Below are 104,925 nucleotides of genomic sequence, written 5' to 3' on the forward strand. Positions count from 1 at the left end.
TCGTGTCGTTGGGAGAAAAATAAACTTATGAACGTAGTGACACTCGTAGCTTACGAATGCCGGTTAAACGATCATTTCCAGTTATATGGATATTTACTACTTCGAGATGTATATGAAGCATTATGTATCCGGATAACAAGAGAATCGTTGGTCGCAGGCTGGGTAAAAAGTGAAAAACGCGAAAGATTCGAATATGAGGTTCATGAAAATTCAGACGGCACATTTAACATTGCGTTACCTGATATGGAATCAGACATACGATACGTGTTCCCATCGGAAGAGTCCTAACCAGGGCTCTTTCTTTTTCGCGTAAAAATCATCTCCTTTAATGAGAGAAATAGGTAGCTCAATGGTAGAGCGCCGGATATTCCGGAGATTGCGGGTTCGAATCCCGTTCTGTTTCTTTTACTATTTATTTTCATTCACGCGAAAGGAGAAATCGTATGAACGTAAAAATGACACTCAGAAGAAACTCGCCAAAGCTCCTGGCAATACTTGCTGCGATGGGGACGGTATCTACGGCATTCGCAACGGCGAGAGCCACACCAAAAGCATTGTTACTTATCCAGGAGGCGGAGGCTCAAAAAGGAGAGGATTTGACTGCACTTGAAAAAGTTAAAGTAGCTGCAGTGCCTTATATTCCGGCAGTGCTACTGGGTTCGGCTACTATTGTGTGTATATTTGGAGCTCAGATGTTGAATCGAAAAACTCAATCCTCTATGACCAGCGCATACGCTTTGTTGGATCAGGGCTTTAAAGACTATCGGCGAAAACTAAAGGAATTGTACGGCGATGAGGCCGCTAAGAAAGTTATCGAAGCTCTCGCAGTAGAGAAATCTCAAACTGTATACATCAATGCTTCATATTTAACTGGGCCTTGTGATTTATCGCTGGAGGAGAATTCATCTAAACCGGTTCTCTGGTATGATGAGTATTCGAAGAGGTTCTTCACAGCCAGTCTCGAACAGGTTCTTATGGCAGAATACCACCTGAACCGAAATTATATTCTCAGAGGAGAAGCTGTGATAAACGAACTGTATGAATTCCTCGGCCTGGAGCCTACTGATTGGGGTACTGAAGCCGGATGGGCTCCAATGGACGAAGGAATGTTCTGGATTGAATTCAACCATATTCCAGCAAAGCTTGATGATGGATCCGTCTTTTATATTATTGAAATGCCGTTCGAACCGACCCTTAATTACGATGAGTATTACTGACTCGCGAGAATTCCAGAGACTTTAACGGAAAGGAGGTATACTCATGAAGGCTAAATATGATTTAATCAAAATGGCTGGTTGGATCGCAGTAGCTATCGGTGGATTAGCCGCTAGTTGGGCTACAGATAAACAGTCAAAAGAGGAAATTGATAAAAAACTTGAACAGTATATTACCGAGAAAACAGATAAGGAGTCCTGAGGGGCTTCTTATTTTTGTTTTATACAAGTTATGTTCATTTGAAAGGAGACACTATGAACAAATCTGTAACAAAATTTATTAAAACTGTGAAACGTGGGTTCGGAAAACGTAGCCCGGAGATTTTGCTTGGAATCGGAATCGCAAGCGGAATCACTACGACTGTTTTAGCAGTTAAAGCTACTCCGAAAGCGTTGGAACTTCTGTCCGAGAAGAGATATGAGAAATATGGCGATACGTTGAAAGAAGATGATTCGTACGATGATATGCCAGAACTCAAGCCCGTTGAAGTAGTCAAAGCCACATGGAGATGTTACATTCCAGCAGCTATTAGCGGCGCTGCGTCTATCGCTTGCTTACTCGGATCTCATTCTGTGAATGCTAAAAGAAATGCCGCGTTAGCTACGGCTTATAAATTATCTGAAACAGCACTGAATGAATACCGTGAGAAGGTCGTGGAAGAAATCGGTGAGGAGAAGGAAAAAGTCATCCGAGATAAAGTTTCCCAGAAACATCTGGATGAGAAACCAGTTTCCAAAAACGAAGTAATCATCACAGGAACTGGTAAACAGCTTTGCTATGATGGCATTTCCGGACGATATTTCGAGTCGGATATCCAGACGATCCGTGCCGCGGTCAATAAGATCAACGAAACTATGGTGTATGAGATGTATGCAGCATTAAACGATTTCTACAACGAAATAGGTCTGAGTAATACGGACATGGGGGACGAACTTGGCTGGAACATTGATGATGGTTTACTTGAGATAAGCTACGGAGCGATGGTAGCAAATGATGGTCGACCGTGTATTACTCTTGAGTATCATGTTGCTCCAAGATATAATTTCGCCAAGCTTATGTAGACTCGCGAAAAATACATATTGTTTAATGAAAAGAATATAAAAATCTGAAAGGAGATTATTAAGATGAAAGAAATTAAAGCAGAAGAGGTTAAAGAAGTTGAGGTAACTACAGAGGAGAATACGGAGACAGAAGTAGCCACTGAAGAAGTTAAGGAATCTAAACTGAAAGCTTTTGGAACGAAAGCGAAGGAAGGATTACAGAAACACGGAAAGAACATTGCGAAAGGCGCAGTGATTGGACTGGGTTTGGTAGCCGCCTTTATGATCGGATCAAGAGCTGGAAGCGGAGATGACGATTCAGATGTGGTAGCTGATTCCGATTATGTAGAAGTCGACGAAACTGAATCTGATGAAGCATCAGAAGAATAAGATTTATATTCCGGCAGGGGAGTACCTATAACAAGGTATTCCTCTTTTTCTTTTATTCGAAAGGAGTGTATCATGCCTAAATTTACTTATAAAGGTCCGGTCATGGAATTTAACACTCTTCTTGCTGATAGTTGGGAGGGAGAGACAGTGGCTCCTTCCGAAAAGAAAGCAAGAAGTAATTTAACATATCAATTTAAGAAAAGAAATAACCGTATTGCGGGATCACGAATTACGCTACCCGGAAAAATTATGATGGTTGATTAAGAGAGGAGAACTCATGGAGGATTATAGAGCAAATTCCCATAAAGCAAAAGCGGAGGCTAAAGAGACTGCTGAGAAGAAAGTAGATAAAGTTGTTACCGGAAAAGTTAAAAGAAAAAAGAAAAGCGAGGTAAGTAAATTCAAGGATGTGTTTATCTCAGAGGATGTATCTAACGTTAAATCCTATATTTTTCTGGATGTGCTGGTACCAGCAATCAAGAAAGCTGTTTCGGATATCGTGAAAGACGGAGTTGATATGATGCTGTATGGCGACAAACGGGGCGGTAGCCGAGGATCATCAAATTATGTGTCATATAGATCATATTCTGATAATTCTAGTCGTAGCTCAAGAAGATCTGTAAGATCCAGCTACGATTTTGATGATGTTGTGTTTGACACCAGAGGCGAGGCTGATGAAGTGTTGGCCAGCATGGATGAGTTGATGGACAGATATGGTGTTGTCAGCGTTGCTGATATGTATGATTTGTGCGGCATGACCTGCAATTACACAGACAATAAATATGGTTGGAAAAGCTTGGCCAGAGCTGACATTTCAAGAGTTCGGGATGGTTACATGATCAAGCTTCCAAAAGCAGAACCGATTTAAGGAGGACTCATGGACGATCCAAAAGAGATTATTTTAAAAACTGAATATAGTAATAGATTCGATGAAATCCGAAAGAATCTTGTGGTGCAGTCATATTTCAAATATGGGAAAGTTTCAAGAAATTATGTATCGGGGTATGTTGATGCGATCGGATCACTTAAAAAGTGTATTCAGAAATTTGAAGAAACAGGTAATTTAGAGTATCTGGCGGATGCTGCTAATTATTGTATGTTCAGATATATGTATCCACAGACAGGAGAATATTTTAAACACACCGATTCAGACGAGTCAGCCGGAATCGATGGTATGTCAGTAAAAGAAATTGAAGAGTTTAAAAAGGAGAACGAATAATGAAAAAATTAGCATTTATGAACACTATTTCCAGATCAGCACACAGAATGGCATTTAAGCTGCAGAAGCACAGCCCGGAAATCCTTGTGGTGGCTGGGGTAATCGGTGCAGTAGCAAGTGCCGTAATGGCTTGCAAGGCTACTACCAAACTTGGTGATATCCTGGATGATTCCAGAGATAAGATCGATTCCATTCATGATGTGATTGAGAATCCGGATAAAGTTGATGAGGAGTATACGCCGGAAGACGGCAATAAAGATCTTGCTATCGTATACACCCAGACAGCCCTGAAGGTTGCAAAAGTTTACGCACCGGCAGTTATCCTCGGAGGGTTATCTATCACGGCAATCCTCACCTCTAACAATATTCTCAGAAAGAGAAATATCGCTCTGGCTGCAGCTTACACAGCAGTGGATAAGAGCTTCAAAGAATATCGCGGAAGAGTTGTGGAGAGATTCGGAAAAGAGCTGGATAAAGAGCTCCGTTATAACATCAAAGCTAAAGAGGTAGAGGAGACAGTTACTGACGAGAAAGGAAAAGAAAAGACCGTAAAGAAAACAGTTGATGTAGTAGATCCGAATGCCATCAGTGAATTTGCAAAATTCTTTGATGATGGATGTATTGGATGGACTAAAGATCCGGAACTCAATCTGATCTTCTTACGTCAGCAGGAAGCAGCCGCAACCAAGAGACTTGAGGATCGTGGTCACCTGTTTCTGAATGAAGTATACGATATGCTCGGAATTCAGCACACAAAAGCAGGTCAGATCGTTGGCTGGATTTATGATAAGGAGAATCCGGTAGGCGACAACTATGTTGATTTCGGTATTTACGACACAAGCAAAGAAGCAAACCGTAATTTTGTAAACGGATATGAAAGAACAATTCTGCTTGATTTCAATGTTGATGGAAACATCCTTGATCTGATGTGAATGACAGGACTCAATAGCATTGGGTCGGGGAATACCTATAGGGATATTTACGATCGCGTTTGGTGAAAGGAGAAATCATGACAGGTAGAGAACTTATCATATTTATTCTGGAAAATAATTTGGAAAACGTGTCTATATTCGATGGTGATACGCTTCCTGGTCTTATGACCCTGGACGAAGCTGCCGTCAAATGGCATAGCGGCAGAAATACTCTAAAAGCTCTTTTTGAGATGGGAAAAATACCCGGAGTGATAATCGACGAAAAGATTTATATTCATAAGAGCGTAGAGAACCCATTTTCAAAGAAAGGGAAAGACCATGATAAATAAAATTCTTATATTTGCTGCAGGAGTCGTTATTGGCTCCGCAGTAACATGGAAACTCGTAAAGGATAAATATAAAAAACTGGCTGACGAGGAAATTGCTTCGGTAAAGGAAGTATGGAGTAAGAAACATCCGACTGTTGAGGATATCACTGAGGCATGTGTAAAAGAAGGCATGGACGTTGATATTACGGTACAGCCTAAACAAACGCATGTCGATTATGCAGAACGCAAAACAGCCAGAGAGATTATTTTAGAAAACAAATATTCTGATAAAGAAGAGGAGGATTATATGGATAAATATGTTATTTCACCGGAAGAATACGGCGAAAGCGAACTTCCATCCGAAAGCCTGACATATTGGGCTGATGGAATTGTTACTGACGAGGCAAATTGTGTTATGGACGAAGACGACATTGAAGAAACTATTGGAAGCGATGCTCTGAATCATTTCGGTGAATATGAGGACGATTCAGTATTTGTCAGAAATGAGACTCTTGATAAAGAATACGAGATTCTTATGGACACTCGAAGATTCAGTGACGTCTATCCTACACGATAGGAGAAGAATGGATGGATAAAAACAATATTATCAACGAATATTTCGAATGGATGACTAATATTGTCTGTGGAAAGAGGTTTTCAGGCAAGATGACTTATAAAAAACTTCTTTCGTGCTTACACATGATTACGTTCAGATACGAAATGCGAAGCGACGAAAACCGAGCTGAAGATGGTGTAGATCTTAGATGGCGATTTGCTGTTGATACAGGCAGAGAAAATCAGAATGATTGGATTAGAGATTGTCTCGAAGGTCCATGCAGTGTTCTGGAGATGATGGTGGCTTTGGCCATTAGAATCGAGGAGACCATTATGGACAATCCGGCACTCGGAGATCGAACCGGGCAATGGTTTTGGGGAATGATCACGACCATGGGCCTTGGAGCTATGAACGATAATAATTTTGATAAGAAATCTGCTGGAAATATCGTAAATACATTTCTGGATAGACAGTATGGGTCAGACGGGGATGGCGGTTTATTCAGAATTCGAGGCGTTGACGTGGATTTAACGAAAGTGGACATTTGGACACAATTGTGCTGGTATCTCGACAGCATATCTTAAATCTTGAAAGGAGAAGCATAGTGTAATGATTGATTTCATGAAGATTTCGACGCGCCAAGTGAAAAAGGGTGTCACCGAGATATTCCCTAAATTTGTTCTGAAGAAATCGTCGGATCTCATGATACGGGGCGGCGATTTCTATGCTGTTTGGAATGAAGATACCGGTCTCTGGTCTACTGACGAAGAAGACGTGATCAACATGGTTGATGCCGCATTATACGAATATACGAAAAAACAGGAAGAACATGCCGACGACGAACTCTACACAAAGTATATGTGGGATTCAAACTCCGGTTCTATAGACGCCTGGCATAAATATTGTCAAAAGCAGATGCGAGATAACTATCATCCATTGGATGAGAAAATTATATTTGGTGATACCAAGACGAATAAAAAGGATTACGCCAGCCGAACGCTCAGTTATCCGCTGAGAGAATGTGATATTTCAGGATACGAAAGGCTTATGTCTACTTTATATTCCCCAGGGGAACGAAAGAAAATCGAATGGGCCATCGGTGCAGTTATCGAAGGAGATTCCAAGAATATTCAAAAGTTTATGGTTCTCTATGGTTCTGCAGGAACCGGTAAATCGACAGTCTTAAATATTATACAGCAGTTATTTGAGGGTTATTATTCGGTCTTTGACGCTAAGGCGTTGGGATCGGCTAATAACTCTTTTGCGTTAGAGGCGTTTAAAGCAAACCCACTTATTGCAATTCAGCATGATGGAGATTTATCCAAAATTGAGGATAACACTCGATTAAACAGTCTTGTATCCCACGAGCTTATGACTGTAAATGAGAAGTTTAAATCTACTTATGCAAATAGATTTAACGCTTTCTTATTTATGGGAACTAATAAGCCAGTGAAAATTACAGACAGCAAATCTGGTTTACTCAGACGATTGATCGATGTCACGCCATCCGGCAATAAACTCGACCAGAGGGAATATTCAGATTGTATGGATAAAATCCCTTTTGAGCTTCCGGGAATTGCGTATCACTGTCATCAGGTATATTTGGCGAATAAACATGTGTACGATTCATACGTTCCGACGCTGATGATGGGTGCTACAAATGATTTCTATAATTTCATGATTGATTCATTCAGTGTGTTTAAAAAGAATGACGGAACGACTCTCAAAACTGCATGGGAAATGTATAAGGTGTATTGCGACGAGACCAAGGTACCATATCCATATTCTCAGAGAGTGTTCAAAGAAGAGCTTAGGAATTATTTCTGGAATTTCGACGAGGAATTTGACAGCGAATCTCAGGCTCGGAATGTATATTCAGGGTTCCGACTCGATAGATTCGAGAAAGATATGAGGAGTGAGAAGAAAGATGTACAACAAATACAGAAATCCATCGATTTTGGAGAGGGGATACAGTCAGTCTTCGATGAGTCCTGCGCCGAGTGTTTTGCTCAATACGCAAACGAAAATGAAACCCCTGTCAAGCCCTGGAATAAAGTCAAAACCAAACTCAGCGATATCGACACATCGAAACTTCATTATGTCAAGGTTCCAGAAAATCATATAGTCATTGATTTTGATATTAAGGATGAGTCTGGTAATAAATCATTCGAGAAAAATCTGGCTGCGGCAAGCAAATGGCCAGCTACATATGCTGAGTTAAGTAAAAGTGGCGCAGGGATTCATCTTCATTATATTTATGATGGTGATTCAACACTGCTCAACCGTCTTTACGACAAAGACATTGAAATAAAGGTATTCACAGGAAAAAGTTCACTCAGGAGAAAGCTTACAAAATGCAATGATTTACCTATTGCACATATTAGCTCAGGACTTCCTTTGAAGGAGGGAGGAAAAAAAGTGATAAATATTGAAGGATTTAAAAACGAACAGAGTCTCAGAACTACCATAAAGAGAAATCTCGAAAAAGAATATCATCACGACACTCGAAGTAGTGTTGATTTTATCAATAAGCTTCTCAATGATGCTTATGCCAGCGACAAAGCATATGATGTATCTGATATGAGAAACGCGGTATATTCTTTCGCAGCTCAAAGTACCAATCAGGCTGAATATTGTCTGAGACTTGTAAGTAAAATGAAATTCAAATCTGAAGAACCGGCGGTAGCACTCACGAACGATGAGAAACCGCTGGTTTTTTATGATTGTGAGGTATTTCCCAACTTGTTCCTAGTTAACTGGAAAGTCCAGGGAGAGGGAAAACCTATCGTAAGGTTGATAAATCCAAGACCGCAGGATATTGAAGAACTTATCAAATTCCGGTTGGTTGGTTTTAACTGCCGTAGATACGATAATCATATGCTCTACGCTTGTATGATGGGATATACAAACGAGCAGCTGTATGATTTATCCCAGAAAATTGTAAATACGAAAAAAGGTGACAGTCGAAAGGTATTATTCGGCGAGGCGTACAATATTTCATACACTGATATTTATGATTTCGCTTCTGCGGGTAACAAAAAGAGCTTGAAAAAACTCGAGATCGAAATGGGGATTCATCATCAGGAGCTTGGTCTTCCGTGGGACAAGCCGGTTCCCAAAGAATTATGGCAGAAAGTAGCAGAATACTGTGATAATGATGTCCTGGCGACTGAAGCAGCATGGGATTACCTGAAGAGTGATTTTATCGCAAGGGAGATCCTGGCTGATCTGGCCGGATTGACCGTAAATGATACCACAAACACTCTGACTCAGAGATTTATATTTGGCAATAATAAGCATCCTCAGAATGAGTTTCAGTATCGTAACTTGGCTGAACCTGTGTACGAACTCGATCCGGAAGTAAAGGCCTTCCTTGAGAAATCCTGTAGGGAAATGATGGCAGAACCTCACGGAGAAGCCTGCAGCTTGTTGCCATATTTTCCGGGCTACAAATACGAAAATGGTGTTTCTACATATCGTGGAGAAGAAGTTGGCGAGGGTGGTTATGTGTACGCTGAACCAGGCATGTATGGAAACGTAGCGTTGCTGGATATTGCTTCAATGCACCCGCACAGCACCATTGCTGAGTGTCTGTTTGGGGTCAGATACACAACAGCATATAGAGAAATCGTCGAGGGACGTGTGTCTATCAAACATGAAGCCTGGGATATTGTCAATGGCATGTTGGATGGTAAACTCACGAAACATGTCGAGAGGGTTAAGAATGGCGAGTTGACATCCAAAGATCTTGCTAATGCACTCAAGACTGCAATTAACTCTGTATACGGTCTTACATCAGCCAACTTCGATAATCCATTCAGGGATATTCGTAACAAAGACAATATCGTTGCCAAACGTGGTGCGCTGTTTATGGTGGATCTCAAGCATGAGGTACAGAAACGCGGGTTCACTGTCGCTCATATTAAGACGGATTCCATTAAGATTCCGGATGCCACACCAGAAATTATCAAATTCGTTATGGACTTTGGTAAGCGATATGGTTACACATTTGAACATGAGGCTACTTACGACAGAATGTGTCTCGTAAACAATGCAGTTTATATTGCTAAGTATAAAGACCCAGATGAGTGCGTGGCTATGTATGGATATGCTCCAGGAGATAATAAGAAGCATAAGAATAATCCATGGACAGCTACCGGTAAGCAGTTTGCGGTTCCTTATGTATTCAAGACTTGCTTCAGTAGGGAACCCGTGACGATCAACGACATGCGCGAGACGTTCTCAGTGAAATCGGCTTTATATTTGGATATGAATGAGAAATTACCGGATGTATCCGATTATGAGAAGAAACTGGAGAAGTTGGAATCTGATTACAAGAAAGGTAAAATCTCAGATACTACTTTTGAACCGGAAGCTGGCGTACTGCAGGAGCTGATCAACGATGGTCATGACCGTAAATTCGTCGGTAAAGTCGGAGAATTCTGTCCGGTTAAACCTGGCAAGGGCGGTGGCGTTCTCGTCAGAGAGCAGAATGGTAAATTCTACGCTGCCACCGGTACGACAGGATTCAGATGGCTCGAAGCTGAAATGCTGTTGAAGAAATCCGAAGAAATGGTGACGATCATTGATCCTGATACCGGGAAAGAGAAAGAGATATCGGGAGCAGAGCTGATCACTGGCAACGACGGTATTATCGACCGATCATATTATGACAAACTCGTTAACGACGCCATCGAATCTATTTCTAAATACGGTGATTATGAATGGTTTATATCTGATGATCCGTATATTCCTAAAGAGAGACCATTACCGGATTTTATGAATATTCCGGAAGGTGTCGATGAAGAAGTAGAGTTACCGTGGAATTGATATTCGCGGAGAAATCCTTTCCTGTTATGAAAGGAGTGATTTTATGAAGCATTATTTAAAATCCAAAGATGGTGAGATTAAATGCACAGTGGACATGTATTGCGAACATCCGAATATGAAAAACAATAACACGGAAAGTGTTGGATGTAACGGTGCTTGCAGTGAATGTAAATATAGTGTGGCGACCTTATCACTCAAGGATTTCTATGAAATAATGAAGTACGCGAAAATTGGCTTCGTTCAATAAGCAAACTGAGAGTCTTGGCTAGAGATAGCTGAGGCTCTTTGTTTTATACAAAATTATATTTATTTAAAGGAGATTAAAAGAATTATGGAACTGACATTTGCACCAAGAGACATTTTACAGATTAACGACGCAAGAATCATTTACAGAAACCTCAGAGGAGAGGGTAGCAAATTCAATCGTGAGGGCGATCGCAACTTCGCAGTGGTTATTCCAAACCAGGAGCTCGCCGATGAACTTATCGATCGTGGCTGGAATGTGAAAATCAAAGAGCCGAGAGACGAAGGCGAAGAGCCATTCAGATATCTCCCGGTCAAAGTGAAATTCAATGATCGTGGACCGCAGGTATATTTAGTATCCGGAAATGCCCACAGAGAGCTGAGCGAGGATATGGTATCCATCGTGGATGAGATTGATATTCGCTCAGTCAATCTGGATGTAAGACCATATGACTGGGAAGTAAATGGTAAAACTGGTCGTACTGCATATCTGCAGTCTATGGAGGTCATTCAGGAAATTGACAGATTTGCAGCAAGATATGCTGAGGAAGAAAGCCCAGAGGAGTGAACATGATCGTACGAGCATTCGAAGTCCGAGCACATAACAGGTATTTAGTATGTGATTTGGCAAGTAATTTGGACAAAGAATTACGGAATCTGCAGGAAGATGGCTGGAACATCATTTCAGTAACCGCAACGCCGGTTAAGGAATACTATTACCCAGATCACTTTGATTCAACGTTATTCACAATAGTTGCGTCTAAGAATGAAGATAAATGAGGGAGTGATATTTATGAGTCTTGATATCAGATATGTAACGAATGGTGTTAAAACAATTTATAGAGTCATCGACGGTTCTGCTGACAGCTTCAATGTGTATACGAGTCGTGATGATATTCCTAAGAGTATTCGGCATTATGCACCTGAAGGAGAACCGGATTTTGTAGGACCTGATATGGCTTTTATATTTGGAGTCAGAGATATTTTGTATCCAAATTTTCCAGATTGTAGCCATCCCCAATACTCTGGTAAACGTTGTATTGCCGAAAGTTGCAAGTACGCAATAAGTGAAGATTGGACTAAGTGTCCATACTTCAATAAATCACAGGAGGAATGAAAATTATGAATTTTGGTCAGGCACTTGAGAAAGTAAAAAATGGAGAAAAGATTTTCCGACACGGATGGAATGGTAAAGGAATGTTTGTTGTATATCAGAAGGGGTATCCTGAAGGCATTCCATGTAACCTGCAGACTGCTAAAGCGTGGGGGCTCAATGAAGGAGATCTGTTTAAATGTGAACCATATCTGCAGATTAAAATGATCAATGGTAGCCATGCTATGTGGGTACCGAGCATTAACGATATCCTTGCCGAGGACTGGGAGTACATTCACTGATCGGAGGAGTGATATTTATGAGTGATGGAGCAAAAATCGTTATAGCCGGAATCATGGCTTACACAGTATTTAGAGTTGCAGGAAAGTGTACGGACGCTAGGATCGTGATAGCTGCGATGAAATGTGGTGTCACTATGAAATTGGAAGAGAATGGAGAATGATTATGAAAAAATGTGAGAATTGTAAATATTGTTATACTAGCGCCGGATGTTACACTTGTAAAAGGGATCTTAACGGTGAGCCGTCCAATTGGCAGCCTGTTACCATGGTAACAGGATTAAGAAAAGCAATGTTGAATAACTATTACGGTCACCCGTCAAGACAGAAAGCGTTATATAGAATTAAAAATGTTATCTTCAATGATCCAGCTACGATTGTATTCTGGAACGATGGTACAAAGACTGTTGTAAAGTGTGGTAAGAATGATACATTTGATCCGGAGAAGGGACTGGCGATGGCAATCTCCAAATACTTCTTTTATAATGCAGGATATTTCAATGACGTATTTAAGAAGTGGATTCCCAAGAAAGGAGAAAGCGATGAAGTCGATCACTGATACAATACTCGTAAGTATTGATTTATCCAGAAATAACGAGAATGCGGTTCTTGTCGTGGGGCGTAAGAAACCCCGCGAGGCCGTGGATATTATAAATGCTTTCAAGGGGGAGGAAGCTCTTGAACTTTATAAAAAGTTGACCACGCCAAAGGCGAAAAATGAGTAAAGATTTTCTCAGGGACTATCAGAAAGACGCTGTGGATAAAATGCGTAACGGCTGTATTCTTAACGGAGGGGTCGGATCTGGCAAAAGTCGGACCGGCCTTTATTATTATTTTAAAGAAAATGGAGGCAGCTTCGTTAATCAGAATTATGTCCCGATGAAGAATCCACAGGATCTTTATATTATTACCACTGCGATGAAACGTGACTCGCATGAGTGGGATTCAGAGTTGGCAAATTACCGTATATCAACAGATCCAGATCATAACAAATTATATCCTGGGCAAAAAATAGTAATTGATTCTTGGAATAACATAAAGAAATACTCTGAGATCCATGGGGCATTTTTTATATTTGATGAAGATAGAGTCTGCGGATCGGGGGCTTGGGTGAAGGCATTTCAAAAAATCGCTCGTGGAAATAATTGGATTATTCTTTCAGCAACACCCGGAGACTGCTGGGCCGATTACATACCGGTATTTGTGGCAAATGGTTTCTACAAAAACAAGACCGAGTTTTGTAGGGAGCATGTTGTATATTCTCGGTTTACGAAATATCCACAAATTGAGAAGTATTTAAACACTGGTAGATTAATCAGGTTGAGGGATCGAATACTGGTGGACATGAATTTTGAAAGAAATACAGTTCCACATCATATTGATGTATATTCCAAGTATGATATTCCTCAATACAAAGATGTTATCCGGAATCGGTGGGACCCTTTTAAGGATGAGCCGATCCAGCAAGCTTCTCAGCTTTGCTATATTTTAAGAAGAATAGTGAACACTGATGAGTCTCGTGTGGTAGCGTTAATGGAGATCCTGGAGAAAACACCCAGAGCCATTGTATTTTACAATTTTGATTATGAAAGGGAAATGCTTCTTCATTTGTTCTGGGATGATTACGGTTTTGAGCCGAATGAATTTATAGGGTATGAGGTAGCCGAATGGAGCGGTCATGCTCATCAGCCGGTGCCGGATTCTGATCGTTGGATATATTTGGTTCAATATACTGCAGGCTGTGAAGGGTGGAATTGCATTAAGACGGATACGATTATATTCTTTTCGCAGAACTACAGCTATAAAGTCATGGAGCAGGCCAGTGGAAGAATCAATCGAATGAATACTCCATACAAAGACTTATATTATTACCATATCAAAAGCAGATCCGGAATTGATATGGCAATAACTAAAGCATTAAATAAAAAGAAAAAATTCAATGAAAGGAAGTTTGTGGGATGGGACAACCAATAGATGACTTAAAAGTAGCACACTTCGGAATTCCTAAAATTAAAAACGGATCACGGATCAAAATCGGCAAGCTGCACACATTAAATATAAATGTAGATCATCACTTCAACTGGTTCCAGAAGAAAATGATTAAGTGGTGTTTCGGCTTTACTGTGGAGGATTACAGTGAGGAATAACGCGAAATTCACAACTCCTTTAATGAAAAGGAGGAATAGTGTTATGACAGATTACGAGTATTTATTTAGTACAAATTTACATGCAAAACTTAAAGAGAGAATTCAGGGAGGTATATTTGTAAAGGTCAATGAGAATGACAGTTTGGTTGTTGCCATTAAAAGAAAAGATGGAAACAATTTTGATATGTCATTTACGGATTTTTCGAACAGAATATTGAATGGATTTTCTACAGATTATGCAGCGTATGAAGTACAGAAAAAATATCAGAAATTTGTGATGAAACAATTTTTCAAAATGAGTTAAGAGACTCGGCGGAAACGTCGGGTCTTTTATTTTTATGAAATTTTCTGTATAATAAAATATAATACAGAAATGATCTCAATAGCTGATATTTATAATTGCATTATGTATATGTATGGCTGCAATATTGCTGGCAATTGGAATATGCGTAGGCATCTAAGGTGGATTATATGAAAATCAATGGCATTAAAGTTGAAATGGATCATTGTCTCAAAAATCATGTGTATCTTGTGGATGATAAAACAAGGTCGGTATACTATTTTGATGACAATGAAAAACTTAACAGTATTCCCGAGTGGGAAGCCGTACCACTTTTGAAAAATGGGATATTAACCGGAATGAGAAGGGAACAGTATTCACCAGGAATTTATTTATGGCACCCAGAAGTACAATTGGATAAAATTGAAAAAGCCGCCATATTGACTTCACAGGTTAGAAACGGAATGAATGGCTGTAGCTTCAAAAGAATTAAGCAAAAAATAGCTTATGGAAGAAAAACAGGATCAGTTGATCTTCCGGACCAGTCGAAAAGGCCATGGAGTCCAAAAACAAAAAAGTCTCTACTGAACAGTGAATTTGATTTGGAGAGATTTATAACAAAAATAGATCGCCCAACTATGGAGCGTGATGTTGATAACCACAACACCAAAACGTTTGATTTTATAAGAATGCACATGTACATATTGACTTATGAAACAGATCCTATGAACATAATTAAAACGTATAAGAAAGATATCTTAATGATGGCATTGGATCGGATCGAACAGACCAGAAGTTTTAAAAGATACGGAATACCAATCAATTTTTTGAAACTCGATAAGTTCACTTACTGTGATAATCAAAAAATGATTGAATTGCTGTTCGTGCTCAAACCAATATCGGGTGGTTTGGTTGAACTATCATAATGTATTCAGGGGAGGAGGCGTCAAAATGCTGGTTAAAAAATATGAGACAAGGCTTAATAAAGATGGATTAATTACTTTTGAAAAAGTTTGGTCAAAAAGAATCGATATTGGCATTGACAAAAATGAATTTAGACACCCACAGTATATTTATGAATTATGTAAATCTCTTCAATTAGATACATACTCTGAAGAACACGTATTTTTACTTACGTTTGATACCAAAATGCATTTTAAATCTTTCATTGAGGTTGGCATCGGAGATGTTTCCACAAGTGTTATCGACAAACGTGGAATAGCACAGAAAGTTCTTATGCTTAATGCCACAGCTTTTATTTTAGTCCATAATCATCCATCTGGAGATTCAACGCCAAGTGCCATAGATATTTCTACAGCTAAAACGATTTCAGAGCTTGGCGATTTAATCGGGGTTCGCTTTAAAGACATGATGATTCTTGGCGATGACAATTATACCAGTTTAAAACAGGACGGTTATTTTTGATGGGAGGAATAATATGAAGTATGAAGATGTTCGGAACTTTAAAAATATTCTGAAGGAAAAGATTGAAATCAGGGTGTACGGAAAAGTACTTATTGAAGAGAATTTGGAACCATCAATAGCAATTTGCATATATTCACCTAACAACATAAATTTTTGTTATGTTATAAATTGGTTTGATTTCGACTACAGGTATGATTGTTTTGGACTTGATAGATGCCTTGATTATTATTCTAAGAAAATTCTTAATGAATATGAAAAATTTATACTTAAACGATTTATTAAGGAGACTACATGCGATTGATCGGAGGTGTTTTCATGTGAACTACCATAATATAACTACAGATGATATGAGGAACGGCGATGGATTACGGACAGTACTCTGGGTGGCCGGATGCAATCATCATTGTAAAGGGTGTCAAAATCCTGTGACCTGGAATCCGCATGACGGTTTGATATTTGATGTGGAGGCCGAACAGGAATTATATAACAAAGTAAATAAGTCTTATATCAGTGGTGTCACTTTTTCTGGAGGAGATCCTTTATATCCAGAGAATAGAGACACCATTTTTCATTTGGCGAAGTATATCAAGAAATATATGCCGGGTAAGACCGTCTGGCTGTATACCGGATATTTGTGGGAAGAGATTCGAGATTTACCGGGGATGAAATGGATCGATATTTTGGTAGATGGAGAATTTGTAGAGGAGCTTGCCGATGTCAATTATCCCTGGGCCGGTAGTACAAACCAGAGAGTGATTGATATGCAGGAGAGTTTGAGAACAGAGATGGTTGTTTTGAAAGGAGAAAACTAATGGAAGACCTTGTGGAAATAATAGGAGCAATACTTCTCATATTATTGATGATAGCTGCAGGAGTTTTAACTGTAGGAGCGGTTTGTTTTGTATTTTCACTGTTTTTACCGTTGTAAGAAAGGTGAATGAAATGAATGCGATAATCGGATGGATTTTATTGTTGATTACCATGAGCACATTTATAACTTTTGTGTTCGGATACGATTTGGATCTTAAAGATAAAATCATATGTATCGTGGGGTACGGATGCTTTCTGTATCTTGCTCATCGTTAGTGTATACCTGATAGCTGGATAGAATGGAAGGAGGATAGCATGAATGAGTTAATAGGAGCACTTATTTTGACAACTTGTGTTGTGTTCGGAATTGTATGGTTATTCGACTCTGATCCAGAATTAGAAATGACGTGGACAGATAAAATATTCATGTTTTTAAGTCTTGAAGCGATTGCCTGTGGATTGATTTCTGGCGTTTATATTTTAGTAGGAGGTACAAATGGAATACATATATAAGGAAGTAAATTTCTCAAAATATTGTCCGTTGTGTGAATATGCGGATTTATATGAAGAGAAAGATCCGTGTAACGAATGTCTGGGTGTTCCGATGAACGAGCACTCAGAGAAACCGGTTAATTATAAGCCGGATGAAAAGAGAATCAAAAAAGCAGAAAAGGAGAATACGAAATGAAAGTAAAGATTTTTGGAAGTGCGGGAGATTCACTGGCACTTGAGAAAGAGGTTAATGAGTTTATTAAAGATAAGCATGTGATAGATATTAAATACACGACAACCTTTGTTATCAATAAATATGGTAACTTTGGAGTTCCGGATGGCGGTATATTCATTGATCGGGCTATGGTCATGTGGGAACCGGATTCTACTGTTTTATATGCTGATGGAAAAATGGTCGGTGTTGAAGGAGAGTAGTATGCTTAAATGCTTATTTATATTTTTAGGGGCGGTCGTTTTAACGGCTGTCCTTATTTTATGTGGCTTAATAATTGCCATAGTAGAAGAATTTTATAGAAAAGAGGTGATCGGTAGAGTGAGATGGATAGATCCAAACCCGGGAAAAGACGAAAGAAGTATTAAACAGGATAGAGAAATCAAACGGAGTTTTATGAGTAGACCAGAACTCAGGAGTAAAGAAGCAGAGAAATGGTTTAGAAGAAAACCATATGGAAGGGAGAAATAATTATGACAGGAAATGAGTATCAGAAGCTAGCAGCTAGAACTATCAACAAGGGTTTAACATTCGAAGAACAGAAGATTCACGCTCTACACGGTATGGTCGGCGAAATTGGAGAAATCCATTCAATCTATCAGAAAATGTATCAAGGACATGTGTTTGAAGTTGACCATGTAAAGAAAGAGTTTGGGGATCTTCTCTGGTTTATCGCAGAGTATTGTACGGCTAAAGGTTGGTCGTTGGACGATATCATGCGGATGAACATCGATAAGCTCAAAGAAAGATATCCGGAAGGTTTTGACGCAGGTAAGAGTTTATATAGAGCGGAAGGGAGAAATTAAGATGATTAATATTATCAAACCAGGTTATTTAAAAGAGGCTCAGTGCCCAAAGTGTGGCGCAGTTTTAAGCTATGATGAAAATGAAGATGTACAGAAAGACTTCTCAAAAGAATTATCTAAATTTTCCAGCGAGTTTTTCAATCGTATGTATTTGTATATCACTTGTCCGCAGTGTGACAATAAAATTATTTTGAAAGAAGATAAATAGGAGGTTGAGGAAAAAGTGAAACCGATACAAATAGTCATTCACGATCATAGTGGGGAAAAACTTTATTCGGAACTTTCATGTTTATCCAGTATGATTCCTATTAGACAAGAACGGCGTGGAAACGCAATAGGAATATCAGACGGTCTGATTCGCCCTGTGATTATTATTGGTAAATATGGGCGTTGGAATAAATTGGCAGGTTTGAGGCCGGACTTTTGGATCGCTGGAGATGATGATTGTCGCGCAATGTTGAAAATGAGTGCCACCAAGGTCGGAGGAGTAGAACTTAGCCGAATAGAGGATGTGCTAAAAATTGTGGAGATATTAAGAGTGGAAGAAGACGGGAATGATTAAATGTAAAGATTGCAGGTTTGGCGGTCTTAAAGTTTTACTGGATAACGAATCAGCGCCTTGCCTCCGATTAGATGACGAAGAGTGCCCGAATTATAATGAAGAAACTGGCGAAATCGAAATGCGAAATGCTGAGAGAAGGGAAGAATAAATGATGTATGAGAATTTCATCAATGAGGTATCTACGAAAGTGATTGAAACAAGGGATGAATTTATATTTCAGACAATATCGTCGTGGATTGTAAATAATCACCAGATAACCGTAAGCAAAGAGACATTATCTAAAGCTGTTGCGCTTGTCAAAATGATGGAAGATCGCGGAGTTGATATTTGCGAAACTACAGTCAACGAGAAGATTTTATATGATGAGTACATGCGTGGATACAGAAAAGGTTATCGAGAGGGTCGCGATGTGATAGTTGGAATCTTTGATGATAAGATGAAAGAGCTTAAAAACGAAATTGCGGAGGAGGAAAAGAAATGATCTTATATGTAGTTCACGGAAATACTTATTATAACGATTATGGCCATATCGAAAAAATCTTTGGTGTTTATACTGAAAAAGATGCTGCTGAAGCGGCTAAAGATTTAGTAACACAGGAGTTATATGAGAAAAACGTAAATGATAAATGGACTCGGGTTGAGAATTTATCAGATGTCGATGTGGACATTCTGGAGATTGAAGCAGATAAACTAGTAGAAATTGAGCTGGGAGGGTATTGTGAATGAGCATTAATTTAGAAAATGTGGTTCTGGCAAGTCCAGAACAAATGGAGTTTATTATTCAGGGTATGAGAAATCCGATGAATAGCTGGGAGAAGAGTGATACGTGCTTTTCTGATGAATCATGCGTGAATTGTTATTATAGTCAAAGGAATTTATGTGATAAAGATTCATTTTTGGAAAAAGATGAAAAACTTGGATCTAATGACCACTCCCTCATGCAGCGCTTATCCAATGCAGGTACTGAGCATCGGAAGTACATGAGAATGATGCCAGTGTATGTGAGGATTACGGCGCCGTTGTATTGGTGGAAAGAGTTTGATACTTATAAAGTTGGTACTGTCGCGAACTCTTGCAGTACAATGCACAAGATTGCGGAGAAAGAATTTGAATGGGGCGACTTTTCAACAGAGCATTTATTTTCAAAAGGCGCGGCAACGAGAAGAGACGATAATAAACGTTTCGAAGACGAATCGTGTGCCGAATTAGGTTTTGATCATCCAGGTGCGTTACTTGGTGTTATAAAATCTCTTAATTTTGCCAGGGAAGATTATTTAAATCATAAAAATAAGGAAGACTGGTGGCAGCTTATTCAGCTTCTTCCGAGCAGTTATAACCAGACTCGTAATGTTATGTTGAATTACGAAGTGCTGGCGAATATCTATAGACAGCGTAAGAATCATAAGCTGGACGAGTGGCGAGAGGTTTGTAAGTGGATTGAGAGTTTGCCTTATTCGGAGTTGATTACCGGACTTTCCATCGGATCAGATCAGTCGATTAAAGAAAAACGTTTCACTCAGCCATTTCCTTGGATTAAAGAGGACGATGTATATTGCAATAACTGCGAGCATTTCCACGACTGTTTAAACAAAGGCGGTCTTGCTGAAGTTACAACCGGAAATGATATTACAAAAGACCGTTATATCAACAAGCCGAGATATGATTGTCTGAAGGAGAAAGAACAATGAGTGATGACAAAGTATCCGTAAAAGAAGCTCTTGAGAAACTGTATGATTTATCATGGATGGTTGGGTCTACGGCGATGGAATATTTAACTGATAAAGACGGTGAAAAAATAAGAGATTATGTTGGGGTAATCGAAGATCGAATTAATGATTTGGAGAAGGAACTGTCCGAATTTAAAAAGTATTTTGAACCATACGATATTGATGAGGAGACTGCTGAAGCTATTATTAGATCAAAGTGTCCCAATATAGACTCAGCCAAGGACTACATTCAGTCCCGACTTGCCGAAGATGATCCCATGAATTTTAGTGTTGGAAAAATTGTTCATGATCTCATGGCTAAAGAACTTACTGAAGACGTTAAGAAACAGATTTTAGAGGAGGATTCGAAATGATATTTTCATTAAAATTTTGGTTAGCAGTATTTATATTCATCGATCTGTTCTCAGCATGGTGGTATGCAAAAGGTCGAGATATCTGTAAAGTTGTTATATTCTGTACAGCTGCTATATGCGGCATGTTGAGTCTTTGTAGATGAGGAGGAATCAAAATGTTTGCTTTGCTATTCGGAGCGTTTTTCATAATATCGTGTTTGGGATATATGATATCTTTTTTTAAGATTCGTGATAACCTCCGGGATTAAATACAGCAATGCGTCACATCTCATTTGGGGTGTGGCGTTTATTATTTTTGCAGTTTGCCTCAGGTGTGCGTTTGGTTATCATCTGGGGGCTTAAATTTTTATTATTAAAATAGTAGAAAGGAAAAATTAAAAAATGAAGAAAAAACTCAGACTTATTTTACTTGTAACTTTATGTCTCTGCCTTATTGGCGGAGTTACAGGCTGTGCGGTGCTGGACGACACTATTAATGAGATCAAAGGAAATCTCGTAGGTAATGGCTACACGATCCGTACTTACGATAACTATGGCTCAAAAGTTATGACCACCACTGGCGATAAAATCAATATTCAGGGTAATCCGGTTAAGACGACTTCTTACAGTAGCGACGGATCAGTTGTTACGGGATACGAGATGTCATCCGTGATCACGATCAATATTGATGGCAAAGAAATTCAGAGTTGTGGAGATACATGTATATTTGAGCAGGATGGTCTGCAGCCTGACGTAGACTTTGTACAAACTGATATTTACAGTCAGTCGACTGGTAAGCTTTCCGATAATACATATGTAGCAGGTATCGTGAATAAATACAAGAATTATTTTGGTAAGTCACGAGTTGTGGTTATTAAATCTCAGTTGGGACAGCCTATCGTAGCATATTCAGGTGATGAGGTATTTTGGAAGATTCCTAAAGACTTGCCTAAAATGACAAAATTGATGATTGATGGTAGAGCTCTTTATATTCACAGAGCTAATTTTCAGATTATTGATACGGCATTGTTAGATTAGAAAAGGAGAGTATTATGAAACAGATACTTTTAGTAGATATACTTGCGATCTTGAAAAATAGCGAAACAATTTATCTTTACGAGTCACCTAATCATTCAATCGGGTCATTCTGTGTTGATAGACTGCTTGCCTATTTCAGCGATGCAGCGATATTAAACAGAGAAGTGCAGCTTATTGAAACAACGGCCTCGGGTCTTATCTGTATAACTCTTAAATCGGACAAGGAAAAGGAGAAGTAATTATTTTTTCGCGTTAAAAACCTCTTCTATAATGAGAAAATTATTTTAAGGAGGAATGCACTATGAATAAAATAGTCAAGAAAATTATCATCGGAGGTGTTGTCTATGGAATTGCTGAATTGTCATTCACGATTGGAAAAGGAAGAATGCTCAACATTCTTAGAATAACAGATTTTTCAGCACCGGAAGCCATAAAAATATTATCAGAAGATGATAATTTAAAACTAAAATTCATTGGATGGATTGGAAAACAAGATTTTCATAAAAAGACTGAGTCCTAACAAGGGCTCTTTCTTTTATTTAAACTATTTCAATAAAGAAAGGATTCGCATTAATGTTACATATTTTAGCTATCAGCAGCGTTGTGCTCGGCGTATTTGAATATTTATTAGCCAGCGATAAAGCAGATCAGATCAAGGGTCTGCTTTTAATTATCTTAGCTGCTGTTATTATGTAAACTAAAATTATATCCATACAAAACGATAAGGAGGATTAGCTATGATGTTGAATTTTAACAGTTATGAAGATCTCAAAGACAAACTGCAGATTCGTATTTATGATCCTGATTTCATTCGTAACTTATTGGAAGGAAAAGTTGTAACTTATATTGGCGATTTCGCTCTGGTTTATATGGCTACCTTGTATGAATCAGAAAAAAAACTGGGTAATCTGATGTTTACTCCGGAGTTGATGGATGCGCTTGGGATTGATATTCAGACATTACATAAAGATGCCATGTTAAGTGATCTGAATTATGAACCGGTATTATTTACCACTGAGGATCTTATCGAGGCACTTTTCTTTGATAAGCCATTATTCTCGATTAACTTATTCAATAGAAAAGCGCGTATGGAGAGCGGTCAGTTACCGATGCTGACACTCACTAAAGGTAATCAGATGAACGGAGCCAGTATGATATTGCATAAGAGCATTCGGAAGAAGATCGGAGATATCGTCGGTGGTAACTTTTACGTTCTCCCGTCGTCCATTCATGAAGTTATGATTATTCCGGAAGAGGGGTTTGAAGCAGGTGAACTATCTGAACTGGTATCCACATGTAATTCGGAATTATTCACAGAAGCAAATTTGAAGGATATTTTATCAGATAAGGTTCAGTGGTGCAGTATGGACGGAGAAATTCTCAGGAGAGCAGAAAATGAATAGAGCAGAAATGAGACGTATGAAGCGAGAGCAGGAGAAAGCTCATACTGTAACCTACAACCTGACGCAGGCGCAGCTGGACGCTATCGTTCAGGAAAAAATCGGGGTGAAGATTGCCGAGACTAAGAAAGATGTTTATGAAGAAACTGTTAATACTGTACTAGCGTTGGTTCTCACCCTGCCATTAGAAGTACTCATGGATCACTATTGGCCTAAATCATATCGTGAACGACTTCCGGGATTCGTGGATAAAGTTCTGGAATATTACGGACGTTGGGAAGACGGCGAATTGGATATGGATAAGCTCAAAGAAGATCTATGGGAATATGGGGGAATCCGGTTGGAACCAGCGCAGATAGATATGGAGGATATTTCAAAGAATAATGAAAAATGATTTAAAGCGGAATGGGTCTGGATGTCTGGACCCTACTGCATATCAAGCTATTATGAACGTTGATGCTGTATCATCGGTGGACAAAGCAAATAGGTACAAACGTAGAGAAAACGATTCGGAGGAACGACTCAATAAATTACTCGCCGCTATATTTGCCATTTGTGACGCTGCAGATTTTCATGTTGAGGAGAGGATAGTAGTTAAGGATAAACGGACCGGGAAGGTTTGGAGGTAGTTGGATGAGTAAAAAGAAAGGGAGACCGAAGAAAGAAATCTCTAAAGATTATCGTTTAAACGTACGTTTGTCCATCGGAGATGCCAGTACACTTAAATATATTTGCGAACAGACTGGAAAAAATGTGTCTGAAATCGTGAGAGATGGTATCAAATCGGAGTACCGAAAACTTATGAAATGGGATTAATTGTACGTACAAAAAATAGTAAAAACGAATTATTGTACGTACAAAAAGTCGGGAGTAGTTGATGCAGATCATTGTGTCGAAACGAATTATTGTACGTACAAAAAATCAGCATATTGAATTATTGTACGTACAAAAAGTCGAAATTAGCCCAAAATAGGCTAAAAATGGCCTAAAATGGCTATTTTCATCATGGTACTGTAGTACCGATCTAATTAGCTATCTTATTTATTTAAAAAATTGAATTTTTCGTATAGCTAATATACATTGTACTACAGTACCACCATTTATTGTACGTACAATAAAGAAAGGAGATTCTATGACTGAACAGGAGCTTATTGAATCGTTTGCAGGCAACTTGGACTATATTATGAGATCGGAACATATGAATCAAAGTGAGTTGGCACGAAGGAGTCATTTGAGTAGGGAGTCAATCTGTAAATATTTAAAAGGTCAGCGTATGCCTACGTTGAAGGCACTTATGAATTTAAGCTATGCCTTGAGATGCAACATTGAAGAATTAACTCCATTTATTCAACTTATCGATTGAGGTGACAGAAATGAGCGAATTAAGAAAACAATGGATTGACGATGAATATCTGTGGCAGGATTTCTTGGACTACTTCAATCCGGACTTTGATGAGATTGCCGATATCAAACAGATGAGTCGTTATGATATTCTGATCACCATGAAAAATGGGGTGCAGTATATTTATGACAATTACCGTCAGACACGAAGGCGACTTCCAAATAGTTGGGATGATATGAGTCTTAAAGAATTTCATATGGATGCACATATAAGATTATATTCCATGATGCAGCGGAAAGGCTTCACATATGATGACCTGTCTGAAGAAACTGGTATATCGGTTGGGACTATAAGTAATTATGTGAATGGAGTGACTTCTCCAACTCTCGACAGATTATTTCTGATTGCCAAAGCATTAGGCTGCAGGATTGAAGACCTAATCTATATCGAGCATATGTACAGATAACCCATGAGGGCGCTTGGTTTACAAGTGCTCTTTTTTTGGTGCAGAAAGGAGAGATTCTATGGGGGAATTTGACACCAAACGAAACGGCGTTCCGGTAAAGATACTAGAAACCGGTGAAGAATTCAATTCTATCAAAGCTTGTGCTGATGCGATTGGCGGCAATGCATCCTGCGTCAGCAGAGTTGTGAATGGCAGTAAAGGATATTGTACTTGTCATGGGTTCCATATTTCAAAAGCCGGTGAAGAATCTGAAGTCCGCACGGATCAGCGAGGACGTCCAGGAATTGGAGTACAGATTATCGAAACCGGAGAAACGTATGAGTCCGTAGAAAAATGTGCTAAAGACATCGGGGGCAGTCCGACGGCCATTAAAGATATTTTGAAACAGCAAAACAATCGAGTGTCACACAAAGGTTATCATTTCAAACGCATAACTTAACCACTGTGTCGAAAAACTCACACGTGAAAATAACATCCCCTTTTATAGAGAGAAGATAATATATCGGCCAAAATCGGTCAATGTATTATCTTTTTATTTTTATGGACCTTTAGTTCAGTCGGTAGAACGCTGGTCTCATAAGCCGGTAGTCCTGGGTTCAAGTCCCAGAGGGTCCATCTCTATGAAAGGAGAAAGAGTTCATGAAAGAAAATAAGTTTCAGGCAGATTTGAAAAAAGAGCTTAGAGCTATATTTCCTGGTTGCATCGTAACCAAACTGGATTCGAGCGATATTCAGGGCATCCCCGATCTTCTTGTTTTATACAAAGACAAGTGGGCGACTCTGGAAGTTAAGAAAAGTGCTACGGCATCACATCGTCCGAATCAGGATTACTATGTTGCAAAAATGAACGCCATGTCATTTTCACGATTTATCTACCCAGAAAATAAGGAGGATGTTTTAGATGAACTTCGTGAATCATTCAAAGCTTGAAGGTCTACATGCCCCGTTTAGTGCCAGCTCAAGCGCATGGCTTCGATATGACGACGACAAGATCTTAAAGGTGTACCGTAACAAACAAAACGCTGTAATGGGAACGAAACTTCATGCTTGGGCAAAAACTACGATCGATTTAGGAATTAGACAGCCTCGATCTAAGAAAACTTTGTACGCATATGTAAATGATGCTATTGGATTCAGGATGAACACAGAGGTTGTCTTATTTTATTCGGAGCATTTTTTCGGTACCGCAGACGCTATATCTTTTCGGAATAATTTCTTGAGAATCCATGATTTGAAAACAGGAATATCAGGAAACATTGAGGAACATATCGAACAGCTTGAGATATATGCTGCTTTATTCTGCTTGGAATACCGTGTAAAGCCAGGCGACTTGGATGGTGTAGAACTCAGAGTATATAAAACAGACGAGATCTTAGTACATAGGCCAGATGCTGATAGAATTCTCCACATCATGGATCAGATCATACATCTTGATAAAATTCTAGCAGAATATGACGAAGAGGAGGCGTAACCGATGAATCCGATAGCAGAAGAAATCGAATCATATTTAGGGTCAGCCTCTATGACAGATGAGGAATATCTGGCTCATTATGGTATGCCTCGCCGTTCGGGGAGATATCCTTGGGGATCGGGGCAAGATCCATATCAAAGTTCACGCGACTTCTTAGGTCGTGTGGAGCAGATGCGAAAATCTGGTTTTACATATACTGATGAAAATGGTAAGAAATGGACTGGCGATAACGCAATCGCAAAATCTCTTGGTTACAACTCTACTGATTTCCGAACAGTGTATGCGATCGCAAAAGATGAGCGTAGATCAGATATGGTTGCCACAGCCAAACGTCTCAGGGACAAGGAAGGAATGAATAACTCTGAGATTGGTCGAAAAATGGGAATCAACGAATCATCAGTTCGATCACTTCTTGATCCGAATTCTGAGTCAAGAATGAAGCAGGCCAGAGATACTGCCAAATTCCTGAAAGAACAGGTTGATAAAAAAGGCATGGTTGATGTCGGTGCCGGCGTAAACAACGATTTGAAAATCACAAAAGAAAAACTGGATCAGGCATTATTTATATTACAGGCTGAAGGCGACTATGAAGTGTATGGAGGTCGATTCTCACAGGTCACAAACAAAGGTCAGATGACTACTCAGAGAGTTCTTTGCAAACCAGGAACGCCACATAGCGCAATCTACGATTACGATAAGGTCAAGACGGTTACCGATTATATTTCCAGAGATGACGGAAAGACCTATGAAAAGAAATTCACATATCCTGAAAGCTTAGATTCTAAGCGACTTATGATTCGCTACAAAGAAGATGGAGGAATCGACAGGGATGGAACTGTAGAACTCAGAAGAAATGTACCAGATCTGTCACTTGGCGAATCCAAATATTCTCAGGTCCGTATCATGGTTGATGGAAAGAAATATATCAAAGGCATGGCTGTCTACAAAGATGATAAAGATTTTCCGCCAGGCGTCGATGTTATATTTAACACCAATAAATCTAAGAGCGTTCCAAAACTGGAAGTTCTTAAAGATGTAAAGCCAGATCCGGACAACCCTTTCGGCTCTCTTATTAAAGATGCCGATCAAGGCGGGCAGTATTGGTATACCGACAAAAATGGTAAGAAGAAGCTCGGCCTTATTAATAAGCGATCCGATGAAGGCGATTGGACAGAATGGAAAGATGCTTTACCATCGCAGTTCTTATCAAAGCAGTCGAAAGCTATGGCTGAAAAACAGCTTGGTATTGCCAGAGCGGATAGACAGGCAGAGTATGAAGCTATTATGGCACTAACCAATCCAACTGTGAAGAAATATTATCTTGATAAGTTTGCGAGTAGCTGTGATTCAGCAGCCGTACATCTTAAAGCAGCAGCATTACCAGGTCAGAAATACCACGTTATTCTTCCGGTAACCTCACTGAGTGAGAAAGAAGTGTACGCACCTGGTTATCCGGATGGAAGTAAACTTGCCTTGGTTAGATATCCTCATGGTGGAACCTTTGAGATTCCAATCTGTACGGTTAATAACAAAAACAAAGAAGCCATCAAGATGATTGGTAAAGATTCTATCGATGCGATTGGCATTAACAGTAAAGTTGCCGAGCGATTATCAGGCGCTGACTTTGACGGTGATACAGTAATGTGCATTCCGACTCATGATAGAGCTGGAAAAGTCAAGATTGCTAGTCGTCCACCCCTTGAAGGACTTGAGGGCTTTGATCCTAAGATGAATTACCAGGGTGAGAAGAAAATTGGTTCTGATGGTAAGGAGCACTGGTATCGAGACGGCAGAGAGTATCAGCTTATGAGAAAAACTGATACGGAGATGGGTAAAATCTCTAATCTGATAACCGATATGACTATTATCGGAGCTACTGATGACGAACTGGCCCGTGCTGTACGACATAGTATGGTTGTTATTGATGCTGAGAAACACCATCTTGATTACAAGCAGAGCGAAAAAGATAATAACATTCAGGCATTAAAGCAGAAGTATCAGATCAAAGTTGATGAGAACGGTAAAATCAAATATGGCGGTGCTTCTACACTTATATCCAGAGCCAAAGGAGAGGTTACTGTCGATAAGAGACAGGGAACACCCAAACCAAACCTTCCGGGTAAAGAATGGTATGATCCAAGCAGGCCTGAAGGTGCTCTTATTTATAAGAGAGCTGATGATGCTACCTATACTGTTAAGAAAGTTAATAAGAAGACCGGTGAGGTAACGGAGGTAACCAAGAAGCGTACCGATAAGAGTAACCGTATGTCTGAGACCGATGACGCTATGACATTGGTATCTAAGTATAGACATCCAATGGAACTTGTGTATGCTGATTACGCCAATAGTATGAAAGCAATGGCTAACAAAGCAAGAGTTGAGTCCAGTAAAGCAGGTAAGATAGCCTATGATAAGGAGGCTAAGCGGAGGTATCAGGAGGAGTACGATAGTCTTATAAGAAAATTGACAATCGCCGAATCAAATACACCTCGTGAACGAGCTGCTCAGCGTATGGCTAATGCTACTGTACAGAGAAAACAGAAAGCCGCTGAAAAAGCAGGTGTTAAACTTAAACCTAAGGATGTCAAGAAAGCAAGTCAGCAGGCTCTTACTAAAGCAAGAGAAGAAGTTGGGTCTATCTCAAGGAGAGATCGAAACATTGTTATCACTGATAAGGAATGGGAAGCTATACAGGCAGGTGCAGTCAGTGAATCCATACTCAAACGTGTTCTTAACAATTGTGATCCGGATTCATTAAGACAAAGAGCAATGCCAAAAGAAACAAAAGTTCTCAATCAGGCAAAGATAAACAGAATCAAAGCAATGTCAGCATCATATACGATTCAGCAGATTGCTGAGAAACTTGGTATTTCAACGTCAACCGTTTCCAAGTATTTGAAAGGAGTGAATTAGTTAAATGGATGATTTCAGATTAACAACATTTGATAATCCTTACGATCCATTCGAACAGTTCACTCTTTGGTACTTGTTCGATACTGAAAAAGGTTACAACACTTGCGGAAAACTGGATCGTATTTCCAATTATTCTGACGACATGACAGAAAAAGAGATCAATGATGAACATAATCGTGCTATCGATGAGTTGATATCATTTGATTTCTTGAATATTTACAAAAAAGTTCCGCGAAATTCAAAAGTTGCGCTGGATTTAGGCGCTGCCCCGGTATAATCCGACGTCAAAGCATAGGGGGGAGGGTCGCTAAAAAAGCACCCCCTCCCTGCATCGCGCCGGTCTTCGAAAATTCTCCGGGGGAGTTTTTTTCAGGAACAATTTATATTTTAAGCTGTCCTTAGAGGGATTTATAGGGCCACAAAAAAAAAACGTTTACTCTGTGTGTATTTCTCCTTTCAAGATTTGTACTCTTTTCGAATTAGCTCCTTCTAAAGATAGACTCTATAAATTCCTCTAAAGACAGCTTAATCTTAGTTAAATCTGGTGGATAGTCAGCAATAAATACTTTCAAGGAGGCGTAAACGATGCCAAAGGTGACCAAAACTGAACGGCGTCCAATGCTTACGCCGGAGGCAAAAGAGAATCAGATGATATCTCTGGCTATGGATTGTGCAGAAAGACAGATGTTAGAGGGGACGGCTTCTTCTCAGGTTATAACCCATTTTTTGAAGTTGGGATCAGAGAGAGAACGACTTGAACGGGAGAAGCTTGAAGAAGAGAATAAGCTTCTAAGGGCGAAAACGAAAGCCTTGGAAGAGAGTGCTGAAACAAAAGTCATGTATGAAGAAGTTCTTCGAGCCATGCGTGATTATAGCGGAGCAGGTGATCCGGATGAGTATTAAAACATATTCCGAATTAATCACATTTCCGACTTTTGAGGAACGGTATAAGTATCTTCGTATCGGCGGTATAGTTGGGCAGGAGACATTCGGGTTTGACAGATATCTGAATCAGATTTTTTATAAATCGCCAGAATGGCTGTCTGTGAGAGACAAAGTGATTTTCCGGGATGGCGGTTGTGACTTGGGAATTCCGGGACGGGAGATTTATGACAAAATTCTTGTTCATCACATGAATCCAATTACAAAAGAGGATATTCTCCAGAGAAGTGATCTACTTCTGAATCCAGAATATCTGATTTGTACTGTTAAAAGAACTCATGACGCAATCCATTACGGAGATGATTCTATATTATGGGGTGACCCTGTAGAACGGAGTATAAATGACACTTGTCCATGGAAGAAGTAAAGAGAGGTAGTCTGATGAATGAAAGCATTCTGACATCAATTAAAGCACAATTGGGCATCCAGGAAGATTACACAGCATTCGATCCACAGCTTATTATGCACATTAATTCGGTGCTTATGGTATTAAATCAGCTTGGAGTAGGTCCTACGGCTGGTTTCGTTATTTCAGATAAAACATCTGTCTGGAGCGATTTTCTCTCATCCGATAAAAACCTCGAAGCAACGAAGTCCTATATCGGTATGAAAGTAAAGATGCTGTTTGATCCACCGACAACTTCAGTTGTAGCCGATAGCATGAATCGGATGATCAACGAATTTGAGTGGCGATTGAATGCAGAAGCGGAAAAATAAATAGAGGGGGGTGAATATATGGGCGATACCGAATTTTTAGCTCACCATGGCGTGAAAGGCCAGAAATGGGGAGTCCGGCGCTATCAGAATAAAGATGGAAGCCTTAATAGAGCTGGGCTGAAAAAAGTTAAAAAGATGAAAGATCAGTATACGGAACTCACTGGGAAACAGTTAAGAAAAAATTCTGCAAAAAGAGCATCGAATTCGAAATCTAAGCAGAAAAGTATAAGCGAAATGTCTGATGATGAAATACGTACCAAAATCAACAGAATCAAACTGGAACAGGAGCTCAGGAGTCTAAGTCCGAAGAAAATTTCTCGTGGTAAAGCTTTTATGGATAAAGTAGCAAAAGATGTAGTTGCTCCGGCTGCGACAGACGTGGCCAAGCAAGTAGTGAAATCAAAGCTCACTGATGCAGCTAACCGTAATTTCGGTTTGAATGGTGATTTGAAAGTATACACTAACAATAAGAAAAAATAGGAGTAACAAGAAATGGCATTATCGAACACCGCCGTACCGAAGTATTATGGCATGTTTCGAGATGCCGTAATTCGGAGAGAAATTCCAGTTTGTGAAGAAGTATCCCTTGAAATGAATCGAATTGATAAGCTCATTGATAACCCACGATACTGGTATGATAATCAGGCAGTTGAAGGGTTTATTCATTATTGTGAGAATGAGCTTACTTTAACAGATGGTAGCGATCTATACCTTCTTGACTCTTTCAAGCTGTGGGCCGAACAGATTTTTGGATGGTACTACTTTATCGAACGAAGTATTTTTGTTCCGTCAGAAACTGGTAGTGGTGGTCATTACGAGATAAGGCGGATTAAGAAGAGGTTAATTACCAAGCAATATCTGATTGTAGCCAGGGGTGCTGCAAAATCTATGTATGCATCCTGCTTGCAGAATTATGAATTGAATGTTAATACTGCAACAACGCATCAGGTTACAACAGCCCCAACTATGCCACAGGCTGAAGAGGTTATGTCGCCGATTCGAACTGCCATTACCAGAGCAAGGGGACCATTATACAAGTTCCTTACCGAAGGTTCAATCCAGAACACGACTGGTTCTAAAGCGAATCGTGTTAAACTGGCTTCAACGAAAAAAGGAATTCAGAATTTTCTTACTGGATCGCTTTTAGAAGTCAGACCCATGTCCATTGACAAACTGCAGGGATTGCGTGTTAAAATTGCAACCGTTGATGAATGGCTTTCCGGTGATATACGAGAGGACGTCATCGGTGCATTGGAACAGGGTGCCGCAAAAGAGCAGAGTGGTGGCTCGAATGACGATTATCTGATAGTAGCCATCAGCTCAGAGGGAACCGTCCGGAATGGATCTGGTGATACAATCAAAATGGAGTTAATGAAGATACTCAAAGGCGAGTACAACGCTCCTCATACTTCCATTTGGTGGTATAAACTGGACTCCATAGATGAAGTAAATGATCCTGATAAGTGGATTAAGGCAAATCCGAATCTCGGAAAGACCGTTAGTTATGAGACATATCAGCTGGATGTGGAACGAGCTGAAAACAATCCGGCTGTACGGAACGACATTCTTGCCAAACGATTTGGTATCCCAATGGAGGGATACACGTATTATTTCACATACGAAGAAACTCTCCCTCACAGGAAGAGAGAGTATTGGCAGATGTCTTGTTCCATGGGCGCGGATTTATCCCAGGGAGACGATTTCTGCTCTTTCACATTTTTATTCCCATTATCGAATGGTGCTTTCGGAATAAAAACCCGAAATTACATATCCGAGCTCACTCTGAGCAAACTTCCCACAGCAATGCGAATCAAATACAACGAATTTATGAAAGAGGGCAGTCTCATCGTTATGCCCGGAAATATTCTTGACATGATGCAAGTATACGAGGATCTTGACAATTTCATAGCCGAAGCAGAATACGACGTTCGTTGTTTGGGATATGATCCATATAACGCCAGAGACTTCGTGGAGAGATGGGAACGAGAGAATGGACCGTTTGGGATTGAAAAAGTCATCCAGGGAGCTAAGACGGAATCAGTCCCGCTTGGTGAGCTGAAGAAGTTATCTGAAGAAAGAATGCTTATTTTCGATGAGGCTCTTATGTCCTTTACTATGGGTAACTGCATAGCAATAGAAGATACAAATGGAAACCGTAAATTGTTGAAACGACGACATGAAGCGAAGATCGATGCTGTCGCGGCTATGATGGATGCTTTTGTCGCTTTCAAATTAAACAGAGAAGCTTTTGAATAAGGGAGGAAATATGAACGAAATAACAGAGGGAAAATTCCCGGAAGTCAGAAGTCGACCTGGAACTCTCGACTTTAAACCCACTTGTACCAAACAGCTTCTTATGGAGCAGGAACGCTATATGCGGGAATACATTCGGTGCTTAGAAACCCGAGCTGAAGTCGAAGGTGTTGATCTGTAAAATAAAAATTTTTATCTATAGGTTAGTTTAAACTAACTAAGAAGGAGATTTTATGCCATTTAATTTACGTACCAGGCTTGCTCATGCTTGGAATGCATTTACCAGTCGTGATCCAACACGGCGTATAATTACCGGTCCGGGATATTCTTCACGTCCGGATAGACCACGGCTTAGTCGAGGAAATGAAAAATCAATAGTAACTTCCATATTCAATCGAATAGCTCTTGACGTATGTGCGGTTAGCATCAAGCATTGCCGATTGGATAAAAACGGTCGTTACGTGGAGGATATTGATTCCGGATTGAACAATTGTCTGAATTTAGAAGCCAATAAAGATCAGACCGGTAGGGCATTTATTCAGGATGTAGTGCTATCCATGCTCGATGAGGGATGTGTAGCTTTGGTTCCAATCGAAACCACTATTGATCCCAAAAACTCAAATTCATACCAGATTGATTCTATGCGGACAGGAAAAATCACAGAATGGTATCCAGATATGGTGAGAGTCCGCTTATACAATGATCAAACTGGTGATAAAGAAGAGATTCTGCTTCCTAAAAATCAGGTGGCTATTATTGAAAATCCACTATATGTCGTAGTCAATGAGTATAACTCAACCATGCAGCGTCTTATAAGAAAACTCAGTTTGCTGGATGTGACAGATGAACAAACGGCGTCCGGAAAATTAGATTTGATTATACAGCTTCCGTATGTAATAAAGACTGAAGCAAGGCGCACTCAGGCTGAACAAAGGCGAAAAGATATTGTGGATCAATTAGCCGGTTCTCAGTATGGCATTGCATACACAGATGGAACAGAAAAAATCACCCAGTTAAATCGATCATTGGAAAATAATCTGTTAAACCAGATTGAATACCTTACCAATATGGTTTACAGCCAGCTTGGTATTACACAGTCTATACTTGATGGTACAGCTGATGAAAAAACAATGCTGAATTATATGAATCGCACAGTTGAACCAATAATTTCAGCAATTGTTGATGAATTAAAACGAAAATTTCTCACAAAGACCGCTCGGTCGCAGTTACAGTCTATTGTCTATTTCAGAGATCCATTCCGACTGGTTCCAGTCAATGATATCGCGGAAATTGCTGATAAGTTTACACGTAACGAAATCATGACCTCCAATGAGATCCGTCAGATTGTTGGTATGCAGCCATCAAAAGATCCGAAGGCAGATGAGTTAGTTAATAGCAACATCAGTCAAGCTAAGCAGGACTTATCTCAGACTTCTAATGCTACCGAAGTAAACAAAGAAGGAGGATACAGTCAAAATGGTTAAATGCGATTTCAGCGGTTATGCCACCAGAAACGATTTGCTTTGTGGAGACGGCCGCACGATTCGAAAAGATGCGTTTAAAGAAAACGATGGATGCGAAGTTCCGCTTGTTTGGAATCATGAACACAACGATCCAAATGCGGTACTTGGACATGCTGTTCTTGAAAATCGTGAAGATGGCGTATATGCCTACGGAGTGTTCAACGATACCGAGCAGGGACAGACCGCGAAGAAGCTTGTCCAGAATGGCGATGTACGATCGCTGTCCATTTGGGCAAATCAGTTAAAACATATCGGTAAAGATGTAATCCACGGAAACATCAGGGAGCTCAGTCTTGTACTGGCTGGGGCTAATCCCGGTGCTTACGTGGATTTTATTATGGCGCACAGCGCAGACGGCGGAGAAGAGCTTGAAACATCTTGGGACGAGAACATTATGCTCTATCATTCTGCCGATGTAGAAGAAACGAAAGGAGATTCGAAAGTGGCGGAAGAGACCAAAAACGAGGAAACAAAGCCGGAAGAAAGTAAATCTGGAGATAAAAGAATCCAGGACATCCTTAATACCCTTAACGAAGAGCAGACAGATGCCGTAGCAGCGGTTATCGGTATGGCTCTCGAAGAAAACGGAGAAGAAGATGGCTCCGATGATGAAGAAGGAGGAAAAGTAGTGAAGCATAACGTATTTGACAAAGAAGATACAAAACAGAGCACTGTACTCAGCCATTCTGATGAACAGAAGATCATCGCTATGGCAAAACAGAGCAATGTTGGAAGCCTTAAACAGGCCATGGAGATTTTCGCAGAAGAAAACGCTGGAACACTGGCACATGGCGTATTTGACGATGAAGTGGAAGCTCTGTTTCCAGAATATGAGCTGCTGAAAAAAGGTGAGCCGGATACTCTCGAAAGAGATCAGACATGGATTGATTCTGTAATGTCTAAAATCCATAAATCTCCGTACAGCAGAATTCGTACTCGTCAGGCGGATGCCCGTATTGCTGAACTGAGAGCCAAAGGTTATCAGAAGAAAGGCAATTACAAAGAAGATATGGCTAAGATTAAACTTCTCAGCCGTACAACAGATCCGCAGACTGTGTACATCAAAGATCAGATGCACAGGGATGATGTCGTAGATATCACAGATTTCGATGTAGTTGCTTACCAGTGGAAGATGATGAGGCATGTTCTGAATGAAGAACTTGCCATGGCAGCACTTGTTGGAGATGGGCGTGAAGACGGCGATCCAGACAAAATTCATGAGGATCATATTCGCTCTATCTGGCACGATGATGATCTGTATTGCGTCCATCAGGATGTTGATTTCGAAGCAGCCAAAACAAAACTGCAGGGTACAAATACTGGTGCAAACTTCAGCGAGAACTATATCAAAGCGGAAGCCATGATCGAGGCGGCACTGTATTCCAGAGAGAAATTCAAAGGCACAGGTACACCGGATCTGTATTGCACACCGCATCTGCTTAACGTGATGCTTCTGGCCAGAGATCTCAATGGTCGTCGTATCTACGATTCCAAAGCCGATCTTGCTGCAGCACTTAATGTTGCATCTATCCAGACCGTTGAGCAGTTTGAGGGACTTGAGCGAACATCTTCCAGTGGAAAGAGAAAACTGCTCGGCCTGTTTGTAAATCTGGCAGACTATCAGTTCGGTTCCACCAAAGGTGGCGAAGTTACCAAGTTTGAAGATTTCGACATGGACTTCAACCGTTACAAATACATGCTTGAGACAAGACTCTCCGGTGCACTTACACAGCCGTATTCCGCTATCGCTCTTGAGGAGCCGGTAGCCTAATTATATAAGGAGGATAAAAGGTTATGACGATCGAAAAAATCCGTCCAGTCTCTGATGACGTAAATGTCGCAGTGAGAAAAGTTTATGGAAAAGCAAACGATGCTTATGCATATTACGATTCTGCTTGTAAGAACAAAGTAACTTGTGCCGATCTGCAGGATGCGTATATCAAAGGACTCATGATTGATGTTGCAGGAACATTATATAAGCCAATCAGCTGCGCTGTTTCTGGGAATGTTGCAACTGTAACATACGTAACAACAGATTCCAGCACAGCTACAACAGCAAAACTGGCAACAGTTAAATCTGACAAATAAATGACCAAGAGGTGAATGGTAATGAGTAAATGGTTCGGTAAGATAGGTTTTGTTCTTCCCACACAGGAAGTCGAACCGGGAGTATGGGATAGTCCTGTTGAAGAGCATGAATATTACGGTGATATGACCAGTAACCGTTGGAAACGTCAGAGTTCTGGAGAGATTAATGACAATCTTAACCTTGCGAACGTTCTGAGTATTTTAGCTGATCCATTTGCTTTGGAAAACCATTCTTACATAGCGTATGTCGAAATCCTGGGATCGAAGTGGAAGGTGTCCGATGTGGAACTCCAATATCCCAGGATGATTTTGTCTATAGGAGGTGTTTGGAATGGGAACTCGCCTGGAGCTGCAGAGTAAATTGGAAGAACTGCTTGGTTGCAGGCATGTTTACTTCCAACCACCTGAATCAGTCAAAATGGAATACCCTGCAATAGTGTATTCCAGAAGCAGTATTAAAAAAGTCAGTGCTAATAACACTGGGTACTTATTTACAAACAAATACAGCGTGGTAGTGATAGATAAGAAACCTGATAATCCAGTTATTTCTATGTTATTGATGCTTCCATATTGTGCTTATGATACGTCATATAAATCTGAAAATCTCTATCACGATGTATTGTCATTATATTTTTAAGGAGGATAAACAAAAATGGCCAAACTTGTATGGGACGAGGTCGGTAAAAAACTTTACGAGACCGGTGTCAGTAAAGGCGTTCTGTATCCGCAGGAAAATGGAACATATCCTAAAGGCGTGGCCTGGAATGGACTTACAGCAGTAAATGAAGCGCCTGAGGGGGCTGAAGCAAATGCTATGTATGCAGATAATATTAAGTATCTTAATATTCTTTCTGCAGAAGAGTTCAAAGCCACAATTGAAGCATATATGTATCCGGATGAGTTTAAGCCATGTATTGGCGCAGAAGAACTTGTCGAAGGTGTATCTGTTGGTCAGCAGGATCATAAATCTTTCGGATTCAGTTACCAGACCATTATTGGAAATGATACTGATAATAACTCTCATGGTTACAAAATCCATCTTGTGTATGGATGTCTGGCAGCACCTTCAGCAGCCGATTACAATTCTGTTAATGACAGTCCAGAGGCAGCTACAATGTCCTGGGATATATCCACCACACCGGTGTCCGTGTCTGGTTTCAAACCAACTGCAACCCTGGTTCTTGATTCCACTAAGCTGAGCGAAAAGAAAATGGCAGCCATTGAGAAAGTTCTTTATGGTGATGATACTGAGAATGGACCAAGACTCCCTCTTCCTGATGAGGTTAAATCCATTATCACAGCTGTGTCAGAATAATTTAATATCCGATTTTAAGAGGTCCACAAATTTGTAGGGCCTCTTTTTTTTTAGACATGAAAGGAGAAAATATGTTCAAAAAAACCATCACATATGAGGACTACAACGGTGTAAAAAGAACCGAGGATTTTTATTTCCATTTCAGCAAAGCAGAAATTGTTGAAATGCAGTTAAGCACAGTAGGCGGTCTGGACGCCACTATTAAAAGAATTGTAGCAGCAAACAATGAACCAGAAATCATCAAGTATTTTAAAGACCTGGTTCTCAAAGCTTACGGCGAGAAGAGTGCTGATGGTCGAAGATTCATGAAGAGTCCGGAGATCTCCAGAGCTTTTGCAGAGACCGAAGCATATTCTGTTTTGTTTATGGAGCTTGCTACAGATGCAAAAGCTGCGGCTGAGTTCGTCAACGGTTTATTACCAGCAGATGTTAGAGAGCAGGCAAAAGCTGAAGCCGATAAAATCGTAGCTGGCCAGTTTTCAGAAGCCTAATAAAATTGGAAATTATGGAGGGATGAGGAATGCTTGAAATAACCGTTCCAGCAGAAGAAGTGTGGGACGATGAAAAAGAAGAGTTTGTATCATCGTCTGTCTTTAGAGAATGGCATTTACAATTAGAGCATTCTCTCGTCTCTCTGTCAAAATGGGAACGTAAGTGGCATAAGCCTTTTTTCAGTAAGAAGGACAAAACGTTACCCGAAATTATAGATTATATAAAATGTATGACCATTACCAAGAGCGTTCCACCGGAAGTGTATGATCGCATTTCAAAAAATCAGAAGCTAATCGATACAATATCTAATTATATAGACGACCCAATGACAGCAACGACTTTTCACAATGAATCGTCAAAGCATACGAGTCGAGAAATAATTACTGCGGAACTGATTTATTACTGGATGATTTCTTATGGTATTCCAGTGGAATTTGAAAAATGGCATATAAACAGTTTATTAACCCTGATACGAGTATGCAATATTAAAAACTCGCCAGGCAAAAAACTGAGCGCGGCTGAAATTACCAGACGTAATGAAGCACTGAATAAAGCTCGTAGAGCACGGCATCATTCAAAGGGGTGATTAAATGAAAAAAGGAATTGACGTCAGTTACCATCAGGGAACTATTGATTTCAGCAAAGTGAAAAAATGTGGAATCGACTTTGTGATCCTGAGATCAAGTTACCGTAAAGCAACCGATACTCGCTTTTTCGAATATGTAAAGAAATGTAAAACAGAAAAGCTTCCTATTAAAGGAGTATATCATTTTATTTACGCACTTAGCGAAACACAGGCTCTTGCTGAGGCACAGTATTGTATTTCTCAGGTGAAAAAAGCAGGGCTTGGAAAAGATATCTACATTTTTGCCGACTTTGAGTACGATACAGTCGCCAAAGCGAAACAGGCAGGAGTTACTTTAGGTAAGACGGAATGTAATAAATTTACCGAAATCTTCTGTAACTATGCAAAATCTCAGGGATACAAAACAGGTATTTATACCAACATTGATTACTATAAGAATTGGTATTCGAAAAGCTTGTTTGCTAAGTATCCAGTTTGGCTGGCTGATTATGATGGCGGTCCCGACTTTGCCTGCATTATGCAGCAGTTTACAAGTTCAGGGCAGGTAGCGGGAATTGTCGGAAGAGTAGATATGAATTACTGGTATGGAGAGTCTACTGGTAACGTAAAAGTACGATCTCGCCAGGCAGTGGTTGATCTTATCTGTTCTTGGGAAGGATTGAATGAAGCAGATGGTTCTTATAAGAAAATTGTGGACATCTACAATTCATATACCGGTACTTTCCCGCGTGGCGTGAAGATGAAGTACGGATGGGCCTGGTGCGCTTGTACATGGTCCGCAACTGCTATTAAGCTTGGCTATACAGACATTATGCCTATCGAAATCGGCTGCGAAGAACTTATCAACCAGGCGAAAAAAATGGGATGCTGGGTAGAAGCAGATAACTATGTACCCAATATCGGCGATGCCGTCTTATATGATTGGAATGATAACGGAGTTGGTGACTGCACCGGTTATGCCGATCATATCGGAACCATCATTGAGGTAAATAAATCTCAGGGTTATTTCATCGTAATGGAAGGCAACTACAAGGATTCTGTTCGTAGGCGTAAGCTTGCTATTAACGGGCGGTATATCAGAGGATTTATTACTCCAAAATATACAGACGACACTATTTCATACGTTCCGCCGACAAAGACAGAGACAACAGTGAAATCTGAAAGGAGCGGTTATATGTTTAATCCGGAAGTTGTAAAGAGTGGTAGTAAAGGTACTTCCGTTCTTTTAGTACAGGAAATTCTCAAATCTAGGGGGTTCAAAGGATCTGATGGTAAAGATCTCAGCCTTGATCGAGAAGCAGGTCCGAACACCATCTATGCTATTAAGCAGTATCAGAAGTCCAGAGGACTTACTGCAGATGGCATTTGTGGTACAAATACATGGAAAGATCTTATCGCAATTTAATGAGGTAATACATGATTGAATTCAGACAAAAGGGAGATTTCTCGAAACTTTCAAAGTTTCTTGAGAGAGCAAAAGAAGCGGCCGGAATCGGCGACCTGGATAAATACGGGAGAGCTGGTGTGGCTGCCCTTTCGTCTGCAACGCCGGTAGACACAGGTAAGACTGCCGCTTCGTGGACTTATGAAATAAAACGTCAAAATGGATCTGTGTCCATAGAATTTCATAACACCAATGTGAATAAAGGAGTTCCAATCGCTATTATTTTGCAGTATGGACATGCCACTGCCACCGGGGGCTGGGTAGAAGGAAGAGATTATATCAATCCTGCTATCCAGCCTATTTTTGATCAGATTACCAATGACGCATGGAAGGAGGTTACCAGAAAATGAGCGAGACAATAGACAGTAAAGTTGTCGAGATGCGGTTTGACAATAAGGATTTTGAAGCAAATACAAGAACCACAATGTCGACTCTTGATAAGCTCAAAGAAAAGTTACATTTCACAGGAGCCTCCAAAGGTCTTGAAGAAATCGGCGAAACAGCTAGAAAAGTTGATTTTTCAGGAATGAGTAGTGGTATTCAAGCGGTTCAGATGAAATTTTCCGCACTGCAGGTCATGGGAATTACCGTTCTACAGAACATTACGAATGCTGCTATGGATGCTGGTAGAAAAATTACCGACGCCATTACCATCAATCCGGTGAAAGATGGCTTTGCCGAGTATGAGACGCAGATGAACGCGGTCCAGACCATTCTGGCGAATACCCAGAAAGAGGGCACGAATGTTGAACAGATCAATAAAGCGCTGGACGAGTTGAATACATATGCGGATAAGACTATCTATAATTTTACCGAAATGACGCGTAACATTGGTACGTTCACTGCGGCTGGTGTAAAACTGGACGCATCTGTATCTGCAATTAAGGGTATCGCAAACCTTGCAGCGGTATCTGGTTCAACTTCTCAGCAGGCGTCCACCGCAATGTATCAGTTATCACAGGCATTAGCTGCTGGTAAAATTCAGCTTATGGACTGGAACTCCGTTGTCAATGCCGGTATGGGCGGTCAGGTATTCCAGGATGCACTTATTCGAACATCTGAACATTTACAAACCGGCGCGAAAGCCGCGATTGCGGCAGAGGGCTCATTTAGAGAGTCATTAAAAAAAGATTGGCTCACCACCGAGGTTCTTACTCAGACTTTGGATCAATTTGCTACAGCCGCTGACACACAGGAAGAATATGATGCTGCTGTCAAAAAGTTTGTTGATCAGGGTTATTCTAAAGAACAGGCCAAAGAGATGGCCGATATGGCGAAAACGGCTGGGGATGCAGCCACTAAAGTTAAAACCTTTACTCAGCTTATCGATACATTAAAAGAGGCATTAGGATCAGGATGGACAAAAACGTGGCAGTTGATTATTGGTGATTTTGACGAAGCTAAAACTGTATGGACCAAAGTCAGCGATGTTCTTGGTGGCTTCATCAATAAAGCATCAGATGCGCGCAATGCTATCGTAGAAGCTGCTATGGGTAATCCATACAGTGATCTTGCTAAAAATATTCAAAAAGTAACCGATGCTACAAATGGCTATAAGAAAATTGTAGATTCAGTTATTAAAGGTAATTATGGCAATGGTCAACCACGATTCGATAAGCTCGCTGCTGAAGGATATGACTGGGCTAGGGTTCAGAATTTGGTTAATGAGCGATTGGGATGCTCTTTCCGATATACTGAAGAACTTACTACTTCTCAGGAAGATCTTAATAAAGAGCAGGAGAAGACCATTAAACAAATTCTCAAAATGTCAGACGCTGAGCTGAAAAAGAATGGTCTTACCAAAGAGGATGTCAAAGCCCTTAAAGAGCTGCAGAAACAGTCTGAGAAAACGGGAATACCGATCACTGATCTTATTAATAATATAGATCAGCTGAGTGGAAAAGAGTTGCTTCACGGCTCTGTGGCCAATATGGGTAATGCGTTGATTAACCTTTTTACCGAGATACATAACGCATGGCAGAAAGTATTTGATCCGGTTTCCGCAATGACGTTATATAACATTATTGCAAACATGCATCGGATCACTTCGAAGTTTTTAAAATTCACAGAAGATAACGGGGACGAGCTTACAAGGACGTTGGCTGGTCTTTTTGCTTTATTGGATATCATTCGACAGTGCCTTGGTGGTTCTCTGAAATTCTCAATCAAAGCCGCCAATGCGGTTCTTAGTGTATTCGGTATGAATACCTTGGATCTTACAGCAGACCTCGGTGATTTACTGGTGAAATTCGACAAATGGTTGAAGAAAACAGATCCGTTTACGCAAGGTTTTACTAAGGTCGGAGAAGTAATTAAATTCATCATTGAGCAGTTTAGAAAACTCAAGAAATATCTTGATACAATTCCAGAATTTCAGGCATTTACAGCAGAGTTGGACAGCTTTAAGAAATCCTTAAAAGGATTATCATTCGAAGATGTGCTGAAGAATTTTGAAAAGTTCGTAACGTATTTTGAAAGCAAACTTCCGAAAGGAATGAAAAACGTCGGTAAAAATGTTATTTCTGGATTCAAAAACGGATTGTCTTCAGGTAAAACAGAGATTCCCAAAATATTATCCAATATAGGTATCCGACTTCTGAAAGCAATTAAGAAAGTACTTGGCATCCATTCTCCTTCAAAAGAGATGGAGAAAGTTGGTGAGTACACTCTTTCTGGTCTTTGGAACGGCCTTACTACTGGAAAAGATAGAATTGTTAATTTCTTTAAGAATCTTGGATCTGATATGCTTGATGAACTGCAGAAGATTGATTGGAACAATATTGTTGCAGGTGGAATCGGGGTAGGCCTCGTATGGGGACTTAAAAAACTTTACGATATTGCGGATAAAGCGCTTAGTCCGGCAGAAGGAATCGGGAAAGTGTTATCCGGAGTAGGTGAAGTTGTTGAGGGATCTGCAAAGAAAATTCCGAAAATTCTTGATAATGCTTCCAAAGTGGTGAAAAGCTTTTCAAAAGTCTTGAAAGCCAAAGCGTTCAAAACACGTATGGAAGGAGTGAAAGATTTAGCCATTTCCATAGCCATTTTAGCAGGATCATTATTCGTGTTGTCAACGATAGATACCGACTCCCTTCACAACGCTGAAGAAGCCATGTTTATTCTCGGAGCAACTTTAGCTGTTATGACATGGGTTATGGATAAACTTTCTACAGCATCAGCGTCTGTTGGAAAAGATGGAGTCCAGATCAATGGCTTGAAATCCGGATTGGCCGGCCTTGGTATAGCAGTATTGCTCATGGCTGAATCTGTTAAGATTCTCGGAAAGCTGAGCGAAGAAGAAATAAATCAGGGAATGGAATGTGCTGGACTTCTGTTACTTGGAATTACCGGTATTTTATTCACATACGGCAAACTTGTAGAAGGTGAAGCGTCCAAGAATATTGACAAAGCCGGGAAGATGATAAGTAAGATTGGTAAGACCATGCTGCTTATAGTAGGGGTTATCAAACTGTTCAGCATGTTATCAGCGGATGAAGTTAAAAATGGCATTAATTTTGCAGGTGCATTCTTAGGGTTTGTCATTGCATATTTGGCTATTTCGAACCTGGCTGGAGACAAAATAGATTCTGTTGGGAAAATGGTAAAATCTATAGTTGTTTCAATGGGGCTTATGATCGGAGTAGCAAAATTGGCAGGTACTTTATCATTGGCCGATATGATCAATGGAACGGGATTTGCATTGACCTTTGCGATTTTTGTCGGAGCACTTGTTACCCTTACAAAATCCAATGAGAAAGTAATGGACGGTCTGAGTAAGTTGTTATTATCAGTGTCATTTTCAATGTTGCTTATGATAGGAGTAGCTAAACTTGCAGGTCAGCTTAGCATGAGTGAAATGGGGAAAGCTGTGTTGTTCGCTGGTGCTTTTCTTCTCTTCATAAAAGCTTTGAAAAAGATTACGACCGACAGTGGTACTGGTGAAACCGTTAAATTAGCAGGAACCTTAATTGCCGTATCGGTTGCGATGGGGATTCTTGCTGGAATATCTGTGTTACTCGGCCTTATTGATACCAAGCAGTTGATAAAAGGTGTTCTTGCAGTTACTTTGCTCGGAGCAATTATGACTGCGATGGTCTGGGCGACCAGAGGGGCAAATGACGTAAAAGGGAATATCATAGCTATAGCAGTCGCTATTGGCGTGATGGCTGCCGCAGTTGCCGCTTTATCTATGATTGACTCAACCAAACTCGCTGTTGCGACCACATGTTTGGGAGCTCTTATGGGTATGTTTGCTATCATGGAGTTAGCCGGAAGTAAAGCAAAAGACTCTATTGGTACGATAGCTGCGATGGTTGTAGCAGTTGCAGCACTTGCCGGAATTTTGGGAGCAATGTCAGCTCTTCAAGTTGAAAACGCTTTACCAAATGCTTTAGCATTATCCGCTTTGCTCTTATCTTTATCCGTATCCATGGCGATTATTGGTAAAGTGGGTGGTGTAAGTCTTGTTGCGTTAGCGTCAGTCGGTGTAATGACATTAGTAGTAGCGGCACTTGCCGGAATACTATATCTTATACGAGATTTAAACCCGGAGTCTTCTATCGGAAATGCTGAAGCATTATCTGTATTATTGTTATCACTGTCTGCGTCCTGTGGTATTTTAGCGGCTGTAGGTTTAGCTGGCACTGCCGGATTCGTGGGTATTGGTGTTTTAGCGGCGTTGATAACAGCCGTAGGAGCTATCGTAGTTGCTATTGGAGCACTATTTGAGAAAGTTCCAGCGTTGGAAGGTTTCTTGGATAAAGGTATTCCGATACTGCAGAAGATAGGCTACGCGTTGGGATCGTTCCTTGGAAATATTGTAGGAGGATTTACAGAAGGAGCTACTTCTGGACTTCCTAAAGTTGGTAAAAACCTCTCAGATTTTATGACTAATACTCAGCCATTTATCGAAGGCGCAAAGAAAATTGATTCCTCAGTCACAACTGGAATTACTTCTTTATGTAAGGCAATCCTTGTGTTGACCGGAACGGATTTTCTTAACGCAATAACATCGTTCATCACTGGAGGAGCTTCTTTCGTCAAAATGGGTGAACAGCTGAAGCCATTTGGTGAAGCATTATCTGATTACGCGCAGAGCGTGAAAGGAATCAATGCAGAAGATATTCAGGCATCCGCAAAAGCAGCAAAAGCCCTTGTTTCCATGAATGATGCTCTTCCGAAGAGCGGTGGCTTCCTTGGTAAATTATTTGGAAATAAGGATTTATCGAATCTTGGCGGTCAGCTTAAAGCATTTGGAACGGGTCTGAATGACTATTCAAATTCGGTTACGAATGTAAATCCTGATAAAGTGGCCAATGCGTCAGTTGCTGTTAAAAGTCTTGTTGAAGCAGTTAACTCTACAGATACTGTCAAAGCGAACGGCGTAAGCACGTTTGTGCAAGCTATCGAAACCCTTGCCGAAACTAACATCAGTGGTTTCATGTCTGCATTCAAGGGATCTTCTTCGAAAGTTAAGAATGTTGGAAGTACACTGACATCCGCATTGGCTAGTGGTGTGAAATCCAAATCTAATGCATTATCAAAAACAGCACTCAGTATGGTGGAATCTATGAGAAGTGCTGTGGCATCACAGGATAAAGAATTCCAGAAGGTTGGCGTGGCACTGATTTCCGCACTTGCGATAGGTATCCAGGCTCAGTCGATTCAGGCTGTCAATGTAGCCAGTTCAGTAGGAGCATCAGCGGCATATGGATCTGGACAGGCATATACAAGTTTCTATATGAATGGTATCAACCTTGGAAGAGGGCTTGTTATCGGTATAGATGCTATGCAGAATTCGGCATACAATGCAGGTTACGCGCTCGGTCAGGCTGCAGTTAGAGGCGAAAAAGATGGACAGAAATCTCATTCACCTTCTAAACTCACAATTCGGGCAGGTAAATGGCTTGGTGAAGGTCTGATTATCGGTATGAGTTCTATGGAGTCAAAAACTTATAATGCTGGTAAGAGTATGGGCGAAACAGCGTTTGATTCAATTCGTAGTGCTCTTTCTGGAATGAATGACATCATTGATTCTGATATGGACACTACACCAACCATTCGACCCGTACTGGATCTCACGAATGTAAAAGCAACAGCTGGGAAACTCAACGGATTATTTACTGACCCAGCGTTTACCCCGCTGGCAAATCTCCGAGCAATCGGTAATATATCAGCACGCAACAATCAAAATGGAAATTCCGACGAAGTAGTCAGAGCAATTAACCGACTCGGTAAGAGTCTTAATAATGTTGGAAACACATATAACAGCGTTAACGGCGTTACTTACGATAACGGCAGTGAAGTTTCAAATGCCGTCGAGACACTTGTTAGAGCAATTACAGTTGGAGGGAGGCGATAGTCATGGCTGACGATTTTACCGATGGAAGTTCCACGGCTACTGTAAATCTATCGGCCAGTGTTAATGTCACGAAGATGGGGCTTCAGAAAGGCACCGATCGAACTGTTTACGTAGAGTGGCAGTGGAGCGGTGTCACCGGAACAAAGGAATACCGGGTTATCTGGTATTACTATACAGGCAACGGCGTGGCATTCGTTGGCGATGATTCTACTACGACTCGATTGCAGAGTACATATACCGCACCATCAAATGCGGTTATGGTAAAGGTTAAAATCAAACCTATATCGACGACTAGAAAAGTTAATGGAAACGATTGTTTGTGGTGGACTGCCAAATGGTCCACTCTTAAAAGCTATTCGTTTTCGAATAATCCGCCCTCCACTCCATCTGCCCCAACGGTAACTATTGATAAACAAAAGCTTACTGCGAAACTCAGTAATTTAAGTGTCAACGGCACTCAGATTGAATTTTACGTCGTGAAAAACGATAAAAGTAAATATAAATCTGGAAAAGCTGCAATAAAAACAACTTCTGCATCGTGGTCATGCACTGTGGCCACTGGCGCAGAATATAAAGTAAAATGCCGGGCTTGGAGGGGAAAAGTTCATGGCGAATGGTCGGAGTATTCCTCAAATGCGTCTTCGATACCATCTGCTCCGGCCGGCATAAAAACCCTGAAAGCGTTATCGAGCACGGGCGTGTATCTCAGTTGGAATAGTGTATACAAATGTACGAAGTACGAAGTGCAATATGTCACTGACAAAACATACTTTGCGAGTAATCCTGATCAGGTACATACACGGACTGTCGAGGGTGTCACCCATACCGAGATAACCGGATTGGACACTGGGTACCAGTATTTCTTCCGAGTACGAGCTTATAACAGTAATGATCAGACGTCCGGCTGGACTGCTGTTAAATCCTTAAAACTCGGAAAAACGCCAGCAGCTCCAACAACATGGTCATCCACCACAACTGCTATGGTTGGCGAATCAGTTACCTTGTATTGGGTACACAATTCAGAGGATAATTCAAGTCAAACTTCGGCTGAGCTGGAAACCATTATTAATGGGGTAAGTAATGTCGAAACGATAAAGAATACCAAAACAGGTGATGATATTGACGATACCAGTTATAAAGTTTTAAGTACTTCTGCGTATTCCGAAGGTACTAAAATACTGTGGAGAGTTCGAACAGCCGGAGTTACTAATACATATGGTGATTGGTCAGTACAAAGAACAATCGATGTATATGCCGTTCCAACACTTCAGCTTAATGTGACCGATTCAACCGATTCAGAGCTTACTACGTTGGAGAATTTTCCGTTTTATGTAAAAGGTGAAGCCGGTCCGAATACGCAGAAAGTATTGGGTTATCACCTGTCTATTATATCCACACAGTCTTATAGCACAAGCGATAGGACTGGCGCCGAGACTATTATCAGCCGTGGGGAGGAAGCATATTCTAAGTTTTTCGATACCGATCAGGATCTCTTGGTTGAATTATCTGCTGGTAATATCGATCTTGAGAATAACATTACCTATAAAGTTGTATGTACCGTATCGCTGGATTCAGGACTCACTGCTACTGATGAGACAGAATTTGATGTATCATGGACAGATCAGATATATGGTGTAAATGCCAATATCGAGTATGATCCAGACACATATTCTTGCCATATAAGACCGTATTGTGTAGACAGCGATAATAATCTTGTGTCGGGTGTAAGTCTGTCTGTATACCGAAGAGAATACAACGGAGAACTGCTGGAAATAGCAAGTGGTTTGGATAATTCTGAAAGTACATTCATTACAGACCCGCATCCATCACTCGATTATGCCCGCTATCGAATCGTAGCTATAAGCGATAATACTGGAGCAGTGAGCTATTATGATATGCCAGGATACCCTATTCACGAGGTTGGAGTTATTATCCAATGGAATGAAACGTGGGAGAATTTGGTTGTATCTGACGCTAATGAAGCCGACATACCGGAAGAACCTTTGTGGTCAGGTTCGTTAGTAAGACTTCCATATAATATCGATGTGTCAGACAAAAACGGTGTCGATGTGTCGATTGTTGAATATATTGGCCGGAAACGTCCGGTTTCCTATTATGGCACTCAGCTTGGGGAGACATCATCATGGAGTGTTGAAATTCCCCGAAATGATGTTGAAACGTTATACGCTCTAAGGCGATTGGCAATATACAGTGGGGACGTATATGTCAGAGAACCGTCGGGAACCGGATATTGGGCCAACGTTGCAGTGTCGATCAGTCAGACACATTGCGAGGTTAAAATACCCGTGTCATTTGATATAACAAGGGTAGAAGGGGGAATTTAACATGCCAGATTGGACCAAGTCCATGGAGCAGACTTTTGAGTACTATGTCGTGGACCCTGGGACCTGGTGTGATAAATCCCAGATAACCGACGTGATACAAAGCAATATCGAACGGGACGCAGATGCCGAAACACTTGGCTCTGCGTCTTTTGATGTTGGTAGTATACTTGGCGAATGCTACGTCAGGATATATCTCATAACAATTCAAAATGGAATAAGAGAGAAGTTTCCGATGGGCACTTTTCTGATTCAGACCCCGAAATCAAATTTTGATGGTCGCTATCAGAAAGTGTCCATTGATGCTTATACGCCATTATTGGAGTTGAAGGAAGGACTACCTCCTTTGGGATATTCAATTCTCAAGGGCGGAAATGTTATGAATAACGCTTATAAGATTGTAAGAGATAACATACGAGCGCCAGTTACTGAGACCGTAACCAGCGATAAACTCTATAACGATTTTGTAGCTAACACCAGCGATACGTGGTTAACCTATACAAAAGATCTACTATCAAATGCAAAACATAATATCGGACTTGATGAATTAGGCCGTGTCCTTTTCCTTCCGGATCAGGATGCGGCTTCTTTACAACCTGTTTGGACATATACCGATGATAATAGTTCAATACTATATCCGGACATGAGTATCGAACATGATATTTACGGAATCCCGAATGTGGTCGAAGTTTATTTCTCAGGAAGCCACGATAACTATTTCGCAAGAGTTGTTAATGATGATCCAAACAGTCCCACTTCTACGGTTAACCGTGGACGAGAAATTGTTCATAGAGAGACCGATCCGCAATTCTCTGGCGAGCCTACCGATCAGCAGGTCAAAGACTACGCCACATCTTTATTATCACAACTTTCCTCTGTTGAATACACAATTTCATATTCGCATGGATATTGTCCGGTACGTTTGTACGATTGTGTGCGCCTGAACTATGAACGTGCTGGTCTGATTGATGTTAAAGCGAAAGTTATAAGACAGTCAATCGAATGCAAACCAGGTTGTAAAGTCACGGAAACAGCCGTATTCACGACAAACTTATGGAGGTGAGTTGAATGGCGTTATCTAAAAATCTGATTTCGCAGTTCGTGAAAGTCACGAGCAATAACACAAAACAGACAGAAGATACATATCTTTATGGTACGATTGTGGAATATGGTGGATCTCAATACGTAAGATTGGACGGATCAGATTTACTTACTCCATATACCTCTACAGTAGTCGTGAAGACGGGAGAGAGAGTTCGGGTATCAGTAGGAAGGCATACTGCTACAGTTACGGGCAATGTATCCAGTCCGGCTGCGAGAAATGATGATGTTATCGATCTTAGCGAAAGAGTTGGAAATTTCGATACACTTATTGCAGATAAGGCAACCATAAAAGACCTGGAAGCGCAAAAAGCACGAATTGATGAACTTACAGCGGATAATGTTACTATTAACAATCAGCTTACCGCTAATTCCGCTGACATCAAGGATCTTAAAGCAGGAAACGTCATAATTACAGGACGCCTTGATACAACTGAGGCCAACATTAAAAATCTCACGGCTGATAACGTTACAATCACGGGTCGGCTTGATGCCAATGAAGTGGATATTAAAACCCTTACAGCAGAATCGGCAAACATCAAGGATTTGGTGGCCGGTAAAGCAGATATTGGGGATTTGAATGCTGCCACAGGACGAATCGATTCACTTGAAACGAAGCAGATACATACTGATGAGATAGTTGCTAAAAAAGCAGATATTGATCTTGCAAATGTAAATAACGCCTGGATTCAAAATGGAGTTATCAAAGATGGTTCTATAGGATCAGCGACCATACATGATGGTGCGATTACCAATGTTAAAATTGCCGACGCAACAATCGAAGCGGCTAAGATCAAATCTATCAACGCCGACACCATAACTGCCGGTACAATAAAAACAGATCGCCTTATAATTACTGGCCCAGACGGAGAAGACTCTATCGTAAAAGCGATAAATGTAGCGAATGGGGTTTCCGAGGCCGAAGTAAATAGTCAGAAAATTCAGGCGGCATCGATTGATGTTGTGGATTTATCAGCTTTTAAAGCCAAGATCGCTGGGTTCGATATGAGCGGAAATGCAATCTATAGCGGTAAAGAATCCATAAAAGACCCGACGAGCGGCATTTACATTTCTACAACTGGTGTCGGCATGGGCGATGGTTCGTTGATCGGCAAAAACGAAGCGCCTTTGCAGGCTTATGCAGATGGCAGCTTTAAGCTTGTTGGTAAGAATTCATCATTTGATTTCAATACCGTAACTGGCGAGATGAACCTTGAAGTCACGAATTTGAAGATATCCTCAAAGGTGGTTGCCACAAAAGATGATGTAGCCGAAGTTGAAAATAAAGTTACCACGCTTCTTAGGATAGAATCGTCAAAAGGTACCGCTTTTAAGAATGATGACACGTCGACTGTTTTATCCGTTGTTTTATATCATGGAAATGATCAAATTACGGATTCTTCTACCATGAAGAGAACATTTGGGGCCGATGCATATTTACAGTGGAGATCACAGAATACTGACGATAATTCTTTTACAGCAATACATAGTAGCGATTCGAGACTTGGTAATGACGGTTTCACATTGACACCATCACAGGAAGATATGAGTGTAAAGGTTACTTTTAAATGTGAACTGGTAGCATAAAGGAGGTGTTTTATGGATGAGAATATCTTATTGATAAATCTCGTTATTGATGAACGGCTGAGGACTATCACAATACCGAATAACGGTGCTGTTTTTGGCGTTGTTGGTGATATTGAAGTCAATCGTGTTAAGTTTACAATGCCAAGATATTACAGTGGGTTTGATATGTCAGAGTTTACTGCCAGGGTGAATTATGTAAACGCCAATAATATTGGTAATTATTACGTAGCTGATGATATGGTCGGAGACGATGATGGTGTATCGTTTACTTGGCTTATGGCTCCGGATGTTACAGCATATTCAGGGGACGTGAGATTTAGCATTAAGCTTTATGAAAAACAGGACGATAAAATCACCAAATCATTCAATACCCGGCCTGGGACCGGAAGAGTATTAGGCGGACTTGATGTAGAACAGCAGGTTACCCCAGAACAGCAGCTGACTATTCTTGAGAAGATTGAAGCCGACGTCAAAATGGATATCGATAAGTACATGGAGACAACCTCGAAACAAAAAGTGGATGAATATGTCAATGCGTCAGCCAAATCCAACATAGATGAATATGTTACCAAAACAGTGAAACCCAGCATTGAAACTTATGTGAATAACGTCACTTCCAAAGCATTAGAAAAAACGAATGAAAATATTGAATCTTTGGACGGAAAAGTTACAAAAATCAATGAAGCGTTAGCTGGCGTGGATGATCTGATAGGGGAGGTGTCTTAATGACAATCAAGACCAAACTTGAGACCTTGCTGCAAAAAGCAAACGCGAAGACAAAGAAAAATGATTCCACTCTTTCAGCTGCGATTCAGAATTTGATATATGGCTATAGTGATAATTCACCAAGTATATCCTATGAGTGGGATGAGACCGCAGAAGTCCTCCGCGGAACGTTTAATGGAGAATGGACAGAAATTCCAAATGACTGTTTTTATAAGAATGCGCTGTTATCATTAACTGAATTGCCAAGCAGTTTAATCACCATTGGCGATTATGCTTTTTATTCATGTTATAGTTTAGCGTTGACGGAATTACCAAGCAGTTTAATCTCCATCGGTAATGGTGCTTTTTACGATTGTTCCAAATTGGCGTTAACCAAAATGCCAGACCATATCACTGATATTGGTGATCGTGCTTTTCGTTCATGTTCTAAAATGATACTGACTGAACTGCCAGATAGCATCATATCTATTGGATATGAGACATTTAGATACTGTACCGGTTTAACGTTAACTGAACTGTCAACTAATCTCAAAGTATTAGGCACGTTTGCCTTCGGTAACTGTGATAATTTAATGTTATCTAAGTTACCGAATGGAGTTGTCGATATTGGGAATAAAGCATTCTGTTTTTGCCCTAAAATAACATTGAATAGGATTCCTTCTAGTGTACAACGTATAGGCGATGAGGCTTTTGCTGGCTGTTCCGGTTTAACCAATATTACTTTCGAAGCGATCGTAAAAAACATGTATCTCACCGTTTTTTCAAATTGCCCTAATTTAACTATTATCAGAGTTCCATGGCCCGAAGGAGCCGTGTCTGGAGCGCCTTGGGGCGCAGCAAACGCAACTATCATATATGATTACACTAATAAAGAGGAGAATTAATATGATTGTTAAAAAACTATATCGGTATAAAAGAGCGGATGGCGGTGTCACAATATCTCCAATTAAACCTGATAACACAGATTATGAAATTACTCATCGTCTGATAGCTGATACTGGAATGGAACTTGTGAGAAATGATATTCATACCATTTGTGTTGATACTGATGATATCGAAGACTGGATTGAAATAGAAAAAGTTCAAGAGGACGATGTTAAAGAAGATAAGGAGGCATAATGGCAGTAATATCATCTGATCAAATTACATTAGTTAATGTTTCTGATGCTTATTCGGTCACGCTTTCCAGAGAGTCTTATATTTTTATAGGTAACGCGGATGGAGTTCCAGCCGGAAAAAAATGTACAACGGAAGTGACAGCATATCGTGGTAAAGATCAATGTTCGGCGATCACGATTGCGGAAAAACAGATTACGTGTCCCACAGGTATTAGCGCGACGGTTTCTGGCAACAACACATCGAAAGTCACTGTTACTTTTACCACGACCGCCACTATTACGCCGCCATGCGAAGCCACTATTCCGATTACTGTTGAAGGTAATAGTTTTACAAAGCAGTTCACATTTTCATGGATTCAGGACCCAGAAGAATTGAAAAGCCGATTGTCAAAGGCTGAAACCAGCATCTCGAATAACGCAGATGCAATCAAGCTCAAAGCTTCACAAGAAGATGTAACAAAATTATCTGATGACTATAAACTTTACACCAAAAACACTACTGAATTTATTCAGACAGCGAAAGGATGGCAGTTGAACTGGGCGAAATTGATAAGTACAGATGACGCTGATGTAGAGAATCATCAGGATTATATCACTTTTGATAACGGTGATATGATTCTGGGAGAGTCTTCCAGTGATCTGAAGGTTAAAATTGCCAATGATTCAATTCAGTTTAAAGGCACCAGTAAAACAGAGGTAACTCCCGATAAAGATGCCACTGCTTGGATTACCGGTAAGACATTCCATATTTCCAATGGTGAAATTAAAGAGAGTTTGAAATTTGGCAATATTCTTATGAAGCCGACATCAAGTGGAAATTTAGCCATTGGCGATTATGCCGAGTTTGGTTCGACAGTAAGAATAGGAAATCCGAGTAGTCGATATACTCGAATAAATAGTAATGGTCTAATGGTCAATAACGAAAACACCGTTATAGCCCAAATTGGTTACGGAACAGCTAGAGATCCGAATGGCGGTAATTCAGTTTATGCGTTTTATACTTTTGGTGAAAGAAAAACTGGTACCTCATCCGGTGGATACTCGCTTATTGAGGGACGCAATAATGCCGCAACTGGTTTTTGTGCCCATGCTGAAGGTTGGAATAGTGTAGCAAGCGGAACTGGTTCTCATGCTGAAGGTGGTAGTACGGCAAGTGGGTCTTATTCCCATGCTGAGGGTAGTAGTGCAAAAGCAAGCGAATCGTATGCTCACGCGGAAGGTACTGGATCAGTTGCTAGCGGGCAACAGGCCCACGCCGAAGGTTGGAATAGCGTAGCAAGCGGACTATCGTCTCATGCCGAAGGTTCGTATTCTGAAGCATCTGGAGATGATTCCCATGCCGAAGGCAGAGATACGAAAGCCATTGGACAATATTCTCATGCAGGTGGGTTGGGTACTATAGCGAAAAACAGCTATCAAACTACTATCGGTCGTTATAATGCTGACGGCAATTATGCTTTTTCCATAGGAAATGGATCATCGGATACCGAACGTTCAAATGCTTTTACGGTGGATTGGTCAGGAAATATAAGGGGGCAAAGTCTAGTATCGCCAGATGCTTTAATTTTAGGATTTGAGGGGAATCATGAATTCAAGCCATATTTCACAAAAGGTGATACTACGACGGTTATCGTATATCTACAGGGGCGTATTGTTACAAGCGGAAAGGAAATATTATTTTATATGCCGTTTTCAAGGCCGATAATAGGTGCGACAGGGGTAAGTGTCTCTAGCGTAAACGGAATCGCAGTTAGTCAAAATGGAAAATCATTATATGGATCAAGTTCGTATGTCAAACCTAATGCTTATTCAGCATCTATCATTGGCGATGGACATGGTGTTAACATAAGAGCAACGATGCCAAATACTACAAACGCTACAAATAATGCGACTTGCGCCATCACAGCAAGTATAAAAATTACATTTTCATAGAAAGAGGGTTCGTAATGGCATTAAAAAAAGAAATTATGCAGGACGATGGAGTTGTTACCAACTATCACCGAATTCTTTATGTATTCAATGTCACAAATAGCCATAGTTCCATATCTGTAGCATCTATGGTATCCAATGTAGCCAGAGATAAGGAGAAGAGTGGTGACATTGATAATCCCTATCAGAAAATCGTTACATATGAAACTACTGATAAGTGTAACATGACGGTCGAGGCTGCATATGAATATCTCAAAACACTTCCGGAATTTTCTGGAGCAGAAGACATTTAATTTAAAGGAGGATTTCAAAAATGGATTTTACAACATTAACTGAACATTTCGTACTTGTAGTGCTGGTCGCTTGTCTGGTGGTAGGCTATATCATCAAACACGCGACTTTTTTAAGTAAAATTCCGAACACTGACATCCCGTGTATTCTGGCAGTGATCGGAGCCGTGCTGAACGGGTTCGTAAGTGGATTCTCGGTTGAGTCCATTGTATACGGAGCAGTTATGGGACTTGCTTCCACTGGTTTGCATCAGGCATTTACTCAGTTTATCGAAGGTAAAAACACAAGTATTTCCGAGGAGGATAATGATTAATGGGATTCACAATCACCAGTGATCAGATTATGTGGTTTTGTACAATCGTAGGTGGCATCTGGGGCATCTGGAAAATCATCAAGGAGCTTCGAAAACCCAGTGAAGATATGAAGATAGCCGTGCAGAAACATACAGAACTTCTTGACAAAGACAATAAGAGAATGAAGCAGTATGAGGACACAAATCAAATGATCCTTAAATGTCTTCTTGTGATAATTAATCATGAGATTACTGGGAATGGAATCGAGAAGATGAAAGAAACTCGGGATAAGCTCCAGGAATTTCTTGTTGATAATTAAATAGAGCGGTACGTAGGAGTAACGCTTAACCCGTTTGGGGTTATTCATATGTTACTCCTACATTTACCGTTAGAAACCTTTGATTTTACTGGATTCTGTGTTTCCGCAGCAGCACAGGAGACAGATAATCCAGAGAATGCAGGAGCAGCTGCTTCCTCCGCCGCCAAACAGGGAAGTACCCCAGCCATTGTTACATCCGCATCCATTGTTACATCCACCGTTACATCCGCAACTATTGTTTCCGCATCCGGAATCGCAGCCGCATCCGCAGTCATTACAGTTTGTAGCAGCTAAGTCACTCATCGATAAGTCCTCCAGAATTTTGTTTACAGTTCATCATATGGCCGGAAGCTGTCCACAGTTACAAAAAAGTTGACAGTATTTATTCGTTACGATATAATAAACGCGATGTAACATTTTTGTAATTTTTGAAACAGAGTTGATACATTTGTATCAGTTATAAGGAAATGGGGAAAATTATGAAGAATTTCAGAACAAGAAAATGGTTGAAAGGTCTGATTCTGGTTGCATTGCTTTTCACAGGATGTATGTTTCTATCAAATTCCACAACGGACGTTCAGGCGGCAACTGCCGGTTTTAAAACCATTGGAGGAAAAACTTACTACATAAAAAGTGACGGAAGTAAGCAGAAAGGCTGGCTGACATTAGGAAAATATAAGTATTATTTCAATAAAACAACCGGTGTTCAGGTCAAGGGTTGGCTTAGTGTATCTGGAAAAAAGACCTATTATTTTACAAGCAAAAAAGGAGCCATGGTAACTGGCTGGATGACGGATTCCAAGAAGCATAAACGATATTTCAATCCAAAGACCGGTAAACTGACCAGGGGCTGGATGAAGAACAGCAAAGGCCAGAAGTATTATTTCACAAGCGGTGAAGGCGTTATGGCTACTGGCTGGATGAAAAACAGTAAAGGGCAGAAACGTTATTTCTACAGTAATTCCGGTGTGATGGCGACAGGCTGGCTTAAGAATACCTCCAAAAATATCACGTATTATTTTGATACAGATACCGGTTATATGTATACCGGCCTGAATCGGATCAGTGGTAAGCTTTATTACTTTAAGAGTAATGGAGTCATGGCTGTCAGCACAACCGTGTCAGTAAATGGTGTTACATATTCCATATCCGCAACAGGTGTGGCAACTGCAAAGACCAGTAAACCAAATGTGAATGTAAGTAACGGAAATGTTAAGGTTTATGACACCACAAACAGCCGTTATTATACAATGGTTAAGGAATATAAAAGCCATCCGGGAATTGCAAACGGAAAAACAACGGATGAGGCTCTTCTGGCTGCACTTTGTGAAGCAGAGGCGGGAAATCAGGGAAAAATCGGTATGGAAGCAGTCGCACTTTGTGTTCTGAACCGTACAATTAAGTCCGATAAAGAGTTTCCTTCAACAATTCGAGGTGTAATTTACGAAAACATTGGAAGCAGTACGACACCACAGTATTCTGTTGTAAGAGATGGTGCACTTGCGAAGCGGCTCAAAGGAACTTTTGAGAACCGTACACTTGCATATCAGGCTGCCAGAGAAGCGATGACTATTTTCAACAACTATGTAAAAACCGGAAAAGCGAGAACCTTAAGCGGATTTAAAAAGAAAGACTTTAATTATATGTATTTTATGATGAACAGTGCATTTAAAAAACAGCCACTGACTTTCAGCAAAGTGGAATACGAAGTTTATAAAGACCACACATTTTTTGTAGACTGGGTATAATAAAGCCATATCCCTGTCAGCAACAGTTCAGCCGCTGACGGGGACTTTTTGTATCAAGAGGATATACGCACGCAACCTTGCAGGGAGACTTCCCTGATTCAGTTAAAAACGGGAAGGAGATATAGCATGAACCCTTATTTACAGGTGATCCTGTGGGCAGTAGGAATTGTTGTGTTGTTTATTGTCATGATGGCATGGAACAATCACAAGTGGAAAAAAACTCAGAAAAACAGAATAAAAAGAATTTTCGGAAAAATTCCGGAAAGAGAATATTCCCCGGATGATCTGGAGCGTATTTCCCATTATTTCCGTAGAAAAGAAAACGGGGAATTTTATATTGATGATATTACCTGGAACGATCTGGATATGGATCGGATCTTTATACAGATCAATCAGACGTTTTCCTCACCTGGGGAAGATATTCTCTATAATATTCTCCGAAGGCCTGTTTTTAACGAAGAAATTCTGGAAGAACGTGAGAAACTGATACATTTTTTTGATACCCACGAAAAAGAACGGACAGATCTTCAGCTGATTCTGGCCTCCATCGGGAAGACAAGGCTTGGCTCTCTGGCGGACACAGTGCTTGCCCTCAATGATGCACCTGTGATCAATATAAAAATCCATATTCTGATGCTGGTGGCGCTTCTTGTTAGTATTTTTGTGCTGCTTCCAATGTATCCGATGATGGGATTTCTGGTGTTCATGTGTCTGATGATCGCCAATATCGCAATCTATTATGCCAGTGCAGGGCAGCAGGTCATAGAAGCTTATATGGACTGCTTTAACCATCTTCTGAAAATGCTGGAAGCGGCAGATCAGATGCAGATCGTGAAATATCCTGAAGCCCAAAAACAGATGGAAGCGATCGCGGAAGGAAAAAAAGAATTCCGCCGTTTCCGGAAAAAAGCCTTTCTGATCACCGGCAAAAATGCAGATTCCGGAGATCCTTTTCAGCTGCTGATGAGTTATGTGCGGATGGTATTTCATGTGGACATTCTGGCATACAATTCCCTATTAAAAGAAATCAAAGACAAAGCAGATACGATCATGTTGCTGATCGATAATATCGGGGAACTGGACGCGCTGGTTTCCATAGCTTCTTTTCGCCGGACACTGTCACTTTGGAGCATACCCGTGTTTATGCCCTGGTCAGAGGAATCTGATATTGCGATCCAGCTTAAAATAGAAGATCTCTATCATCCTCTGATCAGAAATCCGGTGGCAAACAGTATCACTGCAACAGGAGGCACCCTGGTTACCGGCTCCAATGCTTCCGGCAAATCCACATTTCTGAAAAATGTGGCGATCAACAGTATTCTTGCACAGACCATCCACACCTGTACAGCCACATCCTGTCAGACACCGTTTCTGAAAGTAATGACTTCCATGGCGCTGCGGGACGATATCAGCAGCGGAGAAAGTTATTTCATTGTAGAAATCCGGTCTCTGAAACGGATCCTGGATGAAAGCAGGAAAAAAGAACCTCTGCTCTGTGTGATCGATGAGGTTCTCCGGGGTACAAACACCATTGAGCGGATCGCGGCTTCCTCGCAGATCTTAAATTCTCTTCGGGGAAACTGGATACTGCCTTTTGCGGCGACTCATGATATTGAGCTTTCTTATATTCTGGATGAAATTTATACAAATTATCATTTTGAAGAGGAAGTCCGGGAACAGGAAGTGGTGTTCAATTATCTTCTCAAGCCTGGAAGAGCAACTACACGAAATGCCATCCGTCTTCTGGATATGCTGGGATATGATCAGGAGCTTGTGAAAAATGCCGGAAATGCGGCAGCTGAATTTGAACGCACCGGCATATGGGCAAAAATTTCTTGCGCCGAAAGAAAAGAGCAGGTATAATCAAGAGCAGCGTAACTGTAAAATATAAATTTTATATAAACACTTTTATTTAAACATTTAACTTGAAATCCAAGGAGAGTCAAATATGCAGGTAAAAATCTATACCGACGGCGCAGCACGCGGAAATCCAGACGGCCCAGGCGGTTACGGAGCAGTTCTTCAGTATATTGATACCAAAGGCCAGTTACATGAACGTGAACTGTCCAGAGGCTACATGAAAACCACAAACAACCGGATGGAGCTGATGGCAGCTATCGTGGCGCTGGAAGCACTGAACCGTCCCTGCCAGGTGGATCTGTATTCCGATTCCAAATATCTGGTAGATGCCTTCAATCAGCACTGGATCGATTCCTGGCTGAAAAAAAAATGGAAACGTGGTAAGAATGAAAATGTGAAAAATGTAGATCTCTGGAAACGCCTTCTAAAAGCTAAAGAACAGCATCAGGTAAGCTTCCACTGGGTTAAGGGGCATGCGGATAATCCCTTAAATGAGCGTTGTGACCAGCTTGCCACGTCTGCAGCAGACGGTGATGAGCTTTACGTGGATGAAGGTTTAAACGGATAACTGTAATGAGAATTCCAACGGTTCCGGACGAAATGGGACAGGGATATTCTGCCACTTTAAGTTGTCAAAGCAATATCAAAATTTCTTGACAAACAAAAAAGCAGTTTGTATACTTCATATAGTATAGTAAAAGGCATGGAAGGGAAGAAGTAACTTAAGGAAAGCCCACAGAGAGCAGCCGGCAGGTGAGAGGCGCAGGGTGGAACTTCTGTGAATACATCCCGGAGCTGCGCACCGAATCGGGACTTAATACTGTAAATAATAAATTTTATAATAACAACGTATTATAGATAGGCTGCGACGGAATAGCACCCGTTATTGTGCTGAAGTGATTTTATATCGTATTATATTGGATATAAGAGGATATAGATTCACTTTATGAGGCAGGAAATGCGAGTTTTCTGTAAATTTAGGTGGTAACGCGGGACCCGGTTCTCGTCCTAAACGGACAGGAACCGGGCATTTTTTATATGACTATACAGGAGGAAAGAACAATGACAGTTTGGGAAGAACTGAAAGCACGTGGCCTGATCGCGCAGGTTACAGACGAAGATGAGATCAAAGAGATGGTAAACAATGGTAAAGCCACATTTTATATCGGCTTTGACCCCACAGCAGACAGCCTTCACGTAGGTCACTTCATGGCTCTTTGCCTGATGAAGAGACTGCAGATGGCAGGAAACCGTCCGATCGCCCTTCTTGGCGGCGGAACAGGAATGATCGGTGACCCTTCCGGAAGAACCGATATGCGTCAGATGCTGACCAAGGAGACCATCCAGCATAATATTGACTGCTTTAAGCAGCAGATGAGCCGTTTCATCGATTTCTCCGATGGAAAAGCTCTTATGGTAAACAACGCAGACTGGCTTATGAACCTTAACTATGTAGAGCTTCTCCGTGAGGTAGGTGCTCACTTTTCCGTAAACCGTATGCTGACAGCAGAGTGCTACAAACAGCGTATGGAGAGAGGCTTAAGCTTCCTGGAATTCAACTACATGATCATGCAGAGCTATGACTTCTACATGTTGTACCAGAAATACGGCTGCAACATGCAGTTCGGTGGTGATGACCAGTGGAGCAACATGCTTGGCGGAACCGAGCTGATCCGCCGTAAACTTGGCAAGGATGCCTATGCCATGACTATCACACTGCTTCTCAACTCTGAAGGCAAAAAGATGGGCAAGACACAGTCCGGAGCTGTATGGCTTGATCCGAACAAGACATCCCCGTTTGATTTCTACCAGTACTGGAGAAATGTGGATGATGCAGACGTTATCAAATGTATGCGTCTTCTTACCTTCCTTCCGCTTGAAGAGATCGACGAGATGGCAAAATGGGAAGGCAGCGAGCTGAATAAGGCTAAAGAGATCCTTGCATACCAGCTGACAGAACTTGTACACGGCGAGGAAGAAGCTAAGAAAGCACAGGAAGGTGCCCGCGCACTGTTCTCAGGTGCAGACACTTCTCATATGCCAACAACCGAGCTTGCAGAAGAGGATTTTGACGAGGAAGGAAAGATCGATCTGATCACACTTCTTGTAAAAGCAGAACTGGTACCAAGCCGTTCCGAGGGACGCCGTGCGATCCAGCAGGGTGGTGTATCCATCGATGGTGATAAGATCACAGATATCTATCATACTGTTGAGAAAGATGCTTTTGCAGGAGACGGAATCGTTCTCAAGCGAGGCAAAAAGAAATTCAAAAAGATCTGTGTAAAATAATTTCCCATATCTGTGACATTTCCGGGATAAAGCTACGGCATTCCGGAAATGCTGACAGGTAGGGTTGACACAAGGAGGATAACAACATGAAAAAATACGGAGTGAACGAACTTCGTAAGATGTTCCTTGACTTTATGGAGAGCAAGGGCCATCTTGTAATGAAAAGCTTTTCCCTGGTTCCTCAGGGAGATAAGAGTCTTCTGCTGATCAATGCAGGTATGGCTCCGCTGAAACCATATTTTACAGGTGCTGAGAAGCCGCCAAGAACAAGAGTGACAACCTGCCAGAAATGTATCCGTACCGGAGATATCGAAAATGTAGGTAAAACCGCACGTCACGGTACTTTCTTTGAAATGCTTGGTAACTTCTCTTTTGGTGATTACTTCAAGAAAGAAGCCATCCACTGGTCCTGGGAGTTTCTTACTGAGGTTGTAGGGCTTGATGCAGACCGTCTCTACCCATCCATTTACCTGGATGATGATGAAGCCTTCGATATCTGGAACAAAGAAGTAGGGATTCCGTCTGAACGTATTTTCCGTTTCGGAAAAGAGGACAACTTCTGGGAGCACGGCGCAGGTCCATGCGGTCCATGTTCTGAGATCTACTATGACCGTGGTGAGAAATACGGCTGTGGAAAACCAGGATGTACCGTAGGTTGTGACTGCGACCGTTACATGGAAGTATGGAACAACGTTTTCACACAGTTCGAGAATGATGGAAACGGAAACTATACAACACTGAAACAGAAAAACATCGATACTGGTATGGGTCTTGAGCGACTTGCTGTCGTTGTTCAGGATGTAGATTCTATTTTTGATGTAGATACAATCTGTGCACTTCGTAATCTTGTATGTGAAATCGCACATAAAGAATATGAGAAAAATTATGCAGACGATGTTTCCATCCGTCTGATCACAGACCATATTCGTTCCGCAACATTTATGATTTCCGATGGAATCATGCCGACAAATGAGGGACGTGGATACGTTCTCCGCCGCCTGATCCGCCGTGCGGCACGTCACGGACGTCTTCTTGGCATCGAGGGAACTTTCCTTGCAAAATTAAGTGCACAGGTAATCGAGAGCTCCAAAGCCGGATATCCGGAACTTGAGGAGAAGAAAGAGTTCATCTTCCGTGTACTGACAAATGAGGAGAATCAGTTCAACAAGACCATTGATCAGGGACTTCGTATCCTTTCCGACATGGAAGAGGATATGAAAAAAGCAGGTGAAAAGACTCTTTCCGGTGACAACGCATTCAAGCTTTATGATACGTACGGATTCCCTCTTGACCTTACAAAAGAGATCCTTGAGGAAAAAGGCTACGGCATTGACGAGGAAGGCTTCCAGAAAGCAATGGAGGAACAGAGAGTCAAGGCACGTACTGCCCGTGAAGTAACCAACTATATGGGTGCAGACGCAACCGTATACGATGATATTGATGTAAACGTAACAACAGAATTCGTCGGCTACGATCATCTTACCTTTGATTCCAAGGTTACTGTCCTTACCACAGAAACAGAGATCGTAGATTCTCTCACAGAGGGACAGAAGGGTACCGTATTTGTAGAGCAGACTCCTTTCTATGCAACAATGGGTGGACAGGAAGGTGATAACGGTGTGATCGAGACTGCAAACGGTAAATTTGTTGTTGAGGACACCATCAAACTCCGCGGCGGTAAATTCGGCCACGTAGGACATATGGAATCAGGTATGATTTCCTCAGGTGAGACAGTATCCCTGAAGGTAAACGAAGAAGCAAGAAAAGATACCGAAAAAAACCACAGTGCAACACATCTTCTTCAGAAAGCACTGAAGACCGTTCTTGGTTCCCACGTAGAGCAGAAGGGTTCTCTGGTAACTCCGGACAGACTTCGTTTTGACTTTGCTCATTTTCAGGCTATGACAGCAGAAGAACTCCAGGCAACAGAAGAGCTTGTAAACAAAGAGATCCAGGCAGGGCTTGATGTTCATACAGATGTCATGGATGTGGAAGAAGCCAAGAAATCCGGAGCAATGGCTCTTTTTGGTGAGAAATATGACCAGAAGGTACGTGTAGTATCCATGGGAGACTTTTCCAAAGAGCTCTGTGGTGGTACTCATGTAAAGAATACAAGCTCCATCATGCTCTTTAAGATCGTGTCCGAATCCGGTATCGCAGCTGGTGTACGCCGTATCGAGGCACTTACCGGTAAAGCCGTAATCGAGTACTACAGAAAACAGGAAGAGCTTCTTCACGAGGCAGCAAAAGCATTAAAAGCAAACACAACGGAAGTTGTAGAGAAGATCGGCCATCTTCAGGCTGAGGTAAAGGCTCTTCAGAGTGAGAATGAATCTCTCAAGAGCAAAGCTGCCCAGAGTGCACTTGGCGATGTTATGGATAAAGTCGTTGAAGTAAACGGCGTGAAACTCCTTGCAGCCAAAGTTGAGGGCGTTGACATGAACGGTCTCAGAGATCTCGGTGATAAACTGAAAGAGCAGCTTGGTGAGGGTGTTGTCCTTCTTGCAGCAGTAAACGGCGGCAAGGTAAATCTCCTTGCAATGGCAACTGATGCAGCTCAGAAAGCAGGCGCTCATGCAGGAAATCTGATCAAGGCAGTAGCAGCGATCGTTGGCGGTGGCGGCGGCGGACGTCCGAACATAGCACAGGCCGGCGGAAAAAATCCGGAGAAAGCCCAGGAAGCTATGGACGCAGCAGCAGGAATCCTTGAGAAACAGCTCACAAAATAATAACGTTGTGTGTGATTTACAATTTTGACATTTTTTTCATAAAAATCGAAAAAGATGTTGACGAAACCACATGTTATGCTATATAATAACACTCGTGCAAGAAAAATACCCAGACAGTTGTATTTTAGCACAATCTACAACTGGAGGGAGGTTAGGTGTGAGTCTATGTCAAACGTTATCGTAAAAGAGAACGAGACTTTAGATAGCGCTCTTCGCAGATTCAAGAGAAGCTGTGCTAAAGCGGGAATCCAGCAGGAAATCCGTAAGAGAGAGCATTACGAGAAGCCAAGCGTTCGTCGTAAGAAAAAATCTGAAGCCGCAAGAAAACGTAAATATAATTAATTGTGCGCAAAAATCCCTGGCTGTATGGTCAGGGATTTTTAATTAAAAAGAGACGCAAGACCGTTTGACAAAAGGAAAAAAGTATGAATTTGATTATCAAACTAATTATCAAACCATTGCGATCGCTCCTGAAGTTATTATTTAATCGAATTTTTTATGTAGCTCTGGCTCTGGTAGTACAGTTGTCATGGCTGTTGATCGCTCTTTTCCGGCTTATGGAGTATTCCAGATGGGTGACGATCGGAATGCAGGTTGTAGGATTTCTGGTCGTTCTGTGGATCGTAAACAAGAAGATCAATCCATCTTATAAGCTTGCCTGGACGATGCTGATCCTTATTTTTCCGGTATTTGGTGTTTCCCTGTACCTTCTGTTCGGTAAATCCAGGATCGGTACTGTAATGGAACAGCACTATCAGAATCTGATCGACGAGACCGCGGAATATCTGGAAGGATCGGAATGCACCAGAAAACATCTGAATGAAGATGACCGTTCCATGAGGATCCAGTCGGATTATATCTGGCAGTATTCCAGATATCCGGTCCATGAGAATACAACCGCAGAGTATTTTCAGGTAGGAGATGATATGTTTCCGGTTCTGGTGCATGAGCTGGAACAGGCGAAACATTATATTTTTATTGAATACTTCATTATCAATGACGGAGTAATGTGGCAGACAATCCTCAATATCCTGGAAAAAAAGGCAAAAGAAGGTGTGGATGTCCGCCTGATCTATGATGGTTTTGGCTGCCTTACCACATTGCCATACAAATATGATCAGGAAATGCGCCGGCGTGGGATCAAATGCGAAGTCTTTAACAAGTTCCGCCCGATCCTGAATATTATCCAGAATAACCGTGACCACCGTAAGATCTGTGTGATCGATGGCTGGACCGGTTTTACCGGCGGCATCAACCTGGCAGATGAATATATCAACCAGCGGAACCGTTTTGGCCACTGGAAAGATACTGCAGTTATGCTGAAGGGCGAAGGTGTCTGGAATATGACGGCCATGTTCCTGTATATGTGGGGAATTGTTACCAGAACGGATACTTCCTCTGATTTCGGAAATTATGTTCCACACAGATGGCATCCAGACGAGTTTACGGGCAGTGGTTATGTCCAGCCATTCTGTGATTCCCCTCTGGATGATGAGGTTGTAGGCGAAAATGTTTACCTTAATATTATCAACCGTGCCAAAAACTATGTTTATATCTGCACGCCATATCTGATCATTGATAATGAGATGATGACGGCGCTCTGCCTTGCGGCAAAAAGCGGTGTGGATGTCCGGATCATGACGCCTGGAATTCCGGACAAAAAAATGGTATTTCTTCTGACCCAGTCCTACTATAAACAGCTTCTTGAGGCAGGAGTAAAGATCTACGAATACCAGCCGGGATTTCTGCATGCCAAGTCGTTTGTCTGCGATGATAAGGTAGGTGTTGTGGGAACTATCAACCTGGACTACCGGAGTCTTTATCTGCATTTTGAAGACGGTGTCTGGATGTATAAGAACGATGTGATTCTGGACATCCGGGATGATTTTCTGGAAACACTGGAGTACTGTAATGCCATTGATCTGGAATTCTGCAAGAAGAGAAATATTATAGTACGTGCCATCCAGAATGTGCTGAGAGTTTTTGCGCCACTGTTATAAAAACTCTTTGACAGACAAGTGTAAATTCTGTATGATATACCAGACGGGAGTTAAGCGCTCCCGTCTGATATTGTCTAATGGAAAATATTTTATAAAGATACATAAGAAATTTTATTTATTGGAGGAATTGATTTGAGCCAGAATAAAGAAACAGAGATCCAGCTTCAGTACATTGAAAAATGTAAAGAACTTCTCGCAAAAAACAGTGCGAAACATCCCACCTTCCACATCCAGAATGAAGGATGTCAGATGAACTCCATCCAGACGGAATCCATTGCAGCCATCATGGAAAAAATGGGATATGAGATGGTAGATACCGAAGATGCCGACGCAGTTGTGTTTAACACCTGCACAGTCCGCGAGAATGCCAACCAGAAGATCTACGGACACCTGGGCCATTTAAAGAGTATCAAGCGTAACCATCCGGATATGAAGATCGTACTGTTCGGATGCATGATGCAGGAACATCACGTGGTAGAAAAGATCCGCAAGGATTATAAATATGTAAACCTTGTATTTGGAACCCATAATATCCATAAATTCCCGGAGCTTTTTTACCGGGCATTACAGACCGATGACCAGATCATTGATATCTGGAAAGAATCCGATGAGATCGTGGAGGGTATGCCAACTTCCCGTAAATATTCCTTCAAGACAGGCGTCAGCGTAATGTTTGGTTGCAATAACTTCTGCAGCTATTGCATTGTTCCTTATGTCCGTGGCCGTGAAAAGAGCCGTGAGCCTCAGGCCATTATTCGTGAGATCGAGGAGCTGGTTGCAGACGGCGTTACAGAGATCATGCTCCTTGGTCAGAACGTAAATTCCTACGGAAAAAATCTGGAGACACCTGTTACCTTTGCAGAACTTCTGAAAGAAGTGGAAAAGATCGAAGGACTGAAGCGTATCCGTTTTATGACTTCCCATCCGAAGGATCTGTCCGACGAACTGATCCAGACTATGGCAGAGAGCAAAAAAATCTGTCATCACCTGCATCTTCCACTGCAGTCTGGAAGCAGCAGAGTTTTAAAAGAAATGAACCGTCGTTACGACAAGGAGAAATATCTGGAACTGGTAGATAAGATCCGTAAGGCGATCCCGGATATCTCACTGACAACGGATATCATGGTCGGATTCCCGGGAGAGACAGAAGAAGACTTCCAGGAGACACTGGATGTGGTAAGAAAAGCCAATTACGATACGGCATTTACATTTATTTATTCCAAACGAAGCGGAACTCCGGCTGCCGGCATGGAAAATCAGGTGCCGGAAGACGTGGTAAAAGACCGTTTCGGCCGTCTTCTTGCACTGGTACAGGAGAAAGGACGGGAGAATTCCTCACGTTTCCAGGGAACCATTCAGGAAATCCTGGTAGAAGACGAAAACCGTGAAAAAGGTACGCTCACAGGCCGTACCCAGCATAATCTCCTGGTACATTTCCCGGGAGAAAAAGATCTCATCGGCAAATATGTAAAAGTAAGCCTGGATACCTGCAAGGGATTTTATTATTTCGGACACATTGTGGAAGAGTAAATTTTATTCAGAAAACATGGTTTTATATTGCCCGCTCATTACCAAGATTGGATGAGCGGGTTTTTTTATTTGGACAAATGGTTAATAAGGTTTTTATAAAAATGCAGTTTTTTTATTGACAAATACCCCATGAGGGTATATATTGTTCCATGTAAAGAAGATACCCCATGAGGGTATTTCTGTGAAAGGAGAGACAGCCTATGTCTGAAAAGAAAGCCTGTCCCTGCTGCTGTGAAAAACACACTGCACGTTCAGAGGAGGAGAAAAAAAAGCTGATCAACCGTCTGAAACGTATTGAAGGCCAGATCAGGGGCATTATAGGAATGATGGAGAATGATGCCTACTGTAATGACATCCTGATCCAGTCTGCCGCGGTCAATGCCGCAGTGAATGCGTTTAATAAAGAGCTGCTTGCCAGCCACATCCGTACCTGCGTTGCCAGAGATATCCGGGAAGGTAAGGATGAGACCATCGATGAGCTGGTAACAACCCTCCAGAAGCTGATGAAATAAAGGGACATACTAGATTTTAGGAGGTACTGAAAGGAAATGGAACAATATAACGTAACCGGTATGAGCTGCGCTGCCTGCTCTACCCGTGTGGAAAAAGCCGTATCCAAGGTTCCGGGAGTGAGCAGCTGTTCAGTCAGCCTTCTGACCAACTCCATGGGAGTGGAAGGAACTGCTTCCCCAAGCGAGATCATTGCCGCTGTGGAAGCCGCTGGATATGGTGCATCCTTAAAAGGCGCTGCCGGAGAAAAAATCTCCATGTCTGCAGCGGAAGAAGCACTGGAAGATCATGAGACTCCGGTTTTAAAGAGACGTCTCATCGCATCTGTAGGATTTTTGCTGGTGCTGATGTATTTTTCCATGGGACATATGATGTGGGGATGGCCGCTGCCGAAATGGTTTGACGGCAATCATGTAGCCATGGGACTGGTACAGCTGCTCCTGGCCGGCATCATCATGGTGATCAACCAGAAATTCTTTATCAACGGATTTAAGAGCCTGTGGCACCGTTCTCCCAATATGGATACTCTGGTAGCCCTTGGCTCCATGGCATCTTTCCTGTGGAGTGTCTATGCACTGTTTGCCATGACAAGAGCACAGGTAGACGGAGACTCTGCCGCAGTTATGAATTACATGATGGACTTCTATTTTGAGTCCGCGGCCATGATCCTGACACTGATCACCGTAGGAAAAATGCTGGAAGCCCGTTCCAAAGGTAAGACTACCGATGCACTGAAAAGCCTTATGAAACTGGCACCAAAAACTGCGGTTGTAGTACGAAACGGGCAGGAACTTACCGTTCCCATCGAACAGGTTCAGAAAGGAGAAACTTTTGCTGTCCGCCCGGGAGAGAATATTCCGGTGGATGGAGTGATCCTGGAAGGAACTACTGCAGTCAATGAATCTGCGCTGACCGGAGAGAGTATTCCGGTGGACAAAGAAGCCGGAGATATGGTTTCCGCGGCAACTGTGAACCAGTCCGGATTTATCAAATGTGAAGCAACCAGAGTGGGAGAGGATACCACCCTTTCCCAGATTATCAAGATGGTCAGCGACGCGGCAGCCACCAAGGCACCGATTGCAAAGATCGCAGACCGTGTTTCCGGTGTGTTTGTACCGGCAGTGATCACCATTGCAGTGATCACAACCATTATCTGGCTTCTTACCGGGCATCCTTTTGGTTATGCACTGGCAAGAGGAATTTCCGTGCTGGTTATCAGCTGCCCCTGTGCACTTGGTCTTGCAACACCGGTTGCCATTATGGTCGGTAACGGTATGGGTGCCAAGAACGGCATTCTTTTCAAGACAGCCGTTTCTCTTGAGGAAGCCGGAAAAGTCCAGATCGTCGCACTGGATAAAACCGGAACCATTACAAGCGGCCAGCCGGAAGTAACCGATATTCTTCCGGCAGAGGGAGTCACAGAAACAGAACTTCTCACACTTGCCTGTGCACTGGAGAAAAAAAGCGAACATCCTCTGGCAAAAGCAGTTCTCAAAAAAGCAGAGGAAGAGAAACTTGTCGCAGATGAAGTAACCGGATTCCAGGCACTTCCAGGAAACGGACTTTCCGCTGTACTTGGCAGTGACAAACTGACCGGCGGAAGTATGAAATTTATCAGCAGCCAGACAAAGGTTTCCGCAGACCTTGATAAGAGAGCAAAACAGCTTGCAGAGCAGGGAAAAACACCTCTTCTTTTCACCCGAAATGGAAAACTTCTGGGAATTATCGCAGTTGCGGATGTGATCAAGGAAGACAGCCCACGTGCGGTAAAAGAGCTTCAGAACATGGGAATCCGTGTGGTTATGCTTACCGGTGACAATGAGCATACCGCAAGAGCCATCGGAGCCCAGGCAGGAGTTGACGATGTGATCGCGGGGGTTCTTCCGGATGGAAAAGAGAGTGTGATCCGTTCCTTAAAAGAGCAGGGGAAAGTTGCCATGGTGGGTGACGGTATCAACGATGCACCGGCACTTACAAGAGCAGATATCGGAATTGCCATCGGCGCAGGGACAGACATTGCCATTGATGCGGCAGATGTTGTTCTGATGAAGAGCCAGTTAAGCGATGTTCCGGCAGCAGTACGTTTAAGCCGTGCCACAATTCGGAATATCCACGAGAATCTTTTTTGGGCATTTTTCTATAATGTAATTGGTATTCCGCTGGCAGCAGGCGTCTGGATCCCGATTTTCGGATGGACACTGAATCCGATGTTCGGAGCTGCAGCCATGAGTCTTTCCAGTTTCTGTGTTGTAACAAATGCGCTGCGCCTGAATCTGTTTAAGATCCACAACACAGCCAGAGACAAGGCGATCAAAAATCCGGTAACATTAAACATCAGTCATGATGAAAATAAAAAAGAAGAAAAGGAGAACAAAACAATGGTAAAAGTAACAGTCAATGTAGAAGGAATGATGTGCGGACACTGTGAGGCACACGTAAACAAAGCAATTCAAGCGGCTTTCGGAGCAGAGGATGTGGTATCTTCCCACGAGAATGGAACAACTGTATTCACAGTACCTGAGAAAGTTGACGAGGCAAAAGTGGAAGAAGTGATCAAAGAAGCCGGTTACGAGTTCAAGGGAATCACTCAGGAGTAATGAATATAAAAAAACGTGTACCTGTGTTAAATGATCAAAAGTTTTAAACGATCTACAAAAAGAAACAGTTCTGCATAAAAACAGAGCTGTTTCTTTTTTGTATATGATTGTATAGAAACCGGCATCCTGAAATATAATAAACAGAGAAAATGAATGCTGTCCGCAGATCTTCTCAGACCAGAAAGGGGGATATTTTTGAAAAAAGATACCAGAAAACTGATCACCTGCATTGCAGTGCCTCTGGCGACCGGAGCTGTTTCCGGTTTTTTTACCAGAAACGGAATGAAAGTATTTGCAACATTAAATAAGCCTCCCTTATCGCCGCCAGGATGGCTGTTCCCGGTTGTATGGACGATTCTTTTTATCATGATGGGGATTGCTTCGTTCCTGATCGCATCCAGGCCCAAAAGCAGAGCCAGAGATAAGGCTCTTACTTTATATGGGATCCAGCTTGCTGTGAATTTCCTATGGCCGTTTTTCTTCTTTGGGGCAGGATGGTATGGCTTTGCATTTCTCTGGCTTATTTTTCTGTGGGGACTTGTATATTGCTGTATCTGCACATTCGGGGATTTTTCCCGGAATGCTGCATATCTGATGGTCCCGTATCTGGCATGGCTGACTTTTGCCGGTTACCTGAATCTGTTTATCGCACTTTGGAACTGACGGAACATTTGCCTCACGCATAAAATGCTTTCTGCTTTTATAAATCCGGCTAATATCATTATAATTTATTCTGAAAAAGCAGGAATATCCGCCGAATTGATTGTTATTTACAATTCTCTTATGCTATACTGATAGCGATTATGGATGTACGAACGATACCAGGAATCGTTAATACTATGGAAGCAGAGAGGAGCACATTATGAGCGGATTTTTTGGAGTAGCATCAAAAGACGACTGTGTACTGGAACTTTTTTACGGAGTGGATTATCATTCTCATCTGGGAACACGCCGCGGCGGTATGGCTGTTTACGGAGAGCATGGATTTGACCGTGCCATCCACAACATTGAGAATACACCTTTCCGTACAAAATTTGACGGAGATGTGGGTTCTATGAAGGGAAATATGGGAATCGGATGTATTTCTGACTATGAACCTCAGCCCCTTCTGTTCAGTTCCAGAATTGGAAGCTTTGCCCTTACTTTTGTGGGAAAGATCAATAATTATGATGAACTTCTGCAGCGGATGTACGATACGACCAAGGTACATTTTCAGGAGATGACCAACGGAACTGTCAATGTGACAGAACTGATCGCAGCTCTGATCTGTGAAAAGGATAATTTTGTGGAAGGTATCCAATATGTGCAGGGGCTGATCGACGGCTCTATGACACTGCTTCTTATGACAAAAGACGGAATTTATGCAGCCCGTGACAAGATGGGCAGAACTCCGGTGGAGATCGGTCACAAAGAAGGTTCCTACTGCCTTTCCTTTGAGAGCCATGCCTACATTAATCTAGGTTATGAAGACTATAAGGAACTGGGACCGGGAGAGATCGTTTTTGTTACTGCAGATGGAGTGAAAACTCTGGTAGAACCTGGAAAGAAAATGAAAATCTGTTCCTTCCTCTGGGTTTACTACGGATATCCGACAGCATCTTATGAAGGTGTAAATGTGGAAGAGATGCGTTACCGCTGTGGAAGCATGCTTGCAAAAAGAGACGGAGATTCCGTTCACCCGGATATTGTAGCAGGTGTTCCGGATTCCGGTATCGCTCATGCCATCGGATATGCCAATGAATCCGGCATTCCATATGCCAGACCATTCATTAAATATACCCCAACCTGGCCCAGATCTTTTATGCCAACCAATCAGAACCAGCGTAACCTCATCGCCAAAATGAAACTGATCCCGGTACGTGCGCTGATCAAGGACAAAAAACTTCTTCTCATCGACGATTCCATTGTACGTGGTACCCAGCTTCGCGAGACAACCGAATTTTTGTACCGCAGCGGTGCAAAAGAAGTTCATGTCCGTCCTGCCTGCCCGCCGATCATGTACGGATGTAAATACTTAAACTTCTCCCGCTCCAAATCCGAGATGGAGCTGATCGCACGTCAGGTCATCGAGAAGAGAGAGGGACCAAACTGTCCGCAGGAAGTACTGGACGAATACGCAGATCCACGTACAGAGAAATATGAGCAGATGGTGCAGGATATCTGCAAGATGCAGAATTTTACGACTCTTCGTTATCACAGACTGGATGATCTTCTGGAATCCATAGGTATTGATCCGTGTAATGTATGTACATACTGCTTTAACGGAAAAGAATGATAAATGTATAAAAAAGGCTTTCCTGTCAGAGCTGGTCTGACAGGAAAGCCTTTTTACTTTCTGGATATCCGTTTGATTTAATAGTATACGGTATACATACGGTAAATTTTGTGAGGTAACAGATATCTTTTTCCGTTATAAGTTCTGTACGGCACGATATAAAAATAAGTACTTCCTGAGGAAGAAGATCTATGTATTGTTACAGAAGTCCTGTTGGCAGCTAAGGTTGCTGTACGTCTGTAGCCAGAATTAGGACTGGTAGATTTATAAACATAATATCCACTGATTCCATAAAGTCTGGACCATTTAACGGTTAAAGCTGATGCTGTGCTTTTTACTGTTTTTAAATCTCTTGGTGTACATACAAATGCATCTGAATCAGTACTGTATATTCTCTGTCCGTTTACCCATCTGTAACTCCATACAGATACAAGATAAGCAGTATTGGCATTCTTTTTTGTGGAATAATTGACGTTGTACTTTCCAAAAAATTTGGATGCTGACTTTTTCGTATTACAGTTGTAGATTCGCAGTTTGTATCCATCTGCATTGCTTACAGTTTTCCAGCTGAGATACATACGTCCGGTACTGGTCATCTCTGCATTCTTTATGGTTGGAATTGCCGGGCGTGCGGCTGCGGAAACCGGGATCGCAGATGAAATAAGCATCATAACTGCCAGCATGCAGACCAAGAGTTTCTTGAATTTTTTCATTATTCATACCTCCTTCATAATTATAAGAAAATTATAAAATAGTAACGAATTTCTGTCAACATTTCTTTATAAGATTGGTCATTTTAATTCTAATTTATTTTCACAAAAAGTTATAACAGCATTCATTTTGGCAATTAGTCAGAATGCATTGGATGCGATACAATAAAGTCACGAAGAACAAACATCGTGAAAAAAGAAAAAGGAGCGAATACATTATGGTAAAGTTATATGATGGCGGCGCATATCTGGTAAACGGAACAGAGATCGTACCGGAAGCAGAAGCAGCCAAAGTGGAAGCACTCACTGGAAAAAAAGCAGAGAAATCTGAAGCAAGAAAGGGCACCATGGCTTATGGCATCATGGAGGCACACAACACATCAGGAAACATGGAAGGCACTGCTGAATCTGGACAAAGTCATTACATTCGGAAGTGTGGAAGGCAGATACGATGTCTGTATCGAAGATACCGGTAAAGATGAAATGGTAAAAACATTAAAAAAGCTGTACGAACCAGTTGGCCTGGAAAAAGAAACTGTCAGATAACTCCCGGTTGCATTTTGGGGACCTGCGGCTTATAATAAAATGCGGATATATCTTTTGTGGTATATCCGTGTTTTTTATATCATAAAAAATTTTATTCAGGAGGAAAAACATGATTTCTCCCGTAAAAGCCATAATATTTGATGCGGACGGTGTCCTTCTGGACTCTCTTTCTATCTGGAGGGAACTTGGAAAACGATATATTACAGATCTTGGATATCACCCAATTGCGGGAATGGAAGAGATCCTTTTTCCCATGAGTATGGAGCAGGGAGCGGCATGGCTGAAAAGCAGGTTCGCTCTTGGGTTTTCCGAAGAAAAGATCGTGGAGGATCTGAAAGTTCGGATCCAAAACTACTATTTTGAAGAAGTTCCTGCAAAATCAGGTGCCAGAGAACTTTTTCAATATCTTGCTAGCCAGAAAATCCCGGCTGTGGTGGCAACTTCAAGCCCAAAAGAACATATCCGCCGGGCACTAAAGCGAAACGGACTTCTTCCTTTTTTAAAAGAAATTTATACCACCAGTGAGATCGGAGAAAGCAAATATTCTCCGAAGATCTATCTTACAGCAGCGAAAGTGCTGGGAACGGAGCCATCCATGACACTGGTAGTGGAAGATTCTCTCTATGCACTGCAGACCGCAGGAAAAGCAGGATTTCTGACTGCAGGCATCTATGACGCATTGGGAGAACCGGATCAGGAGCAGCTAAAAAAGGACGCACATATCTACTGCCAAAATCTGACAGAGTTACAGAATTATATATTTACAGAAAACGGAGGAAACGAAAAATGAAAACAGCATTAACCATCGCAGGCAGCGATTCCAGCGGAGGCGCAGGGATCCAGGCCGATATCAAAACCATGATGGCAAACGGGGTATACGCCATGAGTGCCATCACCGCACTGACTGCCCAGAATACCACCGGTGTCGCAGCCATCCAGAATGCAACGGCAGAATTTCTTGGTCAGGAGCTGGATAGTATTTTTACAGATATTTTTCCGGATGCAGTAAAGATCGGAATGGTTTCCGAAAGTGATCTGATCCGCATGATCGCCAAAAAGCTCCGGCAGTATCAGGCGAAAAATATCGTAGTGGATCCGGTTATGGTGGCTACCAGCGGTGCAAGGCTGATCAGTGAAGAAGCTGTGGATGTTCTGAAAGAAGAACTGTTTCCTCTTGCGGATCTTCTCACTCCCAATATCCCGGAAACGGAAGTGCTTACCGGACGAAAGATCAGAAACACCGATGATATGATCGAAGCTGCAAAACAGGTTTCCGAACAGTATCACTGTGCAGTTCTTTGCAAAGGCGGCCATAAGCTTAATGATGCCAATGATCTTCTCTATGAGGATGGAACATATCAGTGGTTTGAGGGAAAAAGGATCGACAATCCCAACACCCACGGAACAGGATGTACTCTTTCCTCGGCCATCGCATCCAACCTTGCAAAAGGATTTTCCATGGTGGAATCTGTAAATCGTGCCAAAGACTATATTTCCGGAGCTCTTGCTGCCATGCTGGATCTCGGAAAAGGAAGCGGTCCTATGGATCATGGTTTTGCAGTAAAGAACAGTTATACAGAGGAGGCATAAGGTTATGACAGTTACAGAACGGATCACCGCTCTTCGAAAACAGATGAAAGAAAAGGGAATCGATGCTTATCTGGTTCCGACCGATGATTTCCACGGTTCCGAGTATGTGGGAGATTATTTTAAATGCAGGAAATATATTACCGGATTTACCGGTTCTGCCGGAACTGCTGTCATCATGCCGGATATGGCGGGACTCTGGACAGACGGAAGATATTTTATCCAGGCCGCACAGCAGTTAGAGGGAACACCGGTTACCCTGTTTAAGATGGGGGAACCGGATGTACCGACGATCCATAAATTTCTGGAAGAAAACCTGAAAGAAGGGATGTGCCTCGGCTTCGACGGCCGTACTGTCAGCGCAGAGGAAGCCGGGAAATTGAAAAAAATCCTTCAGGGAAAACAGGTACGTTTTTCTGTAAATGAGGATCTGATCGGAAATATCTGGGATGACCGTCCGGCACTTTCCTGTGAACCGGTAATGGAATTATCCGAAAAATGGGCTGGAAGATCCAGAGCAGACAAGATCCGGGAAATCCGCAGCAAACTGAAAGAAAAAGACGCAGATCTCTTTGTCCTCACGTCACTGGATGATATTGCGTGGCTTTTGAACATTCGCGGAAATGATATCCACTGCTGCCCGGTAGTGCTTTCCTATCTTGTAATGGATGAGAAAGAAATCCGGTTTTTTGCCAATGAGAGGGCTTTTCCGGATTCTGTAAAAGAAGCTCTGGCCATAGATGGCGTTACCATCTATCCATATGATGATATTTACACTTATGTGCAGACGATCCCTGAATCGAAAAGGGTTTATCTTTCAAAAAGTAATGTAAACAGCCGTCTGGTCAGCAGCATTCCGGATGGAGTAACAATCCTGAATGGAGAAAACCTGTCCCTTCTTCCAAAAGCCATCAAAAATGAGATCGAAGTCCAGAATGAAAAAACAGCCCACATCAAAGACGGCGTGGCAATGGTAAAATTTATCCACTGGCTGAAAAAGAATGTGGGAAAGCAGGAGATCACCGAGCTTTCCGCAGCGGACAAACTCTATGAGTTCCGCTCCGGACAGGAGAACTTCCAGGGGAACAGCTTTGATCCCATTATTGCCTACGGTGCACATGGAGCTATTGTTCATTACAGTGCCACAGAAGAAACCAGTATTCCTCTGAAACCAGAGGGACTGGTTCTGATGGATACCGGCGGCCATTATCTGGAGGGAACCACAGACATCACCCGCACCGTTGTACTTGGCCCGGTTACCCAAAAAGAAAAGAAATATTTCACAGCAGTACTTCGTGGGCACCTGAACCTTGCAGCCGCAAAATTCCGCTATGGCTGTACCGGACTGAATCTGGATGCCCTGGCAAGAGGACCACTCTGGGCTATGGGAGAGGATTACAATCACGGAACCGGTCATGGCGTAGGATATCTTCTCAATGTACACGAAGGTCCTCAGAGCTTCCGCTGGAAAAATCTCGTGGATCGTCCGGCTCCTGTTCTGGAAGAAGGAATGATCACCTCCGATGAACCAGGATACTATGCGGAAAATGAATTTGGTATCCGCCATGAAAACCTTGTGGTCTGCAAAAAGGCCGAAAAAACAGCCTACGGTCAGTTTATGAAATTTGAACCTCTGACGCTGGTACCCTTTGACCTGGAAGGTATAGATCCCGAACAGATGGAAACCGGAGAGCGCACACTGCTCAACCAGTATCATGCCTTTGTATATGAGAAAATTTCTCCGTATCTGGATGAGGATGAAAAAGGCTGGTTAAAAGAAGCCACACAGGCAATATAAACCGGAATGAAATTTTATAGTCTGGAATTAACCTTTATATTTAACAAAAAATCCTTGACCTGAACCTGAGTTTAGGTTGTATCATAAAAGCAGTGAGATTTTTTATGAATATAACACAGGAGGGATTACAAATGGCACACAAAAAAATCGTACCTGGAACAGGTGGAGAACATTACATTCCTTATAAGGACCGTTCCGGAGAAAAATCCACCGTATATTTTACAGAGGATTTTTCCGCAGAGGGACTGAAGAAGATTTTTGAGCGTGTAAGCGGCAGCCTTAAGGGTAAGATTGCAGTCAAGCTTCACACAGGAGAGCAGCATGGACCGAATATCATCCCTGCACCGTGGGTAAAAGAACTGACCGCAGATAAGATCCCGGAAGCCCATATCGTAGAGACAAACACCTACTACGAGGGAGACCGTTACACAACGGAGAAGCATCGTGAAACTCTGAAGGTAAATGGCTGGACATTCTGCCCGGTAGATATCCTGGATGAGGACGGAACTGCCAAGTTCCCGGTAAAAGGCGTATTGTATTTATCAACGTTCTTCGAAATATGTCTGTTTCCTGCGACTGTGGGGGTGTTGGAGCAGCACCTGTCGTAACACCGAATATCGGAATCGTGGCATCTACAGATATCCTTGCAGCAGACCAGGCTTCTGTAGATCTTGTGTATACACTGAAGGATTCTGATCATAAAGATCTGGTAGAGAGGATCGAGACACGTCACGGACTTCGCCAGCTCAGCTATATGAAAGAAATGCACATGGGAAATGACAGATATCATCTTATCAACATTGATGAGGATGATAAAGAGATCCTCCCTGCAGATGCCGTAAAGAATGTAAAACCATTTCAGGGATAAGAATATTTCATAAAATGTGAAGAAGCAGTCAAGCGGATATTCGCAATCCGCTTCGCTACTTGCTTGATTTGGTTAAAACAGAAAAGGGCGCATGTATCCATAAAATGTGGAATTTCATGCGCTCATTTTTGTGTTATAATATAGAAAAATACAAACAGCGAGGTACTTAATGCCTATGAAAACAGAAAACAAAACCAATCACTACATCGATCTACATGCACATCTGGATGGCTGTATTACCGTGGATATTGCAAAAAAACTTGCCGCATTGCAGCAGATCACACTTCCGGCTGCAACAGACGAGGAACTTCTTTCCCTTCTTTCCGTTCCGGATACCTGCGAAAATCTCAATGATTTTCTGAAATGCTTTGACCTGCCTCTTTCCCTTCTTCAGACAGAAGAAGCACTGGAAGAAGCCGTTTATCTTATCCTTTCTGAAATGAGAAAAGACGGTGTGATTTACGCAGAACTTCGTTTTGCACCACAGTTCCATACACAAAAAGGAATGACCCAGGAAACGGCGATCCAGTCTGCATTACGTGGCCTGAAAAAATCTCCGATTCCAGGCAATCTGATCTTATGCTGCATGCGTGGAAGCTCCAATCAGCAGGAAAATATGGAAACTCTGGACTTGGCCCGCAGATATCTCACAGAGGATGGAGGAGTAGTTGCCGTGGATCTTGCAGGTGCAGAAGCACTTTTTCCAACAGAAAGCTATAAGAATCTTTTTGCGAAAGCAAAAGAGTACAACGTTCCATTTACGATCCATGCAGGTGAAGCCGGCGATGCCGAGGATGTCAAAACAGCCATCCGTATGGGAGCATCCAGGATCGGGCATGGAGTGCGTATCGCAGGAAATGAAGAGGTGATCCAACTTGTAAAAAACAACGGGATTTTTCTGGAAATGTGTCCCACAAGCAACCGGCAGACCAGGGCAGTGGAAGATATGTTTTCCTATCCGTTGAAAAATTTTCTGGAACAGGGACTTAAGGTAACACTAAATACAGATGATCCTGCCATTGAAAGAACAACCCTTTCCCATGAGTTTCAGTATATGGATTCCCTGTTAAACCTTACAGAGGAACAGAAAAAACAGTTGCTCCTGAATTCCGTGGAAGCAGCATTTACTTCCGGTAAACGAAAAAGGGAGCTGAAAGAACAGTTTCTCTTTTAAAACGGATAAAAACCTTACGCAGAAGAAAGGACGATCATGGACACCAATTTTGAGCATTATAAAGTATTTTATTACGTAGCCAAATATGGAAATCTCACAAAAGCGGCAGCAGTTTTAAAAACCAGTCAGCCTGCGGTTACAAGAACGATCCACAACCTTGAAAACATCCTGGGCTGCAGATTATTCATACGCAGCAAAAGCGGAATGAAGCTGACACCGGAAGGAAATATTTTTTATGAATATATAGCTGCCGGATGTGCTCAGTTTTTTAAGGGAGAAAACAATCTCAGTAACCTGATCAGCCTGGAAAACGGAACCATCTATATCAGTGCAACTGAAACGGCTCTTCACTGTTATCTGTTTGAGGCGGTCCGGGATTTCAATATCCTGTACCCGAACGTACATTTTAAAATTCTGAATAACAGTACGACAGATTCCGTAAATGCTCTGAAAGAGGGCAAAGTAGACCTGGCTGTTGTGTCGGCAACCTTGCAGGTAACCCCTCCTCTGAAAATGAAGATCGTAAAAAAATACAGGGACATCCTGATCGGTGGAAACAGATTTGAAAAGCTGAAAAACAGGGAACTTTGTGGGGAAAATTGTGCTTAATGAAATTTACGGAAAGAAAAATCTTCCAGGTTCATGAACTCCTGCGGATAACCTCTTTTCAAAATAGCAGAAATATTGTATTATGGTAACAATTCGGGTTTTTATCCGATATTATCGTATGATAAAAAATTCTGTTACGAGGAGGATTTATGTTCGAAACGATCATTGACGCAATCAACACGTTTCTCTACAGCAAATTACTGATTGTAATATTGATTGGTTCCGGCATCTACTTTACTGTCCGGACCAGATTTCCACAGGTACGTTTATTCAAAAACGCCTGCAGCGCTGTAATGGAGAAACCAGAGGGAGACGAAAGTGTATCATCCTTTCAGGCACTGATGGTCTCCACGGCATCTCGTGTAGGGACAGGCAACATTGTAGGAGTATCTTCTGCCATCTGTATCGGTGGTGTGGGCTCCGTATTCTGGATGTGGATCATTGCCATTCTTGGAAGCGCATCAGCTCTGGCAGAGAGCACACTGGCGCAGATATATAAGAAAAAAGGAAAAGACGGCCAGTGCTACGGCGGCCCGGCGTATTACATAGAGGCGGCATTGCACAGCAGAGGACTGGCAGTGGTTTTCTGTATAGCCATGATCCTGACTTACGCGTTTGGATTTAATATGCTGGCCTCCTATAATCTGCAGTCTACATTTTCCGGTCAGCCATTTTATAATGCAGAGATCACGCCATGGATCATTGGAGGAATTCTGGCGCTGGTAACGGGATGGTGTCTGCTGGGTGGCGGTAACAGAATTGTGAAAGTAACTTCTACTTTAGTGCCATTTATGGGCATTGTATATATTCTGATATCCCTGCTGGTAGTGGTACTAAATATCGGACAGCTTCCATCGGTACTGGCACAGATCTTTGAAGAAGCATTTGATTTTAAAGCAATTTTTGCCGGATTTGCCGGATCAGCTATGATGCAGGGAATACGAAGAGGTCTGTATTCCAATGAAGCAGGTATCGGTTCTGCCCCCAATGCAGCGGCGTCTGCAATGGTCAGTCATCCGGTTAAACAGGGACTGGTACAGATGCTGTCTGTGTTTATTGACACATTATTATTGTGCACTGCAACTGCCATGATGTGTCTGGTATCTGGTGTGACACCGGCAAAAGAGCTTCAGGGAGCACCGTGGGTGCAGGCAGCACTTCACAAGACTCTTGGTTCTTTTGGACCATATTTTATTATGATTGCAATGGTATTATTTGCTTTCACTACATTGCTGGGAAATTGCTTCTATTGTGATAATCTGCTGACTTATATCCTTAAAAAGCAGCCGGGTAAGAAATTCATGACGGGATTTCGCCTTGTATCAGCACTGGTGGTGTTTTTGGGAGCGGGAATGGAGATGACATTACTGTGGCACATCTCTGATGTACTGATGGGAGTAATGGCACTGATCAACATTCCGGTGATCCTGCTATTGTCCAACACCTTATTGAAAGCATTAAAGGATTACGAAGGACAGATCCGGCAGAAAAAAAATCCTGTATTCTTCAGTAAAAATATTGATCTGAAGCAAAAAACAGATTACTGGAATTAAAGCACCTGTGAATAGCAGTAAAATGTAATATAACAGTAAAAATAGCAGATAACATACCACTATATTATATGCGGAGGATACCTTGCTGTGTTCTCCGTTTTTTCACATAATTAAAGATAACTATTTCACATAAATTATACTTGAGGTAACACTACTGAAATAAGGAGTGGAAAACTATGATCTACACATGCAAATATAAATCACCGTTAGGAGAAATTTTACTGGCAGCAGATGAAATTGGGCTTACAGGCTTATGGTTTGAAGGACAGAAATACTTTGCGAATACACTCCCGGACGAGAGAATTTTACAGGAAACGGAGATCCTTGCAGAAACAAAAAAATGGCTGGATATCTATTTCTCCGGAGAAAAGCCAACATTTACACCTCCTCTTCATCCTGCGGGATCAACATTCAGACAGGCAGTGTGGCAGATTTTGTTAAAGACTCCTTACGGACAAACAATCACGTACGGAGAAATTGCCAGTAAAATAGCGGAAAGGGAAAATATTTCCCATATGTCCGCTCAGGCTGTTGGAGGTGCAGTTGGACATAATGAAATTTCCATTATCATTCCCTGTCATCGGGTAGTTGGCACAAATGGCAGTCTTACAGGATATGCAGGAGGAATTGATAGAAAAATTTCACTGCTTAAGCTGGAACATGCAGATATGAGCCGTTTCTTTGTACCAAAGAGTAAATTGACAGCAAAGGAGCAAGCATGAAGGGAAACATCATTTACAAAAAAATAATCCCGGCCAGATCTCCGGAATATGCAGAGTTTCCAGAAAGCCTGCATCCGGATATCCGGGATTTTCTGGCCGGACAGAATATAAAGGCTCTCTATACCCACCAGGCAGAAGCTTTTTTCCATGCTATGGATGGAGAAAATGTCGTGATCACTACACCTACTGCCAGTGGTAAATCCCTGTGCTTTTATCTGCCGGTGGTGGAGGAAATCCTGAAAAATCCTGTGACCCGTGCGATCTTTATTTATCCCACGAAAGCTCTGGCAGCTGATCAGTACCGTGCGCTGCTCCCCTGGGTGGAAGCGCTTGGTGAGCATCGTTTATCTGTCGGCGTATATGACGGAGATACACCGCCTGCTGAGCGAAAAAGGATCCGGGAACGTGCCAATATCATCCTTACCAATCCGGATATGTTAAACGGCTCCATGCTTCCAAATCACAGCAAATATGGATTCGACTTTATTTTTTCCAATCTGAAATACATTATTCTGGATGAACTGCATGTATACAGAGGAGCTTTTGGCTCCCATCTGGCCAATGTATTTCGCCGTTTAACCAGAATCTGCAGATATTATCACGCAGATCCTCAGTTTTTATGCAGTTCCGCCACCATTGCCAATCCCTTGGAACTTGCAAAAAAGATCTGCGGAAGATCTTTTATCAATATTGATAAAAGCGGTGCCGGAATGTCAGAACGAACCTATTGCCTGGTTCAGCCAGAAGAAAAGCTGAATAAAGACGGCATTCCCTACGGAAAGGAATCTATCATAAATGTTGCGGCGGACCTTCTTCCTCAGCTGATGGAACGAAAAGAAAGCTTTCTGGCATTTGCCAGATCCAGAAAAAATGTGGAGATCCTGGTGAAAGAAACCAGAGACCATCTGGATGCGGCAGGATTTCTAGGAACAGCCAGAAAAGAAGAAATCTCCGGGTACCGTGGTGGTTACACTCCTCTGGAGAGAAAAAGCATCGAACAGCGTATGATTTCAGGGGAACTTCTTGGCCTTGTGTCCACCAATGCACTGGAACTAGGAATCGATATCGGAAAGATCAGTACGACGGTACTGGCCGGTTATCCGGGAACAAGAGCGTCTTTCTGGCAGCAGACCGGCCGTTCAGGACGAGGAAGTGGAAAATGCACCAATTATCTGATCCTTGCCAACCTTCCCATGGATCAGTATATCGCCCTGGAACCAGAATGGCTTTTTGAACATAGCAGCGAAAATGCCATCGTTGATCCTAACAATCTTCTGATTCAGCTTGCACATATCCGGGCTGCGGCAGCGGAACTTCCGCTAACCCTGGATGATGGTGCATTATTTCCAGACCTTGGGGAGACGATCCCTGTACTTATGAAGGTAGATGAAGTCCGGAATATGGGAGGACGCTTTGCCTGGTCAGGAGGCCTTTATCCTGCAGGAGAATTTTCTCTCCGGAATATTGATCAGAATAAGTATCAGCTCATTAACAAAGAAACTGGAAAAAATATCACGGAGATGGACGAGGAACAGGCTTTTCATGAGATTCATGAAGGTGCCGTTTACATGCACGACGGAGATTTTTACCAGGTTGTAAAAATGAACCTGGAAAGTAAGATTGTGGAAGCTGTGCCCTTTCATGGAAATTATTACACAGTACCTGGAAGCGAGACCAATATCCGCATCATCCACAGACATAAAAAACAGCAGTGGGAGAGAAGTGAATTTTCTTTCGGAGATGTAAATATTGCAGATTTTGTATACATGTATAAAAAAATGCAGTTTCATAATCACCAGAACTTAGGTTTTGAACAGCTCACGAAACCGCTTTCCAAGAACTACGACACAGAAGCTGCCTAGCTCAGACTTCCTGAAAATGTAGTCAGACAGTACCGCAATCTTTTACAGCCGGACAGAAATGGTTATTATGTAAGAAATAACCACTTTGAAGGTCTGATGTTTGCATTGAAAAATGCGGCTCTGATGGTGACAATGACAGAAGATTCTGATCTTGGAGTGGCCATGTCCACCAATGCGCTGGAACTTTCCGGAAGCACTTCTGAGGAGGTTTCTCTCTATTTTTACGATCGTTATGTAGGCGGTCTTGGATTTGCGGAAAAGATCTATGATCTGATCCCAAAGGTGACAGAACAGGCTATCCGCATGGTTTCCGGCTGCAGGTGCAAAAACGGCTGTGCAGTGTGCATCGGAAACGACAGACTTGATCGGAATGTGATCCTGTGGGGGGCTGAAAAATTTATCTGAAGAATCGGAACTGACTGTACAGAAAACGAGAAATACTTCTTATCCGGATGAAAAGAATGCAAAATGGGATCGATCCAGGCAGCGGGAATTCACATTATCTGATCTGAAGGAGAAGTGGGATTTATTCTGCAGTCGGGTTAAAGAAAACAGCAATACATTTGCAGGATTTTTCTCCATGGTATCCGGACTGGAAGTCAAAGACTCCTCTCTGATCCTCTATCTGAGAGATCCGTTTTATGCAGAATGGGCCAATATGCTGGAGAACCGAACAGGAATCTCCAATGTGCTCAATACTTACGTTTTTCTTCCGGGAGATTTCCGCTTTGCGATCCTTACAGATGCAAAGAAGCCGGAAGATACGCTGAAAAGAGAAAAAATGATGCGAAGATATCACACTCTGAAAAAGGATGAAACATATGGAACTGAATGATAATCAGAAAAAAGCTGTTCTGGATGAACATAACGCCTGTCTGGTCCGTGCAAATGTAGGAAGCGGAAAGACAACGGTTCTCATCGAAAAGATCCGTTATCTTCACCAGCAGAAAAAAATCCCCCTGGAAAATATGATCGTTCTGACCTTTACAAATAAAGCAGCCAACGAGATCAGAGAAAGGCTGAAGATCCAAAATATAGAAGAAAACCCCTCGTCTCTTTTCTACGGAACATTCCACGGCATTGCCCTGAAGCTCCTTCAGGAAGTGCTTCCCATAGAAGAACTTGGCTATACAAAAGATTTCCAGGTCTGCCTGCCTGAGGAAGAACTGGAACTTGCCAACCAGCTGATCCGCCAGCATACACTCAAAATCAAATATAAAAACCGTCTTCGAAAAAGACTGGATCAGAAAAACCGGGCGGCCACATCCAGACAGCCCGGATACCAGGACGATTTTCCGAAACTGGTAACTCTCCTTACAGAAGAAAAACGGAAACAGAACAAAATGAGCTACGAAGACCTGCTGCAGAATGCTACGGAACTTCTAAAAGCTCATCCCCATCTTCTTCCACAGCTGAAATGGATCATCATTGATGAAGTACAGGATTGCGATGAGCTGCAGTTTGAGTTAATCCGACAATTAAAGAAACCGGAAGTCGGGCTTTTTGCAGTGGGCGATCCCAATCAGGTGATCTACAGCTGGCGTGGAAGTATGTTCAATATTTTTTATAAATTCCGTGAATTGTATCACGCAGAAGAACTATCCCTTCCTGTAAATTACCGTTCTTCCCAAACGATCCTGGCAGTTTCCAGAAGATTTCAGGAATCCGGTGATTCTCTTACCGGCGTACAGGAAGAAGGAGAAAAAATCTCTGTCAAAAATCACTATGATCCTTTTCAGGAAGCAGAGTATCTGGCAGACAAGATTCGTTCTCTTCACGAAAGCGGTGTCCCCCTCACAGAAATCGCAGTATTTTACAGACTTCAGAGCCAGTCAGAGATCCTCTCAAAGGTTCTGGAAAAACATCAGATCCCATATGAAATCTCTCAGAAGAAAATCATTCAGGATATTCCGGTTCTTGCCTGGTTTCTTCATATACTGCGTTTTTTAAGTAATCATGAGGATCTTACCAGCGGAACTTATGTCCTTTGCGACAAAACTTTCGGGGAAGGATGGACCTCAAAAAAGGCCCGGACAGAGATTCTGAATTTTACACAAGGGAGCGTATTTCTCTCGAAATCCTTACTTTTTCAGGCCATGTGGGAGTATCGGGACACAGGCTCCGACTACATAAATCTGTGGGAACAGCTTTCTCTGGAAAAATATCTCCGACCGTCTTCCAGCGACTATAAAGAAAACCGGAGGCAAATCCTTTCCCTGTTAAAGAAAATGGAATCCTATCACAGTATCAGGGATTTTCTTAATGATCTTGTACTGAATGGCATGGAACCGGAAAAAGATGCGGTTTCCGGAGAATCTGTAAAACTGATGACGCTCCATGCCTCCAAAGGGCTGGAATTCGATCACGTATTTATCATTGGTGTAAATGATGGGCTGATTCCGTTGAACAGCCGTGATGCTTCTACAGAAGAGGAAGAGAGGAGACTGTTTTATGTGGGAATGACAAGAGCAGGGAAATTCCTGGAATTATCTTTTTACATCAATCCCGGAACTGTGCGGGTATTTCCAGGTCCAGGTCGCTACCTTTCCAGTCTTCCGGAAAAATATCTTGCCCATCCGGCAGATGCCACAAGAGATACAAAAGAAGCTGCCCGGCACCTTCAGGACCTGAAAAAGATGATCCTGGAAGAAAAACTCCGAAAATTGGAAACACCGAAGCAACTTGTAGAACATCCCAAATACGGTCGTGGAACCATTATCTCCGAAAACGAAGATACCATTGTGATACAATTTGATGATTACGGCGAAAAAGAAATGCTAAAAGCCTTTTCACAGTTGAAAAAAATTCCAAACAATAATTGACAAATTTTCCGTATAAATATACACTAAAATTATTAAAAAAATAAACACGGGCAAAGCAGCCGAAAGACTGTGGCGCAAAGCTATAGGGCCTGTAAAATGGCAGCCAGTTGTATAATTCAAAAGCACTATAGTTCTCTCTGTCTGAACATGGTGCTTTTTTTATTTTACCCCGTGGAGAGGATCAACATGAACAAAAGAGCAACTGGAGTAATTTGGGGAATACTGCTTATTATTTCAGCTGTATATCCGGTAAGTGCATCTGAAATTTCCAAATCTGAAACGCCCAATTATAAAATCGCATTCTATGCCTTCGACTGTTATCATATGCAGGACGAAAACGGGAAAAGAACCGGCTATGGATATGAAATGATGCAGGATGTATCCAAGTATTTGCAATGTACCTTTTCTTATGTTGGATACGATAAAACAGCTTCTCAATGTGAAGAAATGCTTCGAAACGGGGATGTGGATATTTATACTGCAGCAAAGAAAACACCCCAGCGTGAAGAGGAGTTTGCATTTTCCACTCATCCGGCTATTACTTCGTCTACCTGTATGAATGTAAAAGTTGGAAATAACAGGATCGTACCTGGGGATTATTCTACTTATAATGGTATCCGCATCGGATTTCTGAAACGCCATACATACAATGACTCATTCCTGGATTTTGCCAGAGAAAAGGGCTTTGACTGTAAGAGCATATATTATGAGACACCAACAGAACTGACCAACGCACTGATCAATGATGAGGTAGATGCGTTGGTAAACAGTTATATCCGCATACCGGAAGAATAAGGTATAAGGTGAAAAATATGAGATCGACCGACAATTACAACCGAACAAAGGCCATGCAGGAGTATGCATCCGCTATTTTGCGGGAACTTCCCATGATCGATCGTGTAAAAAACAACGAAGAACTGGATGGCGCAATTTACGAAATGCTGCAACTGCTTGGAAAATGCAGTGGTGCCGATCGAGTATATATTTTTGATAAAAAAGAAAAGAACCGAAAAGAATACTTCTGTCTTCAGTGTGAATGGAAAAATGAGGACGACATATTAGAAAAAGAACAGTTATTTTCAGAAATCGCGGTAGAGGATATTCCACATTGGACAGACGAACTGAAAAAAGGATTGACGATCCAGATTACAGATCGTGAAGAACTTTCTCCTATGGAACAGGAATACAACCTGATGAAGAAACATCACACATATTCCCGCGTCCTCGCACCTATTTTCAGCAGAGACCATTTAAGCGGATTTATCGGAATGGATCATTTTATAAAGGAATCTCAGAACTGTTTATTCATCAGCTTGCGTTCGTAGGTGCTCATCTGAATACAGCCACGGAAAATCTCCGTATGTTTACGCTTCTGGAAAAAAATCTTGAAAGCATGGAAAAAGAGGAGTTTATAGCAATTGATTACCTTGCCACAGATAACAACTGGCATCTTTCCAGGTTTATTGTCCAGTCAAGAACGGAAGATGGAACAGCCAGACAGGTTCTGCTTGTAATCCGCGTGATCAGTGAGGAAAAAAGGCGGGAAAAATATCTCATAGATGATGTACCTTTTATCAGGGAGCAGGAAGTATCAGAGACAACCGCGGAAATTCCGTTCTTCAAACTCAGGCCATCCAGAATCATAAAAACGCTTCTGATCGCAGAAGATAATGACCTGAATTATGAGATTCTGGAAGAACAATTGGAAATGTACGGCATTCACTGTGTCCGGGCAGTAAATGGAAAAGAATGCGTACAGCTTTTTGAGGGGGCTCCATCCGGAACATATGATGCCATTCTCATGGATATGCAGATGCCTGTGATGAATGGTCTTGACGCAGCCAGGGCAATCCGAGCGCTTCCATTCCCGGAAGCAAAACAGATCCCGGTCATCGCATTGACTGCCAATGCCTATCTGGAAGATGCCCAGAAATGTAAAGAAGCAGGAATGAACGACCATATGTCCAAACCTGTACAGATAGAACAGATCATCCGGACTGTGGAGAAATGGATGAAATAACCGATATATCAGATGCCAAATGCGTACGCCCGCTTTACATACAGATCCTTCCATGGTAAAATTTCATGAGAAATAACCGAAACGGAAGGATCTGTATTATTATGAAAAATCTGGAAGAATTAATGACACAGGGAAGGATCAGAAGAGAATCCCGCAGAGATGAATTTGTACGAAAAAGTCTTCTTTCTGATGAATTTCTTGATCTTATTCAGAAAAACAAGAAACCGTTTGATCTTATGATGTCGTATTACCAGTGTGCGATCATGGAGATTGAGACAAAATTCCGTGTACTGGATCAGGAATATTCTCTGGAATACGACAAGAACCCCATCGAAGCCATCAAAAGCCGTGTGAAATCTCCAGAAAGTCTTGCCAAAAAGATCCGGCGCAAGAATATCCCCATGAGTCTTACCTCTATTGAAGAAAATATCAAAGACATCGCCGGTGTTCGGGTGATCTGTTCCTTTCCCGACGATATCTAATATCTATGAACTGGAAGAAAGTTTTCTGAAACAGGATGATATCGTTCTCATAGAGAGAAAAGATTATATCAAAAATCCCAAGCCAAGCGGATACCGGAGTCTTCATCTGATCGTGCAGGTTCCGATGCCATTCAGAGTGCGGAGCTTGACAACCGCATGCAGGAGATACGTAACCAGCTGCTTAACTGAGCTTCCAGCCTTCTGCTTTTTCGCGGATTTTTACAAACTGCTGATACTTTCCTTCCTTACGTATCAGTTCTTCATGTGTACCACATTCAGCGATCTGGCCATCCGCTACAACCAGGATCTGGTCTGCCTGCTCGATCGTGGAAAGGCGGTGTGCGATGGTGATGATGGTTTTCCCTCTGGTAAGTTCTGTTATGGCATTCTGGATCAGATGTTCATTTTCCGGGTCAACACTTGCGGTCGCCTCATCCAGAAATTTCCGGTATTCATCTGCTGAAAATATCCAAGAGAAACTCTTTTCAGTGCATCACCGATAGCCAGCCTGTCTCTGGCGATCAGTTCATAACTGATGGCCTCCTGAAATTTCGCTCTGAGATAATCAAAGAGAAATCGAAAGAAGATCAGCATGCCAACGGTATAGGCAGCTACCATAATGGGCATGGCTGCAAAATATTGGAAAAGAATGAAAATACAAATCCGATATACAGTTTTCCTTTAAATTCCCCGCACCAGTTTATAATACGCCGGATGGTTTTAAACATAAGCGTTTTCCTCCTTTTTGGCAGATGATACCGCCCATTCACGGGCTCCGATATGAGCTTTCCACATATCCAGATATAACGGGCAGGAATCAAGAAGTTCTTCCTGGCTTCCCTGTGCCACAATAGAACCATTTTGCAGCACAACAATATTGTCTGCCTGTCTGATCGTAGAAAGACGGTGTGCAATCACAAGCAGGGTTTTGCCCTTTGTCAGAGCTGCAATACTTTGCTGGATCTTATCTTCGTTTTCGGGATCTGTAAATGCAGTAGCCTCATCTAAGATAACGATGGGAGCATTTTTCAGAATCATCCGTGCAATGGCAATCCGTTGTTTTTCTCCCCCTGAAAGCTGTTTTCCCGCTTCACCGGCCGGAGTATCATAGCCTTTTGGAAGTTTTTGGATAAATTCTTCGCACTGTGCCGCCCTGGCAGCTGCTTTTACCTCATCATCCGTAGCACTTGGGTTTCCCAGCCGGATATTTTCAAGGAGAGAACAGCGGAAGAGAAAATTATCCTGTGAAACAAAGCTTACATATTCTGAGATCTGTGAAAGAGTCATGTTTCTGACATCCACACCGCCAATGGTAATGGAACCATCACTTACGTCCCAGAATCTTGCGATCAGTTTTGCCACGGTTGATTTTCCACCGCCGGAAGGACCTACCAGTGCGGTAAAGCTTCCTTGTGGAAGAGTGAGATCAAGCCCGTGAAGAACTTCTTCTTCGGATTTTCCTGTATAGGAGAACCGTACCTGTTCCAGTTTTACTGCTGTGCCCGTCGGTTCTGTGCGGTGTTCCGGCTCCGGAAGGCTTTCCATGGTGAGCATGGATTCCAGCTCCTCCACGACCAGCTGCATCTGCTTGATTTCATTGGCAAACACTTCCAGTTTTGCAAGGGAACCTACCATGGAAATGGACAGCATTACGGCAAGTGCTGCCTGTGGAGCTGTGATACTGCCTTTTGATGCAAGCGCCAGGCTCACGGGAAGTGTTCCCAGAAGTGTGGACGGAAACAGGGCAAAGGCCAGCTTCATAGTAATCCAGGTGGAAGAGAGCCACTGGATCACAAAGGTTCTGTAGTCTGTAATAGAGCGGGCATATTTCTCATAGGAAATTCCGGCACGGCCAAAAGCTTTTATGACCTCAATTCCTTCTATGTACTCTACGATCATGCTGTTCATCCGTGCATTGGATCGGTTATACGTGTCGAAATTTTTTCCGCTGATCCAGAAAGTGAGTGCCATACATACAAAAGCAGCCGGAAATGTAACAAGAGATGCCAGGGCTATTCTCCAGTCGATCACTGCGAGCGAAACAATACTGATCACCGGGAGCACAATATGTCCTGCACTTTCCGGAACAACATGTGCCAGCGGCGGCTCGATCCCTTCAATCTTGTCGATCATGATATTTTTGATTTCGCCGATGGAATGAGACTGCACTTCTCCGAGGGGTGCATGGAGAAAACGATCTGCAAGTTTCAGGCGCAGACCTTCCAATACATGATAGGCTACCTGATGGGATGCTGCGGTAGAGCCTGCATAGCATAAGATCCGGATGCAGTAGGAGAGCAGTGCCAGTCCGCACCATATAAGAATGGTGTTTGCTGTTACCGTTTCATCTACAAACCGGCATATGATCTCGTACATACAGAAAAAGGGGAGCAGTCCGGCAGTGACACTGATTACGGACAGAACAATGGACTGTCCGAATTTCTTTCGATAACCGCCGGCATACCCGAGAAGAGTCCGCAGCCAGTTTTCTTTCTTTTTTTTCATAAAAGTTATCCTCCTAACGAATGGCATTGCGATATTCCAGAGGGGACATTCCCATGATTTTTCGAAAAGCAATGGCAAATTTACTGGCACTGTCATAACCTACCATACCTGCGATTTCCGCCACACTTTTGCCACGGTCTGTACGCAGAAGTTCCGCTGCCTGGTTCATCCGGTAATCTGTGAGCCAGGCTTTGATGGAAGTACCGTATACGGAGCGGAAACAGTTTTTCATCCCTGTAAGCGGGATCTCAAAGCGATCGGACAGCTCTTCCAGTGTATGGTTCTCTGCCATATGTTCAGTGAGAAATATCTGTATGGATTTTACCTTTTCCACCTGGGTTTTGTAAAAGTAGGGGCGTTCTCCCCTGTTTTTGGGAAGTTCCAGTGCGTCCATGTACAAAAGAAGTTCCAGGATCTTGATTTTAAAATAGGGAATCCGGATCTTTTCAGGAACCTGATACAGTTCTCCGAAAATATGCTCCGCAGCTCCTTTTTCATGGATCACTCCAGGGTACTGCCCGGGGCAGAAATTTTCCTGAAGTTTTTGAAGATCCACCGGAAAATCCCTCACCTCACCGGAAAGTGCCTTTGAAGCGATCTCCATGTCAAAAGCAACGGTCAGGCCATGATAGTGACTGGATGGAAACGTAAACCGACCGGTATGGGTAAGTCTGCGATCCAGCTTGATATCACCGGCTCCTACATAAGCATATCCCTGCGGTTTGTCTGTCCCGTTTTGTTTATTTGGTTCCGTTTGGTCAAAAAGTTATCGTCGATATTTCAGATTCCCTCCTGATTTTTGTTTGTATAAATTAATTTTTTCCAGGAAATTGACAGCATATTAATGGAAAGAGTTTAATAAATTTAATTATTTTTGATATTCAGGGAAATTTATATAATGTGGGCAATGTGGGGATTTCCTATGAGCAAAACGGGAGCAGATCAGGGCACAAAACAGGCTTTGCTATATTCTATTTTTAGATCGATAAGACAGATATTTCCTGTCATGATATCCATATTTTTTTGTATGGGAGTTTTCGTTTTTTCCAATGTCAGTGTTTCTGCAAAAGAGCAGGAAACTGTAAAAGTAGGCTATTATTTTTCTCATAATTTTCAGGAAGGAACCGATGATACCTCGCCAAAAAGCGGCTACGGTTATGAATATCTGCAGAAACTAGCTTCCTACACAGGATGGAAATATGAGTATATTTACGGAGAATGGAATGATCTGTTTGAAAAATTAAAAAATGGAGACATCGATCTGATGGCCGGTGTGGCTTACTCAAAAGACCGTGAAGATCTTATCAGTTACCCGGACGCTGAAATGATCAACGAGACATTCTATATTTACAAGGATGAAAACGACAATTCCATGCAGTGTGGAAATATCAGTTCCTATCATGGGAAAAAGATTGGAACTCTGAAAAATGATCAGCGCATGACCACTTCTCTTGAAAAATGGAAAAAGCCCTTGGTGCGGCAAACCAGGCATCCATCGCCAAAAAAGTATTCCTCCAGAATATGTCTCACGACATCCGCACCCCTATGAATGCAGTACTTGGTTTTACAGATCTTGCGATCCAGGCAGGTAATGATACCGCAAAAATACAGGACTATCTGAAAAAAATCCGGATTTCGGGAAATCATCTTCTTGGAATTGTAAATGAAGTGCTGGAGATCAGTCGGATTGAAAGCGGTCAGACGAAACTGGAGGAAACCGTATGCAGCATCATAGATATTGTCAATGAGACGGATGTTATCATCCGGGAACAGGCGCTGAAAAAGAAACAGGAATTTACCATTGATATCTGGAAGGTCCGGGATCTGTATATATACTGTGACAAACTTCGTGTAAAGGAAATTCTGGTGAATCTTCTTGGCAACGCTGTAAAGTATACTCCGAACGGAGGAAAGATCTCCCTTTGCATAATCCAGACTGCATGGGAACAGGTAGGATACGGCAATTACGAAATCCATGTAAAAGACAACGGTTGTGGTATGAGCCGGGAATTTCTGGAGAAAATTTTTGTACCATTTGAGCGCCAGAACAATTCTACCATCAGCGGCATCCAGGGAACCGGACTTGGAATGACTATCGTCAAAGGTTTTGTAGATGCCGGTTATGGATGGTTATACTGCCGCCAGAAAAATCCGTGCTCTCGAAGATCCGTCCCTCGCCCGTATCCCGATCATCGCCCTTTCCGCCAATGCCTTTGATGAAGACAGAGAAGCTTCCTATGAAGCCGGAATGAATGCCCACCTTGCAAAACCCATCATTGTATCGGAACTGTTGGATACCCTTGGAAAGATCCTGTTTGTGGAAAAGTGAATGATTCAAATCAAAACTGAAAGAACTGTTTGGCATTATCGTGGCAGATATTTTGCACTAGCTGCTTTAAATAGGCAGGATCATTGGGGTACTCACCATTTTCTACCCAGTTTCCAATTTTATTGCAGAGAATTCTGCGGAAATATTCGTGTCTTGGAAAAGAGAGGAAACTTCTTGAGTCTGTGAGCATTCCAACAAAGGTGGAAATGAGTCCTGTATCTGACAGCGTATCCATTTGCTGTTCCATTCCGTTTTTATGATCGCAGAACCACCAGGCACTTCCAAGCTGAATTTTACCGCGGATCTGTTCTTCATTTCCCTGATAATTTCCTGCCATTGTGGAAAGCATGGCAGCATCTTTTGGGTTCAGGTAATATAAAATAGTGCGGGGCAGGTGATTCTTTTGATCCATAGCGTTAAGAAGGCCAGACAGCTGATCTGCATAAGAAAAATCATTCTGGCTGTCACATCCGATATCAACGCCCAGTTTTTCATACATTCTGGAAGAGTTATTTCGGATTGCACCGATATGAAGCTACATGACAAGATTACGCTTTGCATAAAATTCTCCAAGCCTGGTAAGCAGATAGCCTCTGTACATTGCACCTTCATCTTCTGTTATGGCTTTTTTGTTTAATGCACGAATATAAATCTGTTCAATTTGCTCTTTTGAAGCCGGAAGAAAGAATTTCTTTTCCAGGCTGTGATCGGTGACACGGCAGCCGCATTTTATAAAGAAATCCAATCGCTTTTCCAGTGCATTCAAAAGGCCCGAAAGGCTGGAGGTAACAATGCCTGTAATCTCTTTTAACAGAGATATGTAGTCAGAAAATCCTCTCTTTTCAATGTCGAGTGCATTTCCAGGACGGAAAGAGGGCAGTACCAGAAATCCAATCTGTTCTTTTTCTTTTGCCAATTTCTGATGCCATTCCGAAGCCATCCGGCAAATACAAGAGGGATCATTTTCAGGTCTGATGTTTGCAGAGTAGAAGATTTCTCGTAGGCTTTGATAGTTTCCCCGTAACGAATAGAAAGCTTTTGGGAAGTATCTGTAGCAATTCGCTGCGGCGTGTCAGGCATAAAAGGATTTGGAATGCGGATACCAAGCACAGTATCCAGAAATTCTTTTGGATTCAGGATTCCTGGATCCATAACAACAGGAAGGCCCTCCTGATATCCCAGTCTTTCCACTAAAGTTTTAAGTGTGGAATCCTTCATTTCCTCGGCAATCAGTTTGTAGTCAAGCAGGCATCCAAAAACAGCAAGTGCGGTATGGAGAGGATTCAGACAGGTACATACTTTCATTCGTTCTACCTTATCTACAGTTTCGCGGTCTGTGAAAATAAACCCGCTTTTTTCTAATGCAGGGCGGCCGTTTGGAAAGACATCTTCGATTACAAGATACTCACATTCTTCTGAGTTGACAAAAGGTGCAACATAAGTATGTTTGCCGGTAATGACCGGATCAAGATCCTGTACACCATCTTTCTTTAAAAGTTCCTCCACAGAGGTATTGGGACGAGGCGTGATCTTGTCAATCATTGTCCATGGGAACGATACTTTATTTGAAGTTACATAAGTTAAGAATTCAGGCTCAACAAGATTGTTTTCCACCCATTTTTCCGCAAATGCAGTGATTGCTGTTTTCAGTTTGTCTCCATTGTGCGAACAGTTATCCATACTGACCATAGCAATTGGGAGACCGCCTTTTGTAAAACGATGGTATAAAAGAGCGGCTACTTTTCCCATGCAGCTGACCGGAGTTTTTGGACCGCCGGTAAAATCTGCCAAAACATCTGGAAGAGGAAGTCCCTGGCTGTCATTTAAGGAATATCCTTTTTCGGTAATGGTAAAAGAAGCAAGCTGCAGGGATCCATTTCCGAAAATTTCTTTTAATCGGTTGTAGGATGCTCTGTCATAGAGTCCATACCCGGGCATTGCAACTTCATCCCAGATCATGCGGCCGTGATCCGGACGAATTGGGCCCTGGAAATCAATATCATAGAGAGCTTTCATGATTTCATACATATCAAAGGATCCATCGCTGGAAAGATGTGCAGCTTCTTCAAAATCTGACGGAGAATTAAATTTCAGATTACGCACATGAGCAAAGTGGATTCTTCCTTTTAATGAGCGGATCATATCAGGAAGATCATTTTCTAGATTTGTTCCGTAAGAACCGGAACAGAAGGTAACTCCATTGTGTGGATTATCCACCATTTTCATCATGCGGAGAATGTTTTTCTTGTTAATGATGATTCGTGGAAGACCAAACACACTCCATGCCGGATCATCCGGATGAATGGCCATATTGATGTCATATTTGTCGCAGACTGGCATGATGCGTTCGAGAAAATATTTTAGATTTGCAAAAAGCTTCTCATCATCAACATCTTTGTACATTTCAAAAAGTTCTTTGATATGTGCCATACGTTCCGGTTCCCATCCTGGCATGATAGATCCGTTTGTGTCGGAAGCAATTGAATGGAACATGTCTTCCGGATTTAATGCATCAACAGCAGCCTGAGTATAGGCAAGGACGGTAGAACCGTCAGGACGTTTTCTTGCAAGCTCCGTTCGCGTCCAGTCGAAAACCGGCATGAAATTATAGCATACGAGATGAATATCTTCTTTTCCCAGATTTTCAAGTGTTTCGATATAGTTGTTAATATAGAGGTCACGGTCTTTATTTCCGATTTTGATCGCATCGTGAACATTGACGCTTTCAATTCCGGATACATGCAGCCCGTTTGCTTCTACCTCTTCTTTCATTGCGTGGATACGTTCCCTGCTCCAGACTTCTCCCGGAGCCGTATCGTACAAGGTTGTGATCACTCCGGTTACTCCGGGAATCTGTCGAATTTGTTTTAAGGTTACCGTATCAAAACTTGAGCCATACCATCTCAATGTCATTTCCATAGTATTTAAGATCCTTTCTTTTTGTGAATGTTGTTTTTTGTTAATTTTATTATAAGAAAATATATGGAAAATACGATTGGCAGAATTGTTGTATACATTGCCAAAGTTGCGGTAAAATGATATGCTGATTTTATTGGATAGGAACGATATTTCGGTGGTTCGGAGGCGGAAGATGAGAAAGAAGTTAAACACCCAATTTAATACAAGGCAGTATATGGTTTCAAGAGACTTCGAAATTTATTATTATAAAGATCAGCATATGAAAAAGGTTGCCAACCATATCCATGATTACTATGAGATTTATTTTTTTCTGGAGGGTGATGTATCTCTTGAGATAGAGAAAAAAGAATATCCGCTGCAATACGGAGACGTGGCGGTAGTGCCTCCTGGTCTGGAGCATCATGCAGTCATTCACGATGAAAGCGTGCCCTATAAAAGGTTTGTATTCTGGATTACGGTTGACTATCTGAACCGCTTGATGGAAGATGCTAGGGAGTATGGCTATTTGATACAGCTGGTGCAGACAAAAGGAGAATATATTTTCCATCACGACAGAATCGCTTTTAATACGATTCAGACAAAAGTATTTCATTTGCTGGAGGAAATTTATTCCAATCGTTTTGGAAAAGCGGCGAAGGTTTCCCTGTGCGTCAGCGATCTGCTTCTTCATTTAAACCGGACTGTATATAATGAAAGACATGAGCGTAGTGTTCAGGAGGAACAGCAGCTGTCAGAAAGATTGATAGACTATATTGAAGAGCATCTGGAAGAAGAATTGTCTCTGGACAGGATGGTAGCAGAATTTTTTGTCAGTAAATATCATATTGCCCATTTTTTAAGGATCATATTGGAATGTCAGTTCATCAGTATGTGCAGAAAAAGAGACTGGAGGCATGCAGAGAGGCAATCCGGAATAACATGAAAATCAGCGAAGCTTATCTGCTGTTTGGCTTCAAAGATTATTCCGGATTCTATAAAGCATTCCGCAAAGAATACGGAATGTCCCCGAAAGAATGGCAGGAGACGGTTATGAATATACCGGAATTTTAATGGAAGTGCAGTCGTTTCAGATCCATACATTATATCCATGTACATAATGCATGGATGAGTATCGATCTAATCACAGGAATCATCAAAGAGAAATGAAACGGTAATTGTACCAGGAAAGGAATAAGGATGAACAGAGAGGAAGCAAGAAAAAAAGCGGAAGCGTTAGTTGCCAGAATGACGGTAGAAGAAAAAGCAGGGCAGCTGAAGTTTGATGCACCGTCAATTGAACGCCTTGGAATTCCCGCTTATAACTGGTGGAATGAGGCTCTTCACGGAGTGGCCCGGGCCGGAACTGCTACTGTTTTCCCGCAGGCGATCGCACTGGCTGCAATGTTTGATGATAAAAAACTAAAAGAAATTGCAGATGTAATCGCAGAAGAAGGAAGAGCAAAGTATCATGCATTTTCCAGGGAAGGGGACAGGGATATTTACAAAGGCCTTACGTTCTGGTCTCCCAATGTCAATATTTTCAGGGATCCTCGATGGGGAAGAGGACATGAAACTTATGGAGAGGATCCTTATCTGACTTCAAGACTTGGGGTCGCATTTGTAAAAGGACTTCAGGGCGATGGGGATACAATGAAGGCAGCAGCCTGTGCAAAGCATTTTGCAGCACATTCCGGACCAGAAGCACTCCGACACGAATTTGATGCGAAGGCTTCTCCAAAAGATTTGTATGAAACTTATCTTCCAGCTTTTGAAGCCCTTGTGAAGGAAGCGGACGTTGAAGCTGTAATGGGAGCTTATAACCGGACAAATGGCGAACCATGCTGTGGAAGTAAAACATTGCTGAAAGATATATTAAGAGATGACTGGGGATTCAAAGGACATGTTGTATCAGACTGCTGGGCAGTCCGGGATTTCCATTTGAACCACAAAGTGACGGAAGGGCCAAAAGAATCTGTAAAAATGGCGCTGGATGCGGGCTGTGACCTAAACTGCGGATGCACGTATGCTTATATAATGGCTGCGCTGAAGAAGGGACTGATCACGGAAGAGCAGATTACCAGATCCTGTGTCAGACTGTATACAACGCGGTTTCTATTAGGATTATTTGATGGAAGTGAATATGACAGTATTCCTTATGAAGTTGTGGAGTGTGAGGGACATAGAAAACTTGCGGTCACAGCGGCAGAGAAAGGAATCGTTCTTTTAAAGAATGATGGAATCCTTCCTTTAGATAAAAGCAGAATAAAGACAATTGGTGTAATAGGACCAAATGCAAACAGCAGAAGAGTGCTTTCTGGAAATTATCACGGAACTTCCTCACATTATGTAACTGTTTTGGATGGAATCCAAAAGGAGGCGGGAGAAACCTGCAGAGTTCTGTATTCAGAAGGCTGCCATCTGTATAAGGATAAAACCGAGTCTCTGGCATGGCCGGATGACCGGATCTCAGAAGCGATAATTACTGCAAAACACAGTGATCTTGTTATTCTTGTGCTCGGTCTGGATGAAACCGTTGAGGGGGAAGAACCGGATGAGGGAAATGCTGGTCAGGCGGGAGACAAAGAATCTCTAGAGTTTCCTCTTTGCCAGCAGAAGCTTCTGGAAGCGGTTGCAGCAGCTGGAAAACCAGTTGTCACCGTATTAATGTCAGGAAGTGCAATGGATCTTCGTTATGCAGATCAACATACAAATGCAGTTCTTGAAGCCTGGTATCCGGGTGCTGAAGGCGGAACAGCACTGGCAGACATATTATTTGGCAAGGTGTCCCCAAGCGGAAAGCTTCCAGTTACATTCTATTATGATACCGATGATCTTCCGGAGTTTACCGATTATTCCATGGAAAACAGAACTTACCGGTATATGAAGAAGGAAGCATTATATCCCTTCGGATTTGGGCTTACCTACGGAGATGTATTTGCAGAAGCTGCGGAATTTACGGAAAAGCCACAGAAACATAAGAATTTAAAATTAAAATGTACTGTAAAAAATGAAGGTCTGGCAGACACCGACGATGTAGTGCAGGTTTATATCAAGGACTGGAAATCAAAATATGCGGTAAGAAATTATCACCTCTGTGCATTCAAACGAGTACATCTGAATGCCGGAGAAAAAGAAACTTTTGAAATAGAAATTGATAAAGATGCATTGCAGATTGTGGATGAAGAAGGAAAAAGGTATATAGACAGTGATGAATTTTCTGTTTATATTGGAACTTCCCAGCCGGATCGCCGAAGTGAAAGGCTATTAAAAAGAAAGCCTTTAGAACTTCGATTCAATATAGAATGATCTGAGTCTTTGATAAAATAAGCCGAAAACAATTTTAATAAAATTTTCTCATCACAGTATCTTGAACCTCCTGCCCGGATATGTTAAACTTAATAAGTTTTAAAAATGCAACTAACTACTATCTGGCCATGTTTATACACAGATCTAAAAAGCAATTTTCACTGTGGCACAAACATGGTCAGATTTAAGATAAAACGGTGTTACACCGTATAGAATAGGAGATTTAGACAGAATGGCATTGAGTCCAAAAATGTGGTAGTGAAATTTCAGTATCTACGGAAACTCGCATAAATACAGGAAATATGCGGTTTAACGACTCATGAACTTCTATCAGTAAATGGTACTCAGTGGTAAGGAATACGCTCAAGTAGTAACAAAAACTGGGTAAAAATGTGGTCATAAAACAACCTAGACATTTTTTTCTGATGATTGCATGGCACTGGGAAACGAATTTGCAATTATCTATTTTTTTAGGAAGATAAGCGGGAATCCTCGGTAATTCAATTGCCGAGATGAAAGCGTAAACTGTGCATATCTGCACATTATAAGTAAAATATATTTATTTTTTTACTAAAAAATGCTGTATCCAGCTTTATTAAAAAAGAAAATATGTTCGGCATTTTATTGTGATATTCTTAATACTATGCTATACTATATGTATGAAGGAGAATCTTATACATTACCGCACTTGTGTGTGCAATATTAATTACCATATGGTATGGTCAGTGAAATACCGGCGGAAGATATTGAATGCGGAGATTGAAGCATATCTTCAGGAGCTGGTGCAGGAGATCGCAGCGGATAAAGGTTTTACCGTCCATTTGTTTGAATGCGGGGAAGGAGACCATGTGCACTGTTTTGTGTCTGCTCCTCCCAAATTATCCATAACTGCGATCGTGAAATATCTGAAAGGGATCACCGGCAGGAAATTATTCGAACGTTTTCCGGAAATAAGAGAACAGCTTTGGAAAGGAGAGCTGTGGAACCATTCCTATTATGTGGAAACGGTCGGGTCTGTGTCGGAAGAAAATATCCGCAGATATATTGAGCATCAGAGTAAAGCTTATTGAGATCATAGAGGTGGGAAATGCTGCTGTCAAAGAAAACATCCATAAAGGTCAGTCAGGAATATGCAAACGTCATCGGACATATGTGTTATGCGGCATCCAAGCTCTGGAATGTCTGTAATTACGAACGTCAGCATTACAAAGAAATGGGAATGGAGAAATACCCGGACTGGTATTATCAGAAAAAATCCCATAGAGAGGATCTGTGGTATAAACAGCTTCCATCTCAGACAGCCCAGGAAGTCTGCAAGCTGCTGGATAAAGCATGGAAATCTTTTTACGCCTTGAAAAGATCCGGAGGGATTGAGAATCCCAGACCACCGCGGTTTAAACAGGAAAGTATCCCCATTACCTATATGCAGATGGGAATTGTACATGAATGGGACACAGAAAAAGTCCGTCTGTCCCTTCCAAAAGCATTAAAAAGATATATGGAAGAAACGTATCAGATCCATGAGAACTTTCTTTATCTTGAAAATAAGATTTTCAGGGGCATGGATCAGATCAAACAGTTGCGGATCTACCCACCGGAAAAAGGTGAATGTAAAGTTATTGTTGTTTATGAGATTTCAGAGAGGGAAGAACTTTCGCAGAATGGACACTATCTGTCAGTTGATCTGGGACTTCATAATCTTATGACATGCTATGATTCCGGGAATGGGAATACATTTATCCTGGGCAGAAGATATCTTGCATTGGAAAGATATTTTCATAAAGAGATTGCAAGGGTGCAGGCACAATGGTATGGACAGCAGTCTGTGAAGGGAATAAAACATCCAGTCACATCAAAACATATTCGCAGATTATATCAGAAAAAGCAGAACTCGGTAACGGATTATCTACACAAGATCACAAGATACTTTGCAAAATACTGCCGTGAACAGGGAATTACCTGTGTTGTGGCAGGGGATATCCGGAATATCCGGAAAGGAAAAGACCTGGGACACAGAACAAACCAGAAGTTCCACAATCTGCCGTATAACAGGCTCTATAGCATGATGGAATATAAGCTTAAGATGTACGGGATCCGTTTTGTAAGACAGGAAGAAAGCTATACCAGCCAGTGCAGTCCGCTGTCACCAGAGGTGGAAAAAAGATATGCACAGCCATGCAACCGAAAACAAAGGGGACTGTACAGGGACAGAAACCGGAAGTATAACGCAGATGCTGTAGGTGCATATAACATCCTGAGAAAATATCTCTCCGTATCCGGAGAGAAAAAGGAACTGTCCGTAACCGGACTAAAAACGCCAGAAATAATAAAAGTAGCTGTATAGCTCTAAAGAGCAAACAGTAGTGGTGTCATGGACGCACCCTGAAAAGGCGGTATCCCGCCTTAATTCAGATGCTCTGGTAACTCAGTTGCCGAGTAGTTCACTAGTAAATGATTAAAATTAATATAGACTATTGGAGAAATCTTTTATGATGTAAGCAAGGAGATACTGTTTATATTATAAAACTATAAATGAGCAAATATCGAATTTTGCACAAACTTATCCCACAAACTTAAAAGCTTCTTCGAATGAGGCGCTGCTTT

General features: G+C 41.8%; 120 protein-coding genes, 2 tRNA genes, 5 pseudogenes, 1 riboswitch and 1 other annotated feature. Of the genes and pseudogenes, 118 read left to right on the forward strand and 9 right to left on the reverse strand.

The features are described from left to right. The first annotated feature begins 27 nt into the window (after window positions 1-27). The 80 genes and pseudogenes from GPK88_RS13620 (at window position 28) to GPK88_RS14015 (ending at window position 56,992) form a co-directional block, all read left to right on the forward strand. Window positions 28-288: a DUF6353 family protein gene (locus GPK88_RS13620; RefSeq protein ID WP_215707884.1), complete on the forward strand. Its 261-nt coding sequence runs from the start codon at window positions 28-30 to the stop codon at window positions 286-288. Window positions 289-334: 46 nt separating this feature from the next. Beyond that, window positions 335-404 (forward strand) — tRNA-OTHER (locus tag GPK88_RS13625). 39 nt (window positions 405-443) lie between these two features. Continuing rightward, window positions 444-1,217 carry a DUF6353 family protein gene (locus GPK88_RS13630; RefSeq protein WP_215707885.1) on the forward strand — a complete coding sequence of 258 codons (774 nt, stop codon included), beginning with the start codon at window positions 444-446 and terminating at the stop codon, window positions 1,215-1,217. 43 nt (window positions 1,218-1,260) lie between these two features. After that, window positions 1,261-1,416, forward strand: a complete 156-nt coding sequence (locus GPK88_RS13635) for a hypothetical protein (RefSeq protein WP_215707886.1) — start codon at window positions 1,261-1,263, stop codon at window positions 1,414-1,416. 53 nt (window positions 1,417-1,469) lie between these two features. Beyond that, a complete protein-coding gene (locus GPK88_RS13640) occupies window positions 1,470-2,276 on the forward strand; it encodes a DUF6353 family protein (protein WP_215707887.1) in 807 nt (268 codons plus the stop codon). A gap of 63 nt (window positions 2,277-2,339) precedes the next feature. Then, a complete protein-coding gene (locus tag GPK88_RS13645; RefSeq protein ID WP_215707888.1) occupies window positions 2,340-2,645 on the forward strand; it encodes a hypothetical protein in 306 nt (101 codons plus the stop codon). Between the two features lie 72 nt (window positions 2,646-2,717). Then, the gene (locus GPK88_RS13650; RefSeq protein ID WP_021976463.1) at window positions 2,718-2,909 is read left to right on the forward strand and encodes a hypothetical protein; all 192 of its coding nucleotides are present in this window, start codon (window positions 2,718-2,720) and stop codon (window positions 2,907-2,909) included. A 13-nt stretch (window positions 2,910-2,922) separates the two neighbouring features. After that, the gene (locus GPK88_RS13655) at window positions 2,923-3,513 is read left to right on the forward strand and encodes a hypothetical protein (protein ID WP_215707889.1); all 591 of its coding nucleotides are present in this window, start codon (window positions 2,923-2,925) and stop codon (window positions 3,511-3,513) included. Window positions 3,514-3,522: 9 nt separating this feature from the next. Beyond that, window positions 3,523-3,864 carry a hypothetical protein gene (locus tag GPK88_RS13660; RefSeq protein WP_215707890.1) on the forward strand — a complete coding sequence of 114 codons (342 nt, stop codon included), beginning with the start codon at window positions 3,523-3,525 and terminating at the stop codon, window positions 3,862-3,864. After that, on the forward strand, window positions 3,864-4,796 hold the full coding sequence (locus GPK88_RS13665) for a DUF6353 family protein (RefSeq protein WP_215707891.1): 933 nt from the start codon (window positions 3,864-3,866) through the stop codon (window positions 4,794-4,796). The genes GPK88_RS13660 and GPK88_RS13665 overlap by 1 nt, the downstream gene beginning before the upstream one ends. 77 nt (window positions 4,797-4,873) lie before the next feature. Next, window positions 4,874-5,125 carry a helix-turn-helix domain-containing protein gene (locus GPK88_RS13670; RefSeq protein ID WP_215707892.1) on the forward strand — a complete coding sequence of 84 codons (252 nt, stop codon included), beginning with the start codon at window positions 4,874-4,876 and terminating at the stop codon, window positions 5,123-5,125. After that, window positions 5,115-5,681, forward strand: coding sequence for a hypothetical protein (locus tag GPK88_RS13675; protein WP_215707893.1), 567 nt, complete (start codon window positions 5,115-5,117; stop codon window positions 5,679-5,681). Before GPK88_RS13670 ends, GPK88_RS13675 begins: the two co-directional genes overlap by 11 nt. A gap of 11 nt (window positions 5,682-5,692) precedes the next feature. Next, the gene (locus GPK88_RS13680; protein WP_215707894.1) at window positions 5,693-6,244 is read left to right on the forward strand and encodes a hypothetical protein; all 552 of its coding nucleotides are present in this window, start codon (window positions 5,693-5,695) and stop codon (window positions 6,242-6,244) included. Window positions 6,245-6,269: 25 nt separating this feature from the next. Further along, window positions 6,270-10,490: a DUF5906 domain-containing protein gene (locus GPK88_RS13685; RefSeq protein WP_215707895.1), complete on the forward strand. Its 4,221-nt coding sequence runs from the start codon at window positions 6,270-6,272 to the stop codon at window positions 10,488-10,490. 331 nt (window positions 10,491-10,821) lie between these two features. Continuing rightward, entirely contained in the window at window positions 10,822-11,301 is a 480-nt protein-coding gene (locus GPK88_RS13690) for a hypothetical protein (RefSeq protein ID WP_215707896.1), read from the forward strand. Window positions 11,302-11,526: 225 nt separating this feature from the next. Then, window positions 11,527-11,850 carry a hypothetical protein gene (locus GPK88_RS13695; protein ID WP_215707897.1) on the forward strand — a complete coding sequence of 108 codons (324 nt, stop codon included), beginning with the start codon at window positions 11,527-11,529 and terminating at the stop codon, window positions 11,848-11,850. Window positions 11,851-11,855: 5 nt separating this feature from the next. Further along, window positions 11,856-12,128: a DUF2829 domain-containing protein gene (locus tag GPK88_RS13700; RefSeq protein ID WP_252197774.1), complete on the forward strand. Its 273-nt coding sequence runs from the start codon at window positions 11,856-11,858 to the stop codon at window positions 12,126-12,128. Between the two features lie 17 nt (window positions 12,129-12,145). Beyond that, complete coding sequence (locus GPK88_RS13705) at window positions 12,146-12,289, forward strand: hypothetical protein (RefSeq protein ID WP_215707899.1); 144 nt, start codon at window positions 12,146-12,148, stop codon at window positions 12,287-12,289. Between the two features lie 128 nt (window positions 12,290-12,417). Next, window positions 12,418-12,684 (forward strand): hypothetical protein, encoded by a 267-nt coding sequence (locus GPK88_RS13710; RefSeq protein ID WP_215707900.1) that lies wholly within the window; start codon window positions 12,418-12,420, stop codon window positions 12,682-12,684. Then, window positions 12,668-12,850 (forward strand): hypothetical protein, encoded by a 183-nt coding sequence (locus GPK88_RS13715; RefSeq protein ID WP_215707901.1) that lies wholly within the window; start codon window positions 12,668-12,670, stop codon window positions 12,848-12,850. Before GPK88_RS13710 ends, GPK88_RS13715 begins: the two co-directional genes overlap by 17 nt. Then, complete coding sequence (locus tag GPK88_RS13720) at window positions 12,843-14,099, forward strand: DEAD/DEAH box helicase family protein (RefSeq protein WP_215707902.1); 1,257 nt, start codon at window positions 12,843-12,845, stop codon at window positions 14,097-14,099. Before GPK88_RS13715 ends, GPK88_RS13720 begins: the two co-directional genes overlap by 8 nt. Next, complete coding sequence (locus tag GPK88_RS13725; protein WP_215707903.1) at window positions 14,084-14,272, forward strand: hypothetical protein; 189 nt, start codon at window positions 14,084-14,086, stop codon at window positions 14,270-14,272. Before GPK88_RS13720 ends, GPK88_RS13725 begins: the two co-directional genes overlap by 16 nt. 43 nt (window positions 14,273-14,315) lie before the next feature. Beyond that, entirely contained in the window at window positions 14,316-14,576 is a 261-nt protein-coding gene (locus GPK88_RS13730) for a hypothetical protein (RefSeq protein ID WP_215707904.1), read from the forward strand. 167 nt (window positions 14,577-14,743) lie between these two features. Next, complete coding sequence (locus GPK88_RS13735) at window positions 14,744-15,478, forward strand: hypothetical protein (protein ID WP_215707905.1); 735 nt, start codon at window positions 14,744-14,746, stop codon at window positions 15,476-15,478. A gap of 25 nt (window positions 15,479-15,503) precedes the next feature. Further along, complete coding sequence (locus tag GPK88_RS13740; protein ID WP_215707906.1) at window positions 15,504-15,977, forward strand: JAB domain-containing protein; 474 nt, start codon at window positions 15,504-15,506, stop codon at window positions 15,975-15,977. Window positions 15,978-15,990: 13 nt separating this feature from the next. Continuing rightward, window positions 15,991-16,278 carry a hypothetical protein gene (locus GPK88_RS13745; protein ID WP_215707907.1) on the forward strand — a complete coding sequence of 96 codons (288 nt, stop codon included), beginning with the start codon at window positions 15,991-15,993 and terminating at the stop codon, window positions 16,276-16,278. Window positions 16,279-16,294: 16 nt separating this feature from the next. Continuing rightward, window positions 16,295-16,789 (forward strand): anaerobic ribonucleoside-triphosphate reductase activating protein, encoded by a 495-nt coding sequence (gene nrdG / locus GPK88_RS13750; protein ID WP_215707908.1) that lies wholly within the window; start codon window positions 16,295-16,297, stop codon window positions 16,787-16,789. Between the two features lie 313 nt (window positions 16,790-17,102). Then, window positions 17,103-17,300 (forward strand): hypothetical protein, encoded by a 198-nt coding sequence (locus tag GPK88_RS13755; protein ID WP_215707909.1) that lies wholly within the window; start codon window positions 17,103-17,105, stop codon window positions 17,298-17,300. After that, window positions 17,284-17,475, forward strand: a complete 192-nt coding sequence (locus tag GPK88_RS13760) for a hypothetical protein (protein WP_215707910.1) — start codon at window positions 17,284-17,286, stop codon at window positions 17,473-17,475. The genes GPK88_RS13755 and GPK88_RS13760 overlap by 17 nt, the downstream gene beginning before the upstream one ends. Continuing rightward, complete coding sequence (locus GPK88_RS13765) at window positions 17,472-17,714, forward strand: sporulation protein Cse60 (protein ID WP_215707911.1); 243 nt, start codon at window positions 17,472-17,474, stop codon at window positions 17,712-17,714. The genes GPK88_RS13760 and GPK88_RS13765 overlap by 4 nt, the downstream gene beginning before the upstream one ends. Beyond that, window positions 17,683-17,982, forward strand: coding sequence for a hypothetical protein (locus tag GPK88_RS13770; RefSeq protein WP_215707912.1), 300 nt, complete (start codon window positions 17,683-17,685; stop codon window positions 17,980-17,982). The genes GPK88_RS13765 and GPK88_RS13770 overlap by 32 nt, the downstream gene beginning before the upstream one ends. Window positions 17,983-17,984: 2 nt before the next feature. Continuing rightward, on the forward strand, window positions 17,985-18,317 hold the full coding sequence (locus GPK88_RS13775; RefSeq protein WP_215707913.1) for a nucleoside triphosphate pyrophosphohydrolase family protein: 333 nt from the start codon (window positions 17,985-17,987) through the stop codon (window positions 18,315-18,317). Between the two features lies 1 nt (window position 18,318). Next, window positions 18,319-18,525, forward strand: a complete 207-nt coding sequence (locus GPK88_RS13780) for a hypothetical protein (RefSeq protein WP_215707914.1) — start codon at window positions 18,319-18,321, stop codon at window positions 18,523-18,525. Window positions 18,526-18,540: 15 nt separating this feature from the next. Next, window positions 18,541-18,879 carry a hypothetical protein gene (locus tag GPK88_RS13785; RefSeq protein ID WP_215707915.1) on the forward strand — a complete coding sequence of 113 codons (339 nt, stop codon included), beginning with the start codon at window positions 18,541-18,543 and terminating at the stop codon, window positions 18,877-18,879. Window positions 18,880-19,027: 148 nt separating this feature from the next. Beyond that, window positions 19,028-19,360, forward strand: coding sequence for a hypothetical protein (locus GPK88_RS13790; RefSeq protein ID WP_215707916.1), 333 nt, complete (start codon window positions 19,028-19,030; stop codon window positions 19,358-19,360). Next, window positions 19,357-19,605 carry a hypothetical protein gene (locus tag GPK88_RS13795; RefSeq protein ID WP_215707917.1) on the forward strand — a complete coding sequence of 83 codons (249 nt, stop codon included), beginning with the start codon at window positions 19,357-19,359 and terminating at the stop codon, window positions 19,603-19,605. Before GPK88_RS13790 ends, GPK88_RS13795 begins: the two co-directional genes overlap by 4 nt. Then, a pseudogene (locus GPK88_RS13800) lies at window positions 19,602-20,345 on the forward strand (hypothetical protein); the annotation flags it as partial. The gene GPK88_RS13795 and the pseudogene GPK88_RS13800, both read left to right, overlap by 4 nt. A gap of 218 nt (window positions 20,346-20,563) precedes the next feature. Further along, window positions 20,564-20,959, forward strand: a complete 396-nt coding sequence (locus GPK88_RS13805; protein WP_215707918.1) for a hypothetical protein — start codon at window positions 20,564-20,566, stop codon at window positions 20,957-20,959. 381 nt (window positions 20,960-21,340) lie between these two features. Then, the gene (locus GPK88_RS13810) at window positions 21,341-21,976 is read left to right on the forward strand and encodes a DUF5052 family protein (protein ID WP_215707919.1); all 636 of its coding nucleotides are present in this window, start codon (window positions 21,341-21,343) and stop codon (window positions 21,974-21,976) included. Between the two features lie 14 nt (window positions 21,977-21,990). Beyond that, entirely contained in the window at window positions 21,991-22,215 is a 225-nt protein-coding gene (locus GPK88_RS13815; RefSeq protein ID WP_215707920.1) for a hypothetical protein, read from the forward strand. Window positions 22,216-22,277: 62 nt separating this feature from the next. Next, window positions 22,278-22,496, forward strand: a complete 219-nt coding sequence (locus GPK88_RS13820; RefSeq protein ID WP_215707921.1) for a hypothetical protein — start codon at window positions 22,278-22,280, stop codon at window positions 22,494-22,496. Between the two features lie 217 nt (window positions 22,497-22,713). Further along, window positions 22,714-23,379: a DUF5688 family protein gene (locus tag GPK88_RS13825; RefSeq protein ID WP_215707922.1), complete on the forward strand. Its 666-nt coding sequence runs from the start codon at window positions 22,714-22,716 to the stop codon at window positions 23,377-23,379. Next, window positions 23,372-23,770 (forward strand): hypothetical protein, encoded by a 399-nt coding sequence (locus tag GPK88_RS13830; RefSeq protein WP_173775884.1) that lies wholly within the window; start codon window positions 23,372-23,374, stop codon window positions 23,768-23,770. Before GPK88_RS13825 ends, GPK88_RS13830 begins: the two co-directional genes overlap by 8 nt. Continuing rightward, a complete protein-coding gene (locus tag GPK88_RS13835) occupies window positions 23,760-24,005 on the forward strand; it encodes a hypothetical protein (protein ID WP_215707923.1) in 246 nt (81 codons plus the stop codon). The genes GPK88_RS13830 and GPK88_RS13835 overlap by 11 nt, the downstream gene beginning before the upstream one ends. Window positions 24,006-24,009: 4 nt before the next feature. Further along, complete coding sequence (locus GPK88_RS13840; RefSeq protein ID WP_215707924.1) at window positions 24,010-24,192, forward strand: hypothetical protein; 183 nt, start codon at window positions 24,010-24,012, stop codon at window positions 24,190-24,192. A gap of 316 nt (window positions 24,193-24,508) precedes the next feature. Further along, window positions 24,509-24,739, forward strand: coding sequence for a helix-turn-helix domain-containing protein (locus tag GPK88_RS13845; protein WP_021976500.1), 231 nt, complete (start codon window positions 24,509-24,511; stop codon window positions 24,737-24,739). A 10-nt stretch (window positions 24,740-24,749) separates the two neighbouring features. Then, the gene (locus GPK88_RS13850; RefSeq protein ID WP_215707925.1) at window positions 24,750-25,184 is read left to right on the forward strand and encodes a helix-turn-helix domain-containing protein; all 435 of its coding nucleotides are present in this window, start codon (window positions 24,750-24,752) and stop codon (window positions 25,182-25,184) included. A gap of 58 nt (window positions 25,185-25,242) precedes the next feature. Next, window positions 25,243-25,623, forward strand: coding sequence for a hypothetical protein (locus tag GPK88_RS13855; RefSeq protein WP_215707926.1), 381 nt, complete (start codon window positions 25,243-25,245; stop codon window positions 25,621-25,623). A 103-nt stretch (window positions 25,624-25,726) separates the two neighbouring features. After that, a tRNA-Met gene (locus GPK88_RS13860) sits at window positions 25,727-25,799 on the forward strand. 24 nt (window positions 25,800-25,823) lie between these two features. Beyond that, on the forward strand, window positions 25,824-26,114 hold the full coding sequence (locus GPK88_RS13865) for a hypothetical protein (protein ID WP_215707927.1): 291 nt from the start codon (window positions 25,824-25,826) through the stop codon (window positions 26,112-26,114). Beyond that, a complete protein-coding gene (locus GPK88_RS13870; protein WP_215707928.1) occupies window positions 26,086-26,655 on the forward strand; it encodes a DUF2800 domain-containing protein in 570 nt (189 codons plus the stop codon). Before GPK88_RS13865 ends, GPK88_RS13870 begins: the two co-directional genes overlap by 29 nt. A 3-nt stretch (window positions 26,656-26,658) precedes the next feature. Then, window positions 26,659-29,568, forward strand: a complete 2,910-nt coding sequence (locus GPK88_RS13875) for a helix-turn-helix domain-containing protein (RefSeq protein ID WP_252197775.1) — start codon at window positions 26,659-26,661, stop codon at window positions 29,566-29,568. 4 nt (window positions 29,569-29,572) lie between these two features. Next, entirely contained in the window at window positions 29,573-29,845 is a 273-nt protein-coding gene (locus GPK88_RS13880) for a hypothetical protein (RefSeq protein ID WP_173775891.1), read from the forward strand. Between the two features lie 308 nt (window positions 29,846-30,153). Beyond that, window positions 30,154-30,471, forward strand: coding sequence for a hypothetical protein (locus tag GPK88_RS13885; protein ID WP_215707929.1), 318 nt, complete (start codon window positions 30,154-30,156; stop codon window positions 30,469-30,471). Continuing rightward, the gene (locus tag GPK88_RS13890; protein ID WP_215707930.1) at window positions 30,461-30,877 is read left to right on the forward strand and encodes a hypothetical protein; all 417 of its coding nucleotides are present in this window, start codon (window positions 30,461-30,463) and stop codon (window positions 30,875-30,877) included. Before GPK88_RS13885 ends, GPK88_RS13890 begins: the two co-directional genes overlap by 11 nt. Further along, window positions 30,865-31,227 (forward strand): phage head-tail connector protein, encoded by a 363-nt coding sequence (locus GPK88_RS13895; protein WP_252197776.1) that lies wholly within the window; start codon window positions 30,865-30,867, stop codon window positions 31,225-31,227. The genes GPK88_RS13890 and GPK88_RS13895 overlap by 13 nt, the downstream gene beginning before the upstream one ends. Window positions 31,228-31,245: 18 nt before the next feature. After that, window positions 31,246-31,707, forward strand: coding sequence for a DUF7211 domain-containing protein (locus GPK88_RS13900; RefSeq protein ID WP_215707931.1), 462 nt, complete (start codon window positions 31,246-31,248; stop codon window positions 31,705-31,707). Window positions 31,708-31,719: 12 nt separating this feature from the next. Then, window positions 31,720-33,483, forward strand: coding sequence for a terminase TerL endonuclease subunit (locus GPK88_RS13905; RefSeq protein WP_215707932.1), 1,764 nt, complete (start codon window positions 31,720-31,722; stop codon window positions 33,481-33,483). 10 nt (window positions 33,484-33,493) lie between these two features. Continuing rightward, window positions 33,494-33,661 carry a crAss001_48 related protein gene (locus tag GPK88_RS13910; protein ID WP_215707933.1) on the forward strand — a complete coding sequence of 56 codons (168 nt, stop codon included), beginning with the start codon at window positions 33,494-33,496 and terminating at the stop codon, window positions 33,659-33,661. Between the two features lie 52 nt (window positions 33,662-33,713). Further along, window positions 33,714-34,964: a phage portal protein gene (locus tag GPK88_RS13915; RefSeq protein WP_215707934.1), complete on the forward strand. Its 1,251-nt coding sequence runs from the start codon at window positions 33,714-33,716 to the stop codon at window positions 34,962-34,964. Continuing rightward, the gene (locus tag GPK88_RS13920; RefSeq protein ID WP_215707935.1) at window positions 34,957-36,774 is read left to right on the forward strand and encodes an HK97 family phage prohead protease; all 1,818 of its coding nucleotides are present in this window, start codon (window positions 34,957-34,959) and stop codon (window positions 36,772-36,774) included. The genes GPK88_RS13915 and GPK88_RS13920 overlap by 8 nt, the downstream gene beginning before the upstream one ends. Before the next feature lie 23 nt (window positions 36,775-36,797). After that, window positions 36,798-37,091: a hypothetical protein gene (locus GPK88_RS13925; RefSeq protein WP_215707936.1), complete on the forward strand. Its 294-nt coding sequence runs from the start codon at window positions 36,798-36,800 to the stop codon at window positions 37,089-37,091. Window positions 37,092-37,112: 21 nt separating this feature from the next. Beyond that, window positions 37,113-37,451, forward strand: a complete 339-nt coding sequence (locus GPK88_RS13930) for a DUF7253 family protein (RefSeq protein WP_215707937.1) — start codon at window positions 37,113-37,115, stop codon at window positions 37,449-37,451. Then, window positions 37,423-37,728 carry a hypothetical protein gene (locus tag GPK88_RS13935; RefSeq protein WP_215707938.1) on the forward strand — a complete coding sequence of 102 codons (306 nt, stop codon included), beginning with the start codon at window positions 37,423-37,425 and terminating at the stop codon, window positions 37,726-37,728. Before GPK88_RS13930 ends, GPK88_RS13935 begins: the two co-directional genes overlap by 29 nt. Window positions 37,729-37,743: 15 nt before the next feature. Next, window positions 37,744-38,406 carry a hypothetical protein gene (locus GPK88_RS13940; protein WP_215707939.1) on the forward strand — a complete coding sequence of 221 codons (663 nt, stop codon included), beginning with the start codon at window positions 37,744-37,746 and terminating at the stop codon, window positions 38,404-38,406. A gap of 71 nt (window positions 38,407-38,477) precedes the next feature. After that, window positions 38,478-38,897: a hypothetical protein gene (locus GPK88_RS13945; protein ID WP_215707940.1), complete on the forward strand. Its 420-nt coding sequence runs from the start codon at window positions 38,478-38,480 to the stop codon at window positions 38,895-38,897. 29 nt (window positions 38,898-38,926) lie between these two features. After that, window positions 38,927-39,484 (forward strand): hypothetical protein, encoded by a 558-nt coding sequence (locus GPK88_RS13950; protein WP_215707941.1) that lies wholly within the window; start codon window positions 38,927-38,929, stop codon window positions 39,482-39,484. 4 nt (window positions 39,485-39,488) lie between these two features. Further along, the gene (locus tag GPK88_RS13955; RefSeq protein ID WP_215707942.1) at window positions 39,489-40,889 is read left to right on the forward strand and encodes a GH25 family lysozyme; all 1,401 of its coding nucleotides are present in this window, start codon (window positions 39,489-39,491) and stop codon (window positions 40,887-40,889) included. 11 nt (window positions 40,890-40,900) lie between these two features. Further along, on the forward strand, window positions 40,901-41,278 hold the full coding sequence (locus tag GPK88_RS13960; RefSeq protein WP_215707943.1) for an HK97 gp10 family phage protein: 378 nt from the start codon (window positions 40,901-40,903) through the stop codon (window positions 41,276-41,278). Then, window positions 41,275-47,286 (forward strand): tape measure protein, encoded by a 6,012-nt coding sequence (locus tag GPK88_RS13965; RefSeq protein WP_215707944.1) that lies wholly within the window; start codon window positions 41,275-41,277, stop codon window positions 47,284-47,286. The genes GPK88_RS13960 and GPK88_RS13965 overlap by 4 nt, the downstream gene beginning before the upstream one ends. 2 nt (window positions 47,287-47,288) lie before the next feature. After that, entirely contained in the window at window positions 47,289-49,631 is a 2,343-nt protein-coding gene (locus tag GPK88_RS13970) for a fibronectin type III domain-containing protein (RefSeq protein ID WP_215707945.1), read from the forward strand. Between the two features lies 1 nt (window position 49,632). Further along, entirely contained in the window at window positions 49,633-50,691 is a 1,059-nt protein-coding gene (locus tag GPK88_RS13975; protein WP_215707946.1) for a hypothetical protein, read from the forward strand. Between the two features lie 5 nt (window positions 50,692-50,696). After that, a complete protein-coding gene (locus GPK88_RS13980; RefSeq protein WP_215707947.1) occupies window positions 50,697-52,316 on the forward strand; it encodes a hypothetical protein in 1,620 nt (539 codons plus the stop codon). 12 nt (window positions 52,317-52,328) lie between these two features. After that, the gene (locus GPK88_RS13985; RefSeq protein WP_215707948.1) at window positions 52,329-53,042 is read left to right on the forward strand and encodes a hypothetical protein; all 714 of its coding nucleotides are present in this window, start codon (window positions 52,329-52,331) and stop codon (window positions 53,040-53,042) included. Next, window positions 53,042-53,926 carry a leucine-rich repeat domain-containing protein gene (locus GPK88_RS13990; protein WP_215707949.1) on the forward strand — a complete coding sequence of 295 codons (885 nt, stop codon included), beginning with the start codon at window positions 53,042-53,044 and terminating at the stop codon, window positions 53,924-53,926. The genes GPK88_RS13985 and GPK88_RS13990 overlap by 1 nt, the downstream gene beginning before the upstream one ends. Window position 53,927: 1 nt before the next feature. Beyond that, window positions 53,928-54,161 (forward strand): hypothetical protein, encoded by a 234-nt coding sequence (locus GPK88_RS13995; RefSeq protein ID WP_215707950.1) that lies wholly within the window; start codon window positions 53,928-53,930, stop codon window positions 54,159-54,161. After that, a complete protein-coding gene (locus tag GPK88_RS14000; RefSeq protein ID WP_215707951.1) occupies window positions 54,161-56,092 on the forward strand; it encodes a hypothetical protein in 1,932 nt (643 codons plus the stop codon). The genes GPK88_RS13995 and GPK88_RS14000 overlap by 1 nt, the downstream gene beginning before the upstream one ends. A gap of 14 nt (window positions 56,093-56,106) precedes the next feature. Then, on the forward strand, window positions 56,107-56,382 hold the full coding sequence (locus tag GPK88_RS14005; RefSeq protein WP_215707952.1) for a hypothetical protein: 276 nt from the start codon (window positions 56,107-56,109) through the stop codon (window positions 56,380-56,382). Between the two features lie 20 nt (window positions 56,383-56,402). After that, complete coding sequence (locus GPK88_RS14010) at window positions 56,403-56,693, forward strand: phage holin family protein (RefSeq protein ID WP_215707953.1); 291 nt, start codon at window positions 56,403-56,405, stop codon at window positions 56,691-56,693. Next, window positions 56,693-56,992, forward strand: a complete 300-nt coding sequence (locus tag GPK88_RS14015; protein ID WP_215707954.1) for a hypothetical protein — start codon at window positions 56,693-56,695, stop codon at window positions 56,990-56,992. The genes GPK88_RS14010 and GPK88_RS14015 overlap by 1 nt, the downstream gene beginning before the upstream one ends. Before the next feature lie 69 nt (window positions 56,993-57,061). On the opposite strand, the gene GPK88_RS14020 is transcribed toward GPK88_RS14015, so the two are convergent. Continuing rightward, window positions 57,062-57,295 (reverse strand): chorion class high-cysteine HCB protein 13, encoded by a 234-nt coding sequence (locus tag GPK88_RS14020; RefSeq protein ID WP_215707955.1) that lies wholly within the window; start codon window positions 57,293-57,295, stop codon window positions 57,062-57,064. Window positions 57,296-57,471: 176 nt separating this feature from the next. On the opposite strand from GPK88_RS14020, the gene GPK88_RS14025 reads away from it, so the two are divergent. The 12 genes from GPK88_RS14025 to GPK88_RS14080 all read left to right on the forward strand — a co-directional run bounded on the left by GPK88_RS14025 (window position 57,472) and on the right by GPK88_RS14080 (window position 74,530). Beyond that, complete coding sequence (locus GPK88_RS14025) at window positions 57,472-58,740, forward strand: cell wall hydrolase (protein WP_243278990.1); 1,269 nt, start codon at window positions 57,472-57,474, stop codon at window positions 58,738-58,740. Window positions 58,741-58,866: 126 nt separating this feature from the next. Continuing rightward, window positions 58,867-60,603, forward strand: coding sequence for a MutS-related protein (locus tag GPK88_RS14030; RefSeq protein WP_173761671.1), 1,737 nt, complete (start codon window positions 58,867-58,869; stop codon window positions 60,601-60,603). 85 nt (window positions 60,604-60,688) lie between these two features. Further along, window positions 60,689-61,168, forward strand: a complete 480-nt coding sequence (gene rnhA / locus GPK88_RS14035; protein WP_148447841.1) for a ribonuclease HI — start codon at window positions 60,689-60,691, stop codon at window positions 61,166-61,168. A gap of 127 nt (window positions 61,169-61,295) precedes the next feature. Continuing rightward, window positions 61,296-61,614 (forward strand) — a binding site (T-box leader). Window positions 61,615-61,662: 48 nt separating this feature from the next. Further along, window positions 61,663-62,889, forward strand: coding sequence for a tyrosine--tRNA ligase (tyrS, locus tag GPK88_RS14040; protein WP_148447839.1), 1,227 nt, complete (start codon window positions 61,663-61,665; stop codon window positions 62,887-62,889). An 86-nt stretch (window positions 62,890-62,975) separates the two neighbouring features. Then, window positions 62,976-65,618: an alanine--tRNA ligase gene (alaS, locus tag GPK88_RS14045; RefSeq protein WP_173761670.1), complete on the forward strand. Its 2,643-nt coding sequence runs from the start codon at window positions 62,976-62,978 to the stop codon at window positions 65,616-65,618. A gap of 165 nt (window positions 65,619-65,783) precedes the next feature. Next, complete coding sequence (rpsU, locus tag GPK88_RS14050) at window positions 65,784-65,960, forward strand: 30S ribosomal protein S21 (protein ID WP_004222305.1); 177 nt, start codon at window positions 65,784-65,786, stop codon at window positions 65,958-65,960. Window positions 65,961-66,043: 83 nt separating this feature from the next. Continuing rightward, complete coding sequence (gene cls / locus GPK88_RS14055; protein WP_148447835.1) at window positions 66,044-67,618, forward strand: cardiolipin synthase; 1,575 nt, start codon at window positions 66,044-66,046, stop codon at window positions 67,616-67,618. A 132-nt stretch (window positions 67,619-67,750) separates the two neighbouring features. Next, window positions 67,751-69,148: a tRNA (N6-isopentenyl adenosine(37)-C2)-methylthiotransferase MiaB gene (gene miaB, locus GPK88_RS14060; RefSeq protein ID WP_148447833.1), complete on the forward strand. Its 1,398-nt coding sequence runs from the start codon at window positions 67,751-67,753 to the stop codon at window positions 69,146-69,148. A gap of 200 nt (window positions 69,149-69,348) precedes the next feature. Then, on the forward strand, window positions 69,349-69,660 hold the full coding sequence (locus tag GPK88_RS14065; protein WP_148447831.1) for a metal-sensing transcriptional repressor: 312 nt from the start codon (window positions 69,349-69,351) through the stop codon (window positions 69,658-69,660). 36 nt (window positions 69,661-69,696) lie between these two features. Next, window positions 69,697-72,255 carry a heavy metal translocating P-type ATPase gene (locus GPK88_RS14070; RefSeq protein WP_173761669.1) on the forward strand — a complete coding sequence of 853 codons (2,559 nt, stop codon included), beginning with the start codon at window positions 69,697-69,699 and terminating at the stop codon, window positions 72,253-72,255. Window positions 72,256-72,450: 195 nt separating this feature from the next. Continuing rightward, window positions 72,451-72,918, forward strand: a complete 468-nt coding sequence (locus GPK88_RS14075; RefSeq protein WP_244094390.1) for a TspO/MBR family protein — start codon at window positions 72,451-72,453, stop codon at window positions 72,916-72,918. 199 nt (window positions 72,919-73,117) lie between these two features. Next, window positions 73,118-74,530 (forward strand): amidophosphoribosyltransferase, encoded by a 1,413-nt coding sequence (locus GPK88_RS14080; RefSeq protein ID WP_148447825.1) that lies wholly within the window; start codon window positions 73,118-73,120, stop codon window positions 74,528-74,530. A 77-nt stretch (window positions 74,531-74,607) separates the two neighbouring features. Here GPK88_RS14080 and GPK88_RS14085 read toward each other — a convergent pair whose 3' ends face one another. Further along, entirely contained in the window at window positions 74,608-75,243 is a 636-nt protein-coding gene (locus GPK88_RS14085; RefSeq protein ID WP_148447823.1) for a fibronectin type III domain-containing protein, read from the reverse strand. 215 nt (window positions 75,244-75,458) lie between these two features. Between GPK88_RS14085 and GPK88_RS14090 the strand changes: the two genes are divergently transcribed. The 18 genes and pseudogenes from GPK88_RS14090 to GPK88_RS18930 form a co-directional block, all read left to right on the forward strand. Continuing rightward, complete coding sequence (locus GPK88_RS14090; protein WP_148447821.1) at window positions 75,459-75,716, forward strand: hypothetical protein; 258 nt, start codon at window positions 75,459-75,461, stop codon at window positions 75,714-75,716. A gap of 179 nt (window positions 75,717-75,895) precedes the next feature. After that, window positions 75,896-76,576 carry an HAD family hydrolase gene (locus tag GPK88_RS14095; RefSeq protein ID WP_021976954.1) on the forward strand — a complete coding sequence of 227 codons (681 nt, stop codon included), beginning with the start codon at window positions 75,896-75,898 and terminating at the stop codon, window positions 76,574-76,576. Then, complete coding sequence (thiD, locus tag GPK88_RS14100; protein ID WP_118062857.1) at window positions 76,573-77,376, forward strand: bifunctional hydroxymethylpyrimidine kinase/phosphomethylpyrimidine kinase; 804 nt, start codon at window positions 76,573-76,575, stop codon at window positions 77,374-77,376. The genes GPK88_RS14095 and thiD overlap by 4 nt, the downstream gene beginning before the upstream one ends. A 4-nt stretch (window positions 77,377-77,380) precedes the next feature. After that, on the forward strand, window positions 77,381-79,171 hold the full coding sequence (locus GPK88_RS14105) for an aminopeptidase P family protein (protein ID WP_118062856.1): 1,791 nt from the start codon (window positions 77,381-77,383) through the stop codon (window positions 79,169-79,171). Window positions 79,172-79,302: 131 nt separating this feature from the next. Then, entirely contained in the window at window positions 79,303-79,779 is a 477-nt protein-coding gene (locus tag GPK88_RS14110) for a hypothetical protein (protein WP_215707956.1), read from the forward strand. Next, a complete protein-coding gene (locus GPK88_RS14115) occupies window positions 79,731-80,039 on the forward strand; it encodes a hypothetical protein (protein WP_442860232.1) in 309 nt (102 codons plus the stop codon). The genes GPK88_RS14110 and GPK88_RS14115 overlap by 49 nt, the downstream gene beginning before the upstream one ends. Before the next feature lie 175 nt (window positions 80,040-80,214). Beyond that, window positions 80,215-81,213, forward strand: coding sequence for an adenosine deaminase (gene add, locus GPK88_RS14120; protein WP_243278989.1), 999 nt, complete (start codon window positions 80,215-80,217; stop codon window positions 81,211-81,213). Between the two features lie 36 nt (window positions 81,214-81,249). Next, window positions 81,250-81,822, forward strand: a complete 573-nt coding sequence (locus GPK88_RS14125; RefSeq protein WP_243278988.1) for a LysR family transcriptional regulator — start codon at window positions 81,250-81,252, stop codon at window positions 81,820-81,822. A gap of 149 nt (window positions 81,823-81,971) precedes the next feature. After that, window positions 81,972-83,375 (forward strand): alanine/glycine:cation symporter family protein, encoded by a 1,404-nt coding sequence (locus GPK88_RS14130; RefSeq protein ID WP_215707957.1) that lies wholly within the window; start codon window positions 81,972-81,974, stop codon window positions 83,373-83,375. 176 nt (window positions 83,376-83,551) lie between these two features. Then, a complete protein-coding gene (locus GPK88_RS14135) occupies window positions 83,552-84,097 on the forward strand; it encodes a methylated-DNA--[protein]-cysteine S-methyltransferase (protein WP_173761665.1) in 546 nt (181 codons plus the stop codon). Then, on the forward strand, window positions 84,094-85,959 hold the full coding sequence (locus GPK88_RS14140) for a DEAD/DEAH box helicase (protein WP_244094389.1): 1,866 nt from the start codon (window positions 84,094-84,096) through the stop codon (window positions 85,957-85,959). The genes GPK88_RS14135 and GPK88_RS14140 overlap by 4 nt, the downstream gene beginning before the upstream one ends. 96 nt (window positions 85,960-86,055) lie before the next feature. Then, window positions 86,056-86,364 (forward strand): Zn-binding domain-containing protein, encoded by a 309-nt coding sequence (locus tag GPK88_RS18920; RefSeq protein ID WP_244094519.1) that lies wholly within the window; start codon window positions 86,056-86,058, stop codon window positions 86,362-86,364. 175 nt (window positions 86,365-86,539) lie between these two features. Next, window positions 86,540-86,794: a hypothetical protein gene (locus GPK88_RS18925; RefSeq protein ID WP_244094387.1), complete on the forward strand. Its 255-nt coding sequence runs from the start codon at window positions 86,540-86,542 to the stop codon at window positions 86,792-86,794. After that, on the forward strand, window positions 86,781-88,781 hold the full coding sequence (locus GPK88_RS14145) for an ATP-dependent helicase (RefSeq protein ID WP_244094386.1): 2,001 nt from the start codon (window positions 86,781-86,783) through the stop codon (window positions 88,779-88,781). Before GPK88_RS18925 ends, GPK88_RS14145 begins: the two co-directional genes overlap by 14 nt. Window positions 88,782-88,820: 39 nt before the next feature. Beyond that, window positions 88,821-88,896: riboswitch (cyclic di-GMP riboswitch) on the forward strand. Between the two features lie 71 nt (window positions 88,897-88,967). Further along, the gene (locus GPK88_RS14150; protein WP_173761663.1) at window positions 88,968-89,576 is read left to right on the forward strand and encodes a substrate-binding periplasmic protein; all 609 of its coding nucleotides are present in this window, start codon (window positions 88,968-88,970) and stop codon (window positions 89,574-89,576) included. A 17-nt stretch (window positions 89,577-89,593) separates the two neighbouring features. Then, window positions 89,594-90,106, forward strand: a complete 513-nt coding sequence (locus GPK88_RS14155) for a hypothetical protein (protein ID WP_148447813.1) — start codon at window positions 89,594-89,596, stop codon at window positions 90,104-90,106. A gap of 68 nt (window positions 90,107-90,174) precedes the next feature. Beyond that, window positions 90,175-90,801 carry a response regulator gene (locus GPK88_RS14160; RefSeq protein WP_215707958.1) on the forward strand — a complete coding sequence of 209 codons (627 nt, stop codon included), beginning with the start codon at window positions 90,175-90,177 and terminating at the stop codon, window positions 90,799-90,801. 122 nt (window positions 90,802-90,923) lie between these two features. Further along, window positions 90,924-91,410: pseudogene (locus GPK88_RS18930) on the forward strand (GTP pyrophosphokinase); the annotation flags it as partial. A 54-nt stretch (window positions 91,411-91,464) separates the two neighbouring features. Here GPK88_RS18930 and GPK88_RS18935 read toward each other — a convergent pair. From GPK88_RS18935 to GPK88_RS14180, 4 genes and pseudogenes are all read right to left on the reverse strand, one after another. After that, window positions 91,465-91,722, reverse strand: a pseudogene (locus GPK88_RS18935) (ABC transporter ATP-binding protein); the annotation flags it as partial. After that, window positions 91,677-91,910 (reverse strand): hypothetical protein, encoded by a 234-nt coding sequence (locus GPK88_RS18940; RefSeq protein ID WP_252197778.1) that lies wholly within the window; start codon window positions 91,908-91,910, stop codon window positions 91,677-91,679. The pseudogene GPK88_RS18935 and the gene GPK88_RS18940, both read right to left, overlap by 46 nt. 93 nt (window positions 91,911-92,003) lie before the next feature. Then, complete coding sequence (locus tag GPK88_RS14175; protein ID WP_173761661.1) at window positions 92,004-93,788, reverse strand: ABC transporter ATP-binding protein; 1,785 nt, start codon at window positions 93,786-93,788, stop codon at window positions 92,004-92,006. Window positions 93,789-93,801: 13 nt separating this feature from the next. Continuing rightward, the gene (locus GPK88_RS14180; RefSeq protein WP_244094385.1) at window positions 93,802-94,392 is read right to left on the reverse strand and encodes a helix-turn-helix transcriptional regulator; all 591 of its coding nucleotides are present in this window, start codon (window positions 94,390-94,392) and stop codon (window positions 93,802-93,804) included. 423 nt (window positions 94,393-94,815) lie between these two features. On the opposite strand from GPK88_RS14180, the gene GPK88_RS14185 reads away from it, so the two are divergent. The 3 genes from GPK88_RS14185 to GPK88_RS19785 are packed head-to-tail and all read left to right on the forward strand — an operon-like array spanning window position 94,816 to window position 96,117. Further along, window positions 94,816-95,337: a transporter substrate-binding domain-containing protein gene (locus tag GPK88_RS14185; RefSeq protein WP_173761660.1), complete on the forward strand. Its 522-nt coding sequence runs from the start codon at window positions 94,816-94,818 to the stop codon at window positions 95,335-95,337. Beyond that, entirely contained in the window at window positions 95,247-96,005 is a 759-nt protein-coding gene (locus GPK88_RS14190; RefSeq protein WP_148447804.1) for a sensor histidine kinase, read from the forward strand. Before GPK88_RS14185 ends, GPK88_RS14190 begins: the two co-directional genes overlap by 91 nt. After that, window positions 95,911-96,117, forward strand: coding sequence for a response regulator (locus tag GPK88_RS19785; protein ID WP_173761659.1), 207 nt, complete (start codon window positions 95,911-95,913; stop codon window positions 96,115-96,117). Before GPK88_RS14190 ends, GPK88_RS19785 begins: the two co-directional genes overlap by 95 nt. 10 nt (window positions 96,118-96,127) lie before the next feature. Here GPK88_RS19785 and GPK88_RS18945 read toward each other — a convergent pair. From GPK88_RS18945 to uxuA, 3 genes and pseudogenes are all read right to left on the reverse strand, one after another. Continuing rightward, a pseudogene (locus GPK88_RS18945) lies at window positions 96,128-97,033 on the reverse strand (glucuronate isomerase). Then, a complete protein-coding gene (locus tag GPK88_RS19625) occupies window positions 96,925-98,004 on the reverse strand; it encodes a mannitol dehydrogenase family protein (protein WP_442860234.1) in 1,080 nt (359 codons plus the stop codon). The pseudogene GPK88_RS18945 and the gene GPK88_RS19625 overlap by 109 nt, the downstream one beginning before the upstream one ends. Before the next feature lie 21 nt (window positions 98,005-98,025). Continuing rightward, window positions 98,026-99,036 (reverse strand): annotated as a pseudogene (gene uxuA / locus GPK88_RS19630) (mannonate dehydratase); the annotation flags it as partial. Between the two features lie 172 nt (window positions 99,037-99,208). Here uxuA and GPK88_RS14210 point away from each other — a divergent pair. The 5 genes from GPK88_RS14210 (at window position 99,209) to GPK88_RS14225 (ending at window position 104,665) form a co-directional block, all read left to right on the forward strand. Then, window positions 99,209-99,958: an AraC family ligand binding domain-containing protein gene (locus GPK88_RS14210; RefSeq protein ID WP_330384969.1), complete on the forward strand. Its 750-nt coding sequence runs from the start codon at window positions 99,209-99,211 to the stop codon at window positions 99,956-99,958. After that, a complete protein-coding gene (locus GPK88_RS19405; protein WP_330385188.1) occupies window positions 99,889-100,086 on the forward strand; it encodes a helix-turn-helix domain-containing protein in 198 nt (65 codons plus the stop codon). Before GPK88_RS14210 ends, GPK88_RS19405 begins: the two co-directional genes overlap by 70 nt. Before the next feature lie 126 nt (window positions 100,087-100,212). Then, a complete protein-coding gene (locus tag GPK88_RS14215; RefSeq protein WP_215707959.1) occupies window positions 100,213-102,321 on the forward strand; it encodes a glycoside hydrolase family 3 C-terminal domain-containing protein in 2,109 nt (702 codons plus the stop codon). A 659-nt stretch (window positions 102,322-102,980) separates the two neighbouring features. After that, window positions 102,981-103,391: an IS200/IS605 family transposase gene (gene tnpA, locus GPK88_RS14220; RefSeq protein WP_202030833.1), complete on the forward strand. Its 411-nt coding sequence runs from the start codon at window positions 102,981-102,983 to the stop codon at window positions 103,389-103,391. A 17-nt stretch (window positions 103,392-103,408) separates the two neighbouring features. Beyond that, window positions 103,409-104,665: an RNA-guided endonuclease InsQ/TnpB family protein gene (locus GPK88_RS14225; protein WP_243003898.1), complete on the forward strand. Its 1,257-nt coding sequence runs from the start codon at window positions 103,409-103,411 to the stop codon at window positions 104,663-104,665. Window positions 104,666-104,925 lie beyond the last annotated feature (260 nt).

The sequence above is a fragment of the Blautia sp. MCC269 genome (genome assembly GCF_018785655.1).
GTDB lineage: Bacteria > Bacillota > Clostridia > Lachnospirales > Lachnospiraceae > Blautia_A.

Coding starts and splice junctions, on each gene's coding strand:
- GPK88_RS13715 (WP_215707901.1), top strand. CDS start 12,668: ATGAAGTCGATCACTGATACAATACTCGTAAGTATTGATTTATCCAGA.
- GPK88_RS14085 (WP_148447823.1), bottom strand. CDS start 75,243: ATGAAAAAATTCAAGAAACTCTTGGTCTGCATGCTGGCAGTTATGATG.
- GPK88_RS14160 (WP_215707958.1), top strand. CDS start 90,175: ATGGAAAAAGAGGAGTTTATAGCAATTGATTACCTTGCCACAGATAAC.
- GPK88_RS13865 (WP_215707927.1), top strand. CDS start 25,824: ATGAAAGAAAATAAGTTTCAGGCAGATTTGAAAAAAGAGCTTAGAGCT.
- GPK88_RS14135 (WP_173761665.1), top strand. CDS start 83,552: ATGATCTACACATGCAAATATAAATCACCGTTAGGAGAAATTTTACTG.
- GPK88_RS13850 (WP_215707925.1), top strand. CDS start 24,750: ATGAGCGAATTAAGAAAACAATGGATTGACGATGAATATCTGTGGCAG.
- GPK88_RS14150 (WP_173761663.1), top strand. CDS start 88,968: ATGAACAAAAGAGCAACTGGAGTAATTTGGGGAATACTGCTTATTATT.
- GPK88_RS13985 (WP_215707948.1), top strand. CDS start 52,329: ATGGATGAGAATATCTTATTGATAAATCTCGTTATTGATGAACGGCTG.
- GPK88_RS13960 (WP_215707943.1), top strand. CDS start 40,901: ATGATTGAATTCAGACAAAAGGGAGATTTCTCGAAACTTTCAAAGTTT.
- GPK88_RS14015 (WP_215707954.1), top strand. CDS start 56,693: ATGGGATTCACAATCACCAGTGATCAGATTATGTGGTTTTGTACAATC.
- cls (WP_148447835.1), top strand. CDS start 66,044: ATGAATTTGATTATCAAACTAATTATCAAACCATTGCGATCGCTCCTG.
- GPK88_RS13705 (WP_215707899.1), top strand. CDS start 12,146: ATGAGTGATGGAGCAAAAATCGTTATAGCCGGAATCATGGCTTACACA.
- GPK88_RS13820 (WP_215707921.1), top strand. CDS start 22,278: ATGAATAAAATAGTCAAGAAAATTATCATCGGAGGTGTTGTCTATGGA.
- GPK88_RS13685 (WP_215707895.1), top strand. CDS start 6,270: ATGATTGATTTCATGAAGATTTCGACGCGCCAAGTGAAAAAGGGTGTC.
- GPK88_RS14175 (WP_173761661.1), bottom strand. CDS start 93,788: ATGAAAAAAAAGAAAGAAAACTGGCTGCGGACTCTTCTCGGGTATGCC.
- GPK88_RS13940 (WP_215707939.1), top strand. CDS start 37,744: ATGGCCAAACTTGTATGGGACGAGGTCGGTAAAAAACTTTACGAGACC.
- GPK88_RS14095 (WP_021976954.1), top strand. CDS start 75,896: ATGATTTCTCCCGTAAAAGCCATAATATTTGATGCGGACGGTGTCCTT.
- GPK88_RS13650 (WP_021976463.1), top strand. CDS start 2,718: ATGCCTAAATTTACTTATAAAGGTCCGGTCATGGAATTTAACACTCTT.
- GPK88_RS13780 (WP_215707914.1), top strand. CDS start 18,319: ATGATTAATATTATCAAACCAGGTTATTTAAAAGAGGCTCAGTGCCCA.
- GPK88_RS13945 (WP_215707940.1), top strand. CDS start 38,478: ATGTTCAAAAAAACCATCACATATGAGGACTACAACGGTGTAAAAAGA.
- GPK88_RS13675 (WP_215707893.1), top strand. CDS start 5,115: ATGATAAATAAAATTCTTATATTTGCTGCAGGAGTCGTTATTGGCTCC.
- GPK88_RS13655 (WP_215707889.1), top strand. CDS start 2,923: ATGGAGGATTATAGAGCAAATTCCCATAAAGCAAAAGCGGAGGCTAAA.
- GPK88_RS14080 (WP_148447825.1), top strand. CDS start 73,118: ATGAGCGGATTTTTTGGAGTAGCATCAAAAGACGACTGTGTACTGGAA.
- GPK88_RS14065 (WP_148447831.1), top strand. CDS start 69,349: ATGTCTGAAAAGAAAGCCTGTCCCTGCTGCTGTGAAAAACACACTGCA.
- GPK88_RS13845 (WP_021976500.1), top strand. CDS start 24,509: ATGACTGAACAGGAGCTTATTGAATCGTTTGCAGGCAACTTGGACTAT.
- GPK88_RS13745 (WP_215707907.1), top strand. CDS start 15,991: ATGAAGTATGAAGATGTTCGGAACTTTAAAAATATTCTGAAGGAAAAG.
- GPK88_RS13810 (WP_215707919.1), top strand. CDS start 21,341: ATGAAGAAAAAACTCAGACTTATTTTACTTGTAACTTTATGTCTCTGC.
- GPK88_RS14130 (WP_215707957.1), top strand. CDS start 81,972: ATGTTCGAAACGATCATTGACGCAATCAACACGTTTCTCTACAGCAAA.
- rnhA (WP_148447841.1), top strand. CDS start 60,689: ATGCAGGTAAAAATCTATACCGACGGCGCAGCACGCGGAAATCCAGAC.
- GPK88_RS13970 (WP_215707945.1), top strand. CDS start 47,289: ATGGCTGACGATTTTACCGATGGAAGTTCCACGGCTACTGTAAATCTA.
- GPK88_RS13950 (WP_215707941.1), top strand. CDS start 38,927: ATGCTTGAAATAACCGTTCCAGCAGAAGAAGTGTGGGACGATGAAAAA.
- GPK88_RS13890 (WP_215707930.1), top strand. CDS start 30,461: ATGAGTATTAAAACATATTCCGAATTAATCACATTTCCGACTTTTGAG.
- GPK88_RS14070 (WP_173761669.1), top strand. CDS start 69,697: ATGGAACAATATAACGTAACCGGTATGAGCTGCGCTGCCTGCTCTACC.
- GPK88_RS13710 (WP_215707900.1), top strand. CDS start 12,418: ATGTTGAATAACTATTACGGTCACCCGTCAAGACAGAAAGCGTTATAT.
- GPK88_RS13990 (WP_215707949.1), top strand. CDS start 53,042: ATGACAATCAAGACCAAACTTGAGACCTTGCTGCAAAAAGCAAACGCG.
- GPK88_RS13965 (WP_215707944.1), top strand. CDS start 41,275: ATGAGCGAGACAATAGACAGTAAAGTTGTCGAGATGCGGTTTGACAAT.
- GPK88_RS18920 (WP_244094519.1), top strand. CDS start 86,056: ATGTTTGCATTGAAAAATGCGGCTCTGATGGTGACAATGACAGAAGAT.
- GPK88_RS14010 (WP_215707953.1), top strand. CDS start 56,403: ATGGATTTTACAACATTAACTGAACATTTCGTACTTGTAGTGCTGGTC.
- GPK88_RS14105 (WP_118062856.1), top strand. CDS start 77,381: ATGACAGTTACAGAACGGATCACCGCTCTTCGAAAACAGATGAAAGAA.
- GPK88_RS13795 (WP_215707917.1), top strand. CDS start 19,357: ATGATCTTATATGTAGTTCACGGAAATACTTATTATAACGATTATGGC.
- GPK88_RS14030 (WP_173761671.1), top strand. CDS start 58,867: ATGAACCCTTATTTACAGGTGATCCTGTGGGCAGTAGGAATTGTTGTG.
- GPK88_RS14090 (WP_148447821.1), top strand. CDS start 75,459: ATGGTAAAGTTATATGATGGCGGCGCATATCTGGTAAACGGAACAGAG.
- GPK88_RS14190 (WP_148447804.1), top strand. CDS start 95,247: ATGGAAAAAGCCCTTGGTGCGGCAAACCAGGCATCCATCGCCAAAAAA.
- GPK88_RS13955 (WP_215707942.1), top strand. CDS start 39,489: ATGAAAAAAGGAATTGACGTCAGTTACCATCAGGGAACTATTGATTTC.
- GPK88_RS14125 (WP_243278988.1), top strand. CDS start 81,250: ATGGACACCAATTTTGAGCATTATAAAGTATTTTATTACGTAGCCAAA.
- GPK88_RS14145 (WP_244094386.1), top strand. CDS start 86,781: ATGGAACTGAATGATAATCAGAAAAAAGCTGTTCTGGATGAACATAAC.
- GPK88_RS13640 (WP_215707887.1), top strand. CDS start 1,470: ATGAACAAATCTGTAACAAAATTTATTAAAACTGTGAAACGTGGGTTC.
- GPK88_RS13925 (WP_215707936.1), top strand. CDS start 36,798: ATGACGATCGAAAAAATCCGTCCAGTCTCTGATGACGTAAATGTCGCA.
- GPK88_RS14140 (WP_244094389.1), top strand. CDS start 84,094: ATGAAGGGAAACATCATTTACAAAAAAATAATCCCGGCCAGATCTCCG.
- GPK88_RS13885 (WP_215707929.1), top strand. CDS start 30,154: ATGCCAAAGGTGACCAAAACTGAACGGCGTCCAATGCTTACGCCGGAG.
- GPK88_RS13670 (WP_215707892.1), top strand. CDS start 4,874: ATGACAGGTAGAGAACTTATCATATTTATTCTGGAAAATAATTTGGAA.
- GPK88_RS14155 (WP_148447813.1), top strand. CDS start 89,594: ATGAGATCGACCGACAATTACAACCGAACAAAGGCCATGCAGGAGTAT.
- GPK88_RS13905 (WP_215707932.1), top strand. CDS start 31,720: ATGGCATTATCGAACACCGCCGTACCGAAGTATTATGGCATGTTTCGA.
- GPK88_RS14185 (WP_173761660.1), top strand. CDS start 94,816: ATGGGAGTTTTCGTTTTTTCCAATGTCAGTGTTTCTGCAAAAGAGCAG.
- GPK88_RS13840 (WP_215707924.1), top strand. CDS start 24,010: ATGAGTAAAAAGAAAGGGAGACCGAAGAAAGAAATCTCTAAAGATTAT.
- GPK88_RS13790 (WP_215707916.1), top strand. CDS start 19,028: ATGATGTATGAGAATTTCATCAATGAGGTATCTACGAAAGTGATTGAA.
- tyrS (WP_148447839.1), top strand. CDS start 61,663: ATGACAGTTTGGGAAGAACTGAAAGCACGTGGCCTGATCGCGCAGGTT.
- GPK88_RS13695 (WP_215707897.1), top strand. CDS start 11,527: ATGAGTCTTGATATCAGATATGTAACGAATGGTGTTAAAACAATTTAT.
- GPK88_RS13730 (WP_215707904.1), top strand. CDS start 14,316: ATGACAGATTACGAGTATTTATTTAGTACAAATTTACATGCAAAACTT.
- GPK88_RS14005 (WP_215707952.1), top strand. CDS start 56,107: ATGGCATTAAAAAAAGAAATTATGCAGGACGATGGAGTTGTTACCAAC.
- GPK88_RS14000 (WP_215707951.1), top strand. CDS start 54,161: ATGGCAGTAATATCATCTGATCAAATTACATTAGTTAATGTTTCTGAT.
- GPK88_RS13755 (WP_215707909.1), top strand. CDS start 17,103: ATGAATGAGTTAATAGGAGCACTTATTTTGACAACTTGTGTTGTGTTC.
- GPK88_RS13855 (WP_215707926.1), top strand. CDS start 25,243: ATGGGGGAATTTGACACCAAACGAAACGGCGTTCCGGTAAAGATACTA.
- alaS (WP_173761670.1), top strand. CDS start 62,976: ATGAAAAAATACGGAGTGAACGAACTTCGTAAGATGTTCCTTGACTTT.
- GPK88_RS13935 (WP_215707938.1), top strand. CDS start 37,423: ATGGGAACTCGCCTGGAGCTGCAGAGTAAATTGGAAGAACTGCTTGGT.
- GPK88_RS13725 (WP_215707903.1), top strand. CDS start 14,084: ATGGGACAACCAATAGATGACTTAAAAGTAGCACACTTCGGAATTCCT.
- GPK88_RS14215 (WP_215707959.1), top strand. CDS start 100,213: ATGAACAGAGAGGAAGCAAGAAAAAAAGCGGAAGCGTTAGTTGCCAGA.
- GPK88_RS13630 (WP_215707885.1), top strand. CDS start 444: ATGAACGTAAAAATGACACTCAGAAGAAACTCGCCAAAGCTCCTGGCA.
- GPK88_RS19785 (WP_173761659.1), top strand. CDS start 95,911: ATGGATGGTTATACTGCCGCCAGAAAAATCCGTGCTCTCGAAGATCCG.
- GPK88_RS18940 (WP_252197778.1), bottom strand. CDS start 91,910: ATGCCCATTATGGTAGCTGCCTATACCGTTGGCATGCTGATCTTCTTT.
- GPK88_RS14115 (WP_442860232.1), top strand. CDS start 79,731: ATGTCTGTTTCCTGCGACTGTGGGGGTGTTGGAGCAGCACCTGTCGTA.
- GPK88_RS13660 (WP_215707890.1), top strand. CDS start 3,523: ATGGACGATCCAAAAGAGATTATTTTAAAAACTGAATATAGTAATAGA.
- GPK88_RS13740 (WP_215707906.1), top strand. CDS start 15,504: ATGCTGGTTAAAAAATATGAGACAAGGCTTAATAAAGATGGATTAATT.
- GPK88_RS13690 (WP_215707896.1), top strand. CDS start 10,822: ATGGAACTGACATTTGCACCAAGAGACATTTTACAGATTAACGACGCA.
- GPK88_RS13825 (WP_215707922.1), top strand. CDS start 22,714: ATGATGTTGAATTTTAACAGTTATGAAGATCTCAAAGACAAACTGCAG.
- GPK88_RS13995 (WP_215707950.1), top strand. CDS start 53,928: ATGATTGTTAAAAAACTATATCGGTATAAAAGAGCGGATGGCGGTGTC.
- GPK88_RS13770 (WP_215707912.1), top strand. CDS start 17,683: ATGGAAAAATGGTCGGTGTTGAAGGAGAGTAGTATGCTTAAATGCTTA.
- GPK88_RS13980 (WP_215707947.1), top strand. CDS start 50,697: ATGGCGTTATCTAAAAATCTGATTTCGCAGTTCGTGAAAGTCACGAGC.
- GPK88_RS13835 (WP_215707923.1), top strand. CDS start 23,760: ATGAAAAATGATTTAAAGCGGAATGGGTCTGGATGTCTGGACCCTACT.
- GPK88_RS19405 (WP_330385188.1), top strand. CDS start 99,889: ATGTCAGTTCATCAGTATGTGCAGAAAAAGAGACTGGAGGCATGCAGA.
- GPK88_RS13665 (WP_215707891.1), top strand. CDS start 3,864: ATGAAAAAATTAGCATTTATGAACACTATTTCCAGATCAGCACACAGA.
- GPK88_RS14210 (WP_330384969.1), top strand. CDS start 99,209: ATGAGAAAGAAGTTAAACACCCAATTTAATACAAGGCAGTATATGGTT.
- GPK88_RS14025 (WP_243278990.1), top strand. CDS start 57,472: ATGAAGAATTTCAGAACAAGAAAATGGTTGAAAGGTCTGATTCTGGTT.
- GPK88_RS14225 (WP_243003898.1), top strand. CDS start 103,409: ATGCTGCTGTCAAAGAAAACATCCATAAAGGTCAGTCAGGAATATGCA.
- GPK88_RS14180 (WP_244094385.1), bottom strand. CDS start 94,392: ATGGAGATCGCTTCAAAGGCACTTTCCGGTGAGGTGAGGGATTTTCCG.
- GPK88_RS14020 (WP_215707955.1), bottom strand. CDS start 57,295: ATGAGTGACTTAGCTGCTACAAACTGTAATGACTGCGGATGCGGCTGC.
- GPK88_RS13915 (WP_215707934.1), top strand. CDS start 33,714: ATGCCATTTAATTTACGTACCAGGCTTGCTCATGCTTGGAATGCATTT.
- GPK88_RS13930 (WP_215707937.1), top strand. CDS start 37,113: ATGAGTAAATGGTTCGGTAAGATAGGTTTTGTTCTTCCCACACAGGAA.
- GPK88_RS13765 (WP_215707911.1), top strand. CDS start 17,472: ATGAAAGTAAAGATTTTTGGAAGTGCGGGAGATTCACTGGCACTTGAG.
- GPK88_RS14110 (WP_215707956.1), top strand. CDS start 79,303: ATGGCACACAAAAAAATCGTACCTGGAACAGGTGGAGAACATTACATT.
- rpsU (WP_004222305.1), top strand. CDS start 65,784: ATGTCAAACGTTATCGTAAAAGAGAACGAGACTTTAGATAGCGCTCTT.
- GPK88_RS13700 (WP_252197774.1), top strand. CDS start 11,856: ATGAATTTTGGTCAGGCACTTGAGAAAGTAAAAAATGGAGAAAAGATT.
- GPK88_RS13900 (WP_215707931.1), top strand. CDS start 31,246: ATGGGCGATACCGAATTTTTAGCTCACCATGGCGTGAAAGGCCAGAAA.
- GPK88_RS13680 (WP_215707894.1), top strand. CDS start 5,693: ATGGATAAAAACAATATTATCAACGAATATTTCGAATGGATGACTAAT.
- GPK88_RS13620 (WP_215707884.1), top strand. CDS start 28: ATGAACGTAGTGACACTCGTAGCTTACGAATGCCGGTTAAACGATCAT.
- thiD (WP_118062857.1), top strand. CDS start 76,573: ATGAAAACAGCATTAACCATCGCAGGCAGCGATTCCAGCGGAGGCGCA.
- GPK88_RS13815 (WP_215707920.1), top strand. CDS start 21,991: ATGAAACAGATACTTTTAGTAGATATACTTGCGATCTTGAAAAATAGC.
- GPK88_RS13895 (WP_252197776.1), top strand. CDS start 30,865: ATGGAAGAAGTAAAGAGAGGTAGTCTGATGAATGAAAGCATTCTGACA.
- GPK88_RS13830 (WP_173775884.1), top strand. CDS start 23,372: ATGAATAGAGCAGAAATGAGACGTATGAAGCGAGAGCAGGAGAAAGCT.
- GPK88_RS18925 (WP_244094387.1), top strand. CDS start 86,540: ATGGTATCCGGACTGGAAGTCAAAGACTCCTCTCTGATCCTCTATCTG.
- GPK88_RS13910 (WP_215707933.1), top strand. CDS start 33,494: ATGAACGAAATAACAGAGGGAAAATTCCCGGAAGTCAGAAGTCGACCT.
- GPK88_RS13775 (WP_215707913.1), top strand. CDS start 17,985: ATGACAGGAAATGAGTATCAGAAGCTAGCAGCTAGAACTATCAACAAG.
- add (WP_243278989.1), top strand. CDS start 80,215: ATGAAAACAGAAAACAAAACCAATCACTACATCGATCTACATGCACAT.
- GPK88_RS13870 (WP_215707928.1), top strand. CDS start 26,086: ATGAACTTCGTGAATCATTCAAAGCTTGAAGGTCTACATGCCCCGTTT.
- GPK88_RS13875 (WP_252197775.1), top strand. CDS start 26,659: ATGAATCCGATAGCAGAAGAAATCGAATCATATTTAGGGTCAGCCTCT.
- GPK88_RS13975 (WP_215707946.1), top strand. CDS start 49,633: ATGCCAGATTGGACCAAGTCCATGGAGCAGACTTTTGAGTACTATGTC.
- GPK88_RS13805 (WP_215707918.1), top strand. CDS start 20,564: ATGAGTGATGACAAAGTATCCGTAAAAGAAGCTCTTGAGAAACTGTAT.
- GPK88_RS13760 (WP_215707910.1), top strand. CDS start 17,284: ATGGAATACATATATAAGGAAGTAAATTTCTCAAAATATTGTCCGTTG.
- GPK88_RS13735 (WP_215707905.1), top strand. CDS start 14,744: ATGAAAATCAATGGCATTAAAGTTGAAATGGATCATTGTCTCAAAAAT.
- GPK88_RS13635 (WP_215707886.1), top strand. CDS start 1,261: ATGAAGGCTAAATATGATTTAATCAAAATGGCTGGTTGGATCGCAGTA.
- tnpA (WP_202030833.1), top strand. CDS start 102,981: ATGAAGGAGAATCTTATACATTACCGCACTTGTGTGTGCAATATTAAT.
- GPK88_RS13720 (WP_215707902.1), top strand. CDS start 12,843: ATGAGTAAAGATTTTCTCAGGGACTATCAGAAAGACGCTGTGGATAAA.
- GPK88_RS13920 (WP_215707935.1), top strand. CDS start 34,957: ATGGTTAAATGCGATTTCAGCGGTTATGCCACCAGAAACGATTTGCTT.
- GPK88_RS13880 (WP_173775891.1), top strand. CDS start 29,573: ATGGATGATTTCAGATTAACAACATTTGATAATCCTTACGATCCATTC.
- GPK88_RS13645 (WP_215707888.1), top strand. CDS start 2,340: ATGAAAGAAATTAAAGCAGAAGAGGTTAAAGAAGTTGAGGTAACTACA.